The sequence below is a fragment of the Aeromonas sp. DSM 116730 genome (assembly GCF_046581335.1).
GTDB lineage: Bacteria > Pseudomonadota > Gammaproteobacteria > Enterobacterales > Aeromonadaceae > Aeromonas > Aeromonas rivipollensis.
The window spans coordinates 689246-772500 of the sequence record NZ_CP144265.1 but is presented as its reverse complement, the minus strand read 5'-3'; the positions used below and the strand labels follow the sequence as shown (position 1 = coordinate 772500).

General features: G+C 61.6%; 81 protein-coding genes and 1 tRNA gene (2 of these 82 running past the window's edge). 38 read left to right on the top strand and 44 right to left on the bottom strand.

From position 1 onward, the window contains the following. Positions 1-1005 carry the 5' portion of a H(+)/Cl(-) exchange transporter ClcA gene (gene clcA, locus Aeroheme_RS03770; RefSeq protein WP_163137735.1) on the bottom strand. The gene continues 390 nt to the left of window position 1, outside the view, so the window shows 1005 of its 1395 coding nt (coding positions 1-1005); it begins with the start codon at positions 1003-1005; its stop codon lies beyond the left edge, outside the window. A gap of 222 nt (positions 1006-1227) precedes the next feature. On the opposite strand from clcA, the gene hemL reads away from it, so the two are divergent. Both hemL and Aeroheme_RS03760 read left to right on the top strand, forming a co-directional pair. Then, positions 1228-2514, top strand: coding sequence for a glutamate-1-semialdehyde 2,1-aminomutase (gene hemL, locus Aeroheme_RS03765; protein WP_411166710.1), 1287 nt, complete (start codon positions 1228-1230; stop codon positions 2512-2514). A 210-nt stretch (positions 2515-2724) separates the two neighbouring features. After that, complete coding sequence (locus Aeroheme_RS03760; RefSeq protein WP_411167217.1) at positions 2725-3540, top strand: hypothetical protein; 816 nt, start codon at positions 2725-2727, stop codon at positions 3538-3540. 25 nt (positions 3541-3565) lie between these two features. Here Aeroheme_RS03760 and Aeroheme_RS03755 read toward each other — a convergent pair whose 3' ends face one another. Together Aeroheme_RS03755 and Aeroheme_RS03750 are read right to left on the bottom strand one after the other, a co-directional pair. Next, the gene (locus Aeroheme_RS03755) at positions 3566-4468 is read right to left on the bottom strand and encodes a sulfite exporter TauE/SafE family protein (protein WP_163147232.1); all 903 of its coding nucleotides are present in this window, start codon (positions 4466-4468) and stop codon (positions 3566-3568) included. 279 nt (positions 4469-4747) lie between these two features. Continuing rightward, positions 4748-5431, bottom strand: coding sequence for a phosphatase PAP2 family protein (locus Aeroheme_RS03750; protein WP_411166709.1), 684 nt, complete (start codon positions 5429-5431; stop codon positions 4748-4750). Between the two features lie 212 nt (positions 5432-5643). Between Aeroheme_RS03750 and Aeroheme_RS03745 the strand changes: the two genes are divergently transcribed. Continuing rightward, on the top strand, positions 5644-6159 hold the full coding sequence (locus Aeroheme_RS03745; RefSeq protein ID WP_393937796.1) for a DUF2937 family protein: 516 nt from the start codon (positions 5644-5646) through the stop codon (positions 6157-6159). A 64-nt stretch (positions 6160-6223) separates the two neighbouring features. On the opposite strand, the gene Aeroheme_RS03740 is transcribed toward Aeroheme_RS03745, so the two are convergent. Next, on the bottom strand, positions 6224-7105 hold the full coding sequence (locus tag Aeroheme_RS03740; RefSeq protein ID WP_408776721.1) for a LysR family transcriptional regulator: 882 nt from the start codon (positions 7103-7105) through the stop codon (positions 6224-6226). 158 nt (positions 7106-7263) lie between these two features. On the opposite strand from Aeroheme_RS03740, the gene Aeroheme_RS03735 reads away from it, so the two are divergent. Both Aeroheme_RS03735 and Aeroheme_RS03730 read left to right on the top strand, forming a co-directional pair. Continuing rightward, positions 7264-7656 carry a DMT family transporter gene (locus Aeroheme_RS03735; RefSeq protein ID WP_411166708.1) on the top strand — a complete coding sequence of 131 codons (393 nt, stop codon included), beginning with the start codon at positions 7264-7266 and terminating at the stop codon, positions 7654-7656. After that, the gene (locus Aeroheme_RS03730; protein WP_411166707.1) at positions 7644-7964 is read left to right on the top strand and encodes an SMR family transporter; all 321 of its coding nucleotides are present in this window, start codon (positions 7644-7646) and stop codon (positions 7962-7964) included. The genes Aeroheme_RS03735 and Aeroheme_RS03730 overlap by 13 nt, the downstream gene beginning before the upstream one ends. A 79-nt stretch (positions 7965-8043) precedes the next feature. On the opposite strand, the gene Aeroheme_RS03725 is transcribed toward Aeroheme_RS03730, so the two are convergent. The 3 genes from Aeroheme_RS03725 to hrpB form a co-directional block, all read right to left on the bottom strand. Then, entirely contained in the window at positions 8044-8454 is a 411-nt protein-coding gene (locus Aeroheme_RS03725) for a VOC family protein (RefSeq protein ID WP_111910444.1), read from the bottom strand. A 41-nt stretch (positions 8455-8495) separates the two neighbouring features. After that, a complete protein-coding gene (gene mrcB / locus Aeroheme_RS03720) occupies positions 8496-10817 on the bottom strand; it encodes a penicillin-binding protein 1B (RefSeq protein WP_395949497.1) in 2322 nt (773 codons plus the stop codon). Positions 10818-11086: 269 nt separating this feature from the next. Next, complete coding sequence (gene hrpB / locus Aeroheme_RS03715; RefSeq protein WP_411166706.1) at positions 11087-13534, bottom strand: ATP-dependent helicase HrpB; 2448 nt, start codon at positions 13532-13534, stop codon at positions 11087-11089. A 223-nt stretch (positions 13535-13757) separates the two neighbouring features. On the opposite strand from hrpB, the gene thpR reads away from it, so the two are divergent. The 9 genes from thpR (at position 13758) to Aeroheme_RS03670 (ending at position 20934) form a co-directional block, all read left to right on the top strand. Then, positions 13758-14303: an RNA 2',3'-cyclic phosphodiesterase gene (gene thpR / locus Aeroheme_RS03710; protein WP_408865365.1), complete on the top strand. Its 546-nt coding sequence runs from the start codon at positions 13758-13760 to the stop codon at positions 14301-14303. Next, entirely contained in the window at positions 14300-15037 is a 738-nt protein-coding gene (gene sfsA, locus Aeroheme_RS03705) for a DNA/RNA nuclease SfsA (protein WP_289986097.1), read from the top strand. The genes thpR and sfsA overlap by 4 nt, the downstream gene beginning before the upstream one ends. Before the next feature lie 125 nt (positions 15038-15162). Next, positions 15163-15612 carry an RNA polymerase-binding protein DksA gene (dksA, locus tag Aeroheme_RS03700; RefSeq protein ID WP_005329052.1) on the top strand — a complete coding sequence of 150 codons (450 nt, stop codon included), beginning with the start codon at positions 15163-15165 and terminating at the stop codon, positions 15610-15612. A gap of 113 nt (positions 15613-15725) precedes the next feature. Beyond that, positions 15726-16628, top strand: coding sequence for a tRNA glutamyl-Q(34) synthetase GluQRS (gene gluQRS, locus Aeroheme_RS03695; RefSeq protein ID WP_411166705.1), 903 nt, complete (start codon positions 15726-15728; stop codon positions 16626-16628). A gap of 187 nt (positions 16629-16815) precedes the next feature. Continuing rightward, positions 16816-18288, top strand: coding sequence for a polynucleotide adenylyltransferase PcnB (pcnB, locus tag Aeroheme_RS03690; RefSeq protein ID WP_411166704.1), 1473 nt, complete (start codon positions 16816-16818; stop codon positions 18286-18288). Positions 18289-18298: 10 nt separating this feature from the next. Then, positions 18299-18796, top strand: coding sequence for a 2-amino-4-hydroxy-6-hydroxymethyldihydropteridine diphosphokinase (gene folK / locus Aeroheme_RS03685; RefSeq protein ID WP_106885870.1), 498 nt, complete (start codon positions 18299-18301; stop codon positions 18794-18796). Between the two features lie 18 nt (positions 18797-18814). Then, on the top strand, positions 18815-19609 hold the full coding sequence (gene panB, locus Aeroheme_RS03680; protein WP_106885869.1) for a 3-methyl-2-oxobutanoate hydroxymethyltransferase: 795 nt from the start codon (positions 18815-18817) through the stop codon (positions 19607-19609). 102 nt (positions 19610-19711) lie between these two features. After that, entirely contained in the window at positions 19712-20566 is an 855-nt protein-coding gene (gene panC, locus Aeroheme_RS03675) for a pantoate--beta-alanine ligase (RefSeq protein ID WP_205642423.1), read from the top strand. Positions 20567-20586: 20 nt separating this feature from the next. Continuing rightward, entirely contained in the window at positions 20587-20934 is a 348-nt protein-coding gene (locus tag Aeroheme_RS03670) for a putative quinol monooxygenase (RefSeq protein ID WP_168235777.1), read from the top strand. 56 nt (positions 20935-20990) lie between these two features. On the opposite strand, the gene Aeroheme_RS03665 is transcribed toward Aeroheme_RS03670, so the two are convergent. The 3 genes from Aeroheme_RS03665 to hpt all read right to left on the bottom strand — a co-directional run bounded on the left by Aeroheme_RS03665 (position 20991) and on the right by hpt (position 23321). Next, the gene (locus tag Aeroheme_RS03665; RefSeq protein WP_025328198.1) at positions 20991-21764 is read right to left on the bottom strand and encodes an ABC transporter permease; all 774 of its coding nucleotides are present in this window, start codon (positions 21762-21764) and stop codon (positions 20991-20993) included. After that, positions 21761-22678: an ABC transporter ATP-binding protein gene (locus Aeroheme_RS03660; RefSeq protein ID WP_025328199.1), complete on the bottom strand. Its 918-nt coding sequence runs from the start codon at positions 22676-22678 to the stop codon at positions 21761-21763. Before Aeroheme_RS03660 ends, Aeroheme_RS03665 begins: the two co-directional genes overlap by 4 nt. Before the next feature lie 112 nt (positions 22679-22790). Next, positions 22791-23321 (bottom strand): hypoxanthine phosphoribosyltransferase, encoded by a 531-nt coding sequence (gene hpt / locus Aeroheme_RS03655; RefSeq protein ID WP_025328200.1) that lies wholly within the window; start codon positions 23319-23321, stop codon positions 22791-22793. Positions 23322-23522: 201 nt separating this feature from the next. Between hpt and Aeroheme_RS03650 the strand changes: the two genes are divergently transcribed. Continuing rightward, complete coding sequence (locus tag Aeroheme_RS03650) at positions 23523-24137, top strand: TetR/AcrR family transcriptional regulator (protein WP_025328201.1); 615 nt, start codon at positions 23523-23525, stop codon at positions 24135-24137. A 79-nt stretch (positions 24138-24216) separates the two neighbouring features. Here Aeroheme_RS03650 and Aeroheme_RS03645 read toward each other — a convergent pair whose 3' ends face one another. After that, complete coding sequence (locus Aeroheme_RS03645) at positions 24217-24828, bottom strand: flavin prenyltransferase UbiX (RefSeq protein ID WP_392415141.1); 612 nt, start codon at positions 24826-24828, stop codon at positions 24217-24219. Beyond that, positions 24825-26189 carry a UDP-N-acetylmuramate:L-alanyl-gamma-D-glutamyl-meso-diaminopimelate ligase gene (mpl, locus tag Aeroheme_RS03640; RefSeq protein ID WP_411166703.1) on the bottom strand — a complete coding sequence of 455 codons (1365 nt, stop codon included), beginning with the start codon at positions 26187-26189 and terminating at the stop codon, positions 24825-24827. The genes Aeroheme_RS03645 and mpl overlap by 4 nt, the downstream gene beginning before the upstream one ends. 233 nt (positions 26190-26422) lie before the next feature. Between mpl and ppa the strand changes: the two genes are divergently transcribed. Continuing rightward, entirely contained in the window at positions 26423-26953 is a 531-nt protein-coding gene (ppa, locus tag Aeroheme_RS03635) for an inorganic diphosphatase (RefSeq protein ID WP_005329022.1), read from the top strand. Positions 26954-26979: 26 nt separating this feature from the next. Here ppa and Aeroheme_RS03630 read toward each other — a convergent pair whose 3' ends face one another. Beyond that, positions 26980-27330, bottom strand: a complete 351-nt coding sequence (locus tag Aeroheme_RS03630; protein ID WP_193558498.1) for a hypothetical protein — start codon at positions 27328-27330, stop codon at positions 26980-26982. Between the two features lie 123 nt (positions 27331-27453). Between Aeroheme_RS03630 and Aeroheme_RS03625 the strand changes: the two genes are divergently transcribed. The 8 genes from Aeroheme_RS03625 to Aeroheme_RS03590 all read left to right on the top strand — a co-directional run bounded on the left by Aeroheme_RS03625 (position 27454) and on the right by Aeroheme_RS03590 (position 33550). Continuing rightward, a complete protein-coding gene (locus tag Aeroheme_RS03625; protein WP_411166702.1) occupies positions 27454-28332 on the top strand; it encodes a hypothetical protein in 879 nt (292 codons plus the stop codon). A 220-nt stretch (positions 28333-28552) separates the two neighbouring features. Beyond that, on the top strand, positions 28553-29095 hold the full coding sequence (locus tag Aeroheme_RS03620; protein WP_411166701.1) for a YtfJ family protein: 543 nt from the start codon (positions 28553-28555) through the stop codon (positions 29093-29095). A gap of 43 nt (positions 29096-29138) precedes the next feature. Continuing rightward, positions 29139-29429 carry a hypothetical protein gene (locus tag Aeroheme_RS03615; RefSeq protein WP_411166700.1) on the top strand — a complete coding sequence of 97 codons (291 nt, stop codon included), beginning with the start codon at positions 29139-29141 and terminating at the stop codon, positions 29427-29429. Between the two features lie 35 nt (positions 29430-29464). Then, the gene (locus Aeroheme_RS03610; RefSeq protein ID WP_411166699.1) at positions 29465-30043 is read left to right on the top strand and encodes a DUF2796 domain-containing protein; all 579 of its coding nucleotides are present in this window, start codon (positions 29465-29467) and stop codon (positions 30041-30043) included. A 4-nt stretch (positions 30044-30047) separates the two neighbouring features. Beyond that, positions 30048-30734 carry an ABC transporter ATP-binding protein gene (locus tag Aeroheme_RS03605; RefSeq protein WP_234689801.1) on the top strand — a complete coding sequence of 229 codons (687 nt, stop codon included), beginning with the start codon at positions 30048-30050 and terminating at the stop codon, positions 30732-30734. 79 nt (positions 30735-30813) lie between these two features. Then, a complete protein-coding gene (locus Aeroheme_RS03600; RefSeq protein ID WP_411166698.1) occupies positions 30814-32061 on the top strand; it encodes an ABC transporter permease in 1248 nt (415 codons plus the stop codon). 33 nt (positions 32062-32094) lie between these two features. Continuing rightward, on the top strand, positions 32095-32568 hold the full coding sequence (locus tag Aeroheme_RS03595) for a DUF3299 domain-containing protein (RefSeq protein ID WP_411166697.1): 474 nt from the start codon (positions 32095-32097) through the stop codon (positions 32566-32568). A gap of 133 nt (positions 32569-32701) precedes the next feature. Beyond that, the gene (locus Aeroheme_RS03590) at positions 32702-33550 is read left to right on the top strand and encodes a TIGR03899 family protein (RefSeq protein ID WP_411166696.1); all 849 of its coding nucleotides are present in this window, start codon (positions 32702-32704) and stop codon (positions 33548-33550) included. A 687-nt stretch (positions 33551-34237) separates the two neighbouring features. On the opposite strand, the gene Aeroheme_RS03585 is transcribed toward Aeroheme_RS03590, so the two are convergent. Next, positions 34238-34573 carry a hypothetical protein gene (locus Aeroheme_RS03585; RefSeq protein ID WP_411166695.1) on the bottom strand — a complete coding sequence of 112 codons (336 nt, stop codon included), beginning with the start codon at positions 34571-34573 and terminating at the stop codon, positions 34238-34240. 547 nt (positions 34574-35120) lie between these two features. On the opposite strand from Aeroheme_RS03585, the gene Aeroheme_RS03580 reads away from it, so the two are divergent. Continuing rightward, positions 35121-35840 (top strand): hypothetical protein, encoded by a 720-nt coding sequence (locus tag Aeroheme_RS03580; protein WP_411166694.1) that lies wholly within the window; start codon positions 35121-35123, stop codon positions 35838-35840. A 261-nt stretch (positions 35841-36101) separates the two neighbouring features. On the opposite strand, the gene cysC is transcribed toward Aeroheme_RS03580, so the two are convergent. The 5 genes from cysC to cysG form a co-directional block, all read right to left on the bottom strand. Next, positions 36102-36695: an adenylyl-sulfate kinase gene (cysC, locus tag Aeroheme_RS03575; protein WP_411166693.1), complete on the bottom strand. Its 594-nt coding sequence runs from the start codon at positions 36693-36695 to the stop codon at positions 36102-36104. 159 nt (positions 36696-36854) lie between these two features. Next, a complete protein-coding gene (locus tag Aeroheme_RS03570) occupies positions 36855-38579 on the bottom strand; it encodes an SLC13 family permease (protein ID WP_163137670.1) in 1725 nt (574 codons plus the stop codon). 4 nt (positions 38580-38583) lie between these two features. After that, positions 38584-40011: a sulfate adenylyltransferase subunit CysN gene (gene cysN, locus Aeroheme_RS03565; protein WP_411166692.1), complete on the bottom strand. Its 1428-nt coding sequence runs from the start codon at positions 40009-40011 to the stop codon at positions 38584-38586. Positions 40012-40022: 11 nt separating this feature from the next. Continuing rightward, positions 40023-40931, bottom strand: a complete 909-nt coding sequence (cysD, locus tag Aeroheme_RS03560) for a sulfate adenylyltransferase subunit CysD (protein ID WP_163137668.1) — start codon at positions 40929-40931, stop codon at positions 40023-40025. A 105-nt stretch (positions 40932-41036) separates the two neighbouring features. Next, positions 41037-42467 (bottom strand): siroheme synthase CysG, encoded by a 1431-nt coding sequence (gene cysG / locus Aeroheme_RS03555; RefSeq protein ID WP_411166691.1) that lies wholly within the window; start codon positions 42465-42467, stop codon positions 41037-41039. Between the two features lie 198 nt (positions 42468-42665). Here cysG and Aeroheme_RS03550 point away from each other — a divergent pair, with 198 nt between their 5' ends. Further along, a complete protein-coding gene (locus Aeroheme_RS03550; RefSeq protein WP_025328220.1) occupies positions 42666-43589 on the top strand; it encodes an SPFH domain-containing protein in 924 nt (307 codons plus the stop codon). Further along, entirely contained in the window at positions 43586-44041 is a 456-nt protein-coding gene (locus Aeroheme_RS03545) for an NfeD family protein (protein ID WP_106885852.1), read from the top strand. Before Aeroheme_RS03550 ends, Aeroheme_RS03545 begins: the two co-directional genes overlap by 4 nt. Positions 44042-44123: 82 nt before the next feature. Here the strand turns inward: Aeroheme_RS03545 and Aeroheme_RS03540 are convergent, their stop codons facing one another. The 3 genes from Aeroheme_RS03540 to Aeroheme_RS03530 form a co-directional block, all read right to left on the bottom strand. Next, positions 44124-44357, bottom strand: coding sequence for a hypothetical protein (locus tag Aeroheme_RS03540; protein ID WP_025328222.1), 234 nt, complete (start codon positions 44355-44357; stop codon positions 44124-44126). Positions 44358-44666: 309 nt separating this feature from the next. Continuing rightward, positions 44667-45716 carry an oxidoreductase gene (locus Aeroheme_RS03535; RefSeq protein WP_290029014.1) on the bottom strand — a complete coding sequence of 350 codons (1050 nt, stop codon included), beginning with the start codon at positions 45714-45716 and terminating at the stop codon, positions 44667-44669. A 173-nt stretch (positions 45717-45889) separates the two neighbouring features. Further along, positions 45890-47056: a multidrug effflux MFS transporter gene (locus tag Aeroheme_RS03530; RefSeq protein WP_162519103.1), complete on the bottom strand. Its 1167-nt coding sequence runs from the start codon at positions 47054-47056 to the stop codon at positions 45890-45892. A gap of 236 nt (positions 47057-47292) precedes the next feature. Here Aeroheme_RS03530 and rdgB point away from each other — a divergent pair, with 236 nt between their 5' ends. Both rdgB and hemW read left to right on the top strand, forming a co-directional pair. Beyond that, a complete protein-coding gene (gene rdgB / locus Aeroheme_RS03525; RefSeq protein ID WP_025328225.1) occupies positions 47293-47889 on the top strand; it encodes an RdgB/HAM1 family non-canonical purine NTP pyrophosphatase in 597 nt (198 codons plus the stop codon). A gap of 162 nt (positions 47890-48051) precedes the next feature. Then, complete coding sequence (gene hemW / locus Aeroheme_RS03520) at positions 48052-49197, top strand: radical SAM family heme chaperone HemW (protein ID WP_411166690.1); 1146 nt, start codon at positions 48052-48054, stop codon at positions 49195-49197. Positions 49198-49293: 96 nt separating this feature from the next. Here the strand turns inward: hemW and Aeroheme_RS03515 are convergent, their stop codons facing one another. The 3 genes from Aeroheme_RS03515 to zntR form a co-directional block, all read right to left on the bottom strand. Further along, on the bottom strand, positions 49294-49509 hold the full coding sequence (locus tag Aeroheme_RS03515; protein WP_411166689.1) for a ribosome alternative rescue factor ArfA: 216 nt from the start codon (positions 49507-49509) through the stop codon (positions 49294-49296). A 117-nt stretch (positions 49510-49626) separates the two neighbouring features. Further along, positions 49627-50169, bottom strand: coding sequence for a dihydrofolate reductase family protein (locus Aeroheme_RS03510; RefSeq protein ID WP_411166688.1), 543 nt, complete (start codon positions 50167-50169; stop codon positions 49627-49629). Next, a complete protein-coding gene (gene zntR, locus Aeroheme_RS03505) occupies positions 50159-50596 on the bottom strand; it encodes a Zn(2+)-responsive transcriptional regulator (protein ID WP_408780790.1) in 438 nt (145 codons plus the stop codon). Before zntR ends, Aeroheme_RS03510 begins: the two co-directional genes overlap by 11 nt. 422 nt (positions 50597-51018) lie before the next feature. Here zntR and purH point away from each other — a divergent pair, with 422 nt between their 5' ends. The 6 genes from purH (at position 51019) to Aeroheme_RS03475 (ending at position 58784) form a co-directional block, all read left to right on the top strand. Further along, complete coding sequence (gene purH / locus Aeroheme_RS03500) at positions 51019-52611, top strand: bifunctional phosphoribosylaminoimidazolecarboxamide formyltransferase/IMP cyclohydrolase (protein WP_411166687.1); 1593 nt, start codon at positions 51019-51021, stop codon at positions 52609-52611. 102 nt (positions 52612-52713) lie between these two features. Further along, positions 52714-54003: a phosphoribosylamine--glycine ligase gene (purD, locus tag Aeroheme_RS03495; protein WP_106885845.1), complete on the top strand. Its 1290-nt coding sequence runs from the start codon at positions 52714-52716 to the stop codon at positions 54001-54003. A 360-nt stretch (positions 54004-54363) separates the two neighbouring features. Next, a complete protein-coding gene (locus Aeroheme_RS03490; RefSeq protein ID WP_025328232.1) occupies positions 54364-54738 on the top strand; it encodes a cytochrome b562 in 375 nt (124 codons plus the stop codon). Then, complete coding sequence (locus Aeroheme_RS03485; protein ID WP_234677453.1) at positions 54719-55273, top strand: cytochrome b/b6 domain-containing protein; 555 nt, start codon at positions 54719-54721, stop codon at positions 55271-55273. The genes Aeroheme_RS03490 and Aeroheme_RS03485 overlap by 20 nt, the downstream gene beginning before the upstream one ends. A gap of 286 nt (positions 55274-55559) precedes the next feature. After that, entirely contained in the window at positions 55560-58136 is a 2577-nt protein-coding gene (locus Aeroheme_RS03480) for an alpha amylase C-terminal domain-containing protein (protein WP_411166686.1), read from the top strand. 177 nt (positions 58137-58313) lie between these two features. Next, positions 58314-58784, top strand: coding sequence for a tetratricopeptide repeat protein (locus Aeroheme_RS03475; RefSeq protein WP_163147192.1), 471 nt, complete (start codon positions 58314-58316; stop codon positions 58782-58784). 48 nt (positions 58785-58832) lie between these two features. Here Aeroheme_RS03475 and Aeroheme_RS03470 read toward each other — a convergent pair. From Aeroheme_RS03470 to rpsU, 5 genes are all read right to left on the bottom strand, one after another. Then, positions 58833-58909 (bottom strand) — tRNA-Ile (locus Aeroheme_RS03470). Between the two features lie 179 nt (positions 58910-59088). Then, positions 59089-60984, bottom strand: a complete 1896-nt coding sequence (rpoD, locus tag Aeroheme_RS03465) for an RNA polymerase sigma factor RpoD (protein ID WP_289976629.1) — start codon at positions 60982-60984, stop codon at positions 59089-59091. Between the two features lie 183 nt (positions 60985-61167). Next, entirely contained in the window at positions 61168-62955 is a 1788-nt protein-coding gene (gene dnaG / locus Aeroheme_RS03460; protein ID WP_106885840.1) for a DNA primase, read from the bottom strand. 89 nt (positions 62956-63044) lie between these two features. Continuing rightward, positions 63045-63488: a GatB/YqeY domain-containing protein gene (locus Aeroheme_RS03455; protein ID WP_106885839.1), complete on the bottom strand. Its 444-nt coding sequence runs from the start codon at positions 63486-63488 to the stop codon at positions 63045-63047. Between the two features lie 15 nt (positions 63489-63503). Continuing rightward, positions 63504-63719, bottom strand: a complete 216-nt coding sequence (gene rpsU / locus Aeroheme_RS03450; RefSeq protein WP_005309452.1) for a 30S ribosomal protein S21 — start codon at positions 63717-63719, stop codon at positions 63504-63506. A 179-nt stretch (positions 63720-63898) separates the two neighbouring features. Between rpsU and tsaD the strand changes: the two genes are divergently transcribed. Further along, on the top strand, positions 63899-64912 hold the full coding sequence (tsaD, locus tag Aeroheme_RS03445) for a tRNA (adenosine(37)-N6)-threonylcarbamoyltransferase complex transferase subunit TsaD (protein WP_368170570.1): 1014 nt from the start codon (positions 63899-63901) through the stop codon (positions 64910-64912). A gap of 87 nt (positions 64913-64999) precedes the next feature. On the opposite strand, the gene rpoS is transcribed toward tsaD, so the two are convergent. The 14 genes from rpoS to rlmD all read right to left on the bottom strand — a co-directional run bounded on the left by rpoS (position 65000) and on the right by rlmD (position 79793). Continuing rightward, complete coding sequence (rpoS, locus tag Aeroheme_RS03440) at positions 65000-65983, bottom strand: RNA polymerase sigma factor RpoS (protein WP_043131996.1); 984 nt, start codon at positions 65981-65983, stop codon at positions 65000-65002. A 46-nt stretch (positions 65984-66029) separates the two neighbouring features. Further along, positions 66030-67094 (bottom strand): LysM peptidoglycan-binding domain-containing protein, encoded by a 1065-nt coding sequence (locus tag Aeroheme_RS03435; protein ID WP_408776745.1) that lies wholly within the window; start codon positions 67092-67094, stop codon positions 66030-66032. A 9-nt stretch (positions 67095-67103) separates the two neighbouring features. Beyond that, a complete protein-coding gene (locus Aeroheme_RS03430; protein ID WP_025328241.1) occupies positions 67104-67685 on the bottom strand; it encodes a YqaA family protein in 582 nt (193 codons plus the stop codon). Then, positions 67682-68350, bottom strand: a complete 669-nt coding sequence (locus Aeroheme_RS03425) for a protein-L-isoaspartate(D-aspartate) O-methyltransferase (RefSeq protein WP_205598792.1) — start codon at positions 68348-68350, stop codon at positions 67682-67684. The genes Aeroheme_RS03430 and Aeroheme_RS03425 overlap by 4 nt, the downstream gene beginning before the upstream one ends. Then, on the bottom strand, positions 68304-69065 hold the full coding sequence (surE, locus tag Aeroheme_RS03420) for a 5'/3'-nucleotidase SurE (RefSeq protein ID WP_139745771.1): 762 nt from the start codon (positions 69063-69065) through the stop codon (positions 68304-68306). The genes Aeroheme_RS03425 and surE overlap by 47 nt, the downstream gene beginning before the upstream one ends. Beyond that, complete coding sequence (truD, locus tag Aeroheme_RS03415) at positions 69046-70104, bottom strand: tRNA pseudouridine(13) synthase TruD (protein WP_289976627.1); 1059 nt, start codon at positions 70102-70104, stop codon at positions 69046-69048. Before truD ends, surE begins: the two co-directional genes overlap by 20 nt. Next, positions 70104-70580, bottom strand: coding sequence for a 2-C-methyl-D-erythritol 2,4-cyclodiphosphate synthase (gene ispF / locus Aeroheme_RS03410; protein WP_290029036.1), 477 nt, complete (start codon positions 70578-70580; stop codon positions 70104-70106). The genes truD and ispF overlap by 1 nt, the downstream gene beginning before the upstream one ends. Before the next feature lie 79 nt (positions 70581-70659). Then, complete coding sequence (ispD, locus tag Aeroheme_RS03405) at positions 70660-71370, bottom strand: 2-C-methyl-D-erythritol 4-phosphate cytidylyltransferase (protein WP_411166685.1); 711 nt, start codon at positions 71368-71370, stop codon at positions 70660-70662. Next, positions 71363-71680: a cell division protein FtsB gene (gene ftsB / locus Aeroheme_RS03400; RefSeq protein WP_106885834.1), complete on the bottom strand. Its 318-nt coding sequence runs from the start codon at positions 71678-71680 to the stop codon at positions 71363-71365. Before ftsB ends, ispD begins: the two co-directional genes overlap by 8 nt. 288 nt (positions 71681-71968) lie before the next feature. After that, positions 71969-73267: a phosphopyruvate hydratase gene (eno, locus tag Aeroheme_RS03395; protein WP_411166684.1), complete on the bottom strand. Its 1299-nt coding sequence runs from the start codon at positions 73265-73267 to the stop codon at positions 71969-71971. An 89-nt stretch (positions 73268-73356) separates the two neighbouring features. Continuing rightward, positions 73357-74994 (bottom strand): glutamine hydrolyzing CTP synthase, encoded by a 1638-nt coding sequence (gene pyrG, locus Aeroheme_RS03390; protein ID WP_106885832.1) that lies wholly within the window; start codon positions 74992-74994, stop codon positions 73357-73359. 141 nt (positions 74995-75135) lie between these two features. Further along, on the bottom strand, positions 75136-75933 hold the full coding sequence (gene mazG, locus Aeroheme_RS03385) for a nucleoside triphosphate pyrophosphohydrolase (RefSeq protein WP_411166683.1): 798 nt from the start codon (positions 75931-75933) through the stop codon (positions 75136-75138). Positions 75934-76007: 74 nt separating this feature from the next. Then, the gene (relA, locus tag Aeroheme_RS03380) at positions 76008-78218 is read right to left on the bottom strand and encodes a GTP diphosphokinase (protein WP_025328250.1); all 2211 of its coding nucleotides are present in this window, start codon (positions 78216-78218) and stop codon (positions 76008-76010) included. Between the two features lie 252 nt (positions 78219-78470). Continuing rightward, a complete protein-coding gene (rlmD, locus tag Aeroheme_RS03375) occupies positions 78471-79793 on the bottom strand; it encodes a 23S rRNA (uracil(1939)-C(5))-methyltransferase RlmD (protein ID WP_411166682.1) in 1323 nt (440 codons plus the stop codon). Positions 79794-80065: 272 nt separating this feature from the next. Between rlmD and barA the strand changes: the two genes are divergently transcribed. Both barA and Aeroheme_RS03365 read left to right on the top strand, forming a co-directional pair. Beyond that, the gene (gene barA, locus Aeroheme_RS03370) at positions 80066-82786 is read left to right on the top strand and encodes a two-component sensor histidine kinase BarA (protein ID WP_411166681.1); all 2721 of its coding nucleotides are present in this window, start codon (positions 80066-80068) and stop codon (positions 82784-82786) included. Positions 82787-82849: 63 nt separating this feature from the next. Continuing rightward, positions 82850-83255 carry the 5' portion of a DUF1456 family protein gene (locus tag Aeroheme_RS03365; RefSeq protein ID WP_025328253.1) on the top strand. It continues 80 nt past the right edge of the window, so 406 of the gene's 486 nt are visible here — the first part of the coding sequence; its start codon is at positions 82850-82852; the stop codon falls past the right edge of the window.

Genomic DNA, 83255 nt, shown 5'->3' with positions numbered 1-83255 from the left:
TCGCACCGAGAAGATGAGGAAGAGGGTCGCCATCGCATAGTCGCCCCCCACCAGGTGAGGGATCAGCTCGGTTCCCCCACCGGTCACCGAGGGGGCAAACAGCGAGAGCACGCCGAAGGTGCCTGCCACCAGCATGCCGATGGCGACGAAGCGATGGCGTTTGTTCTGGTGCAGGGCCAGATAGCCATCCTGACAGGCGAGCACCAGCTTGTTGAACACGAAGCCCAGCACCCCGAAACAGCCCCCCATGAAGAGGAAGAGCCAGAGCGCCTTCAGGGCCGGGGCATCGTAGTGGGGCAGACTGATGACTGGCGCCTGCCCCTTCATGTTCTGCAGCATCAGGGTCGCCATGACGGCCGAGATCCCCACCGCCTTGATGGCGAGGAAGGAGTAACGAAACTGCGGCCGCATCTCCTCCATCACGAAGAGTATCCCCGCCAGCGGCGCATTGAAGGCGGCGGCCAGGCCTCCCGCCGCCCCCGCCGCCAACAGGGCATGACCATGCTCCTTGGGAAGCCGGAAGATATCCGCCACCATCTTGCCGAGGTTGCCGCCGATCTGCACCGAGGGCCCCTCCCGTCCCAGTACCATGCCGGAGCTCAGGGTACAGATGCCGCCGAAGAACTTGACCGGCAAGACCCGCCACCAGCGCACCGGACGCAACTCATCCATAGCCCCTTCTATCTCGGGAATGCCGGAGCCGCCCGCTTCCGGGGCGAAGGTATGAGTGAGGAAGTAGCCGACAAACCCCAGCAGGGCGCTGAAACCAAAGCCCAGCAGACCGAGTTGCCACCAGGGGCGATCGGCCAGCAGCAGGACCCGCTGCTGGGCCAGCCAGTGCACACCGGATTCAAACAACCCGCAGACCAGTCCGGCCAAAACACCGACCAGGGCGGCCAGCAAGAGCACCAGCAGCGGCATCTTGTCCCGCTGGATCAGGCGCTGCAGGGCAGGTGGGCGACCTTGTGTGGTCGCCTCGCGAGGGGGGATAGCTTGTTGCACCATGGGTATTCACGCTCATCTAACGAGGGTCGGAAACACCCGGCCTCGGCTCGGCTGCCCAGCACAGGGCCTTTCTGCTATAGTCGGCCCGTTTCATTTATCACGGGTGCAGACCGGGAGTCCGGGTGGCGAGAGCGCAAAGCATACTCCTCCCACCGCAGCCTGCCGAGCCGCAATCGACCGCCTGCGCCCGGGTGACGACCAAAATCCCATTAAGGATGATCCATGTCAAAATCAGATCAGCTGTTTGAACAGGCCCGCCAGACCATTCCGGGCGGCGTCAACTCACCGGTCCGCGCCTTCAATGGGGTCGGCGGCACACCCCGCTTCATCGATCACGCCGATGGCGCCTACCTCTATGACGTGGACGGTCAGGCCTATGTGGACTACATCGGCTCCTGGGGCCCCATGCTGCTGGGTCACAACCACCCGGCCATCAAGGCCGCCGTCATCAAGGCGGTGGAGAAGGGGCTGAGCTATGGCGCCCCCACCGAGATCGAAGTGCTGATGGCCGAGAAGGTACGCCAGATAGTGCCCTCCATGGAGCAGGTGCGTATGGTCAACTCCGGCACCGAAGCCACCATGAGCGCCATCCGCCTCGCCCGCGGCTACACCGGCCGCGACAAGATCGTCAAATTCGAGGGTTGCTACCACGGCCACGCCGACTCCCTGCTGGTGAAGGCAGGTTCCGGCGCACTGACCCTGGGCCAGCCCAACAGCCCGGGCGTACCGGCCGACTTTGCCAAGCACACTCTCACCTGTGTGTTCAACGATCTGGACTCGGTGCGAGAAGCCTTCACCCAGTACGGCAGCGAGATCGCCTGCATCATAGTCGAGCCGGTGGCGGGCAACATGAACTGCATCCCGCCGGTGCCCGGCTTCCTGGAAGGGCTGCGCGCCATCTGTGACGAGTTTGGCGCCCTGCTGATCCTGGACGAAGTGATGACCGGTTTCCGGGTCTCCCTGCGCGGCGCCCAGGGTTACTACAACATAGATCCCGACCTCACCACCCTCGGCAAGATCATCGGGGCCGGTATGCCGGTGGGCGCCTTCGGCGGCAAGAAGAAGGTGATGCAATACATAGCCCCGACCGGCCCCGTCTATCAGGCGGGCACCCTCTCCGGCAACCCTGTGGCCATGGCTGCGGGTCTGGCCATGCTGGACTTGCTGCTGGAGCCGGGTCTCTATGAGCAGTTGAGCGCCAAGACGGCCCGGGTGGCGGAAGGGCTGAAAGCCACCGCTGCCAAACATGGCATCCCGCTCGCCATCACCTATGTGGGCGGCATGTTCGGCTTCTTCTTCACCGAAGAGACCGAGATCACCCGCTATGAGCAGGTGACCCGCTGCGACATGGAACGCTTCAAGCGCTTCTACCATCTGATGCTGGAAGAGGGTGTCTATCTGGCGCCGAGCGCCTACGAGGCGGGCTTCCTGTCACTGGCCCACGGCGACAAGGAGATTGAACACACCCTGGCCGCCGCCGAGCGCAGCTTCGCCAAACTGGCGGGCTGAGCCCTGCCGGAATGAACCAAGGGCCCGTGAAGGGCCCTTTTTTGTTACCTCTGTCGTCTCGCCCTGCCAGAGCCCCCTTCTGGTGCAGACCTTTCTCTCTTCTCGCCGGTGTTTGCCACTTGCTGGTGCATCCACCACCACATTGGCTGTCATAAAGCGGGCCCACTATTTGCACTGCTTTATTCAGGAGCCCACTTGACCGAGGTCCATATGGCAGAGATGAGCCCCATAGACGTGCTGCGGCGCTATCAGGAGTACGAGACCGAGTTGACCCCCCTGTTGCTGGGGCTGCTCACCCTCCCCCAGGAAGCCCTCAAGGCCTATCCCTTCGTGCTGAACGTGCAGAGCCTGGGCGAGAGCCAGGCAAGAGCGGGGATCCTTCCCCCCATTCCGGCCCCGCAGGGGCAACTGCGACTGAAGGTGCAGGGCCATGGCCGCGAGCTTGAGATCAATCTGCATCAGCTGATCGCCTGGCTGATGGGGGACAGGGAGCGGCGCCGCGCCATCCCCTGGTTCAGGGCCGTCTACGTGATCCTGAGCCTGGCGCTGTTTCTCATCGTGGGAACCCTGATCTGGCATGGCCTAGAGCAGCTCTATCTGCTGCTGTGCGGTACCCAGCAGAACCGGCTCGGCGCCTTCAGCGCCATCATCTTCCTGACCCTGGCCCTGGCGGTGTTCGATCTGGGCAAGACCATATTGGAGGAAGAGGTGCTGCTGCATAAGGACATCTTCCGCCACAGCGCCATTCGCCGCACCATCACCCGCTTCATCGCCGCCATCCTGATCGCTGTCTCCATCGAGGGGCTCTTGCTGCTGTTCAAGGGATCCCTCGGCCAGAACGAACTGCTCTGGCCTGCGGTGGGGGTGATGGGCTGCGCCGTGGGATTGCTGCTGGCACTGGGGCTCTATGTCTTCCTCGGGGCCAAGGCCGAGGCCGCACTGGTCGCCTCCAGCCAGCGGCCAGCGGCGGCCCCGCAGCAAGCGCCGCTCACCAGGCGGCATGGCCGGATCAGGCGGACCGGATAAGCCTTCACCAGCCTCTGGCCGTCGACTAACTGGCGGCACCGGCAAGCTGAGACTCGGGCTGACGACGCGCCGCCTGCCAGGAGGCGTACATGGTCCAGGAGGTGTAGATGACGATGAAGGCCACCAGCCATTTGAGCATCTCCATGTCCATGGACTGTACCAGCATGGCCGCCAGCACCACACCGATGGGGCCGAAGAGAGCCACCGCCAGCACGGCCCTGGCATCGAAGGCCCCCTTGCGGATGAAGGTGCCCGCCGAGAAGACGCTGAGCACGGCGGTGGACCCCATCATGATGGGGAAGGCCGCCAGCGGGTTCATCCCCAGCAGATAGACCAGCGTCATACAGGGGGCGAACAGCCCTATGCCCACATTCATCAGCACACCGAACAGGAAGTTGCCGAGCAGGGCTATTCCCAGCTTGTAGCCACTGAGCCCCATGGCCTCGCCGCCCAAGGGGAAGAGCCCCAGCAGCCCGGCGAAGATGAGCCCGGCCACCACCAGCAGGGAGACCGCCATCACCAGCCTGATGGTCTGGCGATCGAACGAGGCCACATGACGGGCACCCCAGGCGGCGCCCGCGGCGGCGGCGGCCATCATGCTGATGAGGGTGAGCGGATCCACCTTGACCACGCCGATGAAAATGAGGGACTGGGTCACGGTCGGCAGCACGCACTGACCGTTGAGGGTGCCCGGGAGCAGGCGATCGTCGATCAGCTTGAACTGCTTGTAGCAGGCGGTCTTGACCGCGAAGCTGCCGACCCCAAGGGTGTCGAGAAAGTTGGCGACGAAGCCGATGGCCGCCACCGGCCAGAAGGGGGTGGACTCCAGCTCGCCCCGGCGCCGCTTGTGCCACCAGGCGTGAACCAGCATGAAGATAAAGACCAGGGCGCAACCGATAAACAACAGGCGCAGAAAAGTGACAAGCATAGGGGGACCTCCAGCAACGGGCGGCGATTCTAAGGCAGCCCACAGAAAAAATCCTGGTCTGGATCACGCTTTCATCGGATGCAAACGTTTGGCCCCGTCAGTTTCTGATGGTAAAGCTCGAATGACTCTGCCAATACTTGTCGTTGAGGGCGCAAGCCCGCACTCATCGGGCGTAGTCCTGGTCATTTCGCGACGACCACAGCACCGATGGGCATAAGCAAAAGAAGGCGGTCACCCGCCTTCTTTTTATTGCCTTTCGTCACCTAGGCCGCAACGGCCTCAGGAGATCCAGCGGGGCAGCCTGGGAACCAGGCGGTCGATCAGCCGATCCGACAGTGGGGTCAGCAGAAAGGGCGGCAGGCAGATGAGGGCGAGGCAGAGGGCACCGACATAGACGTCCGTCAGCCAGTGGGCACCGGCGAGGATGCGGGGGGCCGAGAACAGGGGCACCATCAGCACGGCGATCACGGCGGCCCGGCGCGGCAGGTAACGCAGGGCAAAACCGGCGAAGATCATCAGGAACAGCGCATGATCCCCGGGAAAGCTGTCGCCGGCAGAGTCCTTGGTCGGGATGGCGCTGAGCTCGGTCAGCCGCAGCGCCCCGTCCACCGTCAGGGTCGGGCTGGGACGGCTGACCGGCAGCAGGTGGCCGAGCTGATTGATCACCAGGGCCCCCAGCAACATGACGATCCCCATGGCCACCAGGCGACGGCGCGCCTCACCCTGGGCCCGGAAGAAGCAGGTGGCCAGGATCAGTCCCATGCAGCCCAGGGCGACCAGATCGAACAGGCGATTGTTGGTGATGGCCACCAGATCGACCCAGCGGACGGATTGGCCCAGCCAGCCATTGACCAGCTGGAAGGTGGCGAGATCCCAGTGATCCCAGGGGCCATGACCCGGCAGGGCAGCCCAACTGAGGGCAATCAGGCCCCCGATCAGATAGAGAGGTATGAACTTGCTCATGCCGAGTCTTCCTTCAAAAAGCGGTGATTCTAGGTCAGCCTCCCGGTGACTTGAATCACAAAAATGTAAGAATTCATGTAACAAAAAAATACCCTATTGAATCTTGTTTGTACCCGCCCTGCCACCCCCCGGATCCGGGAGCAACCTGCACCACCTTGGCGCGCCAGGGGCTTGCGGCTAGTATGAGGCTCTTTTTACTCAGGATGATGGCTATGCGCAGCTACCTTCGCATGATGTTGTTTGCCCTCGGTTTGCTGGCGGGCGTGCAGATACCGGGGATCGTCGATCTCTACTACCAGCGGCTGGATGCGCGCCTGCAGCAGGCCAGCCTCAGCTTGGCACCCTTCCAGCGCACCGCGGATCAGCACTTTGGCGGCGATCTCGACGCCCTGGTCGCCCATTACGGCGCCAGCCAGGATCCCGTCTTCACCCAGGATGCCACCAGCCTGCAGCAGCTGGTGAGCCAGCAGCGCCACCTGCAGCAGGAGCGCGCCTTCCAGGGTCAGCCCTGGTACCTGCAGCTCTCCCACCTGCTGTCGCAGGCGGACCCCATGCTCTGGCAGGACACCCTGCGCAACTACGGCTATGTGGTGCCCCTCAAGCAGGCCGCCATCTTCTGTGGTGTGGCGGTGGGACTGCTCGCCTCCCTGCTGGGGGATCTGCTGCTCAGCCTGCTCCTGCTGCCCTTTCGCCAGCGCCAGCCCGCCCCCCGTCACGCCCTGCGCTGATCTCCAGCCGTCTCAAACAACAGGGGCCAGCGGCCCCTGTTGTCGTTCTCCTCCCTGAAAGGGGCTACTCGAAGGGTTCGAGATAGGCCTCGATGGCCTTCTTCAGCCAGGCCAGCACCTTGCCGTGATGGGCATTCTCCGACAGATAGACCCCGTAATCGCGCCACTGCAGACTGAACTTGTGCTTCAGGGTCAGCAGCTCCCCCTGGCGCAGCTGGCTCTGGATCAGCGGTGAGGGCAACACAGCCCAGCCGAGGCCGTCCAGCACAGCATCCCGCATCAGCTCGAAGCTCGACAACCCTATGTGCTGGCCGCCGATGGGGAGCAGGCTCTTGACCGAGAACTCGTCCACATAGGAGAGGGTGACCTGGGTCTGATCGGTGAGATCCTGCTGCAGCACCCGCTTCAACCCCGCCAGCGGGTGGCTTGGCGCCACCACCATCAGGGTGCGGATGGGGTTGAGCACCTCTATGTTGAGGCCGCTGCGCTCCTGATCCTCGGTGATGAGACCGAAGGCGGCATCCACGAACCCCTCCTCCACCAGGGCTGGCAGCTCGGGGGGCGAAGCCAGCACCAGAGAGATGCTGGTGCCGGGAAACTGGTGGCGCAGCGCCCCCAGCATCTCGCGCCAGACCGGCTCGGGGATGGCGTCATCCCGCGCCACCCTGAGCGCCACCTCGGCGCCCGAGGCGTGGTGCTCGCACTTGAGCTTGAGGCTGTTGGCCGCCTGCAGCAGCCGCCGGCAGTCGTCCAGCACCTGTTCCCCTATCTCGGTCAATCGGCTCTGGTTGGCCCCTCGTTCAAAAAGGTCGACGCCAAGCTCCACTTCCAGGGCGGCGATCGCCGTGCTGACGGCACTCCGGCTCTTGCCAAGGCGTCTGGCGGCATTGGCAATCGAACCACTGTCTGCTGATTCTACAAAGAGTTGTATCTGATAAAGCTTCATGATCGCGCTCTGGTGGCAGCTTGTTCCATCCTCACCTTACGCCGCGCCCCTCCCCCAAGGCAAACCGTCAGCGCCAGAATTATCGACGCTCAGCGATACCCGGGTCTTGCCCAGCCGCGGCTATCCTCTCCCTCGTCGTAGCAACAGAAGGAAACCCCATGTTATTCAGTCCCCTGCTTTTGGCCCGCCTCTTCCTGACGGGCGCCATCCTGACCGAGGTGGCAGGCACCTCCACCATGGCCCTGATCCCGGAGAGTGAGGCCGGCTGGCTCAACTATCTGCCGATGTGGCTCCTCATCGCCCTCTCCTACCTGCTGCTGGCCAAGGCCGCCAAAATAATCTCCATTGGTATTGCGTTCGCGCTCTGGGAAGGGCTGGGAATCGCCCTGATCACCGCCGTCTCAGTGCTGTTCCTTGGCCATGAGCTGAGTGTGCAGGAGTGGGTCGGGCTGGCGCTGGCAATAGTGGGCATTGTTATGGTGACCCTGGGGGAAACCCATGCCGAGCCGGTTGACACCACCCCTGCCAAGGAGCTCCCATGCACCCGTTGATCATCGTCCTGGGCGCCGCCCTGCTGGATGTGGGGGCCAACATGGCCATCAACCGCTCCCTCGGTTTTCGTCACAAGGGCTGGGGCATGCTCGGCATACTGCTGGTGCTCTGCGCCTTTACCCTGCTCTCGGAAGCGGTGAGCACTGGCAGGATAGATCTCGCCGTGGCCTATGCCACCTGGGGTGCCATCGGCATCCTGGGCACCGCCCTCGGCGGCCTGCTGCTGTTTGGCGAGCGTCTCAAGCCCGTCGGCTGGGTCGGCATCCTGATCATGGCCGTCGCCGTGGCCCTGCTGACCACGGCGTGATGAACACCTGACCCCATGAAAAAGCCGCCCGGTGTTCGCCGGGCGGCTTTTTACGCACTCATGTTGCGGCAAAGCCCGCTCATGCCGGCCCGGCATCGACCTCGTAGAGCTCCAGCGGCAGGCCGTCGGGATCTGCGAAGAAGGTGAAGCGACTGCCGGTCAGCTCGTCCACCCGCACCGGCTCCACGGCCACCCCGTGGCGCTCCAGATGGGCGATGACGGGATCGAGCACCTGCACCCGAAACGCCAGGTGCCGCAGGCCGCACGCCTCCGGCCTGGAGGGGCGCGGCGGCGGGGCCGGAAAGCTGAACAGCTCCAGCTGGCTGCCATCCGGCAGCGCCAGATCCAGCTTCCAGGAGTGACGGGCCTCCCGCAGGGTCTCCGCCAGTATGGGCAGCCCCAGCACCTGGTGGTAAAAGTGGCGCGAGCGCTCATAGTCGCTGGCGATGATGGCCACGTGGTGAATGCCGCCGAGCAAGGGAAGTGTCATGGCAATCCTTGTAAAACGGGCAGCCAGGCTGCCCGTTCTCGTTAGTTGAAGAAGCCGCCGAACCACTGATCCAGCGCGTTGACCGGGTTGGAGACAGGGCTGGCGCAGCTCATGGGCTCCCCCAGCCCAGCCAGCTTGGCCGGCACCTGCAGGCTGCCGGGACAGTCGCTGGCAACTCGGGCGCCGCTGCTGCGGGAGAAGCTGGCCCAGCTCACCCCTTCCGGCATCTTCAGCCCCAGGCTGTTGACGCCGCGCTGGCTCATGTAGCCGCTGAACAACTGCAAGGCACCGCTGGCCCCGGTCAGCCCGGCGGGCTGGTTGTCATCCCGGCCGACCCAGACGCTCACCAGCTCGTTGTTGTCCATACCGGCAAACCAGGAGTCCCGCAGCTCGTTGGTGGTCCCTGTCTTGGCGGCCATGGTGGCACCGGGGAACTTGGCGCCGAGCGCCCGGGCCGTGCCCTGGCTCACCGTCTTGGTCATGGCGAACAGGGTCAGCCAGCTGGCCTGGGGATCCGTCACCCGCTTGGCGGTCTCGTCATGCTGATAGAGTTGGCTGCCATCGCTGTTTACCACGGCGCGAATGGCCGACAGCGGCTGGGTCAGCCCCTGGTTGGCGATGGGCAGGTACATCTGGTTCACCTCCATGGGCGAGAGCGCCACCGCCCCCAGCACCAGGGAAGGATAAGGCTGGATCTCCTGCTGGACCCCCAGCTTGTGCAGGGTGTCCACCACCTTGTCGAGCCCCACCTGCAGACCCAGGTTGACGGTCGGCACGTTGAGGGAGCTGGCGAGCGCTTCCATCAGCGGCACGCTCTGGCGGAACTTGCGATCGTAGTTCTGCGGCGTCCAGATCTGGCCATCCTGGCCGCGGATGCGGATCGGCTGATCCTTGAGCGGTGTGCCCAGGGTCAGGCCGTTGGAGAGACCGGTGAGATAGACAGCCGGTTTCACCAGGGAGCCTATCTGACGACGGGCATCCAGCGCACGGTTGAAGCCGGCGTAACGGGGATCCCGCCCCCCCACCATGGCGACCACCTCGCCCTTGTGCCAGTCGGAGACCACCATGGCCGCCTCCAGCTTCTTCTTGCCGCGCTGCTTCTCGATGGTGGCGAGGCCGGTCTCGACCGCCTGCTCGGCGGCGTGCTGGGCGATGGGATCCAGGCTGGTGAAGATCTTGAGGCCGGACTGCTTGAGCAGATCCGGGCCGAAGCGGTTCTGGATCTCCCGCTTGAGCAGCCCCATGAAGGCCGGGGTACGGCCATAGCTCATCTGGCCCCGGGTGATGATGCCAAGGGGCTGCTTGCTGGCCAGCTCATACTCGGCCTGAGTCAGGCTGCCGTGCTCCATCAGCAGTTTCAGCACCAGATCCCGGCGCGCCTTGGCCCGCTCGGGGAAGCGCCAGGGATCGTAATAGGAAGGCCCCTTCACCATGCCCACCAGCAGGGCCACCTGATCGATGTCCAGCTCGTTGACCGGAATGCCGAAGTAGAAGTAGGAGGCGAGCCCGAAGCCATAGACCCCTTGCGAGAAGTTCTGCCCCAGGTAGACCTCGTTGAGGTAGGCCTCCAGGATCTCGTCCTTGCTGTAGCGGTAGTCGATGAGCACCGCCATATAGGCTTCCTGTGCCTTGCGCCACAGGCTGCGCTCCCGGGTCAGGAAGAAGTTCTTGGCGAGCTGCTGGGTGAGGGTGCTGCCCCCCTGCACTGTGCGGCCCGCCAGCACATTGGCTACCATGGCACGCATGATGGCCACCGGCGAGACGCCGCCGTGCTGATAGAAATCGCGATCTTCGGTGGTCAGCAGGGTCACCAGCAGACTGTCCGGCACCTCGGCGATGCGTACCAGCAGGCGATCCTCCCTGTCCTCGGTGTTGAGGCGGTCAAGCAGCACAGGGTCCATCTGGGCATAACCTAGCTGACGCTGGTTCTCCAGAGACTGGATCCCCTCCAGCCGCGCACCGTTGAAGGTGAGACGCAGGCCACGGGCGCCGTCGGCGCCGTCATGGAACTCGAACGGACGGCGTACCAGCTCGATGCGATTGCCGTTGACCGCGTACTCCCCCGGGGTGTGGGGCTGACGCACCTGCTTGTAGCTCAGCATGTTGAGCTCGCGCAGCATCTGGGTCTGGGAGAGGCGCTGGCTGGGGTAGAGCTCCAGCGGGCGGCTGTAGACCATCACGGGCAACTGCCACTTCTCGCCATCGAAGCGCTCGCGCACCTTGGTATCGAGGTAGATGCCGAACACCACCATAAAGGCCGCCACCACCAGGGAGAGCTTGAAGCCAAGCCAGAACAGCTTGCGCCAGATGGTGCGTTTGGGAGCTGCCTTCTTGGGAGGGCTCTTGCGTCGTTGGGTTGCCATAAATCCTCTTTGCTTTCCTTTCTACTTGTTATGTCGCATTCGCGAACGTCCGATCTGGCTTAACCAATCGAACCTGGATCCTGGGTTTCATTTCGCCAGACATTCGCCAGACAAATGGATGCCAACCCCTCATCCCCAACCCTTCTCCCATGCCTTTGAAAAAGGGAGAGGAGAAGGGAGCAAACACCAAGCTCGATCGGTTCCCTCTCCCTCTGGGAGAGGGCCAGGGCCGTCTGCTGGAGTTGGGCTTAGCTAGGCTCAGCACCAACCTAGATCCCCATCTTCTTCTTGGTGACCTTGGTCGGCATGGCCTCCAGGGGGTTGTCCGGCCAGTAGTGGCGGGGGTAACGACCCTTCATCTCTTTCTTCACCTGCTCGTAGGATCCCGCCCAGAAGGCGGCGAGATCGGCGGTGATCTGCAGCGGTCGCTGGGCCGGAGAGAGTAGCTCCACCACCAGGGGCACCCGGCCATCGGCCACGCAGGGGGTCGTGCCCTGCCCGAACATCTCCTGAATGCGCACCGGGATCACCGGGGCCTGCCCCGGCTGATAGCGGATCCGCACCCGGCTGCCGGTCGGCGCGCTGAAGTGGCTCGGCAGCGCCTCGTCCAGCCGTTTTGGCAAGGGCCAGGGCAGGGACTGGCGCAGCAGATCGGAGAGGTTGAGCCTCTTGAGCTGCTCCAGCCGGGTCATGCCGCTCAGGGCAGGCAAGAGCCACTCCTCCAGCCGGGCCAGCAGACTCTCGTCGTCCATGGCGGGCCAGCCCTCGTCGGGCAACCAGTCGCGGGCGCAGCGCAATCGGGCCAGCAAGCCTTCGCTGCCCTCGTCCCAGGGCAGCACGTGCAGCCCTTTGCGACGAATGCCCTGCAACAGGCAGCGCCCCTTCTGCTCGTCAGAGAGATCCGTCAACGGTCGCTGGCCGAGCACCAGTTCGCCGATCACCTGCTGGCGTTCGGCCCGCACCCGCTCTTCCCGCTCGTCCCAGTCGAACCACTGGCGCTCGCTCACCAGCTCCGGCAGCTGGCGCACCAGCTCGTCCAGCGCCACCGGCTCGGCGATGAAGATGCGGCTGCCGCGATCGTTCTGCCCCATCTCTATGGCGATCAGGGCCCCTTGTCCCTGACATGGGTGACCTTCTACCAGATCGCAGCCGATCCCACCACTGAGTTGATAGCGGCTGCCACTGCGCAGCTTGCCGATCCGGTCCGGCCAGGCGAGGGCGCACAGCAGCCCCAGCCACTGACCCTGGGCGGTCGCAGGCCTTGCGCCAAGGCGCTCGAACCAGCGGGCTGCCCCCTGACGCAGGGCCCCCAGACGACGATGGAAGAGCACGGAAAGGCGCTCAGATCCTCGCAGATCTTCTTCCAGCAGCGCCACCAGGAAAGCCCCATCGGCGACAATCCCTGTCAGACCCTCGGCCTCCAGCTCCCGGGCCCGCAACAACATGCGCGCCAGACGTGGATGAGTGCCGAAGGCGGCCATGGTGCGGCCGGCCGGGGTGAGTTGTTGCTCACCCTCCGCCTTCATGGCCCCCAGGGCCACCAGCAGGCGCCGGGCGCTCGCCACCGCCGCCGCAGGGGGCATGTCGAGCAGCGGCAGGCTCTCCACCCTGGCGCCCCACTGGGCGGCGTCCAGCAGCAGACCGGTCAGCTCCTGGGTGAGGATGTCCGGCGGACTCTGCTCGGCGAGGCGCTCCTGCACTTCGCTGCTCCAGAGCCGGTAGCAGACCCCGGGGCCGAGACGGCCGGCACGGCCTGCCCGCTGGGTGGCGGAGGCCCTGGCAATCTGACGGGTCTCCAGCCGGGTGACGCCGCTTCTCAGATCGAAGGTGGCGCGCCGCTCCAGCCCGCTGTCGATGACCACGGATACCCCCTCTATGGTGAGGGAGGTCTCCGCCACATTGGTGGTGAGCACCAGCTTGCGACTCCCCGCCGGGGCGGGCTCTATGGCCGCCTGCTGGGCCGCCATGTCGAGGCGGCCGTAGAGGGGGGCGAGGCGCACGTCATCCGGCAGGCGCCCCTCCAGCCACTGGGCGAGCCGCTCTATTTCCCCCTGCCCCGGCAGGAACACCAGGGCACTGCCCCCGTGGGCCGCCAGCGCCTCCAGCACCACGGCGCCCACCTGGGGCTCCAGCCACTGCTGGCGATTGGCGGGGCGGTAGTGGTAGTCGATGGGAAAGCCGCGCCCCTCGGAGCGGATCACAGGGGCGTCCGGCAACAGGCTCTCGAGCGCCATGCCCTCCAGGGTGGCGGACATAATGAGCAGCTTGAGATCGTCACGCAGCCCCTGCTGGCTCTCGATGGCGAAGGCCAGTGCGGTATCGGCATGCAGGCTGCGCTCGTGGAATTCATCGAAAATGACGAGCGACACCCCGGCAAGCTCAGGGTCTTGCTGCAACATCCGGGTCAGCACCCCCTCGGTGACTATCTCGAGCCGGGTCTGGCCACTGACCCGGCTCTCGCCGCGCACTCGCAGCCCGATGCGCTCCCCCACCTTCTCCCCGAGCTGGCGCGCCAAGAAGCCCGCTATGTTGCGGGCCGCGAGGCGCCTGGGCTCCAGCATGATGATGCGGCCGGGCAGCCGGTTTAGGCGCACCAGCTCCAGGGGCAGCAGGGTCGACTTGCCCGCCCCCGGGGGGGCCTGCAGTATCACGCTGGCGTGGCTGTCGATGGCATCAAACAGCTCGGGCAGCACAGAGACTATGGGGAGTTGGGACAAAACGGCGAAGACCTTCTGTGATGACCAGGAAAACGGCGCCCATTCTGCCACAGCCAGCCACCCACCGTCAGCAGCCGTGCCGGATGCGCGCCAACCGGTTGGGGCAGACCCGGGGAGCTCTCAGCCCGCCCGGACAAGCGCGAGACGCGACCAGGAGACATCCGCAGACGAGCTGCCATAGAATGGCCCTTTCATGTGAGTACCACGAGGACCGACGCTGCGCATGCCCAGACTCTTCTTTGCCCTGCCCCTGCACCAGCTTGCCCCCGCCCTGATCGACTGGCGCGAACGGCGTCCCTGGCCCGGCCTGCCGGTGTCCGAACGCAATCTGCATTTGACCCTGGCCTTTCTCGGTGAGGCCGACGAGGCCACTCGGGACAGGCTGATCGCCGCCGCCGCACAGCAGCGCTGTCCCCCTTTCAGCGTCCATCTGGATCAGACCGGCTGGTTTCAGCGTGCCAGGGCTGCCTGGGTGGGGCCCAGCGAGTGGCCAAACGAGCTGAACGTGCTGGCCAGGGCCCTGCGTCGCCACGGCGAGAAGCTGGGGCTTGGCAACGGGGAACAGGGCTACCGCCCCCACGTCACCCTGTCGCGCAAGGCCGGCGAGGCCCCGGAAGCGCTGCCCGCCCCCGATCTTGTGCTGCAGGCGGACAGCTTCTGCCTCTACCAGTCCGTCAGCACGCCGGACGGGGTCCACTACGAGCCGCTCGCCTGCTGGCCCCTGCGTGCCCGCATCAAAGAGACCAACAGCGAGGAGCTGACCCCATGATCTTCGATCCCCCTTTGCAATCCGGTCTGCTCATCGCCCGCTACAAGCGCTTCCTCACCGATGTGCAGCTGGCCGATGGTGAGACCATCACCATCCACTGCGCCAATACCGGCGCCATGACGGGTTGTGCCGATCCGGGCACCCGGGTCTGGTACTCCACCTCGAACAACCCCAAGCGCAAGCTGGCCCACAGCTGGGAGATAGCACAGAGCCCGGCGGGCCACTTCATCTGCGTCAACACGGCGCGGGCCAACCAGATCGCCCGGGAGCTCATCGAGCAAGAGGCGCTGGCGCCGCTGGCGGGTTATGCCAGGCTGCGCACCGAGGTGAAATACGGGGAGGAGAACAGCCGCATCGACCTGTTGCTGGAAGACGATCACAGGCCAAGTTGTTACATAGAGGTGAAATCCGTCACCCTGCTCGACGAGCGGGAACAAGCGGGCATGGGCTACTTTCCCGATGCGGTCACCGCACGTGGCGCCAAGCACTTGCGTGAATTGATGGCCATGAAGGCGGCCGGGCACAGAGCCGTGCTGCTGTTCATGGTTTTGCACTCCGGCATCGCGAGAATGCGCCCTGCAGCCCATATAGATCCGCACTATAGTCAGCTTGTTGAGCAGGCGATGGCGGCAGGGGTTGAAATTTTATGCTATCGCCCCCATGTTGGGGTGCAGGGCATGGTGGCTCAAGATTTTATTCCATTTGAATCTGACCATCTGCTACCCGAGGGCTGAGAATAAATGCTGGAGTGGGTAACATTATTGACAAGGCTTGTTTGCCTCCCGTTGACCCTTCTGCTATAGATACCGCCCTCAATTTATGGATGGCACGGGTAGCGTGCTGAATTAGGAGACAGGGCATGCCAACAGGCGAAAACAGGAAATCTCTGGGCCCCCTGGCCATTGCGGGTGTAGAGCCTTACCAGGTAAAAGCCGGTGAGGAGTACATGAATGACCAACAAAAGGTACATTTTCGCAAGATCCTGGGAGCCTGGCGCAACCAACTGATGCAGGAAGTTGACCGCACCGTCGACCACATGAAGGATGAGGCTGCAAACTTCCCGGATCCGGTCGATCGCGCCGCGCAGGAAGAAGAGTTCGCACTCGAACTGCGCACCCGCGACCGTGAACGCAAGCTGATCAAGAAGATCGAAAAGACCTTGCTGCTGCTCGAAGAAGACGACTTTGGTTACTGCGAACATTGCGGTATCGAAATCGGTATTCGTCGTCTGGAAGCCCGTCCGACCGCCGACCTCTGTGTCGACTGCAAGACGCTGGCTGAAATCAAGGAAAAACAGATGGCTGGCTGATGCCGCCCATCGACATGGACAAAAAAAGGGAGCTCGCAGGCTCCCTTTTTTATTGAGCTTTTCCCACGACCATCCCAGAATGCAGCCTCAATGCATCGTCTACCCGAATTTCCATGGCCATGACTCCCTCCTCCCCTGTTCGACCCCATATCGGTCGCTTCGCCCCCTCCCCGTCCGGTCCGCTCCACTTCGGCTCCCTGGTCGCCGCCCTTGGCAGCTTCTTGCAGGCGAGATCGCAGCAGGGGCGCTGGCTGGTACGCATCGAGGACATAGATCCGCCGCGGGAGATGGCCGGGGCCAGCGGGCTCATCCTCCAGACCCTGGAGGCCCATGGCCTCGGCTGGGATGGGGAGGTGATGTATCAGAGCGCGCGCCACGGCCGTTATGACGAGATCATCGATCAGCTCTATCGGGCCGGGGATCTCTACTGGTGCCGCTGCACCCGGCGCGAGATCATGGTGGCGGGCGGCTTCTACAACGGCCACTGCCGCACCCTGGGGCTGACGGCAGAGGGCTGCGCCGCCCGCCTGCGCCAGCATAATCCCGTCTACCACTTCGAAGATGAGTTGCAGGGCCATATTGCGGTGCCTGCGGCGCTCGCCGAGGAGGACTTCATCGTGCGCCGCCGGGACGGGCTTTATGCCTACAACCTGGCGGTGGTGGTGGATGACATGGACAGCGGCATCACAGAGATAGTGCGCGGCGCCGATCTGCTGGAGCCCACGGTGCGCCAGATTGCCCTCTACCAGACCCTGGGGGCTGATGTCCCCGCCTGGGTGCACCTGCCGCTGGCGGTGCTGGCGGATGGCAACAAGCTGTCGAAGCAGAACCATGCTCCGGCGCTGGCACAGGATGACGTCAGGCCCGCCCTGTGGCAGGCCCTCGCGTTCCTCGGCCAGTGCCCGCCGCCTTGCCTGAGAGAGAATACCGTCGACGAGATCATCGCCTGGGGCATTGCCCATTGGCAGTTGGCCCGGGTTCCCCGCCAGCAGAAGATAGTGCTGGGGGCCAGATAAGCAGGCCCCCGGAGCAAAAGCAGGCCGCCGCGCTTCTCATTTGAGCAGGCCAGAACCCGGGGAACTGAAAGCGTCGTTCCTTGTACGACCGGGCCCGAATCGGGGAAGCAGACCGCAGCGTTTCTCATTTGGTCGGGCCTGAGCTATGATAGGCCGCTATTTTTTGGCCTCCCGTCAATTTGAAGTCATGAAGAGGTGTACCATTTTTTCCCAGATCGCAAACTTTTGCCGCAAGGTGCTCGGCAAGGAAGACGGCGAGCAGTCGATGGAGTCTCCCATTCCAGCCCGTGTCGCCGGTCAACGCCGAACCTTGAGCCGTGACCAGCACCCCATCTCGCGCAAAGAGATCAGCGAGAATGCGCTCAAGGTGCTCTACCGCCTGAACAAGGGGGGCTACGAAGCCTACCTGGTGGGTGGTGGCGTCCGGGATATTCTGCTCGGGAGAACGCCAAAGGATTTCGACATCGCCACCGATGCCACGCCGGAGCAGATCAAGGCGTTGTTCAGCAACTGCCGCCTGATCGGCCGTCGTTTCCGCCTGGCCCACATCGTCTTTGGTCGTGACGTGATCGAAGTGGCTACCTTCCGTGGTCACCACCATCAGGTCAATACCAGCAAGCACGTGTCGGCCCAGTCTGATGAAGGCATGCTGCTGCGCGACAACGTCTACGGCACCATAGAAGAGGATGCCGAGCGCCGTGACTTTACCGTCAACGCCCTCTACTACAGCGCCAAGGATTTCACCCTGCACGACTTCGAGGGTGGCATCGAGGATCTTGCCGAGCGCAAGCTGGAGCTGATCGGTGACCCCGAGACCCGCTACCGGGAAGATCCGGTGCGCATGCTGCGCGCCGTGCGCTTCGCCGCCAAGCTGGAGATGACCATAAGCCCGCGCACCGCCGCCCCCATCCGGGAACTGGCGCCGCTGCTGCAGGATATTCCGGCCGCCCGTCTGTTCGAGGAGACCCTCAAGCTGTTCCTGGCCGGTGACGGTCTCGCCACCTACAAACTGCTGCGCGAATACGGGCTGTTCCAGCCCCTGTTCCCCCAGGTCGCCGCCCTGTTTACGCCCAACGGCAACTCGCCTTACGAGCAGTTCATCGAGCTGGCGTTGATGGACACCGATACCCGGGTCCGTGAAGACAAGCGCGTCACCCCGGCCTTCCTCTATGCCACCCTGCTGTGGGGCGCCGTCGAGGCCCGTGCCCGGGTGTTGGAAAACGAGAGCGGCCTGCCCTGGCACGACGCCTTCATGCTGGCCATCAACGAGGTGCTGGATGCCCAGGTGCGGATCATCGCCGTGCCGCGCCGCTTCACCACGGATGTGCGCGACATCTGGGCCCTGCAACAGCGCCTGACCCGTCGCCAGGGCCGTCACCCCGAGCGGGCCATGGAGCATCCAAAGTTCCGTGCAGCCTTTGACTTCCTGCTGCTGCGCAACCGGGTCGAGCGCGGCCTCGGCGAGCTGGCCAGCTGGTGGGAGCGCTATGTGGCCTCCAACCCGGATGTGCGTCCGCAACTGCAACGGGAAGCGACCCGCCGCCCGGCGAGCGGTGAGCGTGCTCCGGCGGCCGAGCCGCGCGGAGACGACGAGAAACGCAGCAGCAACAGCCGCAACCGCCGTCGCCCCCGTCGTCGCAAGCCGAAAGCGGCAGAATAAAGGCCACCCGATGATCGAGGTCTTCGTTGCCATCGGATCCAACCTGGGCAACCCCGTCGCCCAGGCCAGACAGGCCGTCGCCGCCCTGGGCAGGCTGCCGGAATCCGAATTGCAACAGGCCTCGCAGCTTTACGGCAGCCGCCCCATGGGCCCTGCGGATCAGCCGGACTACGTCAATGCCGTGGTGCGGCTTCATACCCGGCTAGGCCCCCTGGCTTTGCTGGATCAACTGCAGAAAATCGAGCGGGAACAGGGACGTGTGCGCAAGGACGAGCGTTGGGGTCCAAGAACCCTGGATCTGGATCTGCTGCTGTACGGCGAGCAAGTCATCCAGCATGAACGCCTGATCGTTCCCCACTACGGCATGAAGGAGCGGGAGTTCGTCCTGCTGCCCCTTGCCGAAATCGCCCCCGCCCTGGTGCTGCCCTGCGGCACCCCGCTCACCGAACTGGTTGCCCGCTGCCCGCGCAATGGTCTCGAGATCCTTGCCGCCGCCACGGGTGAGTAGACGAGTAGGAGCAACGTAATGAGCAAGATCACCATCACCGACCTGCAGAAGATGAAGCAGGACGGACAAAAAATCACCGCCATCACCGCCTATGACGCCACCTTCGCCAAGCTGTTCGACGACGAAGGCGCCCAGGTGCTGCTCATCGGTGATTCCCTCGGCATGGTGCTGCAGGGAGGGGACGACACCCTGGCCGTCAGCATGGATGAGATGGTCTATCACACCCGCTGCGTGGTGCGTGGCACCAGCAAGGCGCTGGTCATCACGGATATGCCGTTCATGAGCTACGCCACTCCCGAGCAGACCTACCAGAACGCCGCCCGGCTGATGGCCGCCGGCGCCCGCATGGTGAAGATGGAAGGGGGCGACTGGCTGTGCGAGAGCATTCGCCACCTGACCCGCAACGGCGTGCCTGTCTGCGGTCACCTGGGGCTGACCCCGCAATCCGTCCACGTGTTTGGCGGCTTCAAGGTGCAGGGGCGCGACGAGTTCCACGCCCAGGAGATCTACCGTCAGGCCCTGGAGCTGCAAGCGGCCGGTATCCAGCTGCTGGTGCTCGAATGCGTGCCGGTCGCCCTGGCCGAGCGCATCAGCAAGGCGCTGCGCATCCCGGTGATCGGCATAGGCGCGGGCCCGGCCACCGATGGCCAGATCCTGGTGATGCACGACGCCTTTGGCATCACCTCCGGCTATGTGCCCAAGTTCACCAAGAACTTCCTGGCCGAGACGGGCGACATGCGCGCCGCCATCCGCCTCTATGTGCAGCAGGTCAGCGAGGGCACCTTCCCCGGCCCCGAGCACTGCTTCAACTGATCCAGGCCTCATGAACCGAAACGGGGGCTGAGCCCCCGTTTCGCATCCCTCTCTGGCCATTTCAATTCCTGTTTCTTTGACCTATCCGAAGGTGAACTGTTGATGTTGGTTGTGAACAATCCTGCCGCTCTGCGTGAACAGATCGGCCAATGGCGCCGCGAAGGCCGCGCCATCGCATTCGTGCCCACCATGGGCAATCTGCACCAGGGCCATCTCACCCTGGTCGATGAGGCCCGCAGCCGCGGCGACAAGGTGGTGGTCAGCATCTTCGTGAACCCCTTGCAGTTCGACAAGGCCGAGGATCTCGCCAACTATCCCCGTACCCTGGAGCAGGACTGCGCCGCCCTGCAGGCCGCCGGCGTGGATCTGGTGTTCACCCCGACCCCGGAGCTGATGTATCCCCAGGGGCTCGCCAGCCAGACCTTCGTCGAGGTACCGGGTCTCTCCAGCCTGCTGGAAGGGGCGCTGCGCCCTGGCCACTTCCGCGGTGTCAGCACTGTCGTCACCAAGCTGTTCAACCTGGTGCAGCCCGACGTGGCCTGCTTCGGCCAGAAGGATTACCAGCAGCTGGCGCTCATTCGCAAGATGGTGGCCGACATGGCCATGCCAGTCGAGATAGTCGGCGTGCCCACTGTGCGGGCCGAGGACGGGCTGGCGCTCTCCTCGCGCAACGGCTACCTGACCGCCGCCGAGCGGGCCCTGGCCCCCGAGCTCGCGCGCACCATGAACTGGATTGCCGAGCAGATTGAGGCGGGGAACCACCACCTCCCCTCCCTGGTAGCCCAGGCCAGCCAGCGTCTCGACAACGCCGGCTTCAGGACGGATGCCATCGACATCGTCGACGCCGACACCCTGGAATCCTCCACCGCTGCCAGCAAGCGGCTGGTGATCCTGATGGCTGCGTATCTGGGCAAGGCCCGCCTTATCGACAATAGCGTCGTCACCCTTCAGGGTTGAGACACGGCAAGGAGAAACAGATGTCCAAGAAGGTTTATTGCATCGCCCAGTTCCAGCCCAAGCCGGGCAAGGAGCAGGCCCTGTTCCAGGTCTTGCAGGGGCTGGAGCCCAACACCCTGAGGGAAGACGGCTGCCTGCAGTACAGAGTCACCCGCCATATCCCCAGCCCCTTTGCCGAGGGGGAGAGCTTCCCCATCGTCTTCAACGAGATCTGGCAAGACATGGCCAGCTTCGAGGCCCACTGCCAGCGCGCCGAGATCAAGGCCTTCTTCGAGCGTTACTGTCTGGCTGAAGAGGGTCTGGCGGCCAAGTGGAACGTCTGCGTCTACAGCGACGAGCCGGCGGACTATGATGCCCCTGCCCTCTGAGGCAGATCCTCAGCACATAAAAAGGCGCCTTTCGGCGCCTTTTTCATGGTTGCAACTCAGTGGCGCAGCCCTGTACCCCGGGAGATCAGCCACCAGGCCAGCCCGTAGAGGGCGACGATGAAGCCGATGATGATGAGGTAGGCGGTGCCGAGCGGCACGTCGGAGATGCCGAGGAAGCCGTAGCGGAACGCGTTCACCATGTAGATGATGGGGTTCACCTGAGAGACCCCCTGCCAGAACGGCGGCAGCAGGCTGATGGAGTAGAAGACCCCCCCCAGATAGGTGAGCGGCGTCAGGATGAAGGTCGGGATGATGCTGATGTCATCGAACGACTTCGCGAACACGGCGTTGATCAGCCCCCCCAGGGAGAACAGGATCGAGGTCAGCAGCACGGTGAAGCAGACGCTGAACAGATGGTGGACCTGCAGCGGCACGAAGAACAGCGAGACCAGGGTGACGATGAGACCGACACAGAGACCCCGGGCCACGCCGCCGCCCACATAACCGGCGATGATGATGTAGTTGGGCACTGGTGCCACCAGCAGCTCCTCCACGTTGCGCTGGAACTTGGCGCTGTAGAAGGAGGAGGCGACGTTGGAGTAGGAGTTGGTGATGACCGACATCATGATGAGGCCGGGCACGATGAACTCCATGTAGCTGAAGCCCCCCATGTCACCGATGCGCGACCCTATGAGGTTGCCGAAGATGACGAAGTAGAGGCTCATGGTGATGGCTGGCGGCACCAGGGTCTGGATCCAGATCCGGGTAAAGCGGCTCACTTCCTTGGCCAGTATGCTCTTGAAGGCGATGTAATAGGTCATGGGATTCATGCTTTGCGACCCTCCTCTACCAGGTTGACGAACAGCTCTTCCAGCCGGTTTGCCTTGTTGCGCATGCTCAGCACCTGCACCCCCTGGGCGGAGAGCTGCTCGAACAGGCTGTTGAGGGACTGGCTCTTGTCCAGCTCCACCTCCAGGGTGTGCTCATCCTGCATGCGACCGTTGAACTCGGGCAGGGTCGGCACCTGGCTGCCGGGCACCAGATCCAGCAGGAAGGTCTCCCGCCCCAGCTTGCCGAGCAGGTTCTTCATGCTGGTGTTCTCGATGAGGCGCCCCTTGTCGATGATGCCGATGTTGCGGCACAGCATCTCGGCCTCTTCCAGGTAATGGGTGGTGAGTATGATGGTGACACCCTGCTCGTTCAGATCCTTGAGGAAACTCCACATGGAACGACGGATCTCGATGTCCACCCCGGCGGTCGGCTCATCCAGGATCAGCAGCCTGGGCTCGTGCATCAGGGCGCGGGCTATCATCAGCCGGCGCTTCATGCCGCCGGAGAGGGTACGGGCCGCCATGTCGCGCTTGTCCCACAGATCGAGCTGGCGCAGGTACTTCTCGGCGCGCACCTTGGCCTCGGCCCTTGGCACACCGTAGAAACCGGCCTGGTGGGTGACAATCTGGCTCACCTTCTCGAACTGACTGAAGTTGAACTCCTGGGGCACCAGCCCGAGCTGGGCCTTGGCCAGCTCCAGATCGGTGTCGATGTCGTAACCGAACACCTTGACCTTGCCGGCACTCTTGTTCACCAGCGAACTGATCACGCCGATGGTGGTGGACTTGCCCGCCCCGTTCGGGCCGAGCAGGGCGAAGAAATCTCCCTGCTTGACGGTGAGATCTATGCCCTTGAGGGCTTCGACGCCCCCCTGATAGGTCTTCTTCAGACCGCTGATTTCCAATGCGTTCATTGCAACCCCTGTGATGGATGAGCCCATCTCGAGACAGAAAAGGCGGCTTTAGCGCCGCCTGAAGACAGTCGATGGCGGGCGGCCAAGCTGCCCTGCCACGTCCGAGCCTTGCTTACTCTTGCGGAACTACCTTGCCGATGAAGGGCAGATTACGGTACTTCTGGGCGTAGTCGATGCCACAGCCCACCACGAACTCGTCCGGGATGGCGAAGCCAATCCAGTCCACCGGCACCTGGACCTCACGACGGGACGGCTTGTCCAGCAGGGTGCAGATGGCCAGGGATTTAGGTTCGCGCAGGGAGAGGATCTCGCGCACCTTGTTGAGGGTGTAACCGGTGTCGATGATGTCCTCGACGATCACCACGTCCTTGCCTTTGATGTCGTCATCCAGATCCTTGAGGATGCGCACGTCACGGGTGCTGTGCATGCCGGAGCCATAGCTGGAGGCAGTCATAAAATCCAGGGTGATGGGCAGCTGGCACTGACGGCAGAGATCGGCCAGGAAGACGCAGGAGCCGCGCAAGAGGCCAATCATCACGACTTCATCGGAGCCCTGGTAACGGGCGGTGATCTCTTCACCCAGTTTGGCGATCCGGGCGGCGACATCAGCCTCGGAGATCATCACCTCGACGTTGTGTTTCATCACATACTCCAATAATGGCCAAAGGGTTATTGGCCGTTCATTAACATCAAAACCGATGATTCTACCACTCCAACCGGAAGGCGTCAGGCATACGTGATGCTTTTATCGGCTTATTTTAATTGATAGAGTTAGCAAGCCTTCGGGCATTATCGGTGACAATACTATAAACACCATAATCAATAACTATTAGATGAAAAAACTATGGAACCACGCGCAGAAATAAGACGTCGGACCCGGCTGTCGCCGGAGGCTCGTCGTGATCAATTGATGGAATGTGCCATCGAGGTATTTTCCCGTCGCGGCATTGGCCGTGCGGGACATGCCGAAATTGCCGAGCAGGCCAAAGTCTCGGTTGCCACCGTGTTCAACTATTTCAACACCCGTGAAGATCTGGTCGATGAAGTGCTGGCCGAGATTGAAGGCTTTGTGCAGCAGATCCTCGAGCAGGCGTACAACGGCCAGGGCTCGGTCAGGGACAGCATCCACCGCCATGTGAAGCTGTTTGTTGATGCCGCCTATGACAAACCGGACCACGCCAGCATCTGGCTGGAATGGAGCTCGTCGGTACGGGAAGAGGTCTGGCCCCGTTACACCCGCCTGCTGGACAAGGCGCTGGAGCGCATCGCCCCCCACCTGCAAGCGGCCATGGACAGTGGCGAGATCCAGAGCGTGTTGTCGGCGCAGGATCTGGCCCGCTCCCTGACCGGGTTCGGCTACGTCATGATGCAGATGATCAATCAGCCACAGCGCCCGAGCCGGGAAGAAGTGACCGATTTTCTGTTCAAGTACGTGACGGCCCCCCTCCAGGTGGTCTGATCCTCCCTGCCAATAAAAAGCGGCGCCGGACTGTTCAGGTCGGCGCCGCTTTTGTTTGCCTCTCTTTCGTCTCACAGACTCAGGACTTGGCATAGCCCCAGCGCTCGGTCAGCGCATGCTCGACCCCCAGATGATCCAGGATGCGGGCGACCATGAAGTCCACCAGATCCTCGATGCTTTTCGGCTCATGATAGAACCCCGGTGCGGCGGGCATTATGGTCACCCCGAGCCGCGCCAGTTTCAGCATGTTCTCCAGATGGATCGCCGAGAAGGGGCTCTCGCGGGGCACCAGAATGAGCTGGCCGCGCTCCTTGATCACCACGTCCGCCGCCCGCTCCAGCAGGTTGTCGGAGGTGCCGTTGGCGATGGCCGAGACGGTGCCCATGGAGCAGGGACAGACCACCATCTGTTTCGGCGCCGCCGAGCCGGAGGCCACAGGCGAGAACCACTCCTCCTTGCCGCAGGCGACTATCTGCCCCTCTCTGGCGCCATATTGGCGACAGAGATAGGCCGACAGCTCTTTCGGCGAGCCTGGCCACTCCTGCTGCTGCTCGGTCTTGAGCACCACCCGGGCGGCCGAAGAGGCGAGCAGATAGACCTGATAGTCCGCCTGCACCAGACACTGGAGCAGGCGCAGGGCATAAGGAGCGCCGGAGGCGCCGGTCAGCGCCAGGGTGATCTGCTTGTTCATGATGTGCCTTGCTTGAGGCGGGCGATCAGCTTGTCGTGAATGCCGCCGAAGCCGCCGTTGCTCATGATCAGAATATGATCCCCCGCGCGGCTCTCGGCCACCAGCCGGTTGATCAGGGCCTCCAGATCGTCAAACACCTGAGCCGGACGCGTCATGTGGGCGGTTACCTCGCCAAGGTCCCAGCCGATGTTCGCCGGCTGGAAGAAGAACACCTCGTCGGCGCCGTCGAAGCAGCCAGCCAGCTCCTCCTTGTGCACCCCCAGTTTCATGGTGTTGGAGCGGGGCTCCAGCACCGCCAGAATGCGGGCCTTACCGACCTTGGCACGCAGGCCGCCGAGGGTGGTCTCGATGGCGGTGGGGTGGTGGGCAAAGTCGTCATAGACGCTGATGCCCGCCACCTCGCCCTTGAGCTCCATCCGCCGCTTGGGGGACTTGAACTGGCAGAGGGCGGCTATGCCGTGCTCCACCATGACACCGGCATGGCGGGCAGCGGCGATGGCCATCAGGCCGTTGTTGACGTTGTGCTCGCCTATGCACTCCCAGTGCACCTCGCCCTGCTTGACCCCGTCAAGCCACACCTCGAAGACGGAGCCGTCATCGGCCAGCTTGACCGCCTTCCATTTGGCGTCGTCCTGGCCCACCAGCTCCACCTCGCTCCAGCAGCCCATCTTGCGCACCGCGGTGAGGTTGTCGTCGGCCTGGGGGAAGAGCACCCGGCCGTTGCTCGGTACTGTGCGCATCAGGTGATGGAACTGGCGCTGGATGGCGGCGAGATCCGGGAATATGTCCGCGTGGTCGAACTCCAGGTTGTTCATCACCAGGGTACGCGGATGGTAGTGGACGAACTTGGAGCGCTTGTCGAAGAAGGCGCAGTCATACTCGTCCGCCTCGATGACGAAGAAGGGGGCTGAGCCCAGGCGGGCGGAGACAGGGAAGTTACCCGGCACACCACCGATGAGGAAGCCAGGTGCCAGCTTGGCGTACTCCAGCACCCAGGCCAGCATACTGGCGGTGGTGGTCTTGCCATGGGTGCCCGCCACGGCCAGCACCCAGCGATCCTGCAACACATGCTCCAGCAGCCACTGGGGGCCGGAGATGTAGGGCAGATTGCGATCCAGCACATACTCCACGCAGGGGTTGCCACGGCTCATGGCGTTGCCGATCACCACCAGATCCGGCGCCGGCTCGAGCTGGGAGGGGTCATAGCCCTCGGTCAACTCGATACCTTGCTGCTCGAGCTGGGTGCTCATGGGGGGATAGACGTTGGCATCCGAGCCGGTGACTCGATAGCCCAGCTGTTTCGCCAACACCGCCAGACCACCCATGAAGGTGCCGCAGATCCCGAGAATGTGAATGTGCATACCGCTGCCTTTTCCAGTAAGGGAGTGCGCATTCTAGGGTCTCTTGACCCGGTGGCACAAGCCGCGACCATGACCAGAGCGCAGCCAGGCCCGGCAAGGCGACAGAAATCGGACTGCCTCAGGCGACGCGACATCCACCAGCACGCGCCCATGCCCGCGAAATATGGTCATTTGACGGGACATCGCTATAATGTCGGCCTGCAAACTTGACTCCAACACTCAAAGGAAACGTCATGAGCCTGAACCTGGTACCGGCTGGCAAGAGCCTGCCTGACGACATCTACGTCATCATCGAAATCCCGCAGAATGCCGACCCGATCAAATACGAAGTCGACAAGGACAGCGGTGCCATCTTCGTTGATCGCTTCATGTCCACCCCTATGTTCTACCCGTGCAACTACGGTTACGTGAACGCCACCCTGTCCCTGGACGGGGATCCCGTCGACGTGCTGGTGCCGACTCCCTACCCGCTGCTGGCCGGCTCCGTCATTCGCTGCCGTCCGGTCGGCGTGCTGAAGATGACTGACGAATCTGGCGAAGATGCCAAGATCGTGGCCGTGCCGCACTCCAAGCTGACCAAGCAGTACGATCACATCCAGGATGTGAACGACCTGCCCGAGCTGCTGAAAGCCCAGATCCAGCACTTCTTCGAGCGCTACAAAGAGCTGGAAGCGGGCAAGTGGGTCAAGGTGGAAGGTTGGGGCGACAAGGCCGCCGCCGAAGCTGAAATCCTGACTTCTGCCGAGCGTTACGCTGCCAAGTAAGCGTCTCCCTCGCAAAAAAAGGCGCCTTATGGCGCCTTTTTTATTGGCCGTTGCGGGGACTGGCCGGGGGGATCCCCCTGGATATAGAGGTCGCGCCCGTTCTGCCGATAGGGGCGGTAATAGTTGTCACCACAGCGATACTCCTGCCCGGCGCCCCCCACCAGATCGCAGTTGACCGGCAGCACCTCCAGCCACTTGACGGCCTGCTGGAACCGCAACCACTCCTGCCATTCATGTTCCCGCGCCAGCTGATCCCGCAGGGCGAAGGTATCTGCCGTGGACATGCCCTGATTGACGATCACCTGACCCGCCTGTGCCGGCAGAGAGAGCAATATCAGCAAACACATTGAAACAGGCTTCATGGTTATTTCCCGCATGACTTATTTCCCTGATTAAATTTAAAGCTGGATCAGTTAATTACCAATATCGTCATCACTAGACCAATCCAAATTCCGTCGGCTCACCTAGTTGTTTAGTATCATCCAAGCAGGATGCACACCATGAAACTGGCACAAGGCCTGATGTGGAGTCTACTCTTCGGCTCCGCGGCTATGGCCAACGAGGTCAACCTGAGCTGGCAGTGGCAATCAGCCGACGGTCAACGCAAGCACCTGCAACTGAGTACGGACGAGCGGGTCCTCTCGGCCAGCCGCCACGAGATGACGCTGCTCGATGCCTCACTCAACTACCCGCTGGAGACTCTCTACTCCTACATCAGCCCCAGGCTCTACAACAGCATCAACCAGATCAACCAGAACAGCCCGGAGACGGCGACCAAGTTTCGCAATCTGGAGCAGGCCTTCACCCTGCATGACGACAGCCTCGAATCCACCCAGTTCTGGCAGGCCTATGAGCAGTATCAGGAAGATGCCTTCTACGAGATGCGGGTGCAGCCCTGCGTGCACCCGGCCAATCGCCAGCTCCCCTGCGTGAGGCCCAACTACTCCCAGCTGTTCTACCAGTTCAAGGGGGATCTCAAGCCCCTGGCCAGGCAGTTCTCGGCCAAGGATCTGGCCACCAGCGTCAACCTGTTGCAGGAGTGGTTAAGCGCCATCCCCACCCCGCCCGAACAGATGGATCACTTCGCCCCTCCCCTGCAGGCCCTGCAGGACAACAAGGCCGACAGCGACGAGAAGGCGCTGCTGATGGCCAGCCTGCTGGCCGAGCTGGCACCGCAATACAACCTCAGCATCATCTATCCGGGCATCAGCATCGGCAGCGTCTCGCCGGCCTGGCTCGCCATCACAGCCGACAGCGGGCTGGAAGGGGATACCCTGGTGATAGACAACCAGCGCCACGTGCTGCTGACCGGCTCCCCCCTGCTTGCCCAGCAGATGACCATGGCCCAGATCCCCCTGATCAGTGAGCCACTCTACTGAGTCCACTGCCAGAGTATGTGGGTAAGCGGTTGATTTTTATCGACTCCATGCCATCCTTGCCGCCCCCATTCGCACGTTAATGGGCAGATTGCTTCTGCGACCGGATCAATCCTCGCGTTTATTTAACACTTTTTAAACAGATCCGATCAGTTTAGGATGTGGGTTGTCCCATTCCCTCGATCCCAAAATCGTTATAACATAACAAAGGAGTGTCATACGGATGAAACATCTCGTACTTACCCTGGTGCTGCTGCCAACCCTGGTTCTGGCCCACAACATCAAGGAGTCGGCCCAGGTGCCGCTGGTCAACATCGGCGACAAGGGCGAGCTTGTGCTGAAAGAGAAAGAGATCAGCTACCAGCCCTGGCAAAGCAAGGTACTGACCGGCAAGGTCTTTCTGATCCAGCATATCGCGGGTCGCTCCAGCGCCAAGGAGCTCAATGCCCCCATGATAGAGGCGATCAAGGCGGCCAAGCTGCCCCATGACAAGTACCAGACAGTCACCATCATCAACAGCAATGACGCCATCTGGGGCACCTCCGGTTTTGTGAAGAGCAGCGCCGAAGACAGCAAGAAAGAGTTCCCCTGGTCCACCATGGTGCTGGATGCCAAGGGCATGGCCCGCAACGCTTGGGATCTGGCGCCGGAGAGTTCGGCCATCATAGTGCTGGATAAAGAGGGCAAGGTGCTGTTTGCCAAAGATGGCCAGCTCGATGCCACCGAGATAACCAAGGTGATGGGGCTCATCCAGTCCCATCTCTGAATCAGAGAGAAGGGCGCTGATGGCGCCCTTTCCATAAGGGTCTATGGGTCGTTCCACGTTGACAATCTGGGTGTTGCTGCTGGGCTGGTTGTGGATGCAACCGGCGCTGGCACAGCACCCGCTTGAAGCCGACCTGCCCGACCATAGCCATGCCTGCACCCTCTGCGCCCTGCATCTGGATGGCAAGCTGGCACTGACCCCGACCCCCTTTGTCCCCACTCCGTCTTCTGCCATAGCGCTGTTTATCGGCGCCCCCCTGCCGAGTGTCACCCCCACCACCGCAGGCCATAGCCGCATCAGAGCCCCGCCACATCTTCATTGTTTCTTCCGTTGAATCAGTTTCTTATCAATTTTTCAAAAGGATTAACGATGAAAGCAGTCACCCTGTTGCTGGCCGCAGCCGCCTTTGGCGCCCAGGCAAATCACGACGAACACGAAAGTCACAGCCATGGCGCCCACGAGCACGGCCACGGCCACCTCAATCTGGTGGTCGACGGCGACCAGCTGATGATCGAGTTGCAGGCCCCCGCCGCCGATCTGGTGGGTTTCGAGCACGCCGCCAAGAGCGATGAAGAGAAGGCGCAATACGCCAAGGCAGTCGCCCGCCTCCAGCAGCCTGACGCCCTGTTCCGCCTGGACCCGGCCGCAGGCTGCAAGCTGACCCAGCAAGCGCTGCAGGCCGCCAAGGAAGAGCATGACCATGACCATGACCATGACCATGACAAGGCTGCCAGCGACGAACATGAACACCATCATGACGAAGCGGGTCACGCCGATCTCGGAGCCATGTATACCTACACTTGCGCCACTCCGGCCAAGCTCAATGGCCTTGAGGCGACCCTGTTCAGCCTCTATCCGAGCCTTGAGAAGCTGAGCATGCAGGGGATACTGCCCACCGGCCAGACCGCGGCCGAGCTGACCCCGTCCGCCAACAAGCTGAGCTGGTAACGCCATGAAAAACGCCGTGGTTGAGATCCGCGATCTGGCCTTTGCCTGGCCAGGTGGCGAGGCTGTACTCGATCTGCCCGCCCTGCGCATCTGCGAGGGGGAACGGGTGTTTATCAAGGGGCCGTCGGGCTCCGGCAAGTCCACCCTGCTCGGCTTGCTGGCCGGGATCCAGACCGCCAACCACGGCACCCTGGAGGTGCTGGGCCAACCATTGGCCCGGCTCTCCGGCCGTGCCCGTGACCACTTCCGGGCGGCCAATCTGGGGTACATCTTCCAGCAGTTCAACCTGCTGCCCTTTTTATCCGTGCTGGACAACGTCACCGCCGCCCTCACCTTCTCCCCCGAAAAGCGCGCCCGCCTGCAGGGGAGCCCGGAACAGGAGGCGCGCCGCCTGCTAGGGGAGCTGCAACTGCCGGACGAGGCGCTGCATCGTCCCGTTCACGCCCTCAGCATCGGCCAGCAGCAGCGGGTCGCCGCCGCCCGGGCGCTGATCGGCTCACCGCCCCTGGTGATCGCCGACGAGCCCACCTCGGCCCTGGATACCGACAACAGGGGCGCCTTCATAAAGCTGTTGTTCGAGGAGTGCGACAAACAGGGCTCGACCCTCGTCTTCGTGAGTCACGACCCCTATCTGGAGCCCCTCTTTCCCCGGGTGGAGAACCTGCAACTGCTCAACCGGAGGGCCGCATGATGACAGCCGCAAACCAGCGCCTCTGCCCGGCCAGCCCCGCAAGGTTAGGTAAACTACAAGCTAAAAAACGGAGGGCATCATGCTGAAACTTGCCCTGCAAAGTCTCTGGGCCCGACGCCTCACCGCCGGGCTTACCCTGCTGGCCGTTGCCATCAGCGTCACCCTGCTGCTCGGGGTGGAGCGGGTGCGAATGCAAGCCCGGGAGAGTTTCTCCAACACTGTCTCGGGTACCGATCTCATCGTCGGCGCCCGCTCCGGTCAGGTGAACCTGCTGCTCTACTCTGTGTTTCGCATCGGCAACCCCACCAACAACGTGGGCTGGGATTCCTATCAGGCCATCAAGACAAAACCTGGCGTCGCCTGGACCATCCCCCTCTCTCTGGGTGACTCCCACAAGGGGTTCAGGGTGCTCGGCACCAACGGCGACTACTTCACCCATCTGAAGTACGGCCAACAGCAGTCGTTGCAACTGCGCGAAGGACGGCCGTTCGACACGCCGTTCGAGGCTGTGCTCGGCGCCCAGGTGGCACAGAAGCTCGGCTACCAGTTGGGTCAATCGATCGTCATCGCCCACGGCGCCGGCAACACCTCCTTCAGCCAGCACGACAACCTGCCGTTCAAGGTGGTGGGAATACTGGCACCGACCGGCACTCCCATAGATCGCACCATACATGTGCCGCTGGCGGGGATAGAGGCGATCCATCTCGGCTGGGACACCGGCCGTCACAGCAAGAATGTGACCCCGGAGCAGGCGCTGGCACTGGATCTCACCCCCAAGACCATCACCGCCTTTATGGTGGGGCTGAGCAACCGCATTCTGGCGTTCCAGCTGCAGCGCAGCATCAACACCTACCCCAGGGAGCCGCTGATGGCTATCCTGCCCGGGGCCGCCCTGCAGGAGCTCTGGAGCCTGATGAGCGTGGCGGAAACAGCACTCTCGGTGATCGCCGGCTTCGTGGTGGTGGCGGGCCTTATCGGCATGCTGACCACCCTGCTGGCGGGGCTCAACGAGCGGCGCCGCGAGCTCGCCATATTGAGATCCCTGGGCGCGGGCCCCTCCCACCTCTTCCTGTTGCTGGCGCTGGAGGCGATGGCGCTCACCACCCTCGGCATCGCCCTCGGGGTGGCCGTGCTCTATCTCGGCCAGGGGCTTGCCACCCCCTGGCTGCTCAGCCACTATGGCCTGCAACTGAGCCTGAGGCTGCCGAGCGCCTACGAGTGGCAACTGCTGGGGCTGGTGTGGCTGGCGGGCATGGTGATAGGCCTGCTGCCCGCCGCCCGCGCTTACCGCTACAGCCTGAGTGATGGCATGAGCATTCGTATCTAGCGACATGCCTGCATAAAAATGAGAGAAGGACAGATGATGAAGTGGAAGATAGTGGCGCTGCTGGCCAGCCTGCTGGTGCTGCCTGCCATGGCCGCCGATTACAAGACCATCGACTGGGATGTGCTGATCCCGGAAGGGGAGAAGCTGCTGCCACCGCCCCAGGTCAATCACGAAGACCCCATGTCGGTGCCGCAGCCGGTGGGAGGCGTCAACAAGAAGCTGGACAACCAGGAGGTGCGGATCCCCGGCTTCGTGGTGCCGCTGGAGGGGGATGCCAAGACCATCACCGCCTTCCTGCTGGTGCCCTACTTCGGCGCCTGCATCCACGTGCCGCCGCCCCCCACCAACCAGGTGATCTACGTGAGCTACCCCAAGGGGGCGCCGGTGGATGATCTCTGGGACGCCATCTGGGTCAAGGGCAAGATGCACACCGTCAGCTCCAGCCACGAGATGGCGACCGCCTCCTACTCCATGGAGGCGGTCGAGGTCAGCATCTACGAAGAGTAAGCCACGCCGATGGCCTCCTGCGGGAGGCCATTTTTTTATCCTGAGCCCGCTGACGTCGTCCCCGCCTGAGGGATTGTTCATGGGCCAGGTTGGAGTAACATTCAACACCAGACCCTGCGATCACGGAGCCAGCATGGCTGACCTGCCCCCCAAGAAAGAGAGTGCCATCCTGAGCAGCCAGGAGCAGACCCTGCGCCTGGCCCGCAGTCGCGGCATAGACGGCATGCTGACCCGCAACAGCGACAGCACCTTCGAACAACGCGCCACCTTCCGCCATCTGGCGGATCAGGCCGCCCGTCAGCGCAATCTGGAAGCCATCATGGTGATGGCCGCCCGCCACTGCGAAGAGACGGCGGCCGGCGGCGAGATGGACAGCGACTGGCTGACCCGCTTCCTGCAACTGGCCGAAGACATCAGCATGGTGCCCATGCAGCAGCTGTGGGGGCGGATCTTCGCCCTGGAGGTGGCTACCCCGGGGCGCTTCTCCATCCGGGCCCTCAACACCCTCAAGGAGATGACCCAGCGCGAAGCCCAGCTGTTCCAGCGCATCTGCGCCCTCTCCTGCCACTACGAGGGCAGCGACGAACAGCGCCTGCTGCTGGGCATGCACAAGGGGGCTGGCCTGCTCAGCCGCGCCAAGGTCACCCGCATGGGGCTTGGCAAATACCGGGTCCCCTACAGCGCCCTGCTGCTGCTGTGCGATCTCGGCCTGATGCACCGCGGCGAATTGGAATCCGGCCCCCTGCCTGCGGACGGGGTCGAGCTGGCCTTCGGCAATCAGCGCTGGCGCCTGCGCCAGCGCCAGAGCAACCTCACCCTGCTCTATTACCGCCTCACCCCCATAGGCAACGAACTTGCCCTGCTGCTGGAAGAGCCACCCCTGGAGGAGTACCTGCAGGACTTGAAGACACTGCTCTCGACCAACCTGCAGATAGAGACCCTGATACTGGCCCCGGCCGGCGAGCCTGATCTCCCCAGCTGATCCCGGCGGGCGCCCCAGGCTTCCTCCTGACTGCCCAGCGGCCGACAAAGGCCATGGGCCTGGTATGGTCACAGATACCGGGCCCATGGGTATGACAAGGTCAGCGTGAGCGCGACTCATTTCTTGATCTTGCCCATAAATCCCCCCTCTCCCGCTTCCCACATCAGCCCCGTCCGATAACATAGCCGCTTGGCAACCCTCTTGTCGGAGTCACCCATGAGCCAGACCAGTGCAATATTGCAGGTAAAAAGCAGCAGACTGGAGGCTGTCATTCAGAGGCACTAGCGTGGTTTTTGTAGGTTGGCGCAGAGCGTAGCAAAGCCCAACAGACGAGCATTATCACGTCAACCAGAGCGGGATAAACATCGATTGGGTCGCTCGATAAAACAAATTTGCAGATACGTTTCGCAGTAAACGTTGGGCTTCACTTCGTGTAGGTTGGCGCAGAGCGTAGCGAAGCCCAACAGACGAGCATTATTACGCCAACCAAAGCCGGATAAACGTGGATTGGGTCGCTCGGTAAAAAAAATTTGTAGAAATATTTCGCGGTAAACGTTGGGCTTCACTACGTTCAGCACCAACCTACGATTTTTAGCCAAACATACGAGATAAAATTCTCAGTTTCTTCATAGAAGATACTGGTCTGCACCCTACTTAGTGAACTGGGCGTGATTCAATCATCATTTATCAGTATAAATAGCATCTGGCTTCATATATTTCACTGCACACTTTGATGAGCTCCCTTAAGTCTTGATTTTTTGTGCGAGAAATAAAACTATCTTTCTCAACTTGAAGCAGTGCCCTATCGTATTTTTTCACCATAATTTTATTTACGTCATCGATGGTTGCTTTTGCCCATTCGGCCTTACTTTTATTTCCATTTTTTATGTATATAGGCTCACAGCGTTCTGCATTATATAGTGCATTTAAAACTAATGAGTCATCAAATGATATTTTGGCAGAATGAACGGTTCCCACTATCGAAAATGTCAGTGTCAAACTAGTTAAGATTTTATTAAACATTATTTAAACTCCAAAATCATTTAAGGGGCTCAGGTATGAGGGTTAACTTAAGCCCAAGACCATTGGATAGCGTAACAAAGCGTAATCGTTCGCGAATAATGAAACCAATAGTATGTGAATGACGTTAGTGACGAAGAAAACTGAAGCAGAAAAGAGAAGCGGATCAACTTATTTCTTTTGCGATCACACTACTCCAGTTCGGGATCTACGCTAAGGTGGCAACATACTTTGTTACATCAAACAACAAGTGATTTTTTCTCATTACACATACCAATCGAGAATAAATAACACTCAGATTAACTTTATGGCGTGACTGTTATGTATGCAATTAGTTAGCATCGAATTGTGTTTGTTAATGCCTTGCTGCAGCATGCTTTTCTAGGGAGGGGGTGACAAGCACCATCAGCTAAGACACTGGAACATATCCATTTTAGCTCAATAACTTACCGAAAAATATTATTCATTTCAGGCGATCCATCCGCACCTTCCCTAATTGCGTGACTGCGGAGCATGGGTAAACAGGTATTTTATAAGGCCCTGTAGATGCATGCCCATTCAGCCATGGTTAAGCTTAGCGGATACAAAATATCAATATAGCAACTATTATTTGGTAACGAAAATGAAAATTATATGCTTGGTAGTGATTGCGACTTTTCTTTCGGGGTGTTCCTCCATAGCCGCGGAACCTAAAATAAACGCTATCGCTGGTGATATGTGTCTGAGTAAGGATCGTGGAGCCAAGCTAACAAATGAAATAAAACTGAGTTACCGTGATGTGAATTATGCAAAGTGCAGATATGAATACAATACGAAGAAGACTAAATTTTCTCACATAGCTGACCTTACAGAGAGCCCATACACAACACATAAATATAACGTTTATCTATATGATAATAAATTTTATAAAGAGGGGTATGACCACCTCCTAAAAACCGCAATTGACGACAAGCTTAGAGCTGAACAAAACAAAATAGATCAGGAAAAAGCGATTGTTCAAAACAACGATCCTGACTATATAAAACAGCAAGAAGCTGAAAAAAAGAAACAGAAAAAATACGATAACGTTTGCTGGAGTTTTTATAAAGATATGGCAAGAACCACCACATTTACTGCCAAACAAGTTACTTTAGCCAGGCCTATGTATACTGGGGCCTTCCTCTGTGTCGCACAGGGCACTCTCAAAACACCACATGGTAATGTGTTTTCGCAGGTTGAATTGACAGGAAACCCCAGCAACGGTGTCTATGAATATAAAGATCCAATTTAATTGTTAATAGGGTATATGGAAATCAGGACCGTAGGTTGGGCTGAGTTTTACGAAGCCCAACACTCGAAAGCTTATTCGCGGTAAAAGTTGGGCTTCGCAAGCTCAGCCACAACCTACGCCGGAGTTTGGGTATCCATGGTTTTTATCGCCGCATAGCGGCTTGAAGAATTATTTTTCCTTATTGCTTTTTGACGCTGAATGAGAATAAACAAGGGGGCAAACGCCCCCTCTGATAGAAACCCTCGGTATCAGTAATCAACCTCAGTCGATCAAACCCCGCTGCCGCAGGGCCGTCAACAACTCATCCACCAGCGCAACGACCGGTTTGCTGGCGTTCAGCAGATGGATTTCCGGCTGCTCGGGCGCCTCATAGGCGGAGTCGATACCGGTGAAGTTACGGATCTCTCCCGCCCGCGCCTTCTTGTAGAGTCCTTTGGGATCGCGCTCTTCACAGACGGCGAGTGGCGCATCCACAAACACCTCGACAAACTCGTCGGCGCCCAGCAAATTGCGCACCAGATCACGCTCGGCACGGAACGGCGAGATAAAGGCGGTGAGCACGATAAGGCCCGCATCCACCATCAGTTTTGCCACTTCGCCGACCCGGCGGATGTTCTCCTGACGAGCGGCATCGTCGAAGCCGAGATCCCCGCACAGGCCGTGGCGCACATTGTCCCCATCCAGCAGATAGGTGTGCTTGCCTTGCGCGGCCAGCGCCTGCTCCAGTGCTCCCGCCAGGGTGGACTTGCCCGCCCCGGAGAGCCCGGTAAACCAGATTACCAGGGGCTTCTGTCCCTTCAGCTCGGCCCTGCTCTCTTTGTCGACGGCATGGTCGTGCCACACGATATTGCTCATCCAACACTCCTTGATTGGCGCTCACGCCTCAAAACTGAAACTGTCCGCAACCACGGGGAGCCGACTCGGACTGTCAGCCGACAACGTGCTGATGCCATGGTATTGCTCATTCAAACTCCTTGCGAGGCATCAGGGCCCCAAAACGAAGAGGGTTGCGCCTTAAAACGGAAACAGCAGGGGCACCATGACTATCACCCCCAGGCTGTAGGCCAGGGAGACAGGCACCGCCAGCTTGAGGTAGTCCGGCATCTTGTAGTTGCCCGCCGCATAGACCATCAGGTTGGTCTGGTAGCCGTAGGGCAGTATAAAACTGGAGCTGGCCCCGAACAGCACCGCCAGAATGAACGGCATGGTGGAGACATCCATGCTGAGCGCCAGCTGGTAGCCCATGGGGAAGGCCAGGGCCGCGGCAGCGTTGTTGCTCATCAGCTCGGTCAGCACCAGGGTAAACAGATAGATGCCGATAAAGGCGATGAGGGGGCTGGAGCCGTTGAACTCCCCCATCAGCCAGTCGGCAATCAACCTGGCCAGGCCGCTCTTCTCCAGCTGATCGGCGATGGCCAGCGCCCCGCCCACCACCAGCCAGATGTCCAGCGGAAAGCGGCGGCGGATCTCGTCCAGAGTCAGGATGCGGGAAAAGAGCAGCACCACCAGCATCACCAACAACCCCTTGAACAGCGGCACCAGATCGAACACCGACAGTGCCAGCACCCCGAGAAAGCCCAGCACCACGGCGGCGCTGCGCTTGCCATCGAGCCGGGTGGAGGCTTCGAGCCCGCTCACCACCACGAACTCCCGGGAGAGGGACTTGTTGCCCGCAAACTTGGGGCCCGGCGCCAGCAGCAGGGTGTCGCCCGCATGCAGCTCAATCTGGCCGAGACCGCCGGTGAGCTGGGTCTCGCCCCGGCGCACCGCCAGCACCACCGCATCGAAGTGGGTGCGAAACTCCGCATCCTTGATGGATTGCCCCACCAGCCGCGAGCTGTGGCTGACGATCACCTCCACCAGGTGCTGGCCGTTGAGGCGGTGCTGGCCGTAGAGATCCAGCCCCTTGAGCTCCTGCAGCACGCCGACGCTCTCCACGTCGCCGCAAAACAGCAGCATGTCCCCCTCGTGCAGCTCGTGTTCCGGCTGCACCGGGCAGATCACCTGATTCCCGCGAATGATCTCGGCAAGATAGAGGCTTTTCAGGCTGCGCAGGCCGTTCTCCTTGACGCTGCGCCCGGCCATGGGGGAACCGGCCCCCACCTTGGCCTCGAGAAAGTAGCCGGACTCACGGCTCATCTCTGTGTCCTGCTCCGGCAGGTGGCGGGCAAACAGCAGCACGGCGACCAGGCCGGTCAGCAGGGTTCCCGCCCCCACCATGAAGAAGTCGAACATGCCGAGCGGCGGCGCCCCCATCTTGATGAGGAAGCTGTTGACGATGAGGTTGGTGGAGGTGCCGATCAGGGTCAGCACGCCGCCGAAGGTGGCGGCGAAGCACATGGGTAGCAGCAGCCGGGAGGGGGCATGGTTAGGGTTGCGCTTGACCGCCCCCAGCATGGAGGCCACCACGGCGGTGTTGTTGACGAAGGCCGACAGGAAGGCGGTGGAGAACCACACCTTGACCAGCACCTTGTTGAAGGAGCCGGTGCCCACCAGGTTGGCGAACCAGCTCATGATCCGGGTCTTCTCCACCGCGAGCGACACCAGCAGCAGCAACACCAGGGTCAGCAGGGCGCTGTTGGTGTAGCCCGCCACCACGGCGTTGATGTCCGCCAGGCCGCTCAGATAGGTGATGAGCACGGCGCCCGAGAAGAGCAGCGCCGGCCGGAGTTTGCCCTGGATCAGCAGGGCGACGAGGGCAGCCAGCAGACCCAGCACCAGGGATTGTTGCCAGGTCATGGGCTTACTCCTTGCCGGAATCGTTGCTGATGGTCAGCGCCTGCCAGTGCGGGAAATGCTTGCGCACCAGGGCGTTGAGCTCGATCTCGAACTCGCTGTACTGCCCTGCCACCGCTTTTGCGGCCAGCCCTTCCACTATCATGCCCGCGCCCACTGTGACGTTGGTCAGCCGGTCGATCAGGATGAAGCTGCCGGTGTCGCGGATATCCGCATAGGGGTCGAACGCCACCGGGTCGGTCAGGCTGAATTCGCACAGGCCGATCTCGTTGAGCTTGAGCTCGGCGGCCGGCAGCTCGTCCAGCTTGTTGATCTCGATGCGATGGCGAATGGCCTCCACCTGGCCACGGCTCTTCTTGGTGGCCAGCTTGACGTCGTAGACCCGGCCCGGTTGCAGGGACTCCTCCCCCATCCAGACGATGTGAGCCAGCACGTTCTGGGTCACCTGGGGCTTTTTCGCCGCATCCACCAGCAGGTCGCCCCGGCTGATGTCGATCTCGTCCGCGAAGGTGACCGTGATGGCCTGACCCGGCAGGGCGTACTCCAGATCCCCGTCAAAGGTGACGATGCGGGTCACAGTGCTCTCCTTGCCGGACGGCAGCACAGCAAGCCGGTCGCCGACCCTCAGGATGCCGGAGGCCAGGGTGCCCGCGAAGCCGCGAAAATCCAGGTTGGGGCGGTTCACGTACTGCACCGGCAGGCGCACCGGGTGGCGTTCCAGCTCGCGCTCCACCTCGGCAGACTCCAGCAGGGAGAGCAGAGTCTCGCCCTGATACCAGGCCAGCTTGTCGCTTTGGTTGACCACGTTGTCACCGTCCAAGGCCGAAACCGGCACTATGTGGATGGTGTCGACGCTGAGCTTCTTGGCGAACTCGCGGTACTCCAGGCTGATGCGATCGAACACTTCCTGGCTGAACTCCACCAGATCCATCTTGTTGACCGCCACCACGAACTGCTTGATGCCGAGCAGGCTGGCGATAAAGCTGTGGCGACGAGTCTGATCCAGCACCCCTTTGCGCGCATCGATCAATATGATGGCGAGATCGCAGGTGGAAGCCCCGGTGGCCATGTTGCGGGTGTACTGCTCGTGGCCCGGGGTGTCCGAGATGATAAATTTGCGCTTGGCGGTGGAGAAATAGCGGTAGGCCACGTCTATGGTGATGCCCTGCTCACGTTCGGCCTGCAGGCCATCCACCAGCAGTGCCAGATCGAGTTTCTCACCCGTGGTGCCGAGCTTCTGGCTGTCGGACTCCAGCGCTTTGAGCTGATCTTCATAGATCTGCTGGGAGTCGTGCAGCAGGCGACCGATGAGGGTGCTCTTGCCGTCGTCCACGCTGCCGCAGGTGAGAAAGCGCAGCAGGCTCTTGTGTTGCTGGGCGTGCAGGTAGGCTTCAATGCCCTGTTCACTGATGGCGGTCTGAATATGGTTGTTCATGATGCGATTCCTTAGAAATATCCCTGACGCTTCTTCTGCTCCATGGAGCCGGCCTGATCGTGGTCGATGAGCCGCCCTTGCCGTTCGCTCGAGGTAGTGAGCAGCATCTCTTCGATGATCTCGGGCAAGGTGGTGGCATTGGATTCGATGGCCCCGGTCAGCGGGTAGCAGCCCAGGGTGCGGAAACGCACCAGCTCCTGCTTCACCTCGTCTTCCGGGCCTATGGGCATGCGCTCGTCATCCACCATGATCTTGATGCCGCTGCGCTCCACCACTGGGCGCATGGCCGCGAAATAGAGCGGCACTATGTCGATGTTCTCGAGATAGATGTATTGCCAGATGTCGAGCTCGGTCCAGTTGGAGAGCGGGAACACACGGATGCTCTCCCCCTTGTTGACCTGGCTGTTGTAGACACGCCACAGCTCCGGGCGCTGGTTCTTCGGATCCCAGCGGTGGGACTTGTCGCGGAAGGAGTAGACCCGCTCCTTGGCCCGGGACTTCTCCTCGTCACGGCGGGCGCCGCCAAAAGCGGCATCAAAGCCGTATTTATTGAGCGCCTGCTTGAGCCCCTCTGTCTTCATGATGTCGGTGTGCTTGCCGCTGCCGTGCACGAAGGGGTTGATGTCCATGGCCAGGCCATCCGGGTTCTTGTGGACGATGAGATCCAGCCCGTACTTCTTGGCGGTCTCGTCCCGGAAGGTGATCATCTCCTTGAACTTCCAGTTGGTGTCCACGTGCAGCAAGGGGAAAGGGATCTTGCCCGGATAGAAGGCCTTGCGGGCCAGGTGCAGCATGACGGAGGAGTCCTTGCCGATGGAGTACATCATCACCGGGTTTTCAAATTCGGCAGCCACCTCGCGGATGATATGGATGCTCTCGGCTTCCAGCTGCTGCAAGTGGGTCAATCTTTCACGGTCCATGTCTGGGTCCTCGGTTCATTGCTATCGCGCCTGCTCGGGGCGCGGTTCTGGTTCAGTTCGGTGCCGCCTTGGCCACACCGTCAAATCGATTCGGGTCGCCGCCCTTCAGGCCAGGCTCACCAGCTTGAGTTCGTGGCGGCTCGCCTCTGTCTCGGCCTGTTCGCCACCCTGCTCGCCAAACCAGGCGAGTTGCTTGCGCAGGGCCACCACCTCGCCGATGACGATAAGGGACGGGCTCACCGCCTGCTCGGCCAATACGGCCAGGTCAGCCAGGGTGCCGGTCAGCACGCGCTGACGGGCTGTGGTGCCCCGCTCTATGATGGCGATGGGGGTGCCCTGGCCTCGGCCATGGCTCACCAGCTGTTGCTGGATGTGCTCGGAGCGCATCAGCCCCATGTAGATGACCAGGGTCTGGTTGGTGGCGGCGAGCTGCTGCCAGTCGGGCTCCTTGCCCTCTTTCTGGCAGTGGCCTGTGATGAAGACGGCGCTCTGGGCATGGTCGCGGTGGGTGAGCGGTATGCCCGCATAGGCGGTGGCGCCGGCGGCGGCCGTGATGCCGGGCACCACAGAGAAGGGAATGCCCTCTTCTGCCAGCACTTCCAGCTCCTCGCCGCCGCGGCCGAACATGAAGGGATCCCCCCCCTTGAGCCGCACCACACGGTTGCCCGCCCTGGCGTATTGCACCAGCAGGCGATTGGTCTCCTCCTGGGGCACGCTGTGGGCACCGGCCTTCTTGCCGACCGACACCAGGGTGGCGTCACGGCGCACCAGGTCCAGGATCTCAGGGGAGACCAACTGGTCATAGAGCACCACTTCGGCCTGTTGAATCTGTTGCAGCGCCTTGAGGGTCAGCAGGCCAGGATCCCCGGGGCCCGCACCGACCAGCACCACCTCGCCCACTTCGCTTTGGGCCTTGTCGAGCCCCTCATTGAGCCAGCGTTCGGCACTCTGCCAATCCTGCTTTTCGATAAGCCCTGCCAGGGTGTTGGAGGCAAATGCCCGCTCCCAGAAGCGGCGGCGATCGGAGAGAGAAGCGAGCACCCGCTTGGCCTTGACCCGCACCCGGCCCGAGAGCTCGGCCAGTCCACCCAGATGGCGGGGCAGCAGGCTCTCCAGCCGCTCGCGCAGCAGACGCACCAGCACAGGGGACTTGCCGCCGCTGGAGACGGCCACCATCAGGGGCGAGCGGTCGATGATGGATGGGAAGATAAAGCTGGAGCGCTCGGGGTCGTCCACCACATTCACAAAGAGCCCGAGCTGGTTGGCGCTCTGATAGACGAGGGCGTTAACCTCGAGGCTGTCGGTGGCAGCCACCACCAGGATCTGACCGGCTAGATGGGCCGGGTCGAAGCGAGCCGCCACATGGGTGAAACGACCGGCGAACTCATGGATTTCGGGCTCGAGTTCGGGGGAGACCAGGGTCAGCCGGGCACCTGCCGCCAGCAACAGGCGCGCCTTGCGCAGGGCAACCTCGCCCCCGCCCACCAGCAATACCGGGCGGCCTTCCAACCTGGCAAACATAGGTAAATAATCCATCAGGGCCCACTCCTCGGCATACGACGACATCTGGGGCGACTATAGGCAGGAGTCCTTATCCCTCAAAATAATAAAAAATGCTCTTTAATGCGTTTTAGTAATTAGCAAAACCATGTCGTGGCAAAGGGAAGCGAATGTCCTTGTGGTGGTTCGCACCAGACCCTAGGCTAGTGAAAGTGTTTCATAAGGAGCTTTACCATGAATGAGTCATTGATTGTGCTGGGGATCTTCGTGTTCCTAGTGCTGGCCACCCTGAGCGCGGGCATCAAGATAGTGCCCCAGGGTTTCAACTGGACTGTGGAGCGCTTCGGTCGCTACACCCGTACCCTCTCCCCCGGTCTCAACCTGCTGATCCCCTATGTGGACAGGGTCGGCCACAAGATCATCATGATGGAGCAGGTGCTGGACATCCCGGCTCAGGAGGTGATCTCCCGGGACAACGCCAACGTCACCATAGATGCCATCAGCTTCGTGCAGGTGGTGGATGCCCGCAAAGGGGCTTATGAGGTCAACGATCTCACCAGCGCCATCCGCAATCTCACCATGACCAACATGCGGACAGTGCTGGGCGCCATGGAGCTGGACGAGATGCTCTCCCAGCGCGACACCATCAACGAGAAGCTGCTGCGCACCATGGATGCGGCCACCGCCCCCTGGGGCATCAAGGTGACCCGCATCGAGATCAAGGATGTGCGCCCGCCGCTGGCCCTGGTGGAAGCCATGAACGCCCAGATGAAGGCCGAGCGGCAGAAACGGGCCGAGGTGCTGGAAGCCGAAGGGGTGCGCCAGTCCAAGATCCTGAAAGCGGAAGGGGAGAAGCAGTCCCAGATCCTCAAGGCCGAGGGTGAACGCCAGGCCGCCTTCCTCGCCGCCGAGGCGCGGGAGCGTGCCGCCGAAGCGGAAGCCAAGGCGACCCATATGGTCTCCAAGGCCATCGCCGAGGGGGATATGCAGGCCATCAACTACTTCGTGGCCCAGAAATACACAGAGGCGCTGGCCCGTATAGGTGAAGGGCCCAACAGCAAGATCATCATGATGCCGCTGGAGGCGGGCAGCCTGATTGGCTCGGTGGCGGGCATGGCCGAGCTGTTCAACAAAGATGGCAAGGTCGGCAAGTCATGACAGCCCTGTTCGAGGGGCTGACCCACTGGCACTGGCTGGGGCTCGGCTTCGTGCTGCTGGCCATCGAGGTGCTGGGGTCGGTGGGCTTTCTGCTCTGGACCGGTATAGCCGCGCTAGAAGTCGGGCTGATCCTGCTGCTCTGGCCCTTCGGCTGGCAGGCCCAGCTGCTGCTGTTTGCGGCGCAGTCCCTGGTGACCACCTGGGCCTGGTGGCGCTGGCAGCACAAGCGCGACCGCTCGAGCCGCGATGCGGCCGCCCCCATCAACGAGCGGATGCAGAGCTATCTGGGGCGGGAGCTGACCCTGCTGGATGAGGTGAGCCAGGGGACCAGCCGGGTGCATCTGGATGACACCGTCTGGACTGTGCGCTGCCCTGTGCCGCTGCCGGCAGGCAGCCGGGTCAAGGTGGTGGGGGCCGACTCCCACATACTGCTGGTGGAACCGCTGCCCTGACTGGGCAGCATCAGCCCCACAGTGGCCATAAAAAAACGGGCCCGGCGTTACCGCCGGGCCCGTTTTTTTATGAGGTGCAGGCTTAGTTGGCCTTGGCATCGCTCACAGCAGCTTCTGCCTTGGTGGCCACGTCAGCAGCAGCCTTCTCGACGGTAGCAGACGCTTCGGAAGCAGCCTTCTCTACGGTAGAGGCAGCTTCGCTAACAGTTGCAGCAACGTCGGCGGCCGGAGTAGCAGCCGGAGCGGCGGCTTCTTCTTTCTGACCACAGGCGGTCAACATCAGACCCAGGATACCGGCTACCAGTACTTTGTTCATGTGCATACCCTCAAAAAAAGATGGAGAGATGGTGTCAATAACCATCACTGTGCGTCTTCGCTCCCGGTAAAACAGCGAGCCACCGGGAGTCAGGAGGCGCGCGAAATATATCCCCATATGCGGCCAATGAAAACGCGTATCACAATGATATTTTCTCGTTGGCTAGATAAAAAGAACTACTGCAACGACAAATATTAATACAATACGCCTTTATTGACGCAATACAGCACGATTAAACACCAACAAGAGAACGATTGTCAGTCAATCGTTGCCATTTCGGCAGCCGTCACCCAGATAGTGAAAGTGACCTCAGTCAGACAGCTTCTGACAAATCAGCCGCCGCCCCTGGCTGTCGCTCTCTCTGGCCAGATCCAGCAGCGCCATCACCGCCAGGGCCTCCACAGCGGGCACAGGGTTGCCCGCCTCCCCCCTGATGGCGGCGCAGACACCGCGGTAGTAGGCGCCGTAATCCCCGGCCTCCCCGCTCACCGCCTGCACCAGGGGCTGCCCCTCCACCATGCGGCTGAGCTGGCCGGGTTCGGGATCCAGGCCCCAGTTCGCCGCGGGCGGGCGCAGGCCGAGCTTGAGCTGCTCCTCCTGCACATCCATGCCGAACTTGATAAAGGATCCTTCGCTGCCGTGGATGACGAAGCGCGGCATGGTGGCAGAGACCAGACAGCTGCCGTGCAGTATCACCCGAAGCGCGCCGTAGCCCAGCACCACGTGGAAGTAGTCATCGCTCAGTGCCCCAGGGCGCTGGGCGGCCAAATCCGCCTGGATCCAGTCAGGCTGGCCGAAAAGCTGCAACGCCTGGTCCAGGATGTGGGGACCGAGATCGAACCAGAGCCCGGAACCCGGGCCGCCCGCCTCCCGCCAGCGCTGACGGACTTCGGGGCGGTAGCGATCGAAATGGGATTCAAACTGAGCGATCTTGCCCAGCGCCCCTTCCGCCACCAGGCGGCGTACCGTGAGGAAGTCCCCGTCCCAGCGTCTGTTGTGGAAGATGCTGAGCAGCCGCTGCTGCTTCTCGGCCAGCTCGACGAGCGCCTCGGCTTCGGCCAGATCCAGCGCGAACGGCTTGTCGATCACCACGTGCTTGCCCGCCAGCAGTGCCTGACGGGCGATGGGGGCATGGGTATCGTTGGGGGTCGCTATCACCACCAGATCGACAGTGCTGTCGGCCAGCACCTCGTCCAGCGAGCCGACGCGGCAGCCGGGCAGCTCGGCCTGCACCTTGGCGGCATCCCGACTCACCACCCAGCGCAGGGCAAGCCCCGGGGTGCTGGTCAGGAAGGGGGCGTGGAAGGTCTGTCCTGCAAAGCCGTAGCCCACCAGGGCGGCGTTGATTGTCTGACTCATGGGATTCTCCGCTGAACTGTCCAATATGATAGGCACCTGATGATAGGCACCTGGCGAGGTTGCGCCCAAAAAAGAAGGGGGCCTAAAGCCCCCGTTTCGTTCATCAGAGCACAGGATTTATTGCCTGTGCAAGCGACGTTATCCATCAACGCCGGGGGTTGTGCCCCTGCGCATCAAGGCTGCAGGCAGAGGCGACGACCCTGCCGCGTCATCAGCATCAGCAAGGGTGGCAGCAGCAACCACATGTGCAGTGCCAACTGGCTCAGGGGATCCGGCATCAGCCATCCGGTGATCCCCACCAGGGCGCCGGAGCCGCTCATCTGGAACAGGCCTAGCAGGGCGGCGGCGGTGCCGGCGCAGTGGCCGAAGGGGGCCAGCGCCATGCCGGCGGCAGCGCCCAGTATCATGGCGAAGCCGATGCTGGAGAGGAACACGGGCCCCATCATCGCCAGCGGATGAGCCAGATGCATGGTCAGCGTCAGCAGGATGGCCGACAGCAGCAACACCAGCAGGCCGATACGCAGGGTACGTCGCGGTCCCACTCTTGCGATGAAGCGCGGCGCCAGGAAGCAGGCCAGGATATTGAGCGCCGCGTTGGCGGTGAACCAGTAGCTGAAGCCGTTCATGTCCAGACCCAGCTTCACCATCAGCTGTACCGGCGCCGCCGTGACATAGGCCAGGATCACCGCCATCGCCAGCATGCAGAGCGCCGCGTTGAACAGGAAGCTCGGGGAGCGCAGCACAGGGCTGTAGCGGGACCAGCTGATGAGCGGGCCGCTGCTGCTGGTCTCCTCCGGGCGAGTCTCCGGCATGCGCCACAGCAGCCAGCTGCCGACCACAACGGCGTACCCGGCCATAAACCAGAAGTTGGCCGACCAGCCCGCCTTGGCGGTGAGCCAGCCACCGAGCAGGGGGGCCAGGGCGGGGATGAAGCAGATGGCGCCGTTCAGGTAGGAGATCATCTGACCGCTCTTCTTGGGGCCATAGCTGTCACGCACCACCGAGAAGGCGGCGACCGAAGTGGCACAGGCACCGAAGCCTTGCAGCACCCGCGCCAGCATCAGCTCGCCCAGGCTGGCGGCAAAGCCGGCGGCCAGGGCGCTCAGCCCGTAGAGCAGCACGCCGCCAAGGGCGATGGGCTTGCGGCCGTAGCGGTCGGCGAGCGGCCCCACCAGCAGCTGACCCAGCCCCATGCTGAACAGGAACCAGGTGATGGTGCCTTGCATCAGGGTCACCTCGGCCCCCAGCTGCTCGGCCATCTGCGGGATGGCGGGCAGATAGATGTCGATGGCCAGCGGGCTGAACAGCACCAGGAGTACAAGCAGAAGAATCAATGGCATCAGTCACCTCAAGCCCTAGGGGGAAAATCGATTGGTGCGCGAGTCTACTGACTCAGAGTAATGAATTGAAATGGTATTTAATCACTTTGGTTATTCCTATGAGGAAAGATGTATTTTATCTGCCTCTCAGCACGACCAGGGCGGCCCTCATCCGGTGCCGGATTGCAGGCAATTGGCGCTTTTACTAAACCCCTGCCCCGCATAGAATGCGCAGATTATTTTTGCGGAGGTGTGCGATGAACAAGCTTGTCCTGGCAACAGGGAACCAGAAAAAGGTGAAGGAATTGGCCGCCATGCTGGCCGATATGAAGATCCAGGTGATCCCACAGAGCGAGTTTGCGGTCTCCGATGCCGACGAGACCGGCACCACCTTCGTCGAGAATGCCATCATCAAGGCACGCCACGCCGCCCGCATCACGGGCCTGCCCGCCGTCGCTGACGACTCCGGCCTCGAAGTGGACCTGCTGCACGGTCGCCCCGGCGTCTACTCCGCCCGCTTTGCCGGTGCCGGTGCCAGCGACAAGGAGAACATCGACAAGCTGCTGGCCGAGCTGCAAGGTGCCCCCGACTACCTCAAGAGCGCCCGCTTCTGGTGCGTGCTGGTCTATATGCGCCACGCCGACGATCCCACCCCCATCATCTGCCAGGCGAGCTGGGAGGGGATGATCATCGACGAGCCCCGTGGTCAGCACGGCTTTGGCTATGATCCCGTGTTCTTCGTGCCGGATCACGACTGCACCTCGGCCCAGATGCCGGCTGAGCTCAAAAACCAGCTCAGTCACCGTGGCCAGGCCCTGGCCAAGCTCAAGGCCGCATTGGCCGCGGCGCACTGAGACCCGACCGGGCTCCGGGATACGCCGGCACGCATTTCATCTACAATGGGGGCCGTCGGCCCCCGTGTTGCTTATGGCCTCCCGGCTCAACGAGCGCAGGCCCTCATTGACCATGGGGAGCCAGCCAGGCCCCCGTTTTGATTTTTGATTATTGGAAACCCCATGCTGCAACTGCCGCCCCTCTCCCTCTATATCCATGTGCCCTGGTGCGTCCAGAAGTGCCCCTACTGCGACTTCAACTCCCACGCCCAGAAGGGGGAGCTACCCCACCTCGAGTACGTGGCCGCCCTGCTGGAGGATCTGAGCCAGGATCTGCACTGGGCCCAGGGGCGCCCGCTCTCCTCCATCTTTATCGGCGGTGGTACGCCGAGTCTGCTCTCCGTGGAAGCCATGCAGGCGCTGCTGGACGGGGTGCGTGCCCGCATCGCCCTGACCCCGGATTGCGAGATCACAATGGAGGCCAACCCGGGCACGGTTGAGGCGGACAAGTTCGCCGGCTTCCAGCGCGCCGGCATCAACCGCATCTCCATCGGGGTGCAGAGCTTCCAGCAGGAGAAGCTGACCCGCCTCGGCCGCATCCACGGCCCGGAGGAGGCACGCAAGGCCGCCGAACTAGCCCATGCCATCAAGTTGCCCACCTTCAACCTGGATCTGATGCACGGCCTGCCGGATCAGAGCCTGGAGGACGCCCTCTATGATCTGCAGCAGGCCATGGACTGCGCGCCGCCGCATCTCTCCTGGTATCAGCTCACCATAGAGCCGAACACGGCGTTCGCCTCCAAGCCGCCCAAGCTGCCGGAGGATGACACCCTGTGGGACATCTATGAGCAGGGTCACGCCATGCTCACCGCCCAGGGTTATCAGCAGTACGAGATCTCGGCCTACGCCAAGGCGGGCTATCAGTGCCGCCACAACCTCAACTACTGGCGTTTTGGCGACTATCTGGGCATAGGCTGCGGTGCCCACGGCAAGGTGACGGATCTCGCGAACCAGCAGATCCTGCGCACCGCCAAGGTGAAGCACCCCAAGGGTTATCTGGACCCTGCCCGCCCCTATCTGGACAGCCAGTGGACGGTGAGCGCGGACGATCTGCCGCTGGAGTACTTCATGAACAGGTTCAGACTGTTCGAGCCCGCCCCCAAGGCGGAGTTCGAGGCCTATACCGGGCTGCCGCTGGAGCGGGTAGAAACCATGCTCGCCATTGCCCAGACCAAAGAGCTGATCGAGGATCTGGGGGATTGCTGGCAGCTGACGTCCCTCGGCCATCGCTATCTCAACGTGCTGCTCGAGCTCTTTATGGACGAATAAGCCGACGGGGCATCAAGGTCTGGCTTCACCGCCAAAACAGAGAGGGTGCCCATGGCACCCTCTCTGTTTCAGTCATGCCTAGCGGCAGAAACCCGCTCAGCAGCAGACGCGTACCATCCGCTGTTGACCGGGCTCCCACCGCTGGCCGTGCTTGGCCTTGCGCTGGTAGCTGCCCTTGCCCCTCTTGCTGGGCTCAACCCTGGTCTGGAACAGGGTTGAGGTGACCAGCGCCTTGAGGTGATTGTCCTGGATGACGCCCCGCCCATGATCGTGGGCCTGTTCGATGATATCGACCCGCTTCTTCTTGGCCATATTGGCTCCTGTCTGTGTGGTTGAAACTGGCTAAAAATACGCCAATGGAAATAAAAACGCGCCGATTGTGCGCCTCCCGGCCCCCTAGTGCAAGAGGCCGGGGCGGATTGCCCAGGCTCAGGGAGCGGGCCGGTAGATCACCCGCACCAGGCCGCTCGCCAGCACTGCAGTGGAGAGCGGGACAAGCCGCTCTGGCAGCGGCTCGCCGCCAAACAGAGAGACTCCCTTGCCCAGCACCACCGGCACCCAGAACAGGGTCAGCTCGTCCACCAGCCCAGCCTGCAGGCCCTGCCTCACGACCTCACCACCGTCCAGATAGAGGTGGCGCGCCCCCTCCTGCCACAGCTCGCTCAGCACCTGCGCCAGCGCCCCCTGCCGGAAAGTGACATGGGCACGGGGCGTGGCGGGCCTGTGGGTCAGCACGGTCACAGGTTTGTCGCCGTAGGGCCACTCGGGGAAGGCGCGCACGACATCGTAGCTGTTGCGCCCCATCAGCAGCAGATCGGCGCTGGCCATCAGGGCGCCGTAGCCGGTCTCCTCCTGGGAGTCGCCGTTATAGGTTTCCAGCCAGGCGAGATCGTTCCCCTCCCCCGCGATAAAACCGTCGAGGGAGAGGGCGAGGAAGGCAGAGACCCGGGGGCGATGGCGCTCAGTGCTCATGGTCGTGATGTTCGTGACGGGAAGAGGTGCCGGACTCCAGGGTCTCCAGGATGGCGCAGTGCTCCGCCGAGCGAGGGCCGCCGCAGCAGATGTCGGAGAGTGCCTTCAGGTTCTCCCGAAAGCGGGTCAGCTCGATAATCTTCTGCTCCACCTGTTCAAGCTTGGTGTCGGCCACCGCCTTCACCTCCTGACAGGTGACTTTGGCCTTGTTGGTGTCGAGGGCGAGCAGCTCACCTATGTCCGCCAGGGAGAAGCCCACCGACTTGGCGCGGATGATGAACTCCAGCCGCCGCCTGTCCTGCTCCCCATAGAGGCGGTAACCCGACTCGTTGCGGATCCCCGGCGAGATGAGTCCGTTCTTCTCGTAAAAGCGCAGGGTGTCCGCCTTCACCCCGCACGCCTTGGCCAGTTCCCCGATCCGATACATCCTTCCTCTCCCGCCAAACATGGTACTCAATATAAACCGGCTTCCACTATCGTCCCTTTGCCCGGCGATTGCCAGCCAAAGGCAGGAAAGCGGCAGCCAACCCCGGCCTTCCCGGCTCTTTACCCTCAAAACACTGAAAAGACAAACGTTTCACAAAAAATCACCAGAAAACGTTTAACACCGCACCACACAAGGCTTTGTCTCTTTAAAAAATCCACCACGGCTCACATTTTTTGTGTAGAATACGCGCCCACAAGAGAGCGTCGCGTCAAGCGGGCATTTCCTAAAACGCGTTTGCCAACAGCAGGTCTTTTTGGCGAGAGTGGTTTGCGAAATCCCCCACTTCCATTTATTTGGGGACTCTCTGTGTTGAGCCTCGCCTCCCATGGAACGGTCCCCGTTATGCTGAGGACGATAGTGTGATGGAACAAGCTCGACCCATTCGCCGTGCGCTGCTGAGTGTGTCTGACAAGACTGGCATCCTGGAATTTGCCAAGGCACTCAACGAGCGTGGCGTGGCCCTGCTCTCCACCGGCGGTACCGCCAAGCTGCTGGCCGATGCGGGCCTGCCGGTGACCGAGGTCTCCGACTACACCGGCTTCCCCGAGATGATGGATGGCCGGGTCAAGACCCTGCATCCCAAGGTGCACGGTGGCATCCTCGGCCGCCGCGACCGGGATGACGCCATCATGGCCCAGCACGCTATCTCCCCCATCGACATGGTCGTCGTCAACCTCTATCCCTTCGCCGCCACCGTGGCCAAGCCCGGTTGCACCCTGGAAGACGCCGTCGAGAACATCGACATCGGCGGCCCGACCATGGTCCGCTCCGCCGCCAAGAACCACAAGGATGTCACCATAGTCGTCAAGGCTGCCGATTACGGCCGGGTGATCGCCGAGATGGATGGCAACGGCAACAGCCTGACCCTCGCCACCCGCTTCGATCTCGCCATCGCCGCCTTCGAGCACACCGCCGCCTACGACGGCATGATAGCCAACTACTTCGGCACCCTGGTCCCCTCCTACGGTGACAACAAGGAAGGCGATGAGGAGTCCCGCTTCCCGCGCACCTTCAACGCCCAGTTCATCAAGAAGCAGGACATGCGCTACGGCGAGAACAGCCACCAGGCTGCCGCCTTCTACGCCGAAGAGCAGGCCGCACCTGGCTCGGTGGCAAGCGCCATCCAGCTGCAGGGCAAGGCGCTCTCCTACAACAACATCGCCGACACAGACGCGGCGCTGGAGTGCGTGAAGGAGTTCTCCGAGCCTGCCTGCGTCATCGTCAAGCACGCCAACCCCTGTGGCGTCGCCATAGGTGAGGATCTGCTGGGTGCCTATGATCGCGCCTACCAGACCGACCCCACCTCCGCCTTTGGCGGCATCATCGCCTTCAACCGCGAGCTGGATGGCGCCACTGCGGCGGCCATAGTCGCCCGTCAGTTCGTCGAGGTGATCATAGCCCCCAGCATCAGCCAGGCGGCCCGCGAGGCGGTGGCCGCCAAGCAGAACGTACGTCTGCTCGAGTGCGGCCAGTGGACTGCCCCGGCCCAAGGCTTTGACCTCAAGCGTGTCAACGGCGGCCTGCTGGTGCAGGAGCGGGATCACGGCATGGTCACCCTGGGGGATCTGACCGTAGTCAGCCAGCGTCAGCCGACCGAGGCCGAACTCAAGGACCTGCTGTTCTGCTGGAAGGTCGCCAAGTTCGTCAAGTCCAACGCCATCGTCTACGCCAAAGACGGCCAGACCATAGGCGTGGGTGCCGGCCAGATGAGCCGGGTCTACTCCGCCAAGATAGCCGGCATCAAGGCCGAGGATGAAGGGCTGACAGTGGCGGGCTCCGTCATGGCCTCAGACGCCTTCTTCCCATTCCGTGACGGCATAGATGCCGCCGCCGCCGCGGGCATCTCCTGCGTCATCCAGCCAGGTGGTTCCATGCGCGACAACGAGGTGATCGAGGCCGCCAACGAGCACGGCATGTGCATGGTGTTCACCAACATGCGCCATTTCCGTCACTGATGAGTCAGGGCCGCCACTGGCGGCCCTTTTGTTGTCTCTTTTCAACTGACTATTTTCAACCGCTGCCCCAGGCGGTTATCACAAATAGAAGCGAGCGATACGATGAAAGTACTGATCATTGGCAACGGCGGCCGTGAACACGCCCTGGCCTGGAAGGCCAAGCAATCCCCCATGGTGACCCGGGTGTTCGTCGCCCCCGGCAATGCCGGCACCGCCCACGAGGGCAGCATAGAAAACGTCGCCATAGAGGCGACCGACATCCAGGCCCTGCTGGCCTTCGCCAAGGCCCAGCAGATAGGTCTCACTATCGTCGGGCCGGAAGCGCCCCTGGTGAAAGGGGTAGTGGATGCCTTCCGTGCCGAAGGGCTCGCCATCTTCGGCCCGACCGCCGCCGCCGCCCAGCTGGAAGGCTCCAAGGCCTTCGCCAAGGACTTCCTGGCGCGCCACGCCATCCCCACTGCCGACTACCAGAACTTCACCGAGGTGGAGCCTGCTCTGGCCTACCTGCGCGAGAAGGGTGCCCCCATCGTCATCAAGGCTGACGGTCTGGCCGCCGGCAAGGGCGTCATCGTCGCCATGACCCTCGAAGAGGCGGAAGCGGCGGTGCGTGACATGCTCTCCGGCAATGCCTTCGGCGACGCTGGCGCCCGTGTGGTGATCGAGGAGTTCCTGGACGGGGAAGAGGCGAGCTTCATCGTCATGGTGGATGGCGAGCACGTGCTGCCCATGGCCACCAGCCAGGATCACAAGCGGGTCGGCGACGGCGACACCGGCCTCAACACCGGCGGCATGGGGGCCTACTCCCCGGCGCCCGTGGTGACAGATGCGGTGCACCAACGCGTGATGGAGCAGGTGATCATGCCGACGGTGCGCGGCATGGCGGCCGAGGGCAACGTCTACACCGGCTTCCTCTACGCCGGCCTGATGATAGACCCCCAGGGCAACCCCAAGGTGATCGAGTTCAACTGCCGCTTCGGCGACCCCGAGACCCAGCCCATCATGCTGCGGATGCGCTCCGATCTGGTGGAGCTGTGCCTGGCCGCCTGTGCCGGCAAGCTGGACCAGGTCGAAGCCATCTATGATCCCCGCGTCGCCATCGGCGTGGTGCTGGCGGCGGGCGGTTACCCCGGTGACTACCAGCAGGGCAAGCCCATCAGCGGCCTGCCGGTGGAAGAGGCGAGCGGCGAGAAGGTATTCCATGCCGGCTCCCAGCTGGCGGGAGACACCATAGTCACCGCCGGTGGCCGCGTGCTCTGCGCCACCGCGCTGGGCCACACCGTCGCCGAGGCGCAGCAACGCGCCTACCAGCTGGCGGGTCGCATCCAGTGGGACGGTGTCTTCTACCGCAAGGACATCGGCTGGCGCGCCATCGAGCGCGAGCAGGCCAAGTAAAGGCTGCCTCCCCCCATCGAACACAAGGGCCTGCGGGCCCTTTTTGCTGCCCGGGCCACCGGGGCCCGCCCAGTCAGGCCCAGACTTCCCCCTAAGCCCGATGTGGTGGTGGCAAGGCGGCATCCATCCCCTTGGCACCTCTCTCCGCCTCGGGCGCATGACCCCGGGTTGTCGCCCATTTTCCGCCCCCAGTTCACCCCCTTCTGACTACATATGTACAGCACAATGCACACATTTCGTCACAACTGGTCGCACTTTCCCCATACAATTGCCCCGCTTTCATGGCATCATGCTGTATGATACCGCACTCAAATGAGTGCCATAAGAACCTGCAATATCGTCGTCTCATAAGGAAATCCCATGTTGAAAACTGTGCGTCCCCTGCTGCTGCCCCTGATGTTTGGCCTGATGACCCTGCCCGCCATGGCCGGCGATCTGGAACAGCCGATGAAGAAGATCGGTTTCAACTACAAGCAGGCCGTCAAGGCAGATGATGCGGCCACCATGGAGAAACACATCAAGGAGATGAAGGCTCAGCTCGATGTGGCCAAGGAGAGAAACATGCCGGCTGCCAAGAAGGAGAAGTTCCTCGAGGGCATGAACAAGGTGCAGAGCGAGCTGGATGCCAGCCTGGCGGCCCTGCAGGCCGGTGATCAGGAGAAGGCCCAGGCCCATCTGGCCAAGGTCAATGACCTGAAGAAGGAGTACCACCAATATGCCAAGCAGAAAGGCTGATCCCTTCCACTGGGATGGTCTGGTCCGCCTCACCCACTGGGGTGTGGCAGCGGTCTGCATCGGCAACCTCTGGCTCAACGAGGCGGGCGAGGAGTGGCATGAATGGCTGGGCTATGGCGCCATGGCCCTGATCGGGCTGCGCCTGCTGTGGGGGCTCACCCTGGCACGGGGCCATGCCCGCCTGAGCGCCCTCATCCCGAGCCGGGACGATTTCCGCCAGCAGGCGGTGGCGCTGCGCGAGCGCGCCCCCGCGGCGCCCGGCCATCACGGCAGCGGCAAGCTGGCGGTCTGGGCACTCTGGCTGCTGGTGCTGGCGACCGCCGGCAGCGGCTGGTTCCAGAACACCGAGACCGGCTTCGAGCTGGGAGCCGACGACTGGCATCTCTGGTGTACCTGGGCACTGCAGGCCATGATAGCCCTGCACCTGTGCGCCATCGTCTACACCTCCTGGCGTCAGCGCAGCAACCTGGTGACCCGGATGCTGCCCCGCCGCAGGCGCCGGGTGCCAGAGCGTCAGCAGGAACCCCACTCCTGAAGCAGACGGGCACCTCGGTGCCCGTCTTCCTTTCCCTGCTTGTCCAACCGCAAGGCCACCTCTTCCAGGCGGCCGCACCGGCTTTACCCCCTCAACGGCGCGACGCCCCCCTCTTTTGCCCGGCCGCCATGAAAGCATTTTCATTCACACTTCTTAACTAATCCCGGCTGTACGATTTTCAATCTCCTCGATTTCATGAATGCTACAGAGCCGAACGAGGTTGTTTGTGGTCCGTTCGACATGATGACAGTGACACGTCAATAACAAGATCGAAGGGAAAATCGTCATGCACAACACAGTGTTTCGAACCGCCATGCTCGCCGCGGTGCTGGGCTCATTCAGCCACACAGCCGCCGCCGAAGGGGTCATGGTCCACCTGTTCCAATGGAAGTTCAACGACATCGCCAACGAGTGCGAGACAGTGCTCGGTCCCAAGGGGTTCGGGGGCGTCCAGATCACTCCGCCCGCCGAGCACAAGCAGGGGAGCCAGGTCTGGTGGACCGTCTACCAGCCCGTCAGCTTCAAGAACTTCAACAGCTTCGGCGGCAGCGAGGCAGAGCTCAGGAGCATGATCACCCGCTGCAATGCGGCCGGGGTCAAGGTCTATGCCGACGCCGTCTTCAACCAGCTGGCCTCGGGCACCGGGACAGCCACCGGCGGCGGCAGCTACAACTCGGGGCAATATCAGTATCCCCAGTTCGGCTACAACGACTTCCACCACAGCGGTGACATCACCAACTACGGCGACAGCAACAACGTCTGGAACGGCGCCCTCTACGGCATGCCGGATCTCAATACCGGCTCTCCCTACGTGCAGGATCAGATAGCCACCTACATGAAGACCCTGCTGGGTTGGGGCGTGGCGGGCTTTCGTATCGATGCGGCCAAGCACATGGCCCCCGGCGAGGTGAAGGCCATACTCGACAAGGCGGGCAGACCCAAAGCCTACCTGGAAGTGATAGGTGCCGGGGGAGAGTCAGCAGACATCCAGCCGGGTCGCTACACCTATATCGACACTGTCACCGACTTCAAATACGGCACGGATCTGGCCGCCAACTTCAACGGCCAGATCAAGAACCTCAAGACGCTGGGCGAGAGCTGGGGCCTGCTCCCCTCCAACAAGGCCTTCGTCTTCGTGGTCAACCACGACCGCGAGCGCGGCCACGGGGGCGGCGGCATGCTCACCTTCATGAGCGGTGCCCGCTACGAGCTGGCCAACACCTTCATGATGGCCTGGCCCTATGGCTGGAAGCAGGTGATGTCGGGCTACCGCTTCGAGAACATGGGCACCTATGAAACCGACAAGGGGGCGCCGGGCAGCACGCCCTGCACAGACGGCCAGTGGAACTGCGAGCAGCGTCGCCCGACCATCATGAACATGGCCCTGTTCCACAACAGAACCGAGGGGCAAGCAGTCAGTCACTGGTGGGATAACGGCAACAACCAGATAGCCTTCGGTCGGGGAGACAAGGGCTTCGTCGCCATCAACAACGAGAGCGGCAGCCTGGTGGCCTCGGTGCAGACCGGCCTGCCGGCGGGCGAGTACTGCAACCTCCTGGGTGGCAATGACTACTGCAGCGGGGGTTATGTCACCGTCGACGGCAGCGGCAAGGCCAGCCTGAACGTGCCGGCCATGAAGGCCGCCGCCATCATCGCCGGCTGCACCAAGGCCAACCCCTGCGGCGGCACCGCCCTGCCTGGCAACAAGTTCAGCAGCATGAACCTGCGCGGCACCCACAACGCCTGGGGCAACACCCCCATGACAGTCGATGCCAACCGCGTCTGGTCCGCCACCCTGACCCTGACCGGCAGCGGTGATGCCACCGGCGCCCAGCGCTTCAAGTTCGACGTCTTCGGCAACTGGACCGAGAACTACGGCGACAACGAAGGGGACGGCATCGCCGACAAGGGCAGCAGCAAGGATATCCTGGTCAGCGGGGCGGGCAGCTACCGCATCACCCTGAGCGAAGGCGATCTGCGCTATACGGTCACCCCTCTCACCAGCAACCAGGCACCGGTCGCCGCCCTCTCACCCAAGGTCCTCAGCGTCAAGACGGGGGAGAGCGTGGTGTTCGATGGCTCCACCTCCACCGACGATGAAGCCGTGGCGAGCTACAGCTGGTCTACCGGCGGCAGCGCCCCCACTGAGACAGTCCAGTTCGATACCCCGGGCACCCATACCGTCACCCTGACAGTCACCGATGCCGAGGGGCTGACCGCCAGTGCCAGCGCAACTGTGACTGTCACTGACAGCAACGGCGCCTACAACAGCGTGCTGCCGACCCTGAACTTCCGTGGCACCCCCAATGCCTGGGGCTCGCTCGCCATGACGCTGGTTGCCGACAACCAGTGGGAGGCCTTGGCCACCTTCAACGGCCAGGCCAACCAGCGCTTCAAGTTCGACGTCAAGGGAGACTGGACCCAGAACTATGGCGACACCAACAAGGATGGCGTGGCCGAACAGGGGGGTGCCGACATACTGACCCCGATCAGCGGCCAGTACCGGGTGCGCTTCAACGACCAGACCCTGCAATACAGCCTGACCCCGGTCAGCGTCGGCTATGCCAAGAACCTCGCCAGCCTGAACATACGTGGCACCACCAATGGCTGGGGCACCACTCCCATGACGCTGGTGGGGGATCACCAGTGGCAGGCCGGCGTCACCTTCACGGGGGCCGGTGATGGCAGCGGCGGCCAGCGCTTCAAGTTCGACGTCAAGGGTGACTGGACCCAGAACTACGGCGACACCAACAAGGACGGCGTGGCCGAGCTGGCCGGAGCCGACATCACCACAGCGGTGGTCGGTGCCTATGTGGTGCGCTTCAACGACCAGACCCTGACCTACAGCCTGAGCGCCCAGTAAGCCCCAGGGGCGTAACGCCCCTCTGATCGTCGGGCATTCCCATGGCCTCCTTCCCACAGGGCAGGAGGCCTTTTCATGGGCCCGATGGCGCCATCACGCTTCCCCTCTGCCAGCCCCCCGTTCCCTGTTCGCCGACGGGCAGGCATACTGCCTCCACATCCCCATTCAGGAGCGCATATGAAACTATTGGAAACCCTCAAGGCCGAGGGACGGATCGAAGAAGCCCGCCAGCACGGCCTGCTGCAACTCATCGAGCACCCGCAACACGCCGAACTGCATTATGAAGTAGCCAGCCTGCACGACATGCAGGGGCGCGAGTCCCAGGCCATCCCCCTCTACCAGAAGGCCATAGCGCTGGGACTAAGTGAGACCTCCTTGCGCGGCGCCTGGCTCGGCCTTGGCAGCTCTTTTCGTAGCACCGGGCAATATGCCGAGGCCCTTGCCGCCTTCGACCAGGGGCTGGCTCGCTTTCCGGACGCCACCGAGTTCAGGGTGTTTCGTGCCATGGCCTGCCATAACCAGGGGCTCCACAAGGAGGGGATGGAGACGCTGCTGGCGGTGCTGGCCAAGACGACCACAGATCCTGCTCTCGTCCCCTACAGGCGCGCCATGGCACTCTACGCCGCCGATCTGGACAGGCGCTGGTAAACGCCAGAAACGACAAAGCCGCTCATGATGAGCGGCTTTGTCTGAATGTGGTGGCCCCTGCCCGACTTGAACGGGCGACCAATCGATTATGAGTCGACTGCTCTAACCAACTGAGCTAAGGGGCCAGAATCTTGGTTTTGCGGCGTGGATTATAGGGGATGTGAGATAAGCCGTCCATAGGCAGATCAACCACTTGGCGAGTTTTTGTCCACTATTCCGCTAATCTTTTGCACCCAGGCTTCCGGATAAAACAAAGCCCCGCATGGCGGGGCTTTTGAGACAGGGCTCAGGCAGTGCCTCAGGACTATTCGTCCAGGAAGCTGCGCAGCACTTCCGAGCGGCTCGGGTGGCGCAGTTTGCGCAGTGCCTTGGCTTCGATCTGACGAATACGCTCACGGGTGACGTCGAACTGCTTGCCCACTTCCTCGAGGGTGTGGTCAGTGTTCATGTCGATACCGAAACGCATCCGCAGTACCTTGGCTTCGCGGGCGGTCAGGCCAGCCAGCACTTCGCGGGTAGCGTTGCGCAGGCTCTCGCTGGTCGCGGCATCCGCTGGCAGAGCCAGGGTGGTATCTTCGATGAAGTCGCCCAAGTGGGAATCTTCATCATCACCGATGGGCGTCTCCATGGAGATGGGCTCCTTGGCGATTTTCAGTACCTTGCGGATCTTGTCTTCCGGCATGCCCATGCGCATGGCCAGCTCTTCCGGGTTCGGTTCACGACCCATCTCCTGCAGCATCTGGCGGGAGATACGGTTGAGCTTGTTGATGGTCTCGATCATGTGCACCGGGATACGGATGGTACGGGCCTGATCCGCGATGGAGCGGGTAATGGCCTGACGGATCCACCAGGTGGCATAGGTCGAGAACTTGTAGCCACGACGGTATTCAAACTTGTCCACCGCCTTCATCAGACCTATGTTGCCCTCCTGGATCAGATCCAGGAACTGCAGACCACGGTTGGTGTACTTCTTGGCGATGGAGATAACCAGACGCAAGTTGGCCTCAACCATCTCTTTCTTCGCACGGCGGGCCTTGGCCTCACCAATGCTCATGCGACGGTTGATGTCCTTGATCTGGGCGATGGACAGACCGGTCTCTTCTTCAATCTGCTGCAGCTTGCCGATGGAACGCAGCACTTCTTCGTCCATCTCGAGCAGACGGGGAGACCAGGCCTTGCCAGCCTGCTTCTGGTATTCAAACCAGGCAGTCTCGCACTCGTTGTTGGTGAAGGCCGCGACGAAGGTCTTCTTCGGCATCTTGGCCTGCTCAACGCAGAGCTTCATGATGATGCGTTCCTGCACGCGAACCCGCTCCATCATCTCCCGCATGTTGTTGACCAGGCGATCGAACTGCTTGGGCATCAGGCGGAATTGACGGAACACATCGGCCAGCTGGGCGATGGCAGCCTGGGTGTCGTCGTGGGCGCGACCATTCTTCTGGATGGAGAGACGGGTGACTTCGTACTGGGCACGCAGTTCACCGAACTTCTCGCGGGCGACTTCCGGATCCGGACCACCGTCCCCATCGTCGTCGGAGCTGTCGCCGTCTTCGTCTTCATCCTCGTCTTCATCTTCGTCTTCGTCAGCGAGATCGTCTTCGCTGAGTTCGGAGCCGATGTGGGTGGCTGTCGGCGCCACGTCGTCCGCTTCGTTCGGATCGATAAAGCCGGAGATGATATCGGACAGACGCAGTTGCTCGGCTTCGTACTTGTCGTACTGTTCGAGCAGGTAAGTGATGGCTTCAGGGTACTCGGCAACGGAGCTTTGTACCTGATTGATACCGTCCTCGATCCGTTTGGCGATGTCGATTTCGCCTTCACGGGTCAGCAGTTCGACGGTACCCATTTCCCGCATGTACATGCGGACAGGATCGGTCGTGCGACCAATCTCAGATTCAACAGATGCCAGAGCCTGGGCCGCTGCTTCGGCAGCGTCCTCATCGGCAGTACCACCTTCGGCCATGATCAGATCATCGGCGTCCGGGGCGTTTTCCACTACCTGGATACCCATATCGTTGATCATCTGGATGATGTCTTCGATCTGGTCAGAGTCGACAATGTCTTGCGGGAGGTGATCGTTCACCTCGGCATAGGTCAGGTAGCCCTGTTCTTTACCTTTGGCAACGAGGAGTTTAAGCTGAGACTGCGGGGTTTGCTCCATAGAACTCATCCGGTTGGTGTTGCTAGGTTGCGCGTACAGTGCGCTGCTGCGCAAATAGCCAATTCTAATAGAAAACCGCCAGACATGCTATGTCTGGTTGCGGCGTCGGTCATGAGAAACCCCTGCCCGCAGTATTGTCGGGGCCAGGCGGTTATAAAATGTTTGCTTTTAATCCCGTCGATTCGGGCAACGGTATTTATATTGGGGCCAATCACTCAAATATCAAGCCCCGCTCTCATTTCTTTTCTCAATCTGTACCTCTCTGATCAGCATCATCAGCTCCTGTGTTTCCTCAGAGCTTAGCCCTTCCTGGGCCACCTTGGCCTGCAATTCTTCGATTCGTTGCTTCAGAAACTGGTTGATGAAACCGACGAAGGTATCCTGCAATTCTCCCAGAATATCCGGCTCCTGGTCGAGTTTGATCTCTTCAAACAGGTCGTGCATGGCCAGCTGAGCCAGGATCTCCCCCTCCTTGGTGCCGCGCCAGTGCTCCAGCAAGATGCCGGTGGTGATCCCTGGCTGAGTCAGGATCTGCTGATGCAGCTGCAACAGGAATTTGATGCCCTGCACCCGCAGCCCAGCCAGTTCCGGCATGGCCGGCAGCTCGGCCGTCACCGCCGGATATTGCACCATCAAAGCCAGTGCCCGGCGAATGGGGGTCAGTTTGGCGGCCTTGGGCTTGCTGACTTCACCCTTGGGCTGGCTATTGCGGGCAAACAGCTCGGCGATCCGCTGCTTGTTCTCCCCCCAACGCATCATGCTGGAGAGCCGGGTGATCAGCCCCTCGCGGGTGAAGCCTTCCGGCACGCGGCGGATCAGTTCGGCGGCCTTGTTGGCCACTTCAAACTTGCCCGCCTCGCCAGAGAGGGCGGCATCACGCCCGAGACGCTCGAACATGAAATCGGCGAAGGGCTGAGCCTCGTCCAGCAAGGCCTCAAACCCCTCCTTGCCGATCTGACGGACCAGAGAGTCGGGATCCTCGCCATCCGGTAGGAACACGAACTTCAGCTCGCGGCCATCCTGCAGATGGGAGAGTGCATTATCCAGCGCCCGCCAGGCCGCCTCACGGCCGGCGTTGTCGCCATCGTAGCAGCAGACCACCTCCGCCGTGGTACGAAACAGGGTGTGGATATGGTCGCTGGTGGTAGCCGTCCCCAGCGCGGCCACCGCATAGTCGATGTCGTACTGACCGAGCGCCACCACGTCCATATAGCCTTCCACCACCAGGATCCGACGAGGATCCTTGTGTGCCTGCTTCACCTCGTAGAGGCCGAACAGTTCACGCCCCTTGTGGAAGATGGGGGTCTCCGGCGAGTTGAGGTACTTGGGCGTGCCATCCCCCAGCACCCGGCCACCGAAGCCGATGACCCGACCCCGCTTGTCACGGATGGGGAACATGATGCGATCACGGAAGCGATCATAGCTGCCAGGACCGCTGTCGCGGGGGATCAGCATGCCGCCGGAGATGAGCAGCTGTTCGTGATCCCGACTGGATCCAAAGCGCCGCCGGACCTGATCCCAGTCACCCGGGGCATAGCCAATATTGAAGCGTTTGACCACTTCCCCGGTCAGACCGCGCCCCTTCAGGTATTCCACCGCCTGAGGAGCCCCCTTGAGGTTGCTCTCGTAGAAGCGGGCAATCTGGCTCATCAGCTCATAGAGATCCTTGCTGACGGCAGGTTGGGAACTGGCCGAGCCCCCCAGGCTCTGCTCGCGAGGCACCTGCATGCCTTGCATGCTGGCGAGCTCTTCGATGGCGTCGGGGAATTCGAGTCCGTCGTACTCCATGACAAAGCCGATGGCGTTGCCGTGGGCGCCACAACCGAAGCAGTGGTAGAACTGCTTCTCCTGGCTGACGGTGAAAGAGGGGCTTTTTTCGTTATGAAAAGGACAGCAAGCCTGATAGTTCTTGCCGGCCTTCTTCAGCCGCACCCGCGAGTCGATCAACTCGACGATATCGGTACGTACGAGCAGATCATCGATAAAGGATTGTGGGATCCTGCCTGCCATAACCGTCCTGTTTCATTACTCGGAAAAATAAAAAAGCCGCGCATTCACAGGGAAGCACGGCTTCTTTCGACTAACAAGAGAAATGCCTGTTACGCCAAGCGGGTTTTCACCTGAGCACTGACGGCGCCGACATCGGCACGCCCCTGAATCTTCGGCTTCAAGACAGCCATGACCTTGCCCATATCAGCCATGACGGCAGCACCACTTTCAGTGATGGCTTGCTCGATCAGTGCGGCAATTTCGTCTGCGGTCAGCTGTTGCGGCAGGAATTCCTGCAGCACCAAGATCTCTGCGGACTCTTTGTCGGCAAGATCCTGACGACCGGCAGCTTCAAATTGGCTGATGGAATCGCGGCGCTGTTTGACCATCTTGGTCACGACAGCGAGGATATCCTCATCATTGAGCTCGATACGGGTATCAACTTCACGCTGCTTGATTTCTGCCATCAACAAACGGATCGCCCCCAAGCGAGCCTTATCTCTGGCAAGCATGGCGAGTTTTTGTTGATCCTTGAGTTGATCCTTCAGAGACACGGCATGATCCCCCGATTAGTACAGGCGGATACGACGTGCGTTTTCGCGGGACAGCTTCTTGGCGTGACGCTTAACGGCAGACGCTTTGGCGCGCTTACGGATGGTAGTCGGCTTCTCGTAGAACTCACGGCTACGAACTTCAGACAGGATACCGGCCTTTTCGCAAGAACGCTTGAAGCGACGCAGAGCAACGTCAAACGGCTCATTTTCACGGACTTTGATTACTGGCATGTGCCTTTCACCTCAGTGATATATTGTTAGCTGACCATCAGTCGATCAGCATGTCTTAAAATGGTGCGAAATTATACTCTGGACAGGGAATGAAAGTAAACCCGCAGAGATCGCTCTGGTTTAAAAAACCCGCGAAGGTTACCATAGCCGTCTCATTTTAGCAGTGAAATTTTTTAGCAATGCGTGTATTGGGCATAGAGACATCCTGTGACGAAACCGGGATCGCGATCTTCGACGATCAAAAAGGGATCCTTTCCCATCAGTTATACAGCCAGGTCAAGCTGCATGCGGACTACGGTGGCGTCGTCCCCGAGCTCGCCAGCCGGGATCACGTCCGCAAGACGATCCCCTTGATCCAGGCCGCATTGCAAGAGGCGGGACTGGGTAAAGATGACATCGACGGCATCGCCTACACTGCGGGACCGGGTCTGGTTGGTGCCATTCTGGTGGGGGCGACCATAGGCCGCTCCCTCGCCATGGCCTGGGGTAAACCCGCCGTGGCGGTACACCATATGGAGGGCCATCTACTGGCTCCCATGCTGGAGGAGCGGGCCCCCGAATTCCCCTTCGTGGCGCTGCTGGTCTCCGGCGGTCACTCCATGCTGGTGCGGGTCGACGGCATCGGCAGCTATCAACTGCTGGGGGAATCCATCGACGATGCCGCCGGCGAGGCCTTCGACAAGACCGCCAAGCTGATGGGACTGGACTACCCGGGCGGCCCCCTGCTCTCCCGCCTTGCCGAGAAAGGCACCACGGGACGCTTCACCTTCCCCCGCCCCATGACGGACAGACCCGGGCTCGATATGAGCTTCTCCGGTCTCAAGACCTTTGCCGCCAACACCATAGCCGCCAATGCCGACGATGAGCAGACCCGTGCCGACATCGCCCGCGCCTTTGAAGATGCGGTAGTCGATACCCTGGCCATCAAGTGTCGTCGCGCCTTGAAGGAGACAGGGCTCAAGCGCCTGGTGGTGGCCGGTGGCGTCAGCGCCAACCGTCACCTGCGTGCCCAGCTGGCCGAGCTGATGGAGAGCCTCAAGGGCGAGGTGTTCTATCCGCGTACCGAATATTGCACCGACAATGGCGCCATGATCGCCTATGCCGGCATGCAGCGCCTGAAAGCGGGTGTGTTCGAGCCGCTGGTCGTCAAGGCGGTGCCGCGCTGGCCGCTGGATACCCTGGATCCCGTGTGATCCCAAGGATCCTCTCGCAATGAAAAAGGGGCCTCTGGCCCCTTTGTTGTATCTGTCCTCGGCATAATAGCCGTCCGTTGGTTAGGATTAATTGGTTCTAAACAGGGCCTCAATGGAGAGCCCCTGCCCCAGCAGTATCTCCCGCAGGCGGCGCAGCCCCTCGACCTGGATCTGGCGCACCCGCTCCCGGGTCAGACCAATCTCGGCCCCCACGTCTTCGAGCGTTGCCGGCTCGTAACCGAGCAAGCCGAAGCGGCGAGCCAGCACCTCACGTTGCTTGGGATTCAGCTCTTCCAGCCAGTGGACTATGCTGCTGCGCATGTCATCTTCCTGAGACTCCAGCTCTGGCCCCATGCCGCGCTCATCGGACAGGACGTCGAGCAGTGCCTTGTCGCGATCGCCGCCGATGGGGGTATCCACCGAGGTGATCTTTTCGTTGAGCTTGAGCATGCGGTTCACATCGTCGACCGAACGATCCAGCGCGAAGGCTATGTCTTCTGCGGTGGGTTCATGGTCTAGGCGGTGGGAGAGTTCACGCGCGGTGCGCAGGTAGACATTCAGCTCCTTCACCACATGGATCGGCAGCCGTATGGTACGGGTCTGGTTCATGATGGCCCGCTCTATGGTCTGGCGGATCCACCAGGTGGCATAGGTAGAGAAACGGAAACCCCGTTCGGGGTCGAACTTCTCGACCGCCCGGATGAGACCGAGGTTCCCCTCTTCGATGAGATCCAGCAGCACCAGGCCGCGGTTGTTGTAGCGCCGGGCAATCTTGACCACCAGGCGCAGGTTGGATTCGATCATGCGCTTGCGCGCGGCTTTGTCACCGCGCAGGGCACGACGGGCGTAATAGACTTCCTCTTCGGCCGTGAGCAGGGGGGAGAAGCCGATCTCCCCCAGATAGAGCTGGGTGGCGTCCATCACCTTGTTCAGTTCCGGCACCATGAGCTCATCGGAGATAGTCTCCTCAGCCTCGGCGGCAACCTCCTGAACCTCTTCTTCCTCCTGGGCCTCCAGCTCTTCGTCGAACTCTAACTCTGCATCCTGCATTACCAGTTGTTCTTGGCTCATGATATGTCTCCCTGACCTGAACCAGAGTAAGACCTAGCTCTCTGGGTTAACGCTTTGGCAAATAGCCCATCGGGTTGATTGACTTGCCTTTGTACCGGATTTCAAAGTGCAGGCGCACATCCGGCGCATCCGTGCTACCCATGTTGGCGATGACGGCTCCGCCTTTGACGGAGTCTCCCTCCCTGACCCTCAACTCGTCGTTGTGGGCGTAAGCAGAGAGGTAGTCATCGTTGTGCTTGAGAATAATCAGCTTGCCGTAACCCCTGAGTGCACTGCCCGCGTAGACCACTTTGCCGCCGCTGGCGGCGTAAACGGGTTGGCCCTTCTGGCCGGAGATGTCGATGCCCTTGTTGCCTTGTTCCGCAACGGAGAAGCCTTCGACTATCCGTCCCTTAGCTGGCCAATGCCAGGAGAGAGTTGACTGGGAACTGACGTTTTTTTGTTCTTTCGCCTGAGCGTATGCTGTTGACGGTGCAGGAGCAATCGTTTTCTGAGCAATAAACGGGGTGGTCGTACCTGCCGGTGCCGTCGCCATGGGTTTGGGTCCGGAGCTGGTCACAGACGGAGTGGTCGCCGCCACCATCTGGCCGCCTGCCGCCGCACTCGCCCCCACGTTGAGCACCTGGCCAACATGGAGCGAATAGGGGGCCTGCAGGTTGTTGCGCTGTGCCAGAGTCTGATTGGAGACATTGAACTGGCGGCCTATGCTGCTCAGGGTATCCCCACGACGCACCTCATAGGTGCCGTTGCCGCTTGTGACAGGGCGGCTCATCGCCATGCCGGTGCTGACCACGGCGCCGGAAGAGCCATCCAGCCTGAGCTGCTGGCCCGGATAGATGTTGTAGGGAGGGCTGATCCCGTTGAGGCTGACCAGGGATGCGACATCCATGCCAGAACGGAATGCGATGGAGTACAGGGTATCCCCCTTCACCACTGTGTAACTGCCACCCTGCATGCCCGAATTGGCCATGTTTTGACGAGTCGGGATGGTCGAGGCAATGGGGTCATTGCCCAGACTCTGTACCGGGGCAGCAGTCTTGCTGGAAGAGCAGGCAAGCAGTAGCCATGACAACACGACGACACTGCTTCCTTGCCAAACACGCGAACGCATAGTGGATCCTTAACGACTAAACCAGAAATAGGCCGCAATGGCCAAACCAATACAGAGCCAGCCGAGCACATCCACATAGTGCATCAGCTTGCGCTCCATCTTCTCACCCCCCCACCGCATCAGGCCCGCGACCAGGAAAAAGCGCATGCCACGACCGATGAGGGAGGTCACGATAAATGGCAGTAGCGCCATATGAAGCAAGCCCGCCGTGACGGTAAACACCTTGTAGGGGATCGGCGTGAAACTGGCAATAAAAATCACCCAGATCCCCCACTGCGTGAACCACTGCTCGGCCAGCGCAATCTTGTCTTCATAGCCGACAGAGACCACCAGCGGCTGGACCACGGGCTCCCACAGGGCATAGCCCAGGGCATAACCAAACAGCGCCCCCAGCACAGAGAAGAAGGTTGCCAACCCGGCGTAGTGCCACGCCTTGTGCGGCTTGGCGAGCGCCATGGGGGCCAGCATCACGTCCACCGGGATCGGCCAGAACACCGACTCGATAAAGGCGGTGATGGAGAGATACCAGGGGGCGTGCTTGTGGCGGGCCCACTGCATCACCAGTACGTACAAACGGGAAAACAGCTTCACTCCACATCTCCGTCAATCAGGGGGACAAAACGCACCGGCTCCAGGATCCGGCTGGTCAGCTGGGAGCCGGATCGCTCGATTAGCTGCAAAGTTTGCTGACTATCCCCCACCGGCAGCACCAGACGCCCGCCTTCGGCCAGCTGATCGGTCAGGGCCTTGGGTACCTCGCTCGCCGCAGCCGTCACCAGAATGGCATCGAACGGCCCCTTGTTGGGCCAGCCCAGCCAGCCGTTGCCGTGCTTGGCCGAGACATTGTGCAAGTCGAGCTGGCGCAGCCGGCGCCGGGCCTGGAACTGCAGCGACTTGATCCGCTCCACCGTGTAGACATGCTCCACCAGATGGGCCAGCACTGCGGTCTGATAGCCGGATCCAGTGCCGATCTCCAGCACATGGGCCGGATCGTTCTGGATCAGCAGCTCCGTCATCCGCGCCACTATGTAGGGCTGGGAGATGGTCTGGCCGTGGCCGATGGGCAGGGCAGTATTATCCCAGGCCTTGTGGGCCATGGCTTCATCCACAAACAGCTGGCGCGGCACTTTCGCAATCGCCGCGAGCACGCGGAAATCACGAATGTCCTGGGCAATCAGTTGATTCAACAGGCGCTGTACTATCACAACGTCATCCCTGCAGATCCAGCCAGGCACCCAGACTCGCCAGACTGTCATAGGCAGTCATGTCGATGGTCAACGGGGTGATGGAGACATAACCCTGCTCGATGGCGGCGAAATCCGTGCCGTCTCCCGCATCCTGCTGGCTGCCGGGGGGGCCTATCCAGTAGATGGGTTGACCACGGGGATCCTCGCTGCGGATCACCGACTCGGCGGGATGGCGGTTGCCAAGGCGGGTCACCCTGATCCCCTTGATCTGCTCGAGGGGCAGGTCCGGCACATTGACGTTGAGGATCTGATCGGCTGGCAGGGGATGTTTCATCAGCCCCTTCACCAGCAGGACCGCATGGTGAGCCGCCGTGGCGAAGTGGGTCTTGCCTACCAGGGAGATGGCGATGGAGGGGAAGCCGAGGTGGCGCCCCTCGGTGGCCGCAGCGACCGTGCCCGAGTAGATGACATCATCCCCCAGGTTGGCACCGTGGTTGATCCCGGCCACCACCATGTCCGGTTCCGGGCGCACCAGCTCGTTGACCGCCAGGTGCACGCAGTCGGTCGGGGTGCCCTTCACCGCATAGCTCTCGCTGCCATTAAAGCCGGTTTCGCCAAGGCGCGTAACCCGCAGCGGCACTTCCAGCGTCAGGGAGTGACTCGCGCCGCTGCGGTTGCGATCCGGCGCTACCACAATGACTTCGCCGCAGGCAGTCAGCGCCTCGCTGAGGGCACGAATGCCCTCGGCATGTACTCCATCGTCATTACTGACCAGAATTCGCATCGGTTGGGTTCCTGAAACCGTGATCGGCCTCTTCGGCCTGCATTAACTCGCGCACCACGCTGGTGGCAAAGGCGCCGGCCGGCAGGAAGAAGGAGAGGGTCAGCACCTCGCCATCCTGCTGCCAGCTCATCTGCTCCGGCTTGAGCAGCAGCGGACGCCTGTCCTGATCCAGCCCTGCCTTCTCCAGCCCGTCACACCATTCGGCGTAAGGGGCCAGCACCGCCAGTTCAAACTCGGCGGCGGCACCCTGGCTCGCCAGTCGGCCACGGCCCCACTGGGGGGCGGTGAGCTGCACGTCGCCGGAGGCGAGGCGCGCCTCCAGCTCCGGGGTCAGCACCTCTTCACTGAAGATGGAGTGGCTGCCCCTCAGCATCACGCAGTCACCGGCCAGCAGCTGGTGTGCCAGCCCCTGCTCGATGCGGGCGCTGACGATGGCATTGAACAGCATGCTGCGGGCGGCTGAGAGATAGAGGGAGCGCTTGTTGCGATCCTTGATCCGCTTGCCGGCAAACATGGCCTTGGCCGCGTCCAAGTTGTTGCCATCCCGGCCAAAGCGCTGCTCGCCGTAGTAGTTGGGCACGCCCTGGACGGCGATGGCCTGCAGCCGGGCTTCCAGATCCCCTGCCTGCTCCAGACCGGTGAGGCGCAGGGTGAAGTGGTTGCCCTTGAGGTAACCAACCCGCAACTTCTTGTTGTGGCGTTTGGCCTGCAGGATCTGGATGCTGTCGCTCTGGATGACAGAGAGATCCGGTTCGCCCTTGCCCGGCAGGTGAATGCCGAACCACTGCTCGGTCACCGCGTGGCGATCCTTCAAGCCCGCCCAGGTCACCGCATTGCGATTGACGCCGGCCGCATCGGCCAGCAGGCCCGCCACCCAGGCGGTGTTCTCGCCGGTTTTGCGCACCCGCACGAAGATGTGCTCCCCTTCCCCGCAAGGTTCGAAGCCGAGATCTTCATTCACCACGAAGTCGGCGGCCTCGGCCTTGAGGATGCCGCGGGCGACAGGCGCCCCGTGCAGATAGCTCAGCTGTTCCAGCATCATTGTTTCACCAGTAAGACGACGGCTTCGGTGGCGATCCCTTCCTTGCGCCCCGTAAACCCGAGTTGTTCTGTGGTGGTCGCCTTGACATTCACCCGGTTCAAATCACATTGCAGATCGGCCGCCAGCACGGCGCACATGGCCGCGATATGGGGCGCCATCTTGGGGGCCTGGGCGATGATGGTCACATCCAGGTTGCCGATGGCGTAGCCCGCCTGCTGTACCCGGGCAAAGACGTCCCGCAGCAGGATGCGGCTGTCGATCCCCTTGAATTGCGCTGCGGTATCGGGGAAGTGGCGACCTATGTCGCCGGCGCCTATGGCTCCCAGCAGGGCATCGCTCACCGCATGCAGCACAACGTCACCATCAGAATGGGCCAGCAGGCCCTGTTCATAGGGTACCGGGACGCCACCCAGCATGCAGGGGCCAACCCCGCCAAACCTGTGCACGTCAAAACCATGTCCAATTCGCATCATGCCTGATCCCCCCTCAATACACAGAAATCTGTCTCGTCAAAACCATGTCCAATGCGGATCATGCGGGCCCCTCTGCGGGTCAATCGGGTCGCGCCTGCTGGCGCGCACTCTGTTGTTGTAAAAAGAGCTCGGCCAGGGAGAGATCTTCCGGTCGGGTCACCTTGATGTTGTCGGCACGCCCCTCCACCATCTTCACGGTAAAACCGGCGCGCTCCATGGCGGAGGCTTCGTCTGTGATGAGGGCCCCCAGTGCCAGCCCCTCCTCCAGCGCCCGTTTCAGGGTGCCGGCGGGGAACATCTGCGGCGTCAGGGCATGCCAGAGCTGTTCGCGCTCGACGGTGGCCACTATGTTGCCTGCCCCGTCGGTGCGTTTCATGGTGTCCCGCACCCGGCTGCCGAGGATGGCTCCATCGCACGCCATGGCTGTCGTGATCAGCTTGTCGAGATCGCTGTGGCAGAGGCAGGGACGGGCGGCATCGTGTACCAGCACCCACTTCCCCTGTGCCACATGCAGGGCGTTGAGCACCGAATAGGCGCGCTCGATTCCTCCCTCGACCCGCAGAATGCGCGGGTCGGCCGCCACGGCCAGTTGTTCGAACCACTCATCGTGCGGCGCCAGCGCCACTATCACCCGGGCTATGGCCGGATGGGACAATAAACAGCCGAGCGTATGCTCCAGGATGGTCTTCCCTGCCAGTGTCAGGTACTGCTTGGGGCAGTCGGCCCCCATGCGGCTGCCGATACCGGCGGCCGGAACTATGGCGGTCAGCCCGCTGTGGCAATCAGTCATCGTAGGGGACGCCGTCCGGCTCCGTTACTTGGTCTTTGTCTTTGGGAATGATCCGGTAGAAGGTCTCGCCCTGCTTGATGTAGCCAAGATCGTTGCGCGACAGCTCCTCGATGGCCTCAAGGCCCGAGGTCAGATCGTCGATCTCCCGGTAAATCAGGTTGTTGCGGTCCTTGAGAACCAGATTGTCCTGCTGTTGCCGCTCGATGGCATTGGAGAGCTCCCGATAATCGGATAGGCCGTTTTTCCCCAGCCAGAAGTCATATTGCAGCCCTCCCAAGAGGAGGAGCAGGATAAGAGTGAGTAGCCGCATGCACTGAGTCTCCTTCAAGCGGCCTAGTTTCCCATATTCGCAGGCAAGACAAAAGAAAGCCGGTGTGCCAGACGGGCCGGGGGAATAAAAAAGATGGCGGGGTCTCGCAGACGAGAGTCAAAAACCCGCGCTATCCCCAGGAGGGACGGCCTTGGCGCCAGGTTGGCGGCAACCACAGGAAAACCGCTGCCGATCAGGGGCTGGCCTGACAATTGGGGGGCGACGGATATAAAAAAGCCCCGCCAGCGTGGCGGGGCTTTTCAACAGCTTAAGAATTGCAGGCAGTAATTACTGGCCTTTTACTTCTTTCAGGCCGCGGAACGGAGCCTTGGCACCCAGGGCTTCTTCGATACGGATCAGCTGGTTGTACTTGGCAACACGGTCAGAACGGCTCATGGAACCGGTCTTGATCTGGCCAGCAGCGGTACCCACGGCCAGGTCGGCGATGGTCGCGTCTTCGGTCTCACCGGAGCGGTGGGAGATGACGGCGGTGTAGCCAGCGTCCTTGGCCATCTTGATGGCAGCCAGAGTTTCGGTCAGGGAACCGATCTGATTGAACTTGATCAGGATGGAGTTGGCGATGCCGTTGTCGATGCCGCGCTTCAGGATCTTGGTGTTGGTTACGAACAGGTCGTCACCCACGATCTGGATTTTCTTGCCCAGTTCAGCAGTCTGGTAGGCGAAGCCTTCCCAGTCAGATTCGTCCAGGCCATCTTCGATGGAGACGATCGGGAACTTGGTGGTCAGGTCGGCCAGGTAGTCGGAGAACTCGTTGGAGGTGAAGATACGACCTTCGCCCTTCAGGTTGTACTCTTTCTTCTCTGCGTCGTAGAACTCGGAAGCAGCGCAGTCCATGGCCAGGGTGATGTCGGTGCCCAGCTTGTAACCGGCAGCGGCAACGGCTTCGGAGATCACTTCCAGCGCTTCGGCGTTGGACTTCAGGTTAGGTGCGAAACCGCCTTCGTCGCCCACTGCAGTGGCGTAGCCCTTGGACTTCAGTACCTTGGCCAGGTTGTGGAAGACCTCGGCACCCATGCGGATGGCTTCTTTCAGGGTCTTGGCGCCAACCGGCTGGATCATGAACTCCTGGATGTCGACGTTGTTGTCGGCGTGCTCACCACCGTTGATGATGTTCATCATGGGCAGCGGCATGGAGTAGACACCCGGGGTGCCGTTCAGTTCGGCGATGTGGGCGTACAGCGGCAGGCCCTTGGCAGCAGCAGCGGCTTTGGCGTTAGCCAGGGAAACGGCCAGGATGGCGTTGGCGCCGAACTTGGATTTGTTCTCGGTACCGTCGAGGTCGATCATGATCTGGTCAATAGCGGCCTGGTCCTTGGCATCTTTACCCAGCAGAGCCTGAGCGATCGGGCCGTTAACGGCTTCGATGGCTTTCAGCACGCCTTTACCCAGGAAACGGCTCTTGTCGCCGTCACGCAGTTCCAGCGCTTCGCGGGAACCGGTGGACGCGCCAGACGGAGCGGCTGCCATACCAACAAAACCACCTTCCAGGTGAACTTCGGCCTCAACGGTCGGGTTACCACGGGAGTCGATGATTTCACGACCGATCACTTTAACGATCTTGGACATGTGTATTTCCTCAGGTTTCGTAAAAAAACAACAAAAATATGCCAAAAAAAGCGGCTGCGGCACAGAGCCCCAACCGCATTTATTTTCAATTACTTCAAATTACGCTTCTGATACTCGCCTGCCGCCTTCACAAAACCGGCGAACAGGGCGTGGCCATCACGGGGAGTCGAGGTGAACTCCGGGTGGAACTGCGCCGCCACGAACCAAGGGTGATCCGGAATCTCGATAATTTCCACCAGCTTCTTGTCGGCGGAGAGACCGGTCACCTTCAAGCCGGCCGCTTCGATCTGCGGCAGCAGCTTGTTGTTCACCTCATAACGGTGACGGTGACGCTCGTAAATGGTCGGGGTGCCGTACATCTGACGCACCTTGGAGCCTTCTACCAGGTGGCAGAGCTGGGAACCCAGACGCATGGTGCCACCCAGATCGGATTTCTCGGTGCGGGTCTCGACGTTGCCTTCTTCATCCACCCATTCGGTGATGAGGCCGACAACCGGGTAGGCGCAATCTTTCTTGAATTCGGAGGAGTGAGCCCCTGTCATGCCAGCCACGTTGCGAGCGAACTCGATCATGGCAACCTGCATCCCCAGACAGATACCCAGGTAAGGGATCTTGTTCTCACGGGCATACTGGGCGGCCAGGATCTTCCCTTCCACGCCACGCTCACCGAAACCACCCGGGACCAGGATGGCGTCCAGACCTTCCAGCAGCTCGGAGCCACGGGTCTCGATGTCCTGGGAGTCGATGAACTTGATGTTGACGGAGAGACGCGTCTTCAGGCCGCCATGCTTGAGCGCCTCGTTGACGGACTTGTAGGCATCCGGCAGGGAGACATACTTGCCGACCATGCCGATGGTCACTTCTGCGGTCGGGTTGGCCTCTTCATAGACCACCTGTTCCCACTCGGACAAGTCAGCTTCCTTGCACTCCAGACCGAAACGGGCGATGAAGTAGTCATCCAGATTTTGGGACTTGAGCAGCGCCGGGATCTTGTAGATGGAGTCGACGTCCTTCATGGAGATGACGGCGCGCTCCGGCACGTTGCAGAACAGGGCGATCTTGGCACGCTCGTTGGCCGGAATGGCGCGATCGGAGCGGCAGATCAGCACGTCTGGCTGGATCCCGATGGAGAGCAGCTCTTTGACGGAGTGCTGGGTCGGCTTGGTCTTCACTTCACCGGCAGCGGCCAGGTAAGGAACCAGGGTCAGGTGCATGAACATGGCATTGTCGCGGCTCACTTCGGCAGCCAGCTGACGAATGGCTTCGAGGAACGGCAGGGACTCGATGTCGCCCACTGTACCGCCCACTTCGACGATGGCCACCTGATGGCCTTCGGCGCCGGCAATCACCCGCTCCTTGATGGCGTTGGTGATGTGCGGGATGACCTGGATGGTGGCGCCCAGATAGTCACCACGACGCTCTTTGCGCAGCACGTCGGCATAGATGCGGCCGGTGGTGAAGTTGTTGCGACGGGTCATCTTGGTGCGGATGAAACGCTCGTAATGGCCCAGATCCAGATCGGTCTCGGCCCCGTCCTCGGTTACGAACACTTCACCGTGCTGGGTCGGGCTCATGGTGCCCGGATCCACGTTGATATAGGGGTCCAGTTTCATGATGGTCACATCCAGACCACGGGCTTCCAGAATGGCTGCCAGAGAAGCTGCGGCAATGCCTTTGCCGAGGGATGAAACAACGCCACCAGTTACAAAAATATATTTTGTCGTCATGCTGAACCTGAAAGAAGTTTAGGGAATTTTAAGGGGTGCTTCGGGGATGAAGCAGGACGGGGAAACAGTATACCAAAACCCCCTCTCCCAAACAATGAACAAAAATCTATCAGGCTCGCCGCCCCCTCGTCTTGCGCCAAATCAACTTTGTTCGGTTTCCTTGGCCTTGTCCCAGGCGGAGTCCAGCTTTTCGAGCGAACAATCGGTCATTTTCAAGCCTTCCGCAGCGATAAATTGCTCAACCTGCCGAAAGCGACGCTCGAACTTGGCGTTGGCGCCCCGCAGCACCTGCTCCGGATCCTTGCCCAAGTGACGCACCAGATTGACGGTGGCAAACAAGAGATCGCCAAGCTCATCGCTCACCCGCGCCTCGTCCACGTCGACCATCAACGCTTCTTCCATCACCTCCTCGATCTCCTCGTGGATCTTGTCCACCACGGGGCCGAGGGTCTTCCAGTCGAAACCGACGGTGGCGCAGCGCTTCTGGATCTTGGCGGCCCGGGTCAGGGCCGGTAGCGAGAGGGGGATGTCGTCCAGCACGCTCTCTTTATCGAGTGCCGCCCGCTCTTTGGCTTTTTCCGCCTCCCAGTTCACCTTGACCGCCTGCTCATCGCCAAGATCCGCATCGGAAAACACATGGGGATGACGGCGAATGAGCTTCTCGCTCACCGCATCGACGATGTCGGCAAAATCGAACAGTCCCTGCTCCTTGCCAAGCTGGGCGTAGAAGACCACCTGGAACAGCAGATCCCCCAGTTCACCCTTCAATCCTTCCCAATCCTGGGTCTCGATGGCATCGGCCACTTCGTAGGCCTCCTCCAGGGTGTGGGGCACTATGGTCTGGAAGCTCTGCTTGAGATCCCAGGGGCAGCCCCCGTCCGGGGAGCGCAGCTGAGCCATGATGTCGAGCAATTGAGGCAGGTCGTAACGTTGGGACATGAGAGGGTCGCTTCACTTCGTTGAAAGGGTTAAAACAGGACCGGCCACGGAGGCCGGTCACTTTTTATGGGGTATCAGAGGCGCTTGGCGCTGATCACGTCGTTGAGCTGGCTGAGCTTGGCCAAGGCCCGGTTAAAGGCGTTGATGTTGTAGATCTCCAGTTCCATGTCGATCTCGGCGGTCTGCTCGCGCACGTTGGAGCGTGAACGCACCCCCATGACGTTGATCTTCTCGTTGGCCAGCACTGTGGTGATGTCCCGCAGCAGGCCGGATCTGTCGTTGGAGAGGATGCGAATGGTGAGACCATAGCCGCCGGAGTAGTTCTCCCCCCAGACCGCATCGATCAGTCGCTCCGGATTGCGGCGAGAGAGCTCTTTCAGCTGTTCGCAATCTTCCCGGTGAATGGAGACGCCACGACCCATGGTGATGAAGCCCTGGATGGAGTCGCCCGGGATGGGCTGGCAGCAGCGGGCAATGTGGGTCATCAGATTGCCGACCCCTTCTACTACGATGTGATCCTTGGCCTTGGGGCGGAAGGGCGCATTGGCCTTCTGCTCCAGCTTCTCCAGCAGGCGGCGGTCTTCTTCCTCCGCCGTCGGCTTGTTGTAACGGGTGTCGAGGTAGTTGAGCAGCTGGTTGATGCGGATGTCGCCGCTGCCGATCCCGGCCAGCAGATCCTCCAGCTCCTCCGCATGGAAGCGTTCCAGCACCACCTTGTCTACCTTGGAGAGGGTCAGGTTGTGCCTGTCCAGCTCCTTCTCCAGCAGCTCCTTGCCGGCGGCGATGTTCTTGTCCCGATCCAGCTTTCTGAACCAGGTCGCCACCTTGGCTCTCGCCCGGCTGGAGCGCAGGAAGCCCGCATTGGGGTTCATCCAGTCCCGGCTCGGGTTCGGTTCCTTCTGGGTGATCACCTCCACCTGATCACCGGTCTGCAGCGTGTAGGTAAAGGGCACTATGCGGCCATCCACCTTGGTCCCGATGCAGCGGTGGCCGATCATGCTGTGAACGTGATAGGCGAAATCGAGCGGGGTAGCCCCCGCCGGCAGGTCGATGACGTCCCCCTTGGGGGTGAACACATAGACTCTGTCCTCGAACACCTGACTGCGCAGGTCGTCCAGCAAAGAGCCGCTCTCGGAGAGATCCTCCTGCCAGGCGAGGAGCTTGCGCAGCCACTCGATCTTGTCTTCGAAGGTACTGGTCTTGGCGGCGGCCTGAGCCCCTTCCTTGTAGCGCCAGTGAGCCGCGACGCCGAGTTCGGCATCCTGATGCATCTGCTCGGTGCGGATCTGGATCTCCACCGTCTTCCCCTCCTCCCCCACCACCACTGTGTGGATGGACTGGTAGCCGTTGGGCTTGGGGTTGGCGACATAGTCGTCAAACTCGCGGGGAATATGGTGGAAATGGGTGTGAACTATGCCAAGCGCCGCATAGCAATCCTGCAGCCGCTTGGTGATCACCCGCACCGCACGCACGTCGAACAGCTCGTTGAATTCGAGGTGCTTCTTCTGCATCTTGCGCCAGATGCTGTAGATGTGTTTCGGGCGGCCGTAGACTTCGGCCTCGACCCCGGCCTCCGCCAGCGCATCGCGCAGGGACTGCACGAACTCGCGGATGTAGCGCTCCCGATCGAGTCGTTTCTCGTCGAGCTGCTTGGCGATCTGCTTGTAGGTGTCCGGGTGCAGGTAACGGAAGGCGAGATCTTCGAGCTCCCACTTGAGCTGACCTATGCCGAGGCGGTTGGCAAGGGGCGCATAGATGTTGGTGATCTCCTGGGCCATCAGCACCCGGGTCTCCTCATCCGCCAGCTTGGCCTCCCGCAGGCAGGCGATCCGCTCCGCCAGCTTGATGACGACGGCGCGCACATCCTCCACCATGGCGAGCAACATGCGGCGCACGTTGTCCACCTGCTCCGGCGAGGTCTCGCTGCGGTGCAGGGTCTGCAGGGAGCGGATGGCCTCCATCTCCAGCACCCCTTCCACCAGCTTGGCGATCTTGGGGCCGAAGTCCTCGTTCACCTTCTCCTGCTTGATGAGACCGGCTTCGACGAAGGGATAGAGGATGGCCGACTTGAGGGTGGCGAGATCCATGCTGAGCATCAGCAGTATGCCCACCATCTCGACCCCACGCACCAGCAGGCGGCTGGTGAGCGCCTCGTCGCCAAGCGTCAGACAATACTGGTAGACGGTTCGCAGTTGATTCTTGTCACTTTCACTTAAGGAGAGGGAGCTGACCCACTCTTCCAGAGTGAAATTGTCTTTCAAATGAATTTCGCGCACCGCAACCATGGTATCAATCCTTAAAATTGTGGGGCCGGAAAGCCGATGCTCTCTGCCATCCCCTCATCAGCTGATGACTGCCTCAAATGGGGATGCGCGAAAGAGTTTTCAAGGCATGTTGCCGATCCCGGCAACAGGTTTCTCTCGCACATCAGGTCCATTTTTGCAGATCTAGATTACCCTAATCACCCCTGCTCAAACAGCGCTACCAGCATCGGAAGGCCGACAAAACGCAGCCCCGGCAATCTGAAAACAGCCTGCTCAATCCCGTTCAAACAGCGCCATGGACTCCAGGTGGCCGGTGTGGGGGAACATGTCCAGCATCCCCAGACGGGCCAGTCGATAACCCCCCTTCACCAATACCTGGCTGTCCCGGGCCAGGGTGACAGGGTTACAGGAAACATAGACCACCCGCTTGGGCGAAAGTGCCACCACGTGGCTCATGACTTCCAGCGCCCCGGGCCGGGCCGGATCCAGCAGCACCAGATCGAAGCCTTCCCGCGCCCAGGACATGCCGACTATGTCGCCGCTCAAGTCCGCCTTGTAGAAACGGGCGTTGTCGATGCCGTTGCGTCTGGCATTCTCCTCGGCACGGGCCACCATGGCGAGCTCCCCCTCGACCCCCACCACTTCACGGGCCTGACGGGCCAGCGGCAGGGTGAAGTTGCCGATGCCGCAGAAGAGATCCAGCACCTTGTCGTCCTTGGTCGCCCCCAGCCACGCCAGCGCCTGGGTCACCATGCTCTGATTGATGGGGCCGTTGACCTGAATGAAGTCGCCAGGGGCGAATGCAAGAGACAGGCCATCGAGGGTGTAGCTCGGCTGAAATTGTTGGCGCAGGGGTTCGATGCGCTCATCCGCCGCCTGAAGGTAGAGGTCTATCCCCTGGGCTTCGGCAAACGCCACCAGCAGGGCGCGATCCGCCTCGTTGGGGCGACCTGTGTGGCGCAGCAGCATCATGATGCCCTGTTCTGCCTGGATGAGCTCCGCATGGCCCAGCTCGCGCTGGCTCTTCAAGCGATTGAGGCACTCGCGCAGGGGGGTGATGAGGGCAGAGAGGGGATCGGCCAACACGGGGCAGCCCGCCACCTCCACCAGATCATTGGATTGACGGCGACGGAAGCCCACCCGGGTGCAGCGACCGTTCTTGTCAAACTTGATGGCGAGACGGCAGACCCGGCGGTAGGCGCGGGACTCCCCCTTGAGCACGGGCTCGAGCGCCGGCGCCTTGATGTTGCCAAGGCGCTCGAACAGGCTGACCAGCCCGGCCTCCTTGACCGCCTGCTGATCCGCTTCGCCGAGGTGCTGGGCACTGCAACCGCCGCACTCGCGATAATGGGGGCAGAAGGGATCGATGCGATTGGCCGCCGGGGTCACTATCTGTTGCAGGGCGGCGTGGGCATAGTGCTTCTTGTCATCGAGGATGCGAGCCTTGATCAGCTCACCGGGGAGTGCCCCTTCGACGAAGATGGCCTTGCCCTGATGACGGCCGACACCGACACAGTGGTGGTCCAGACTGTCTATCGTAAATTCAATACGTTGGGGCTGGGTGGATTTCTTTTGGGGCTTGAAAAACTGGGCCATAAAACTTGGTGCCTATAGGTGGCTATGTCATGATTGTGGAATCTGCAGCAGGCCATTGTCCCACAAGAATAATAGTATGACCAAATGCGGCCTGAGGGCCCGAGCTGCGGCCTCTGCCCCATTGCCCAATCTGACCATAAGTGGCCCATTGATATGACAGGATACGGCCTGAGCGCCCTTACGGTGACATCGACTGTATTGCCAGCCCTCCCCCTGCGCCCACAGGCCCCCGAGGCTATGGTCTTCATCATGTTTGCCGGCGGTTTATCAGCATGACCAAGTACGGCCTCAGAGCCCGTGTACTGGCATTTACCATATTGCCAACCCTGATCATCGGCGGCCTGATCGCCGGTTACTTCACCTTCCACCGCTACCATCAGCTGGAAAACAACCTGATCGATCAGGGCATCAACATCATAGAGCCCCTGGCCATCGCCAGTGAATACGGCATGACCCAGCACAGTCGCGAATCCCTCAAGCGGCTGATAGGGCTGACCCATCGCAAGAACTCCCCCTTCATCAAGTCCATCGCCGTCTTCACCCAGGACAACCAGCTGTTCGTCACCTCCAACTACCACAGGGACTTCAGCCAGCTGCGCCTGCCGGACGGCAGCGCCATCCCGGCGCTGACCAGCGTCACCTTCAACGGCGATGACATCATATTGCGCACCCCCATCCAGGCCGAGACCAGCCTGGACGGCTTCCCCCTGCCGAGCGACCTGGAGCCGCCGGTCATCGGCTACATCTCCATGCAGCTCGCCACCGACAGGGCCATAGTCCTGCAATATCGCGACGCCTTCTTCGCGGTGATCATAGTGCTCATCGGCCTCGCCATCAGTACCCTGTTCGGCTTCCGCCTGGTCAAGAGCGTGACCCAGCCCATCACCGATATGGTGCAGGCGGTGCACAGGATCAGGGAGGGGCGCCTCGATACCCGGGTCAGCGGTCAGCTCACCGGCGAGCTGGACATGCTGAAGAACGGCATCAACGCCATGGCCAAGGCGCTCTCCGAATACCATGAGGAGATGCAGCAGAACATCGATCAGGCGACCTCGGATCTGCGAGAGACGCTTGAACAAATAGAGATCCAGAACGTCGAGCTCGACATGGCGAAGAAACGGGCGCAAGAGGCGGCCAGGGTCAAATCCGAGTTTCTGGCCAACATGTCCCACGAGCTGCGCACCCCGCTCAACGGCGTCATCGGCTTCACCCGCCAGCTGCTCAAGACCAGCCTGACCCCGAGCCAGACCGACTACATGCAGACCATAGAGAAGTCGGCGCGCAACCTGCTTGGCATCATCAACGACATCCTTGACTTCTCCAAGCTGGAGGCGGGCAAGCTGCAGCTCGAGCATATACCGTTCAGCCTGCGGGACACCCTCAACGAGACCATGCACCTGCTGGGACCGAGTGCCCACGACAAGCAACTCGAGCTCTCCTTGCAGGTAGACGCCGCCGTGCCGGACTACCTCACCGGCGACCCCATGCGCCTGCAACAGGTGCTGACCAACCTCGCCGGCAACGCCATCAAGTTCACCGAACGGGGCAACGTCGATGTGCGCGTCGAGCAGACCGGGGCCCCCAACGGCAGCAAGGTACGCCTGCGGGTCCTCATCCGCGATACCGGCATCGGCATCTCGGAGGAGCAGCAACGCCAGCTGTTCCAGGCCTTCAATCAGGCCGACTCCTCCATCTCCCGCCGCTATGGTGGCACCGGTCTTGGCCTCGTCATCACCCAGAAACTGGTGCAGCAGATGGGAGGCCAGATCCGCTTCGAATCCGAGCTTGGCAAGGGCTCCGTCTTCTCCTTCAACCTGGAGCTGGATGTCTCTCCCCTGCCCCAGACCGAGCGGCTGCCGCTGGATCGCATCCTGGGCAAGCGGGTCTGGCTGCTGGAGCCAGATCCCTTCACTCACGCCTCCCTGCTCGCCCTGCTGGCCGAATGGCAGCTGGACGTGCAGTCCCTGACCATAACCGACGACTGGCCTGAGATGGGCAGCCAGGACATGGTGATCATCGGCAGCAGCACACTGCACACCCCGCAGCAGGTGATCACCCGCCTCGATGGCCTCAGCGGGCAACAGAACACCATAGTGCTGCTCAGCAGCCACGAGCCGGCGCTTTATGACGCCATGCTGGCCCATGGCGCCGCCCACTGCCTCTCCAAGCCCATCAACCACCGCAAGCTGCTGCACGCCCTGCTCTCCCCCGAGGCGGCCAGGCGTACGCCGCTGCCCGCGCCGATACCCCACCGGGTACAGGCCGTCAAGGTGCTGGCGGTGGATGACAACGCCGCCAACCTCAAGCTCATCGCTGCCATGCTCAAGGAGATGGTGACCGAGGTGGTGGTGTGCAAGAACGGCAAGGAGGCGGTCAACCTGGCCCAGAGCCAGCCGTTCGACATCATCTTCATGGATATCCAGATGCCCGTCATGGATGGCATCAGCGCCACCCAGGCGATCCGCCATCACTCCCTCAACACCGAGACCCCCATAGTCGCGGTCACCGCCCATGCCATCCCGGGCGAGCGGGAGCGGCTGATCCGCCAGGGCATGGACGACTACCTGGCCAAGCCCATCGACGAGGGCATGCTGGCGCAGCTCATCACCGACTTCGCCCACAGACGCCACCAGAACCAGGGGGATCAGCAGATAGACTGGACCCTGGCGGTGCGCCAGGCGGCGGGCAAGCCGGAACTCGCCAGGGAGATGCTGACCATGCTGCTGGCCAGTTTCGACGAGGTGGAACCCATGCTGGACGAGGCGCTGGCGGGCGGAGTGGAGGATGCCGAGGTGCTGGCCCAGCTCCATCGCCTCAACGGCGGCTGTGCCTACTCGGGGGTGCCCGGCCTGCAACGCCTGCTCTCCCAGCTCGAGCAGCAGTTGCGCGACGGCGTACCGGTTAGCGAGCTCGAACCCGAGCTGCTGGAGCTGCAAGATGCCCTGGAGCAGGTGCGGCGGGAGGCCCCCCGCTACCTCTCCCTGGCCGAGTGAGGCGCTTTTTCTGACTGCGGGGCCCGCAGATGGTAAAATCGCGCCGTTTCCACAGGAGTCAACATGACCAACAACGATATTCTGCGCCGCCTGCGCTATGCCCTCACCATCAGCAACGATCAGATGGTCGAGATGTTTGCCAAGGGCAACCTGACCGTCGATCACGCCCAGCTCCACAGCTGGTTGCTGAAAGAGGCAGCGGAAGGGGAAGAGCAGGAAGCAGGCTATGCCGCCTGCCCGGACTCGGCCCTGAGCCAGTTCCTCGACGGCTTCATCGCCGTGCGTCGCGGTGTGCGGGAAAATGCCCCGCCCCAGGTGATCCCGAACCGGATCAACAACAACCTGATCCTGCGCAAGCTGCGCATCGGCCTCGACTACAAGGAAGAAGACATGCTGGGCACCCTCAAGCTCGCCAACTTCAACCTCTCCAAGTCCGAGCTGAGCGCCCTGTTCCGCGCCAAGGATCACA

What these genes read in the sequence shown, in the direction of transcription:
- Aeroheme_RS03570 (WP_163137670.1), bottom strand. Translation starts at nt 38,579, where the DNA reads ATGACCTGGCAACAATCCCTGGTGCTGGGTCTGCTGGCTGCCCTCGTC.
- mpl (WP_411166703.1), bottom strand. Translation starts at nt 26,189, where the DNA reads ATGCACATTCACATTCTCGGGATCTGCGGCACCTTCATGGGTGGTCTG.
- Aeroheme_RS03600 (WP_411166698.1), top strand. Translation starts at nt 30,814, where the DNA reads ATGCTGAAACTTGCCCTGCAAAGTCTCTGGGCCCGACGCCTCACCGCC.
- Aeroheme_RS03475 (WP_163147192.1), top strand. Translation starts at nt 58,314, where the DNA reads ATGAAACTATTGGAAACCCTCAAGGCCGAGGGACGGATCGAAGAAGCC.
- folK (WP_106885870.1), top strand. Translation starts at nt 18,299, where the DNA reads ATGATCGAGGTCTTCGTTGCCATCGGATCCAACCTGGGCAACCCCGTC.
- pcnB (WP_411166704.1), top strand. Translation starts at nt 16,816, where the DNA reads ATGAAGAGGTGTACCATTTTTTCCCAGATCGCAAACTTTTGCCGCAAG.
- Aeroheme_RS03595 (WP_411166697.1), top strand. Translation starts at nt 32,095, where the DNA reads ATGATGAAGTGGAAGATAGTGGCGCTGCTGGCCAGCCTGCTGGTGCTG.
- Aeroheme_RS03510 (WP_411166688.1), bottom strand. Translation starts at nt 50,169, where the DNA reads ATGAGCACTGAGCGCCATCGCCCCCGGGTCTCTGCCTTCCTCGCCCTC.
- Aeroheme_RS03760 (WP_411167217.1), top strand. Translation starts at nt 2,725, where the DNA reads ATGGCAGAGATGAGCCCCATAGACGTGCTGCGGCGCTATCAGGAGTAC.
- ftsB (WP_106885834.1), bottom strand. Translation starts at nt 71,680, where the DNA reads ATGCGGCTACTCACTCTTATCCTGCTCCTCCTCTTGGGAGGGCTGCAA.
- Aeroheme_RS03670 (WP_168235777.1), top strand. Translation starts at nt 20,587, where the DNA reads ATGTCCAAGAAGGTTTATTGCATCGCCCAGTTCCAGCCCAAGCCGGGC.
- Aeroheme_RS03535 (WP_290029014.1), bottom strand. Translation starts at nt 45,716, where the DNA reads ATGAGTCAGACAATCAACGCCGCCCTGGTGGGCTACGGCTTTGCAGGA.
- cysG (WP_411166691.1), bottom strand. Translation starts at nt 42,467, where the DNA reads ATGGATTATTTACCTATGTTTGCCAGGTTGGAAGGCCGCCCGGTATTG.
- relA (WP_025328250.1), bottom strand. Translation starts at nt 78,218, where the DNA reads ATGGTTGCGGTGCGCGAAATTCATTTGAAAGACAATTTCACTCTGGAA.
- Aeroheme_RS03580 (WP_411166694.1), top strand. Translation starts at nt 35,121, where the DNA reads ATGCCCATTCAGCCATGGTTAAGCTTAGCGGATACAAAATATCAATAT.
- Aeroheme_RS03425 (WP_205598792.1), bottom strand. Translation starts at nt 68,350, where the DNA reads ATGACAGTCTGGCGAGTCTGGGTGCCTGGCTGGATCTGCAGGGATGAC.
- cysD (WP_163137668.1), bottom strand. Translation starts at nt 40,931, where the DNA reads ATGGACCGTGAAAGATTGACCCACTTGCAGCAGCTGGAAGCCGAGAGC.
- mrcB (WP_395949497.1), bottom strand. Translation starts at nt 10,817, where the DNA reads ATGGCAACCCAACGACGCAAGAGCCCTCCCAAGAAGGCAGCTCCCAAA.
- dksA (WP_005329052.1), top strand. Translation starts at nt 15,163, where the DNA reads ATGCCAACAGGCGAAAACAGGAAATCTCTGGGCCCCCTGGCCATTGCG.
- Aeroheme_RS03480 (WP_411166686.1), top strand. Translation starts at nt 55,560, where the DNA reads ATGCACAACACAGTGTTTCGAACCGCCATGCTCGCCGCGGTGCTGGGC.
- panC (WP_205642423.1), top strand. Translation starts at nt 19,712, where the DNA reads ATGTTGGTTGTGAACAATCCTGCCGCTCTGCGTGAACAGATCGGCCAA.
- ispD (WP_411166685.1), bottom strand. Translation starts at nt 71,370, where the DNA reads ATGACTGATTGCCACAGCGGGCTGACCGCCATAGTTCCGGCCGCCGGT.
- truD (WP_289976627.1), bottom strand. Translation starts at nt 70,104, where the DNA reads ATGCTGGAACAGCTGAGCTATCTGCACGGGGCGCCTGTCGCCCGCGGC.
- Aeroheme_RS03435 (WP_408776745.1), bottom strand. Translation starts at nt 67,094, where the DNA reads ATGCGTTCGCGTGTTTGGCAAGGAAGCAGTGTCGTCGTGTTGTCATGG.
- barA (WP_411166681.1), top strand. Translation starts at nt 80,066, where the DNA reads ATGACCAAGTACGGCCTCAGAGCCCGTGTACTGGCATTTACCATATTG.
- Aeroheme_RS03550 (WP_025328220.1), top strand. Translation starts at nt 42,666, where the DNA reads ATGAATGAGTCATTGATTGTGCTGGGGATCTTCGTGTTCCTAGTGCTG.
- cysC (WP_411166693.1), bottom strand. Translation starts at nt 36,695, where the DNA reads ATGAGCAATATCGTGTGGCACGACCATGCCGTCGACAAAGAGAGCAGG.
- Aeroheme_RS03735 (WP_411166708.1), top strand. Translation starts at nt 7,264, where the DNA reads ATGTTATTCAGTCCCCTGCTTTTGGCCCGCCTCTTCCTGACGGGCGCC.
- Aeroheme_RS03605 (WP_234689801.1), top strand. Translation starts at nt 30,048, where the DNA reads ATGAAAAACGCCGTGGTTGAGATCCGCGATCTGGCCTTTGCCTGGCCA.
- pyrG (WP_106885832.1), bottom strand. Translation starts at nt 74,994, where the DNA reads ATGACGACAAAATATATTTTTGTAACTGGTGGCGTTGTTTCATCCCTC.
- Aeroheme_RS03585 (WP_411166695.1), bottom strand. Translation starts at nt 34,573, where the DNA reads ATGTTTAATAAAATCTTAACTAGTTTGACACTGACATTTTCGATAGTG.
- Aeroheme_RS03545 (WP_106885852.1), top strand. Translation starts at nt 43,586, where the DNA reads ATGACAGCCCTGTTCGAGGGGCTGACCCACTGGCACTGGCTGGGGCTC.
- Aeroheme_RS03625 (WP_411166702.1), top strand. Translation starts at nt 27,454, where the DNA reads ATGAAACTGGCACAAGGCCTGATGTGGAGTCTACTCTTCGGCTCCGCG.
- sfsA (WP_289986097.1), top strand. Translation starts at nt 14,300, where the DNA reads ATGATCTTCGATCCCCCTTTGCAATCCGGTCTGCTCATCGCCCGCTAC.
- ppa (WP_005329022.1), top strand. Translation starts at nt 26,423, where the DNA reads ATGAGCCTGAACCTGGTACCGGCTGGCAAGAGCCTGCCTGACGACATC.
- Aeroheme_RS03490 (WP_025328232.1), top strand. Translation starts at nt 54,364, where the DNA reads ATGTTGAAAACTGTGCGTCCCCTGCTGCTGCCCCTGATGTTTGGCCTG.
- hpt (WP_025328200.1), bottom strand. Translation starts at nt 23,321, where the DNA reads ATGAAACACAACGTCGAGGTGATGATCTCCGAGGCTGATGTCGCCGCC.
- Aeroheme_RS03740 (WP_408776721.1), bottom strand. Translation starts at nt 7,105, where the DNA reads ATGAAGCTTTATCAGATACAACTCTTTGTAGAATCAGCAGACAGTGGT.
- gluQRS (WP_411166705.1), top strand. Translation starts at nt 15,726, where the DNA reads ATGGCCATGACTCCCTCCTCCCCTGTTCGACCCCATATCGGTCGCTTC.
- Aeroheme_RS03755 (WP_163147232.1), bottom strand. Translation starts at nt 4,468, where the DNA reads ATGCTTGTCACTTTTCTGCGCCTGTTGTTTATCGGTTGCGCCCTGGTC.
- hemW (WP_411166690.1), top strand. Translation starts at nt 48,052, where the DNA reads ATGCTGCAACTGCCGCCCCTCTCCCTCTATATCCATGTGCCCTGGTGC.
- zntR (WP_408780790.1), bottom strand. Translation starts at nt 50,596, where the DNA reads ATGTATCGGATCGGGGAACTGGCCAAGGCGTGCGGGGTGAAGGCGGAC.
- mazG (WP_411166683.1), bottom strand. Translation starts at nt 75,933, where the DNA reads ATGTCCCAACGTTACGACCTGCCTCAATTGCTCGACATCATGGCTCAG.
- purD (WP_106885845.1), top strand. Translation starts at nt 52,714, where the DNA reads ATGAAAGTACTGATCATTGGCAACGGCGGCCGTGAACACGCCCTGGCC.
- Aeroheme_RS03620 (WP_411166701.1), top strand. Translation starts at nt 28,553, where the DNA reads ATGAAACATCTCGTACTTACCCTGGTGCTGCTGCCAACCCTGGTTCTG.
- Aeroheme_RS03515 (WP_411166689.1), bottom strand. Translation starts at nt 49,509, where the DNA reads ATGGCCAAGAAGAAGCGGGTCGATATCATCGAACAGGCCCACGATCAT.
- hemL (WP_411166710.1), top strand. Translation starts at nt 1,228, where the DNA reads ATGTCAAAATCAGATCAGCTGTTTGAACAGGCCCGCCAGACCATTCCG.
- Aeroheme_RS03745 (WP_393937796.1), top strand. Translation starts at nt 5,644, where the DNA reads ATGCGCAGCTACCTTCGCATGATGTTGTTTGCCCTCGGTTTGCTGGCG.
- rdgB (WP_025328225.1), top strand. Translation starts at nt 47,293, where the DNA reads ATGAACAAGCTTGTCCTGGCAACAGGGAACCAGAAAAAGGTGAAGGAA.
- Aeroheme_RS03630 (WP_193558498.1), bottom strand. Translation starts at nt 27,330, where the DNA reads ATGCGGGAAATAACCATGAAGCCTGTTTCAATGTGTTTGCTGATATTG.
- Aeroheme_RS03725 (WP_111910444.1), bottom strand. Translation starts at nt 8,454, where the DNA reads ATGACACTTCCCTTGCTCGGCGGCATTCACCACGTGGCCATCATCGCC.
- Aeroheme_RS03530 (WP_162519103.1), bottom strand. Translation starts at nt 47,056, where the DNA reads ATGCCATTGATTCTTCTGCTTGTACTCCTGGTGCTGTTCAGCCCGCTG.
- surE (WP_139745771.1), bottom strand. Translation starts at nt 69,065, where the DNA reads ATGCGAATTCTGGTCAGTAATGACGATGGAGTACATGCCGAGGGCATT.
- cysN (WP_411166692.1), bottom strand. Translation starts at nt 40,011, where the DNA reads ATGAACAACCATATTCAGACCGCCATCAGTGAACAGGGCATTGAAGCC.
- eno (WP_411166684.1), bottom strand. Translation starts at nt 73,267, where the DNA reads ATGTCCAAGATCGTTAAAGTGATCGGTCGTGAAATCATCGACTCCCGT.
- ispF (WP_290029036.1), bottom strand. Translation starts at nt 70,580, where the DNA reads ATGATGCGAATTGGACATGGTTTTGACGTGCACAGGTTTGGCGGGGTT.
- Aeroheme_RS03750 (WP_411166709.1), bottom strand. Translation starts at nt 5,431, where the DNA reads ATGAGCAAGTTCATACCTCTCTATCTGATCGGGGGCCTGATTGCCCTC.
- rlmD (WP_411166682.1), bottom strand. Translation starts at nt 79,793, where the DNA reads ATGGCCCAGTTTTTCAAGCCCCAAAAGAAATCCACCCAGCCCCAACGT.
- rpsU (WP_005309452.1), bottom strand. Translation starts at nt 63,719, where the DNA reads ATGCCAGTAATCAAAGTCCGTGAAAATGAGCCGTTTGACGTTGCTCTG.
- purH (WP_411166687.1), top strand. Translation starts at nt 51,019, where the DNA reads ATGGAACAAGCTCGACCCATTCGCCGTGCGCTGCTGAGTGTGTCTGAC.
- Aeroheme_RS03645 (WP_392415141.1), bottom strand. Translation starts at nt 24,828, where the DNA reads ATGAACAAGCAGATCACCCTGGCGCTGACCGGCGCCTCCGGCGCTCCT.
- rpoS (WP_043131996.1), bottom strand. Translation starts at nt 65,983, where the DNA reads ATGAGCCAAGAACAACTGGTAATGCAGGATGCAGAGTTAGAGTTCGAC.
- tsaD (WP_368170570.1), top strand. Translation starts at nt 63,899, where the DNA reads ATGCGTGTATTGGGCATAGAGACATCCTGTGACGAAACCGGGATCGCG.
- Aeroheme_RS03660 (WP_025328199.1), bottom strand. Translation starts at nt 22,678, where the DNA reads ATGAACGCATTGGAAATCAGCGGTCTGAAGAAGACCTATCAGGGGGGC.
- Aeroheme_RS03540 (WP_025328222.1), bottom strand. Translation starts at nt 44,357, where the DNA reads ATGAACAAAGTACTGGTAGCCGGTATCCTGGGTCTGATGTTGACCGCC.
- panB (WP_106885869.1), top strand. Translation starts at nt 18,815, where the DNA reads ATGAGCAAGATCACCATCACCGACCTGCAGAAGATGAAGCAGGACGGA.
- dnaG (WP_106885840.1), bottom strand. Translation starts at nt 62,955, where the DNA reads ATGGCAGGCAGGATCCCACAATCCTTTATCGATGATCTGCTCGTACGT.
- Aeroheme_RS03615 (WP_411166700.1), top strand. Translation starts at nt 29,139, where the DNA reads ATGGGTCGTTCCACGTTGACAATCTGGGTGTTGCTGCTGGGCTGGTTG.
- Aeroheme_RS03730 (WP_411166707.1), top strand. Translation starts at nt 7,644, where the DNA reads ATGCACCCGTTGATCATCGTCCTGGGCGCCGCCCTGCTGGATGTGGGG.
- thpR (WP_408865365.1), top strand. Translation starts at nt 13,758, where the DNA reads ATGCCCAGACTCTTCTTTGCCCTGCCCCTGCACCAGCTTGCCCCCGCC.
- Aeroheme_RS03610 (WP_411166699.1), top strand. Translation starts at nt 29,465, where the DNA reads ATGAAAGCAGTCACCCTGTTGCTGGCCGCAGCCGCCTTTGGCGCCCAG.
- Aeroheme_RS03665 (WP_025328198.1), bottom strand. Translation starts at nt 21,764, where the DNA reads ATGAATCCCATGACCTATTACATCGCCTTCAAGAGCATACTGGCCAAG.
- Aeroheme_RS03650 (WP_025328201.1), top strand. Translation starts at nt 23,523, where the DNA reads ATGGAACCACGCGCAGAAATAAGACGTCGGACCCGGCTGTCGCCGGAG.
- Aeroheme_RS03485 (WP_234677453.1), top strand. Translation starts at nt 54,719, where the DNA reads ATGCCAAGCAGAAAGGCTGATCCCTTCCACTGGGATGGTCTGGTCCGC.
- Aeroheme_RS03590 (WP_411166696.1), top strand. Translation starts at nt 32,702, where the DNA reads ATGGCTGACCTGCCCCCCAAGAAAGAGAGTGCCATCCTGAGCAGCCAG.